Origin of the sequence: Isobaculum melis, from assembly GCF_900111355.1 — a bacterium.
In the GTDB taxonomy this organism is placed as follows: domain Bacteria; phylum Bacillota; class Bacilli; order Lactobacillales; family Carnobacteriaceae; genus Isobaculum; species Isobaculum melis.
In genome coordinates this window covers 1-115343 of record NZ_FOHA01000005.1, presented here as the reverse complement: position 1 = coordinate 115343, position 115343 = coordinate 1, and the positions used below count along the sequence as shown (strand labels likewise).

The 115343-nt window shown below is 34.4% G+C and carries 113 protein-coding genes, 1 riboswitch and 1 other annotated feature (1 of these 115 running past the window's edge); of the genes, 29 read left to right on the top strand and 84 right to left on the bottom strand.

Annotated features, from left to right (window positions below; all coding sequences use genetic code 11):
- On the top strand, window positions 1-240 hold the 3' portion of the coding sequence (locus tag BMW29_RS05690) for a helix-turn-helix domain-containing protein (protein ID WP_092651233.1). Its footprint begins 156 nt before the window's first position; 240 of the gene's 396 nt are visible here — the last part of the coding sequence; its start codon lies off the left edge, out of view; the stop codon is at window positions 238-240.
- A gap of 19 nt (window positions 241-259) precedes the next feature.
- Here the strand turns inward: BMW29_RS05690 and BMW29_RS05685 are convergent, their stop codons facing one another.
- Both BMW29_RS05685 and BMW29_RS05680 read right to left on the bottom strand, forming a co-directional pair.
- Complete coding sequence (locus BMW29_RS05685) at window positions 260-640, bottom strand: MmcQ/YjbR family DNA-binding protein (RefSeq protein WP_092651231.1); 381 nt, start codon at window positions 638-640, stop codon at window positions 260-262.
- Window positions 641-703: 63 nt separating this feature from the next.
- The gene (locus BMW29_RS05680; protein ID WP_092651229.1) at window positions 704-994 is read right to left on the bottom strand and encodes a hypothetical protein; all 291 of its coding nucleotides are present in this window, start codon (window positions 992-994) and stop codon (window positions 704-706) included.
- A gap of 194 nt (window positions 995-1188) precedes the next feature.
- On the opposite strand from BMW29_RS05680, the gene BMW29_RS05675 reads away from it, so the two are divergent.
- Window positions 1189-1467, top strand: coding sequence for a hypothetical protein (locus BMW29_RS05675; protein WP_092651227.1), 279 nt, complete (start codon window positions 1189-1191; stop codon window positions 1465-1467).
- A gap of 40 nt (window positions 1468-1507) precedes the next feature.
- On the opposite strand, the gene BMW29_RS05670 is transcribed toward BMW29_RS05675, so the two are convergent.
- Entirely contained in the window at window positions 1508-1924 is a 417-nt protein-coding gene (locus tag BMW29_RS05670) for a hypothetical protein (RefSeq protein WP_092651225.1), read from the bottom strand.
- Between the two features lie 130 nt (window positions 1925-2054).
- Here BMW29_RS05670 and BMW29_RS05665 point away from each other — a divergent pair, with 130 nt between their 5' ends.
- On the top strand, window positions 2055-2549 hold the full coding sequence (locus tag BMW29_RS05665) for a hypothetical protein (protein WP_092651223.1): 495 nt from the start codon (window positions 2055-2057) through the stop codon (window positions 2547-2549).
- 38 nt (window positions 2550-2587) lie between these two features.
- Here the strand turns inward: BMW29_RS05665 and BMW29_RS05660 are convergent, their stop codons facing one another.
- From BMW29_RS05660 to BMW29_RS13835, 7 genes are all read right to left on the bottom strand, one after another.
- Entirely contained in the window at window positions 2588-2770 is a 183-nt protein-coding gene (locus BMW29_RS05660) for a hypothetical protein (protein ID WP_092651221.1), read from the bottom strand.
- A 213-nt stretch (window positions 2771-2983) separates the two neighbouring features.
- On the bottom strand, window positions 2984-3601 hold the full coding sequence (locus BMW29_RS14115) for a hypothetical protein (RefSeq protein WP_245706239.1): 618 nt from the start codon (window positions 3599-3601) through the stop codon (window positions 2984-2986).
- A 224-nt stretch (window positions 3602-3825) separates the two neighbouring features.
- Entirely contained in the window at window positions 3826-4848 is a 1023-nt protein-coding gene (locus BMW29_RS05650) for an acyltransferase family protein (RefSeq protein ID WP_092651219.1), read from the bottom strand.
- 98 nt (window positions 4849-4946) lie between these two features.
- The gene (gene lepA, locus BMW29_RS05645) at window positions 4947-6782 is read right to left on the bottom strand and encodes a translation elongation factor 4 (protein ID WP_092651362.1); all 1836 of its coding nucleotides are present in this window, start codon (window positions 6780-6782) and stop codon (window positions 4947-4949) included.
- Window positions 6783-6949: 167 nt separating this feature from the next.
- Window positions 6950-7255 carry a hypothetical protein gene (locus BMW29_RS05640; protein ID WP_143047335.1) on the bottom strand — a complete coding sequence of 102 codons (306 nt, stop codon included), beginning with the start codon at window positions 7253-7255 and terminating at the stop codon, window positions 6950-6952.
- A gap of 99 nt (window positions 7256-7354) precedes the next feature.
- Complete coding sequence (locus BMW29_RS05635; protein WP_092651215.1) at window positions 7355-7843, bottom strand: hypothetical protein; 489 nt, start codon at window positions 7841-7843, stop codon at window positions 7355-7357.
- 85 nt (window positions 7844-7928) lie between these two features.
- On the bottom strand, window positions 7929-8087 hold the full coding sequence (locus BMW29_RS13835) for an ABC transporter ATP-binding protein (protein ID WP_143047334.1): 159 nt from the start codon (window positions 8085-8087) through the stop codon (window positions 7929-7931).
- Window positions 8088-8390: 303 nt separating this feature from the next.
- Between BMW29_RS13835 and rpsT the strand changes: the two genes are divergently transcribed.
- Complete coding sequence (gene rpsT, locus BMW29_RS05630; RefSeq protein WP_092651213.1) at window positions 8391-8645, top strand: 30S ribosomal protein S20; 255 nt, start codon at window positions 8391-8393, stop codon at window positions 8643-8645.
- Between the two features lie 93 nt (window positions 8646-8738).
- Here the strand turns inward: rpsT and holA are convergent, their stop codons facing one another.
- The 24 genes from holA to gdhA form a co-directional block, all read right to left on the bottom strand.
- A complete protein-coding gene (holA, locus tag BMW29_RS05625) occupies window positions 8739-9776 on the bottom strand; it encodes a DNA polymerase III subunit delta (RefSeq protein ID WP_092651211.1) in 1038 nt (345 codons plus the stop codon).
- 60 nt (window positions 9777-9836) lie between these two features.
- Window positions 9837-12176 carry a DNA internalization-related competence protein ComEC/Rec2 gene (locus BMW29_RS05620; RefSeq protein ID WP_092651209.1) on the bottom strand — a complete coding sequence of 780 codons (2340 nt, stop codon included), beginning with the start codon at window positions 12174-12176 and terminating at the stop codon, window positions 9837-9839.
- A gap of 17 nt (window positions 12177-12193) precedes the next feature.
- A complete protein-coding gene (locus BMW29_RS05615) occupies window positions 12194-12682 on the bottom strand; it encodes a ComE operon protein 2 (protein WP_092651361.1) in 489 nt (162 codons plus the stop codon).
- A 107-nt stretch (window positions 12683-12789) separates the two neighbouring features.
- The gene (locus tag BMW29_RS05610; RefSeq protein ID WP_092651207.1) at window positions 12790-13416 is read right to left on the bottom strand and encodes a helix-hairpin-helix domain-containing protein; all 627 of its coding nucleotides are present in this window, start codon (window positions 13414-13416) and stop codon (window positions 12790-12792) included.
- A 64-nt stretch (window positions 13417-13480) separates the two neighbouring features.
- A complete protein-coding gene (locus BMW29_RS05605; protein ID WP_092651205.1) occupies window positions 13481-14527 on the bottom strand; it encodes a SepM family pheromone-processing serine protease in 1047 nt (348 codons plus the stop codon).
- A gap of 12 nt (window positions 14528-14539) precedes the next feature.
- Window positions 14540-15028, bottom strand: a complete 489-nt coding sequence (gene coaD / locus BMW29_RS05600; protein ID WP_092651203.1) for a pantetheine-phosphate adenylyltransferase — start codon at window positions 15026-15028, stop codon at window positions 14540-14542.
- A gap of 1 nt (window position 15029) precedes the next feature.
- The gene (rsmD, locus tag BMW29_RS05595) at window positions 15030-15584 is read right to left on the bottom strand and encodes a 16S rRNA (guanine(966)-N(2))-methyltransferase RsmD (RefSeq protein WP_092651201.1); all 555 of its coding nucleotides are present in this window, start codon (window positions 15582-15584) and stop codon (window positions 15030-15032) included.
- Window positions 15585-15676: 92 nt separating this feature from the next.
- Window positions 15677-15982 carry a YlbG family protein gene (locus BMW29_RS05590; protein ID WP_245706238.1) on the bottom strand — a complete coding sequence of 102 codons (306 nt, stop codon included), beginning with the start codon at window positions 15980-15982 and terminating at the stop codon, window positions 15677-15679.
- Between the two features lie 14 nt (window positions 15983-15996).
- Window positions 15997-16437, bottom strand: coding sequence for a YlbF/YmcA family competence regulator (locus BMW29_RS05585; protein WP_092651196.1), 441 nt, complete (start codon window positions 16435-16437; stop codon window positions 15997-15999).
- Window positions 16438-16516: 79 nt separating this feature from the next.
- Window positions 16517-17557: a CAP-associated domain-containing protein gene (locus tag BMW29_RS05580; protein WP_092651194.1), complete on the bottom strand. Its 1041-nt coding sequence runs from the start codon at window positions 17555-17557 to the stop codon at window positions 16517-16519.
- 28 nt (window positions 17558-17585) lie between these two features.
- Complete coding sequence (locus tag BMW29_RS05575; protein WP_092651192.1) at window positions 17586-21014, bottom strand: pyruvate carboxylase; 3429 nt, start codon at window positions 21012-21014, stop codon at window positions 17586-17588.
- A gap of 129 nt (window positions 21015-21143) precedes the next feature.
- On the bottom strand, window positions 21144-22298 hold the full coding sequence (locus BMW29_RS05570; protein WP_092651190.1) for an FtsW/RodA/SpoVE family cell cycle protein: 1155 nt from the start codon (window positions 22296-22298) through the stop codon (window positions 21144-21146).
- Window positions 22299-22328: 30 nt separating this feature from the next.
- Window positions 22329-22625 (bottom strand): Fpa/YlaN family protein, encoded by a 297-nt coding sequence (locus tag BMW29_RS05565; RefSeq protein ID WP_092651188.1) that lies wholly within the window; start codon window positions 22623-22625, stop codon window positions 22329-22331.
- Between the two features lie 121 nt (window positions 22626-22746).
- Window positions 22747-24582 carry a translational GTPase TypA gene (typA, locus tag BMW29_RS05560; protein ID WP_092651186.1) on the bottom strand — a complete coding sequence of 612 codons (1836 nt, stop codon included), beginning with the start codon at window positions 24580-24582 and terminating at the stop codon, window positions 22747-22749.
- 325 nt (window positions 24583-24907) lie between these two features.
- Window positions 24908-25543, bottom strand: coding sequence for a signal peptidase I (gene lepB / locus BMW29_RS05555; RefSeq protein WP_092651184.1), 636 nt, complete (start codon window positions 25541-25543; stop codon window positions 24908-24910).
- Window positions 25544-25660: 117 nt separating this feature from the next.
- The gene (locus BMW29_RS05550; protein ID WP_092651182.1) at window positions 25661-25927 is read right to left on the bottom strand and encodes a UPF0223 family protein; all 267 of its coding nucleotides are present in this window, start codon (window positions 25925-25927) and stop codon (window positions 25661-25663) included.
- Between the two features lie 19 nt (window positions 25928-25946).
- Window positions 25947-26897 (bottom strand): lactate/malate family dehydrogenase, encoded by a 951-nt coding sequence (locus tag BMW29_RS05545; protein ID WP_177165686.1) that lies wholly within the window; start codon window positions 26895-26897, stop codon window positions 25947-25949.
- Window positions 26898-27112: 215 nt separating this feature from the next.
- Window positions 27113-28519: a dihydrolipoyl dehydrogenase gene (gene lpdA / locus BMW29_RS05540; RefSeq protein ID WP_092651178.1), complete on the bottom strand. Its 1407-nt coding sequence runs from the start codon at window positions 28517-28519 to the stop codon at window positions 27113-27115.
- Window positions 28520-28526: 7 nt separating this feature from the next.
- Window positions 28527-30146 carry a 2-oxo acid dehydrogenase subunit E2 gene (locus tag BMW29_RS05535; RefSeq protein ID WP_092651176.1) on the bottom strand — a complete coding sequence of 540 codons (1620 nt, stop codon included), beginning with the start codon at window positions 30144-30146 and terminating at the stop codon, window positions 28527-28529.
- 104 nt (window positions 30147-30250) lie between these two features.
- Complete coding sequence (locus BMW29_RS05530) at window positions 30251-31228, bottom strand: alpha-ketoacid dehydrogenase subunit beta (protein ID WP_092651174.1); 978 nt, start codon at window positions 31226-31228, stop codon at window positions 30251-30253.
- A gap of 3 nt (window positions 31229-31231) precedes the next feature.
- On the bottom strand, window positions 31232-32344 hold the full coding sequence (gene pdhA, locus BMW29_RS05525; protein WP_092651172.1) for a pyruvate dehydrogenase (acetyl-transferring) E1 component subunit alpha: 1113 nt from the start codon (window positions 32342-32344) through the stop codon (window positions 31232-31234).
- Window positions 32345-32828: 484 nt separating this feature from the next.
- Window positions 32829-35447, bottom strand: coding sequence for a magnesium-translocating P-type ATPase (gene mgtA, locus BMW29_RS05520; RefSeq protein WP_092651357.1), 2619 nt, complete (start codon window positions 35445-35447; stop codon window positions 32829-32831).
- Between the two features lie 289 nt (window positions 35448-35736).
- Window positions 35737-35904: riboswitch (M-box (ykoK) riboswitch) on the bottom strand.
- Between the two features lie 556 nt (window positions 35905-36460).
- Complete coding sequence (locus BMW29_RS05515) at window positions 36461-36835, bottom strand: nuclear transport factor 2 family protein (RefSeq protein ID WP_092651170.1); 375 nt, start codon at window positions 36833-36835, stop codon at window positions 36461-36463.
- A gap of 60 nt (window positions 36836-36895) precedes the next feature.
- Window positions 36896-38242, bottom strand: coding sequence for an NADP-specific glutamate dehydrogenase (gene gdhA / locus BMW29_RS05510; protein WP_092651168.1), 1347 nt, complete (start codon window positions 38240-38242; stop codon window positions 36896-36898).
- Between the two features lie 181 nt (window positions 38243-38423).
- Here gdhA and def point away from each other — a divergent pair, with 181 nt between their 5' ends.
- On the top strand, window positions 38424-38984 hold the full coding sequence (gene def / locus BMW29_RS05505) for a peptide deformylase (protein WP_092651166.1): 561 nt from the start codon (window positions 38424-38426) through the stop codon (window positions 38982-38984).
- A 57-nt stretch (window positions 38985-39041) separates the two neighbouring features.
- On the opposite strand, the gene BMW29_RS05500 is transcribed toward def, so the two are convergent.
- Entirely contained in the window at window positions 39042-39434 is a 393-nt protein-coding gene (locus BMW29_RS05500) for a helix-turn-helix domain-containing protein (RefSeq protein ID WP_092651355.1), read from the bottom strand.
- 149 nt (window positions 39435-39583) lie between these two features.
- On the bottom strand, window positions 39584-40747 hold the full coding sequence (gene hemW / locus BMW29_RS05495) for a radical SAM family heme chaperone HemW (RefSeq protein WP_092651164.1): 1164 nt from the start codon (window positions 40745-40747) through the stop codon (window positions 39584-39586).
- Window positions 40748-40975: 228 nt separating this feature from the next.
- Between hemW and BMW29_RS14215 the strand changes: the two genes are divergently transcribed.
- Window positions 40976-41062: a putative holin-like toxin gene (locus BMW29_RS14215; RefSeq protein WP_425431589.1), complete on the top strand. Its 87-nt coding sequence runs from the start codon at window positions 40976-40978 to the stop codon at window positions 41060-41062.
- A gap of 259 nt (window positions 41063-41321) precedes the next feature.
- Here the strand turns inward: BMW29_RS14215 and ribF are convergent, their stop codons facing one another.
- On the bottom strand, window positions 41322-42260 hold the full coding sequence (ribF, locus tag BMW29_RS05490) for a riboflavin biosynthesis protein RibF (RefSeq protein WP_092651162.1): 939 nt from the start codon (window positions 42258-42260) through the stop codon (window positions 41322-41324).
- 30 nt (window positions 42261-42290) lie between these two features.
- Window positions 42291-43208, bottom strand: a complete 918-nt coding sequence (gene truB / locus BMW29_RS05485) for a tRNA pseudouridine(55) synthase TruB (protein ID WP_092651160.1) — start codon at window positions 43206-43208, stop codon at window positions 42291-42293.
- A gap of 207 nt (window positions 43209-43415) precedes the next feature.
- On the opposite strand from truB, the gene BMW29_RS05480 reads away from it, so the two are divergent.
- Complete coding sequence (locus BMW29_RS05480; protein WP_092651157.1) at window positions 43416-44261, top strand: DegV family protein; 846 nt, start codon at window positions 43416-43418, stop codon at window positions 44259-44261.
- A 68-nt stretch (window positions 44262-44329) separates the two neighbouring features.
- On the opposite strand, the gene BMW29_RS05475 is transcribed toward BMW29_RS05480, so the two are convergent.
- The 4 genes from BMW29_RS05475 to BMW29_RS05460 all read right to left on the bottom strand — a co-directional run bounded on the left by BMW29_RS05475 (window position 44330) and on the right by BMW29_RS05460 (window position 48366).
- Window positions 44330-45136, bottom strand: coding sequence for an ABC transporter ATP-binding protein (locus tag BMW29_RS05475; RefSeq protein WP_092651154.1), 807 nt, complete (start codon window positions 45134-45136; stop codon window positions 44330-44332).
- A gap of 3 nt (window positions 45137-45139) precedes the next feature.
- Entirely contained in the window at window positions 45140-46033 is an 894-nt protein-coding gene (locus tag BMW29_RS05470; protein WP_092651151.1) for an ABC transporter permease, read from the bottom strand.
- Window positions 46034-46058: 25 nt separating this feature from the next.
- Entirely contained in the window at window positions 46059-47021 is a 963-nt protein-coding gene (locus BMW29_RS05465; RefSeq protein WP_092651148.1) for an ABC transporter substrate-binding protein, read from the bottom strand.
- A 373-nt stretch (window positions 47022-47394) separates the two neighbouring features.
- Window positions 47395-48366 carry an ABC transporter substrate-binding protein gene (locus BMW29_RS05460; RefSeq protein WP_092651146.1) on the bottom strand — a complete coding sequence of 324 codons (972 nt, stop codon included), beginning with the start codon at window positions 48364-48366 and terminating at the stop codon, window positions 47395-47397.
- Window positions 48367-49036: 670 nt separating this feature from the next.
- On the opposite strand from BMW29_RS05460, the gene BMW29_RS05455 reads away from it, so the two are divergent.
- Window positions 49037-51649 carry a transglycosylase domain-containing protein gene (locus BMW29_RS05455; protein ID WP_177165685.1) on the top strand — a complete coding sequence of 871 codons (2613 nt, stop codon included), beginning with the start codon at window positions 49037-49039 and terminating at the stop codon, window positions 51647-51649.
- Between the two features lie 45 nt (window positions 51650-51694).
- On the opposite strand, the gene ccpA is transcribed toward BMW29_RS05455, so the two are convergent.
- Complete coding sequence (gene ccpA / locus BMW29_RS05450) at window positions 51695-52699, bottom strand: catabolite control protein A (RefSeq protein ID WP_092651142.1); 1005 nt, start codon at window positions 52697-52699, stop codon at window positions 51695-51697.
- 240 nt (window positions 52700-52939) lie between these two features.
- Here ccpA and BMW29_RS05445 point away from each other — a divergent pair, with 240 nt between their 5' ends.
- On the top strand, window positions 52940-54016 hold the full coding sequence (locus tag BMW29_RS05445) for a M24 family metallopeptidase (RefSeq protein ID WP_218139649.1): 1077 nt from the start codon (window positions 52940-52942) through the stop codon (window positions 54014-54016).
- A 97-nt stretch (window positions 54017-54113) separates the two neighbouring features.
- On the opposite strand, the gene dtd is transcribed toward BMW29_RS05445, so the two are convergent.
- The 12 genes from dtd to rpmG all read right to left on the bottom strand — a co-directional run bounded on the left by dtd (window position 54114) and on the right by rpmG (window position 64641).
- Window positions 54114-54560: a D-aminoacyl-tRNA deacylase gene (gene dtd, locus BMW29_RS05440; RefSeq protein WP_092651138.1), complete on the bottom strand. Its 447-nt coding sequence runs from the start codon at window positions 54558-54560 to the stop codon at window positions 54114-54116.
- Between the two features lie 12 nt (window positions 54561-54572).
- On the bottom strand, window positions 54573-56780 hold the full coding sequence (locus BMW29_RS05435; RefSeq protein WP_092651136.1) for a RelA/SpoT family protein: 2208 nt from the start codon (window positions 56778-56780) through the stop codon (window positions 54573-54575).
- 248 nt (window positions 56781-57028) lie between these two features.
- Window positions 57029-57541, bottom strand: a complete 513-nt coding sequence (locus BMW29_RS05430; RefSeq protein WP_092651134.1) for an adenine phosphoribosyltransferase — start codon at window positions 57539-57541, stop codon at window positions 57029-57031.
- 34 nt (window positions 57542-57575) lie between these two features.
- Window positions 57576-59888, bottom strand: coding sequence for a single-stranded-DNA-specific exonuclease RecJ (gene recJ, locus BMW29_RS05425; protein WP_092651131.1), 2313 nt, complete (start codon window positions 59886-59888; stop codon window positions 57576-57578).
- A 211-nt stretch (window positions 59889-60099) separates the two neighbouring features.
- The gene (locus BMW29_RS05420; protein WP_245706236.1) at window positions 60100-60711 is read right to left on the bottom strand and encodes an acetate uptake transporter; all 612 of its coding nucleotides are present in this window, start codon (window positions 60709-60711) and stop codon (window positions 60100-60102) included.
- Window positions 60712-60817: 106 nt separating this feature from the next.
- Complete coding sequence (locus tag BMW29_RS05415) at window positions 60818-61204, bottom strand: LapA family protein (protein ID WP_092651125.1); 387 nt, start codon at window positions 61202-61204, stop codon at window positions 60818-60820.
- 119 nt (window positions 61205-61323) lie between these two features.
- Entirely contained in the window at window positions 61324-61662 is a 339-nt protein-coding gene (locus BMW29_RS05410; protein ID WP_425431588.1) for a rhodanese-like domain-containing protein, read from the bottom strand.
- Window positions 61663-61933: 271 nt separating this feature from the next.
- Window positions 61934-62899, bottom strand: coding sequence for an ROK family glucokinase (locus BMW29_RS05405; protein WP_092651121.1), 966 nt, complete (start codon window positions 62897-62899; stop codon window positions 61934-61936).
- Window positions 62892-63113, bottom strand: coding sequence for a YqgQ family protein (locus BMW29_RS05400; RefSeq protein WP_092651120.1), 222 nt, complete (start codon window positions 63111-63113; stop codon window positions 62892-62894). Before BMW29_RS05400 ends, BMW29_RS05405 begins: the two co-directional genes overlap by 8 nt.
- A gap of 26 nt (window positions 63114-63139) precedes the next feature.
- Window positions 63140-63823, bottom strand: a complete 684-nt coding sequence (locus BMW29_RS05395) for a rhomboid family intramembrane serine protease (RefSeq protein ID WP_342706542.1) — start codon at window positions 63821-63823, stop codon at window positions 63140-63142.
- Between the two features lie 47 nt (window positions 63824-63870).
- Window positions 63871-64428: a 5-formyltetrahydrofolate cyclo-ligase gene (locus BMW29_RS05390; RefSeq protein WP_092651119.1), complete on the bottom strand. Its 558-nt coding sequence runs from the start codon at window positions 64426-64428 to the stop codon at window positions 63871-63873.
- A gap of 63 nt (window positions 64429-64491) precedes the next feature.
- A complete protein-coding gene (gene rpmG, locus BMW29_RS05385; RefSeq protein ID WP_092651118.1) occupies window positions 64492-64641 on the bottom strand; it encodes a 50S ribosomal protein L33 in 150 nt (49 codons plus the stop codon).
- A gap of 273 nt (window positions 64642-64914) precedes the next feature.
- Here rpmG and BMW29_RS05380 point away from each other — a divergent pair, with 273 nt between their 5' ends.
- The gene (locus tag BMW29_RS05380; protein WP_092651117.1) at window positions 64915-65262 is read left to right on the top strand and encodes a hypothetical protein; all 348 of its coding nucleotides are present in this window, start codon (window positions 64915-64917) and stop codon (window positions 65260-65262) included.
- A 13-nt stretch (window positions 65263-65275) separates the two neighbouring features.
- Window positions 65276-65806, top strand: coding sequence for a hypothetical protein (locus BMW29_RS05375; protein WP_092651116.1), 531 nt, complete (start codon window positions 65276-65278; stop codon window positions 65804-65806).
- Window positions 65807-65858: 52 nt separating this feature from the next.
- Here the strand turns inward: BMW29_RS05375 and BMW29_RS05370 are convergent, their stop codons facing one another.
- Window positions 65859-67907, bottom strand: coding sequence for a peptidoglycan D,D-transpeptidase FtsI family protein (locus tag BMW29_RS05370; protein ID WP_245706235.1), 2049 nt, complete (start codon window positions 67905-67907; stop codon window positions 65859-65861).
- 188 nt (window positions 67908-68095) lie between these two features.
- On the opposite strand from BMW29_RS05370, the gene BMW29_RS05365 reads away from it, so the two are divergent.
- Both BMW29_RS05365 and BMW29_RS05360 read left to right on the top strand, forming a co-directional pair.
- The gene (locus tag BMW29_RS05365) at window positions 68096-70873 is read left to right on the top strand and encodes a YfhO family protein (RefSeq protein ID WP_092651115.1); all 2778 of its coding nucleotides are present in this window, start codon (window positions 68096-68098) and stop codon (window positions 70871-70873) included.
- A complete protein-coding gene (locus tag BMW29_RS05360; RefSeq protein WP_092651114.1) occupies window positions 70851-71489 on the top strand; it encodes a pentapeptide repeat-containing protein in 639 nt (212 codons plus the stop codon). Before BMW29_RS05365 ends, BMW29_RS05360 begins: the two co-directional genes overlap by 23 nt.
- A 53-nt stretch (window positions 71490-71542) precedes the next feature.
- Here the strand turns inward: BMW29_RS05360 and BMW29_RS05355 are convergent, their stop codons facing one another.
- The gene (locus BMW29_RS05355) at window positions 71543-72151 is read right to left on the bottom strand and encodes a superoxide dismutase (RefSeq protein WP_092651113.1); all 609 of its coding nucleotides are present in this window, start codon (window positions 72149-72151) and stop codon (window positions 71543-71545) included.
- 185 nt (window positions 72152-72336) lie between these two features.
- On the opposite strand from BMW29_RS05355, the gene BMW29_RS05350 reads away from it, so the two are divergent.
- Together BMW29_RS05350 and ispG are read left to right on the top strand one after the other, a co-directional pair.
- Window positions 72337-73125, top strand: coding sequence for a DUF1189 family protein (locus BMW29_RS05350; protein WP_092651112.1), 789 nt, complete (start codon window positions 72337-72339; stop codon window positions 73123-73125).
- A 210-nt stretch (window positions 73126-73335) separates the two neighbouring features.
- The gene (ispG, locus tag BMW29_RS05345; protein ID WP_092651111.1) at window positions 73336-74445 is read left to right on the top strand and encodes a flavodoxin-dependent (E)-4-hydroxy-3-methylbut-2-enyl-diphosphate synthase; all 1110 of its coding nucleotides are present in this window, start codon (window positions 73336-73338) and stop codon (window positions 74443-74445) included.
- A 32-nt stretch (window positions 74446-74477) separates the two neighbouring features.
- Here the strand turns inward: ispG and BMW29_RS13960 are convergent, their stop codons facing one another.
- Window positions 74478-74624 carry a hypothetical protein gene (locus BMW29_RS13960; protein ID WP_177165683.1) on the bottom strand — a complete coding sequence of 49 codons (147 nt, stop codon included), beginning with the start codon at window positions 74622-74624 and terminating at the stop codon, window positions 74478-74480.
- A gap of 232 nt (window positions 74625-74856) precedes the next feature.
- Here BMW29_RS13960 and BMW29_RS05340 point away from each other — a divergent pair, with 232 nt between their 5' ends.
- Complete coding sequence (locus BMW29_RS05340; protein WP_092651110.1) at window positions 74857-75960, top strand: AEC family transporter; 1104 nt, start codon at window positions 74857-74859, stop codon at window positions 75958-75960.
- A 29-nt stretch (window positions 75961-75989) separates the two neighbouring features.
- The gene (locus BMW29_RS05335) at window positions 75990-77009 is read left to right on the top strand and encodes a 2-hydroxyacid dehydrogenase (protein ID WP_092651109.1); all 1020 of its coding nucleotides are present in this window, start codon (window positions 75990-75992) and stop codon (window positions 77007-77009) included.
- Window positions 77010-77041: 32 nt separating this feature from the next.
- Here the strand turns inward: BMW29_RS05335 and BMW29_RS05330 are convergent, their stop codons facing one another.
- The 4 genes from BMW29_RS05330 to BMW29_RS05315 form a co-directional block, all read right to left on the bottom strand.
- A complete protein-coding gene (locus BMW29_RS05330; protein WP_092651108.1) occupies window positions 77042-77752 on the bottom strand; it encodes a response regulator in 711 nt (236 codons plus the stop codon).
- Between the two features lie 5 nt (window positions 77753-77757).
- Window positions 77758-79395: an ATP-binding protein gene (locus BMW29_RS05325; protein ID WP_092651106.1), complete on the bottom strand. Its 1638-nt coding sequence runs from the start codon at window positions 79393-79395 to the stop codon at window positions 77758-77760.
- Window positions 79396-79504: 109 nt separating this feature from the next.
- The gene (locus BMW29_RS05320) at window positions 79505-79939 is read right to left on the bottom strand and encodes a Fur family transcriptional regulator (RefSeq protein ID WP_092651104.1); all 435 of its coding nucleotides are present in this window, start codon (window positions 79937-79939) and stop codon (window positions 79505-79507) included.
- Between the two features lie 87 nt (window positions 79940-80026).
- The gene (locus BMW29_RS05315) at window positions 80027-80821 is read right to left on the bottom strand and encodes an inositol monophosphatase family protein (RefSeq protein WP_092651102.1); all 795 of its coding nucleotides are present in this window, start codon (window positions 80819-80821) and stop codon (window positions 80027-80029) included.
- A gap of 119 nt (window positions 80822-80940) precedes the next feature.
- Here BMW29_RS05315 and ccpN point away from each other — a divergent pair, with 119 nt between their 5' ends.
- The 3 genes from ccpN to BMW29_RS05300 all read left to right on the top strand — a co-directional run bounded on the left by ccpN (window position 80941) and on the right by BMW29_RS05300 (window position 83404).
- Entirely contained in the window at window positions 80941-81561 is a 621-nt protein-coding gene (gene ccpN / locus BMW29_RS05310; RefSeq protein ID WP_092651100.1) for a transcriptional regulator CcpN, read from the top strand.
- Window positions 81562-81586: 25 nt separating this feature from the next.
- Window positions 81587-82384 carry a pyruvate, water dikinase regulatory protein gene (locus BMW29_RS05305; protein ID WP_092651098.1) on the top strand — a complete coding sequence of 266 codons (798 nt, stop codon included), beginning with the start codon at window positions 81587-81589 and terminating at the stop codon, window positions 82382-82384.
- 183 nt (window positions 82385-82567) lie between these two features.
- The gene (locus BMW29_RS05300) at window positions 82568-83404 is read left to right on the top strand and encodes a pyruvate, water dikinase regulatory protein (RefSeq protein ID WP_092651096.1); all 837 of its coding nucleotides are present in this window, start codon (window positions 82568-82570) and stop codon (window positions 83402-83404) included.
- A 50-nt stretch (window positions 83405-83454) separates the two neighbouring features.
- Here BMW29_RS05300 and BMW29_RS05295 read toward each other — a convergent pair whose 3' ends face one another.
- The 3 genes from BMW29_RS05295 to BMW29_RS05285 form a co-directional block, all read right to left on the bottom strand.
- A complete protein-coding gene (locus BMW29_RS05295) occupies window positions 83455-84600 on the bottom strand; it encodes a hypothetical protein (protein WP_092651094.1) in 1146 nt (381 codons plus the stop codon).
- Window positions 84597-85754 carry a hypothetical protein gene (locus BMW29_RS05290; protein ID WP_092651092.1) on the bottom strand — a complete coding sequence of 386 codons (1158 nt, stop codon included), beginning with the start codon at window positions 85752-85754 and terminating at the stop codon, window positions 84597-84599. The genes BMW29_RS05295 and BMW29_RS05290 overlap by 4 nt, the downstream gene beginning before the upstream one ends.
- 233 nt (window positions 85755-85987) lie before the next feature.
- Window positions 85988-86890: a deoxyribonuclease IV gene (locus tag BMW29_RS05285; protein WP_092651090.1), complete on the bottom strand. Its 903-nt coding sequence runs from the start codon at window positions 86888-86890 to the stop codon at window positions 85988-85990.
- Between the two features lie 209 nt (window positions 86891-87099).
- Here BMW29_RS05285 and nfsA point away from each other — a divergent pair, with 209 nt between their 5' ends.
- The gene (gene nfsA, locus BMW29_RS05280; protein ID WP_092651088.1) at window positions 87100-87846 is read left to right on the top strand and encodes an oxygen-insensitive NADPH nitroreductase; all 747 of its coding nucleotides are present in this window, start codon (window positions 87100-87102) and stop codon (window positions 87844-87846) included.
- A gap of 43 nt (window positions 87847-87889) precedes the next feature.
- Here nfsA and BMW29_RS05275 read toward each other — a convergent pair whose 3' ends face one another.
- Window positions 87890-89245 (bottom strand): DEAD/DEAH box helicase, encoded by a 1356-nt coding sequence (locus BMW29_RS05275; protein WP_092651086.1) that lies wholly within the window; start codon window positions 89243-89245, stop codon window positions 87890-87892.
- A 196-nt stretch (window positions 89246-89441) separates the two neighbouring features.
- On the opposite strand from BMW29_RS05275, the gene zwf reads away from it, so the two are divergent.
- Window positions 89442-90917: a glucose-6-phosphate dehydrogenase gene (gene zwf / locus BMW29_RS05270; RefSeq protein WP_177165691.1), complete on the top strand. Its 1476-nt coding sequence runs from the start codon at window positions 89442-89444 to the stop codon at window positions 90915-90917.
- Window positions 90918-90960: 43 nt separating this feature from the next.
- On the opposite strand, the gene BMW29_RS05265 is transcribed toward zwf, so the two are convergent.
- From BMW29_RS05265 to rnz, 8 genes are all read right to left on the bottom strand, one after another.
- Window positions 90961-91914 carry a DHH family phosphoesterase gene (locus BMW29_RS05265; RefSeq protein ID WP_092651082.1) on the bottom strand — a complete coding sequence of 318 codons (954 nt, stop codon included), beginning with the start codon at window positions 91912-91914 and terminating at the stop codon, window positions 90961-90963.
- Between the two features lie 31 nt (window positions 91915-91945).
- Window positions 91946-93274, bottom strand: coding sequence for a DRTGG domain-containing protein (locus BMW29_RS05260; RefSeq protein WP_092651080.1), 1329 nt, complete (start codon window positions 93272-93274; stop codon window positions 91946-91948).
- Between the two features lie 2 nt (window positions 93275-93276).
- Entirely contained in the window at window positions 93277-93990 is a 714-nt protein-coding gene (locus tag BMW29_RS05255) for a metal-dependent hydrolase (RefSeq protein WP_092651078.1), read from the bottom strand.
- Window positions 93991-94101: 111 nt separating this feature from the next.
- Window positions 94102-95223 (bottom strand): DNA polymerase IV, encoded by a 1122-nt coding sequence (dinB, locus tag BMW29_RS05250; RefSeq protein ID WP_092651076.1) that lies wholly within the window; start codon window positions 95221-95223, stop codon window positions 94102-94104.
- Between the two features lie 638 nt (window positions 95224-95861).
- On the bottom strand, window positions 95862-96137 hold the full coding sequence (locus tag BMW29_RS05240) for a hypothetical protein (protein WP_092651072.1): 276 nt from the start codon (window positions 96135-96137) through the stop codon (window positions 95862-95864).
- A gap of 98 nt (window positions 96138-96235) precedes the next feature.
- A complete protein-coding gene (locus BMW29_RS05235; RefSeq protein WP_092651070.1) occupies window positions 96236-96907 on the bottom strand; it encodes a hypothetical protein in 672 nt (223 codons plus the stop codon).
- 175 nt (window positions 96908-97082) lie between these two features.
- Complete coding sequence (locus BMW29_RS05230; protein WP_092651068.1) at window positions 97083-97880, bottom strand: SDR family NAD(P)-dependent oxidoreductase; 798 nt, start codon at window positions 97878-97880, stop codon at window positions 97083-97085.
- A 21-nt stretch (window positions 97881-97901) separates the two neighbouring features.
- Window positions 97902-98834, bottom strand: coding sequence for a ribonuclease Z (gene rnz, locus BMW29_RS05225; protein WP_092651065.1), 933 nt, complete (start codon window positions 98832-98834; stop codon window positions 97902-97904).
- Between the two features lie 210 nt (window positions 98835-99044).
- Here rnz and BMW29_RS05220 point away from each other — a divergent pair, with 210 nt between their 5' ends.
- Window positions 99045-100853 (top strand): M3 family oligoendopeptidase, encoded by a 1809-nt coding sequence (locus BMW29_RS05220; protein WP_092651063.1) that lies wholly within the window; start codon window positions 99045-99047, stop codon window positions 100851-100853.
- Between the two features lie 51 nt (window positions 100854-100904).
- Here BMW29_RS05220 and BMW29_RS05215 read toward each other — a convergent pair whose 3' ends face one another.
- The 6 genes from BMW29_RS05215 to BMW29_RS05190 all read right to left on the bottom strand — a co-directional run bounded on the left by BMW29_RS05215 (window position 100905) and on the right by BMW29_RS05190 (window position 106261).
- Entirely contained in the window at window positions 100905-101621 is a 717-nt protein-coding gene (locus tag BMW29_RS05215; RefSeq protein WP_092651061.1) for a hypothetical protein, read from the bottom strand.
- A gap of 114 nt (window positions 101622-101735) precedes the next feature.
- Window positions 101736-102371 carry a YktB family protein gene (locus tag BMW29_RS05210; protein WP_092651059.1) on the bottom strand — a complete coding sequence of 212 codons (636 nt, stop codon included), beginning with the start codon at window positions 102369-102371 and terminating at the stop codon, window positions 101736-101738.
- Between the two features lie 254 nt (window positions 102372-102625).
- Window positions 102626-103582 (bottom strand): siderophore ABC transporter substrate-binding protein, encoded by a 957-nt coding sequence (locus BMW29_RS05205; protein WP_092651057.1) that lies wholly within the window; start codon window positions 103580-103582, stop codon window positions 102626-102628.
- A 15-nt stretch (window positions 103583-103597) separates the two neighbouring features.
- Window positions 103598-104353: an iron ABC transporter ATP-binding protein gene (locus tag BMW29_RS05200; RefSeq protein ID WP_092651055.1), complete on the bottom strand. Its 756-nt coding sequence runs from the start codon at window positions 104351-104353 to the stop codon at window positions 103598-103600.
- Window positions 104353-105315: an iron chelate uptake ABC transporter family permease subunit gene (locus BMW29_RS05195; RefSeq protein ID WP_092651053.1), complete on the bottom strand. Its 963-nt coding sequence runs from the start codon at window positions 105313-105315 to the stop codon at window positions 104353-104355. The genes BMW29_RS05200 and BMW29_RS05195 overlap by 1 nt, the downstream gene beginning before the upstream one ends.
- Entirely contained in the window at window positions 105308-106261 is a 954-nt protein-coding gene (locus BMW29_RS05190) for an ABC transporter permease (RefSeq protein ID WP_092651051.1), read from the bottom strand. Before BMW29_RS05190 ends, BMW29_RS05195 begins: the two co-directional genes overlap by 8 nt.
- Before the next feature lie 238 nt (window positions 106262-106499).
- Between BMW29_RS05190 and BMW29_RS05185 the strand changes: the two genes are divergently transcribed.
- Window positions 106500-106946: a YueI family protein gene (locus tag BMW29_RS05185; protein WP_177165682.1), complete on the top strand. Its 447-nt coding sequence runs from the start codon at window positions 106500-106502 to the stop codon at window positions 106944-106946.
- A 72-nt stretch (window positions 106947-107018) separates the two neighbouring features.
- Here the strand turns inward: BMW29_RS05185 and BMW29_RS05180 are convergent, their stop codons facing one another.
- Window positions 107019-108263 (bottom strand): aminoacyltransferase, encoded by a 1245-nt coding sequence (locus BMW29_RS05180; protein WP_092651047.1) that lies wholly within the window; start codon window positions 108261-108263, stop codon window positions 107019-107021.
- Window positions 108264-108437: 174 nt separating this feature from the next.
- On the bottom strand, window positions 108438-108959 hold the full coding sequence (locus BMW29_RS05175) for a GNAT family N-acetyltransferase (RefSeq protein ID WP_092651045.1): 522 nt from the start codon (window positions 108957-108959) through the stop codon (window positions 108438-108440).
- Window positions 108960-109278: 319 nt separating this feature from the next.
- Here BMW29_RS05175 and BMW29_RS05170 point away from each other — a divergent pair, with 319 nt between their 5' ends.
- Together BMW29_RS05170 and BMW29_RS05165 are read left to right on the top strand one after the other, a co-directional pair.
- The gene (locus tag BMW29_RS05170) at window positions 109279-109749 is read left to right on the top strand and encodes a GNAT family N-acetyltransferase (RefSeq protein ID WP_092651043.1); all 471 of its coding nucleotides are present in this window, start codon (window positions 109279-109281) and stop codon (window positions 109747-109749) included.
- Between the two features lie 58 nt (window positions 109750-109807).
- Window positions 109808-110161: a DUF488 domain-containing protein gene (locus tag BMW29_RS05165; RefSeq protein ID WP_092651041.1), complete on the top strand. Its 354-nt coding sequence runs from the start codon at window positions 109808-109810 to the stop codon at window positions 110159-110161.
- A 42-nt stretch (window positions 110162-110203) separates the two neighbouring features.
- Here the strand turns inward: BMW29_RS05165 and thrS are convergent, their stop codons facing one another.
- On the bottom strand, window positions 110204-112141 hold the full coding sequence (gene thrS, locus BMW29_RS05160; protein ID WP_092651039.1) for a threonine--tRNA ligase: 1938 nt from the start codon (window positions 112139-112141) through the stop codon (window positions 110204-110206).
- A gap of 57 nt (window positions 112142-112198) precedes the next feature.
- Window positions 112199-112423: a binding site (T-box leader), on the bottom strand.
- Window positions 112424-112551: 128 nt separating this feature from the next.
- On the opposite strand from thrS, the gene BMW29_RS05155 reads away from it, so the two are divergent.
- The 3 genes from BMW29_RS05155 (at window position 112552) to BMW29_RS05145 (ending at window position 115015) form a co-directional block, all read left to right on the top strand.
- On the top strand, window positions 112552-113316 hold the full coding sequence (locus BMW29_RS05155; protein ID WP_218139648.1) for a peptidylprolyl isomerase: 765 nt from the start codon (window positions 112552-112554) through the stop codon (window positions 113314-113316).
- Window positions 113317-113439: 123 nt separating this feature from the next.
- On the top strand, window positions 113440-113964 hold the full coding sequence (locus BMW29_RS05150; RefSeq protein WP_245706234.1) for a sigma-70 family RNA polymerase sigma factor: 525 nt from the start codon (window positions 113440-113442) through the stop codon (window positions 113962-113964).
- The gene (locus tag BMW29_RS05145; RefSeq protein WP_092651033.1) at window positions 113957-115015 is read left to right on the top strand and encodes a DUF4349 domain-containing protein; all 1059 of its coding nucleotides are present in this window, start codon (window positions 113957-113959) and stop codon (window positions 115013-115015) included. Before BMW29_RS05150 ends, BMW29_RS05145 begins: the two co-directional genes overlap by 8 nt.
- A 120-nt stretch (window positions 115016-115135) precedes the next feature.
- Here the strand turns inward: BMW29_RS05145 and BMW29_RS05140 are convergent.
- A partial coding sequence (locus BMW29_RS05140) for a transposase (RefSeq protein WP_177165681.1) occupies window positions 115136-115343 on the bottom strand: 208 nt, incomplete at its 5' end.

Genomic DNA, 115343 nt, shown 5'->3' with positions numbered 1-115343 from the left:
CTCTTTCAAGTCTCAACAGATTACATATTAGGAAGAGAAAAAAAGATGGCTACCCTGACTTTAGAAACGGATATTGGCTTAGCCCTACAACAATTAATCCAATTGATTCAAGCTGAGCAAGAAATCATGGTATTTGGCACAAAAATTCCAGCAGATGATCAGCAATTACTGATGGCTTCCCTTTCTCAGGCATTAGCTTTAGCAGAAGCCTTACATATGAAACATTCAAAAAATAAGTAGCCATTAAACGTTTAAAAGTTTAGTGACTACTTATTTTTAGTTGTTTTTTAATTTTAATGGGTAACTTGTCGAAAACAAGGGTGTAAGAATTTTTTAAAACATGTATAAATAATGTCTTTTCAAGATGATGATTTCTCAATTGTAAGGAAATCCAATGGGATTTATTCATATGGTAGCCCGGTTTAATTTCTGAATACATTTCTACCAATTCTTCATTTTGATGAGGTAAACCTTTGACTGTTAAAATCAATTCTTTTTGTGTATTTTCTCCATACATTCCAAATATTTTATGCGCCACTAAAAAAACATAGACATCCCATTCAGGTTTATATATCAGCTTGGCTCCTGGCCATTCTTCAGCTGCATTTTTTAACCATTCATCCTGTTTCGCAAAATTCATGTTTCAGCTTCCTTTCTACTAAAAATAAGCTGTTACAAAAACTTGTAACAGCTCATTAATGGCTTAAGATAATTGATCTAAATAAGCTTGTGCTTCAGCAATAATTTGTTGAAGGGTTTCTTTTGTTACTTCATTTTCTTCCTGTGCTTCTTTACTTAATTTTTTCCATTCTTTTTTTAAGACAGCTTTTTTTTCATCATAAAAGTCAGCAGCTTGATCAACCAGTGTATCTTTTTTTGATTTAAGCTCTTTGCCAGCTTTTTTTAACTCTGCTTGATTCTCTTCATCTAAAAGCAAAGCCGTAACAGTAGCTGCTACTGTTACCCCAAGAAAAATTGCTAATTTTTTATTCATTTAAAAACCCCCTATAATCTGATACCTTCATTTTAACATAAAACAAAAAAAGAAGCTGACTTCATGGTACTCAAACTGTAAAAAAGATCTTTATTTTTACGAGAAAAGATTCTTCCATTTTATTTCTTTTATGCTATGCTATAGAGAGTCAACACAATAATGAAGATAGAAATTTTAGAAAGAAGGTTTATTGAATGAATCAAGGGTATATCAAAGATTTATCTGCTACTGAAACAAAAGAATTACATGATTTAGCAGATTTAATTTTTGTTGAAACAATTGCAACAGGCTTTTATGAATTAAAAGAATTAAGAACAGAGTTACCTGACTACTTCCCTCATGGTCGTATTTATTCAAGAGAAAAAGTCGGTGAAATCCTTCTCAGTGATGCTCACTTTGCAGTATTAATTGAAACAAATGATGAAAAATTCCTATTCCAATCTAAAAATATAAAAATTCCTGAATATGAATAAAAAAAATGACCAATCGTTAGTTACGATTGGTTACTTTTTATTATTTTACTTTTGGTAGTTCAATATTAAATCGTTTCATTACCATTGGTGCAACTGTTACGATACTTGTAATCATAATCACCCAAAAACCAATTCCAGTTTTCAATAGACCATAAGCATCTTTACCTGCATAAGTATAAAGGCTAATTAAGCCAATCACTTCCATCACAGCTACAGCAATTACAGCTACTTTTTGATATTGCTTAATAGCTGGAACAAATTCCGTCACAATCGGTACAATTGGTGATAATAAGAAAAATACAGCAATCGCTCCATTTGTAACGAAGTCCATTCCTGTAATACTTTGTGAGAGTCCAAAAATTCCTACTTTAAATAATGGCAAAAATAAACTAAATAATAAAATTCCATTTGTAATTAATAAAAATAAGTTTAAATCCTTTGTTCCTTCTTTTTGCATTTTGTTCCTCCAAAATAAATTTATTTTATGTGATGAATTCACAATAGTCATAGTATATCATAAATCCTCTATTGCTTATACGGAATAATCAATATTTACATATTAATCAATAGAAAAAGGAAGTGTTTTGATGTGTAAAAAGAAAAAAATCTGCCTTTTGAGTCTTGCTCTATTAGGAATTGGTATTTTTCTAGGTCTTTATATGAACTCACGAATAGCAGCTGATAAAAAGTATGAAACCATTCAAAGTATTTCTATCCAAATAACACCCGTATATAAACACAGTGACGATAATGGTAGTTTTTATGAAATAAAAAATAATGGTCAAGTCACTTATCGATTTTCAAAGCAAAATGAAAATTATGAGTATGAAGTCATTGAAGAAGAAATAATGCTCTCCCCTAATAACTATGAACAGATTATCAGAGTTTTAAAACAAGATAAAATCTTAGAAAAACCTGAGAACCTAACAACAGATATGGATATCTTGGATGGTGGTCATTATCGTTTAACTATTCAGACTAAAGATAACGTGTTTTTATTGGAAGGAACCAATCCTCAAGATAAAGACTTTAACCATTGTCTTTCTGCGATTTTAAAAATAGTTCAAGATAGTTCATCATAAAAAAAGAAGCTACTATGTTGTAGCTTCTTTCAATTTTTCTATTCTATTTTATTCTTTCTGCTATTTCTAACAATGTGATAAGTTGAAGCCAATATAATGGTAACCAGCCCTGGAATATTTGAGTACGCAATCGTACTTGAACCTAGCTTAATTAAAATGTAGCTAAGCATTGTAGCTGCAATCAAGATAAAAAATAAGAAACTTGCATTTTTTTTAATCATAGATGTCCACTCCTTCGTTCAGAATGTAAGCGTATTATTTCCTGTAATTTATTTTAACATATTTTTTTCTTTGAGAAAATAAAAAATTTACATAGATTCTCTAGAAACGATGTTTGTTTTTAAATAAAGCGCTTAGTTAAAACAGCTTTTTCCTGATAAAAAAAAGATTGTCACAAGTGACAATCTAAATAGCGCTAGTCTAGTTTTAATGACTTAATTCATTGTAACAAAAGAAATAACCTCTGATACAACATCATCATTTGTAGTAGGTATCTCTAAAAGTTTCATCTGATCTAACATATTTTGTGTTTCAGTTTTTACCCATTCTGGATTATTGGTGTAGCGCTCACCTTGATAATGATTTGGTACTTTATAAAAAGAAATACTTCCATCATGGTGAGAAATATATGTAAATATTAACGTTCCCGCCATCGTTTGATCAACACTTGCTGAGATTGTTATACTTTCTTCTGGTAATACTACTGAGCCATCAAAGGGCAATACTTGAGTGCCAGCGGGATTTTTTGTCACACTGATTTCAATAGGAAGTTGAGTGATTTCATAGCTATGATACACAGCCATCACAACTCTTGCATACTCAATTTGGTCATCAGAATATCCTGGAAAAGGATTCTCTGTTTGCGCTGTGTTAGTGGATTCTTCTTTTTGAGAAGCTAATTCAGCTTGTCCATTTTTTGTTGATGCCTTACTTTCTTCTACCACTTCTGATATTTTGCTCGAATCTTCTTTTGATGTTACATCTGAATTATTTTTAGAGGTACATCCTATTAAAACAATACTTAGAGCTAATATGAATCCAACTTTTTTCATTTAAATCCTCCTCATAATTTTACTTTTTCCGTCAATATCTATTTCCATATTTTATATCATTTTAAACAACTAAACAGTTTTCTTGACTTGACTAATTTCACCCCCTTTAATTCCTGCTAACACAAAATTACTGTGTAGATGACAACAGGTTCCTACTTGGCGCTCGAATTTAAACGTTTTTTTAGCTTGATTTAGATCGATTTATTATTAATTTAATTGGTATGCTAGGGAGTCTGATAGTTATTTTTTTCTACACTGTTGACTAAAATAATTTTTTTTAGAGTCATATATATATACATCAACAATAAACTGAAAATAATTGCGCTAATTGTTATAACTAGACTAGCAAAGAGACCTTTAATTGCTAAACGATTTAATATACGCTCAACTTGGTAATGATTCATTAAATGAATGATGGGTCGATGAAGACCATAAATAAATAAAGAGTGCTTTCCAAGGTAACTAATAACTTTATTCTGATTATTTAAAGAAACCCATAGAATAAATAACAGGTTTAACACTGCAGTTACAAAATATCCTATATTTTCAATAAATAATATTTCACTAGGCCACTTCAACGAGGTACTTAAACCAATTCCTCCCACTATTAAAAGCAAAATGGTTTTAGCAAAATATTGTTTTTTTAGCCATTCTAAACAACTATATTTGTTCATCCAATAACCAATTGCTAAAAATACAATAGCTGGAAATAATACATGAATTGTAAATGGTACACGTCCAGTTGATTGATAGAGCATTTGATAAGAAATTGGAGTAAGGATTAAAGATAGACAAACACCTAAAAAAAGTTGCCATTTCCCCCTTTTTTCCAATAAATAAAAGATAATAATTGCAATAAAAGATAAGGGTAAGTACCATAAAGCAAAGTTATTAACATTCTGCCAATGATTTGACAAAAAAATCCCTTTAAGTGTTATCACAAAAAAAGAAACATTCAGTTGTATTGATGCAGTAATAGCCGTAAGTATGAGTGAGACTACATAAAAACTAAGATATGGAACTAACAAACTTCGAGCTTTATTTTTTATAAATTGCTTGAATGTATTTTTATGATAACGTTCTCTGTGCATATAATATAAATAACCAGAAAGCATGAAGAATAACGGCATATGAAAACTGTAAATGTAATGAAAAATATCGCCTGGTATTAACCAAACATGACCCCAAACAACAAAAAATATTCCTATTCCTTTTAAATAATCAATATCATTTTCTCTAGATTTCATTTTCACCCTTCTTTCTTGTACACGAATAAAAAATTTTCTAAGTCTAAATGAACACTAAACACTTCCATTCGAACGACTCAGAAAATTTTTTAATCTTACTATTTCTTTGGTTGCTCATCATCCATTTTAAGCACAGCCATAAATGCATCCTGGGGTACTTCAACTGAACCAATTTGTTTCATCCGTTTCTTACCTTCTTTTTGTTTCTCTAACAATTTGCGTTTACGAGAAATATCTCCGCCATAACATTTGGCTAAAACATTTTTACGTAAAGCTTTAATTGTAGAACGAGCTAAAATCTTCTGTCCAACTGCTGCTTGAATGGGCACTTCAAATTGCTGTCTTGGAATTAAAGCGCGTAATTTCTCAACGATTAGCTTCCCACGCTCATAAGCAAAGTCTCTATGCACAATAAAGCTTAAAGCATCCACTTTTTCACTATTTAGCATAATATCCATTTTCACCAATTTACTTGGACGGTAGCCAATAATATCATAATCTAATGAAGCATAGCCTTTTGTACTTGATTTCAATTTATCAAAGAAGTCATAAACAATTTCAGATAAAGGAATTTCATAAATCACATTAACACGAAACTCATCTAGATAATCCATTGTCACAAAGTCCCCACGTTTACGCTGTGCAATTTCCATAACCGCACCAACATAGTCATTTGGCACCATAATGCTCGCTTTTACATAAGGCTCCTCTACGGATTGAACCACCCCAGCTTCAGGCATTTCTGCTGGATTATCTACCACTACTTGTGAGCCATCAGTTAAGTTAACATGGTAAATTACAGATGGCGCAGTTGTAATCATATCTAAGTTAAATTCACGCTCTAAACGCTCCTGAATCACATCCATATGCAGTAATCCTAAGAAACCACAACGGAAACCAAAGCCCAATGCTTGAGATGTCTCCGCTTCAAATTGTAACGCTGCATCATTCAGTTGTAATTTTTCCAAAGCCTCACGTAAATCATTGTATCTTGAAGAATCAATTGGATACAGACCGCAATAAACCATTGGATTCATTTTACGATATCCTGGCAAAGCTTCTGCTGCTGGTCTTTCTGCCAATGTAATCGTATCTCCTACTTGTGTATCTTTAACCGTTTTAATGCTTGCAGTTAAATACCCAACATCTCCTACCATTAAAAATTCACGAGGAATTGGCTTAGGAGAAAAGATTCCCACTTCAACAACTTCAAAGGTTGCACCACTGCTCATCATTTTAATTGTATCACCAGGTTTAACAACCCCTTGCATCACACGGATATTTAAGATAACGCCACGATATGAATCGTAGACTGAATCAAAAATAAGGGCTTCAAGAGGTGCTTCAGTATCCCCATGTGGTGCAGGAACCTTCTCCACAATCTGCTCTAATATGTCCTCAATCCCAATTCCAGCTTTCGCACTTGCTAAAACGGCTTCACTTGCATCAATCCCGATCACATCTTCAATTTCACCACGAACACGCTCTGGATCTGCTGCTGGTAAATCAATTTTATTAATGACTGGCAAGATTTCTAAATCATTATCTAACGCTAAATAAACATTGGCTAATGTTTGCGCTTCAATTCCTTGTGCTGCATCAACAACTAAAACTGCCCCTTCACAGGCTGCTAAACTTCGTGAAACTTCATAAGTGAAATCCACATGCCCAGGTGTATCGATTAAATGGAAAATATAAGTTTCCCCATCTTTTGCTGTATATTGTAGCTCAACAGCATTTAACTTAATGGTAATCCCACGTTCTCTTTCTAAGTCCATTGAATCGAGCAATTGCTGTTGCATTTCACGCGTTGATACTGTATTCGTTTTTTCTAAAATCCGATCTGCTAATGTGGATTTACCATGGTCAATATGAGCAATAATCGAGAAATTACGAATTTTCGACTGCCTTTCCAACATTTCATCTTTATTCATCATCTATTATTATCCTACTTTCTGTATCTATCTCAAAAACATCACAACAAATTATACCAATCTATGAGGATTAATTCAATAAACATCTAGTCTTCTGATACAAAAAAAGAGCTATCTTGGGTAAAAGATAGCTCTTACAGTCTAAATAGGTCTCTTTAAAGGAATATTTATTCATTTAAAGATTTTTTATAATCAAACACATAACCTAATTGATGTAATAGCTCAAGACCATTATTTAGTTCAACTGTTTGACATAAAAAATCAAGCTTAGGTTGTTGAAGTAAATAATCAATCATTTCAGCGATATATTTAGGTTGGTTTAAATTGATAATGACATGTTCATTTCGATAGCATGCAGGTAGTCCTTTATTAAAAGGACAATAACCATAATCCCACTGATACGTTCGGAAATAAATAATCAGTTTCCCTTTCTTATCAGCAGAAACTAGAATCGTTTTGACAGTCATCCTCATCAAAACGATATTTCCACATAAAGGTACATTCATTGACAACAATTTCACGAAACGAAGCCATATCGACCATCCTTTCATAAAATAAAATGAACCTCACATTTAGTCAATTGTTGTAAAATAAACACTGCCTTTGTTTTGAATAAAGTCTGCATCATAAATATCATGAACAGATTTATTTGGATCAATTGTTAAGTATAAATAGTTATCTTCAGAAATCACTGAGCTTTGGAATTTGTTATAAATACCATCTTCATCTTTTGGTAAATAGGGGAAATAAATACGATCTGCTTCATTTGTTGTATATAAAATATCCATTTTTTCAATATCTGGATATTTATTCACACGATCAAACATTCCCATTTCTAAACCACCAGTGTTGATATCAATCGATTTTACACTATCAGCTTCTGGGTGAATTTGAACACGTAATGATTCACAAGGATGGATTTCTTGAATATCACTGTCTCCAATACGGCCGATGCTTGTTGTAATATGCTTAATCCATAAGTCTCCGATATATTTTTTTTCAATGTGCCATGTTTCATCATTTCTAAAATATAACTTTAAACCAGATACTTCTTTTGCCATAGTATCGTCTCCTTTTAATTTCCCTTTATTCGTATTACTGAGAATACTCCTCTATTTTACCATAAATCAAGCATTATCTCATTATTTAAATTTTACGCTGATACTTTGGATGTTCTTTTGCCAGTCTTTCATTTCCTCGTTTGAAATTACCTGTTATACGAGCTAAAAGGTATTGTTCCTCTTCTTGATTTGCATGTTCTAAATCTTCTATTAACTCCTGAGCTTGTGAGCCCTTTACAATCATTATCTGCTTCCCATAATAAAAATAAAAACTTTGTTCTCTTTCCCTTTTTTCCAAGAAAAAACTTGTTCTTCTGTCAAATGATTTAATCCCACAAAAGCTCCTCCTTCTTTACAATAAAAAATATCATCTATGTATTCTCAACCATTCTATTTTATTACCTCAACACAAACAGAAGAACTTTGTTCCTATCAAGTAAAAAAACTTTACACTTTTTTATTGCAAACTCTAGTATCTTTCGGTATAATGATTGATGTTGGAAATAACTGTAAAGTTATCAATCATCGAAAGTGGGAGGTGAATCAAATGCCAAATATTGAATCTGCAATTAAACGCGTACGTACTTCTGAAAAAGCAAATGCTTTAAACAATTCTAAAATGAGCGCTACTCGTACTGCAATCAAAAAATTTGAACAAGCTGTAGAAGCTGGTTCTGATAATTTAAATGAATTACACAGCGAAGCAATCAAAGCTATTGATATGGCTGCTGCATCAGGATTGATTCATAAAAATAAAGCTAACCGTGACAAATCTCGTTTAACTAGCAAACTTGCTAAATAATTGATTTTGGAACGCTCATCTATTTAGATGGGCGCTTTATTTTTGTCTAAAAAAGAGTGAAACTTGTTTTTTTACCACAAGCTTCACTCTTTTTTAGTTTGCCATTGCATGCTGATCAGCAAATTTTAAAACAAATAATTCGAATTGCATTTCTCTATTTCCTTGCCCTGTTTTTAAGGCATATTCTGCATCAACTAAACCTTGAAAAGCAGTTGATAAAGTGTTCATATCAAATTTTTTCACTTGCTGCATTGCTAATTTCACACGATAAGGATGGATTTTCAGCATGCTCGCAATATCTCCTTGTTGATAGCCCTTTTGTATACAAATTCTAACTTGTAGCATCAATCTAAAATGAGTGGATAAAATGGCATGAATTTTAATTGGTTCTTCTTTTTGTAATAATAAATCTCGATAAATCGTCAACGCTTTTTCAACTTGTTTATTTAAAACGGCTGGCACTAAATCAAAAATATTTTGTTCTAGTGTTTTGGGAACAAGATTTGTAACCATCTCTTTTGAAATTTTCTTTGTGTCTGCTACATATAGAAAAAGTTTTGGCAATTCTCCCATGGCACTTGATAGATTGGCATCTGTTAACTGAATCAATAATTCAAATGCTTCTGGTGAGATTTCATATCCTTCATTTTGAATATAGTCTCTTAGAAAATGTCTTGTATCTTTTTCTGAAAGTGCCCCTGTTTCGATAATTGTTGCTACTTTTTTTAATTGCTTGACAATTTTTTTTCGTTCATCTAATTTTTCATAGGGTGCGAAAAAAACAAGCACACTATATGGTGGTGGATCATTTAAATAAGAAGTTAATTGCTCAATATCATGTTCTAATTTACTTTTACTACGCTCCCCTGTTAAGAAATAAGGGTTTTCAATATAGACCAATCTTCTATCACCAAAAAAAGGAACAGAAGCGGCATCTTCAATAGCAGCAGCTAGTGGCGTCACATTCATATCATAACTACCAAAATTTAAATCGATTTCATCCTCTGATAATGCATTCTTTAAGAAACTAGCTTTTGCTTGATCTCTCAAATATGCTTCAGTACCTAATACGAGATACACAGATGAAAATTGCTGTTGAGAAATTTTTGACATTTCTTTGGTAAAATTCATTTCATCCCTTCTTTCTTCCTCTTTTATGTTACAAAGCTATCCAAGAAATTGCAAGCTCTTTTAGTCATTTGTTAAAATCTTTTGAAAAGGCTCATGTTCGTTAGGCATGTATTTCATATAAATTGCCCCTTGTAAGTCTGTTCGGTAAATCATCACTTGGCTAGATAGTAATTGATCAAGCGTAATTTTATGCGGATGATCAAAACGATTCTTTTTGCCACAAGAAATCAAACCATAAGTTGGCTGTAACTGTTCAATAAACGCTGCTGAACTAGAGGTTTTACTACCATGATGACCAATTTTTAAAACATCTATTTTTAATTGCGGATATTTTTTTAATAACTCAGCTTCTCCTTCTTTCTCTAAATCCCCTACAAATAACCAACTCAATGTACCAAATGTTGTCTGAAGTACCAATGAATCATTGTTTCCCCCTGTTTCTACTTTAAACGGAAAGAGAATTTCAGCAGAAAATGACTGCTTTTGATAAGTCGTTTCAGCCAAGACTGGTGTTAGTTGAAGCCCTTTTTCATCAAGCTTGTTTAAAACAGTTGAAAAGGTGCTGCTTTTGTCAGAGCCTTTAGGAAAAACGACCTCATCAATTTGAATCTCTTCACTTAATTCCTCTAAGGCACCAAAATGATCTAAATGCGCATGGGTAATAAATACTGTCTCTAACCTTGTAATCCCTTCACTTTTTAAATAAGGAATCAGCGTTTTTTTAGCTAAGCTTTGTTCATTTGAGCGAATTTGCCAAGCTGCCTTTTCATAGCTTATTTGTCCACCTGTATCAATTAAATAATCTCCCTGATGATTTGGCAAACGAATTAAAATGGCATCTCCTTGCCCAACATCAATCATCATCACTTCCCCTGCCATGAAGTAATTTTTTATTTGAATGGAACCAACTAAAATAAATAGACAGCAAACCAGGATGCTACTAATAGAACGATAAAATTTCTTAGGTTGATATAAATAAATCAATAGACCAAAAAAGCCGCAAAAATAAATACTTATTGTGAAAATGGAGAGCCTACCTGTTACAAAAGTTAAATAGGGTAATTTACCAAAAAACATTAATAAATCATCTAAAAAAAGAAAAATACCATTTGATAATTGTACGACTAACGTTAAAACTAGTGAAGTAGCTGAAAAACATAAGCCTACTAAACATAGAAAAAAACAAAGTGGAATCAGCACCCACTCAAAGAATGGTAATAATAAACAATTAAATAACATGGAATAAAGAGGAATTTCAAAGAAATGAAAGGCTAAAATAGGTGCAGAAAAAAGAGAAGCTAAGAATGAGAGGAACAGATTTTTTTTGATACTTGAGAGCGGTTGAACAAGATATCCAAATAATAAGAAGATGGCTGTGACACCATAAGAAAGTTGAAAACCAATATTTAGGATAAATTGTGGTTGATAAAGCAGCGAAACAATCAGTGCTAAAAAGAAATAATCAAGTGATGCAAACCGTTGTTTTAGTAAGGCTGCAAGGAATGTGAAGAAGTGAATCAGTACCACACGCATGACACTCACACCAAACCCAACAAATTGACCATAAATCAACAAACCGACTAATAAAAGACACTGACTTTTTTCTTTCGTCACACCTATCCTTAATAGAAAATACTCAATAAACTGACATAAAAAATGAATATGTAAGCCAGAAATAACAAAAAGCGGCACAATCCCCAACTGTTGCTGAATTTCCTTATACTCAGGCTCTATAAAATCACCATTGCCAATAACAAGCGCAACAATATAACTAAAAGATCGCTGATTAAATTTTTGTTCCAATGTTTGAATCGCCTGTATGCGAAGCTTTGTCAGCCTGACATCAAACGCCCACCAATTTGGCTGGTTCACCTGTTGCTTTTTAATCTGATCAATACTCATAACCCACTGAATTCCCTGGTGTTTTAAATATTGTTGATAATTAAATTGGTATCGATTTCGATTGCCTTCAGGACATTCTAGTGTACCAATAACCTCTAGTTGTAATGGATCAGATTGTTTCTGCCAAGCTTTTTGTTCTTCTTCATTGGCTAGTGTATAGAATAAAATGAGTGTTTCTTTGCCTTTATCCGTTTGATAGGATCCCTGTAAACGTAAGAGATTCCCATTTACTTTAATCCCATCTGGCGCTACCTGAACTTGAAGCTGTGTTTCCGTACCATTAAGCAAGGTTGAGACATGATATATTTTAAAATAACCAACAAGTAACACCACTAGACCACAAAAAATGGTAAGACTAATCACTTTTAAACATTTTGTGTGGCCTAAGCGGAATAAAAATAACAAAAGTAGTAAATAGATAAAAATAGCATTTGGATAAAATAAAGCAACTACGATTAAAAGCGATAATATACCAGGAAAAATAAGATAACCTTTCATCGCTCGTTAAAGGAATCTTAGCAATCGCAGCCTTGATGATCAGTAGTTTCATCAAAATGCAATTGTTTAAAATAATCTTGCGATAAACGCACTTGATGTAGGGCAACACCAGCTTGTTTAAGTAATTTTAAAGCATATTCATCATTTTTGTAATCAGCTTGATAATGAATCGTTTTAATTCCTGCTTGTAAAATCATTTTAGTGCATTGTAAACAAGGAAAATGTGTCACATAAATTTCAGCACCCTCTGTTGGTACGCCAAATTTTGCACATTGTAAAATGGCATTCATTTCTGCATGGATGGTTCTTAAACAATGGCCATCCACAATATAACAGCCTTCATCAATACAATGATCATCCGCAGTAACTGACCCATTATATCCACCTGCTATAATACGTTTATCCCTCACAATCGTTGCACCAACCATTAAACGTGTACAGGTACTTCTTAGTGATAATAATTGGCTCTGTGCCATAAAATATTGGTCCCAAGGTATTCTTTCTATCAATTTATTTCCTCCTTTTTCTAGCGATAGCTCTTGGTTTATTCCTTAAGCTTATTCTGCTTTTCTTTCTAGTATACGCAAGGAAAAATAATCAAGCAAGTATTCTTTTATTGAACAACAATAAATTCTTTTAATTTCTCAAATGTCTGAGAACCAATTCCTGAAATCTCAGTAATCTCTTCAATTTTTTTAAAGGCACCTTTTTCTTCTCGATACTGTAAAATTGCCTCTGCTTTCTTTTGCCCTACTCCTGGTATTTTTTGTAGCTCTTCTAATGTTGCTTTATTTAAATTAATTTTTGTTGAATCTTTTTGTTGGGATAAAGCCCCTTCATTCTCTTGTATCATCGGCTCTTCTCCAAGTATTGGCACATAAATAACCATCTCATCTTGAAGCTGCTGGGCTAAATTTATTTGTTTTGCATCTGCTTGCTCTGTTAATCCACCTGCTAATTCAATTAGACTAGCTACTCGACTTTCTGGTAAGACTTCATAGATTCCTGGATGTAAAACCGCTCCTTTAATATCAACAAATATTTGTGGTGATTTTATTTCTTCTGGTGCATCTGCTTCTTCGGAAACCTCTGATAGATTGGTCAAGTTAGACTGTACTACTGGTTGTTCTTTCTTTGATAATTGACTCAAAAAAAGAACAATCATCCCCAGCACAATCCCTGCAATCAATAAATATTTTTTATACGTTTGATAATAGCGAATGATTTGATGCACATCCATGATTTCACCTCCTTAGTTTTAATATATGTAAATAAACAAAAAAACAGCAAATAAATTTGCTGTTTTATGAATGTTCTTTTAAATAATCTAAAGCATCTTGAAAATGACGAATAGGAACTATTTTCATTTTAGTCTGACATTTTTCTGCTGCTTCCTTTGCTTCTTCATAATTTGTTTTGATATCAGGATAGATTTCTTTCATTTCAGGTGTGATTTCATCATCTGGTGCAAAGAAAATTTCTGCCCCTTCTTTATCTGCTGCCACTACCTTTTTATCAATCCCACCAATTCGACCTACTGTACCATCTGGGCTCATGGTACCTGTGCCCGCAATTTCCCGTCCGTTTCTTAAATCCTCATTTGTTAATTGGGTATAAATGGCTAATGTAAACATAAAACCAGCAGAGGGACCACCGATTCTATCAGTTGCGATTGAGACAGGTTTACTTGGTGTCACGGTATAATCATCAATTAATGTAATCCCTATACCAGCACGGCCTTCGCCTAAATCGATTAACTCAGTGGTCAGCTTCTCATTATTTCCAGCTGCATTTTCATATGCAATGCTAATTTTATCTCCAATTTCTTTAGAGCTAATATAGGCTGTAAATTCCTGCGCGCTTTCAAATGGTTGGTCATCAATTGATGTGATGGTATCTCCCGCTTTAATTTGCTGATAAAGCTGACTTTCTTTTAACACAGATAAAACATAAATCCCGTGATAATCAACTTCATAAGGCTCATCTGCTGCTGTAAAAGCGACTTGTATCGCACTGTTTATTGAACTAGACATGGCATGTTGCTGCTCAATATCATATTCATCCTCTGATTGGTCTTCATCAAATAAATCAGTACTCTTGATTCCTTCACGAAAGGGTAAATATTGAAAAAAGTAAGTTAACGGTGTAGCTTTAGCAATCCTAACAGTGGTTAGCATATAACTGCCATCATTTTGATCATATTCATGATCTACCTCAACTAAATCATTTAACCTAACGGCATTACCTGGGGACTCAATATAATAATCTAATGGAAAATAGCCAATAAATAGCAACGCGATAAAGCTGACTAAAATAAGGGGGATTTTATATTTTTTTATTTTTTCTTTCATTGATAAAGCCCCCTAATCCTGCTTCAATTTTTGTTTTAAAGCAGCAACAACATTTGCCGGAACTAAATCTGTGATACGCCCATTAAATTTAGCCACTTCTTTAATAATACTTGAGCTGACAAATTGATATTTTTTATCTGTCATTAAAAAGACCGTTTCTATTTGCTCATTTTGATAATGATTCATTGCAGCTATTTGTGCTTCATATTCATAATCAGCCATGCCTCGTAGCCCTCGAACCATCACATTTGCGCCAACTTCTTTAGCAAAATCAACGGTTAATCCATCCTGATGAATGGCAACTTGAATATTTGAGTATTCACTTAAAGCTTCTTCAATAAAAGCTTTTCTTTCTGCAACCGTAAATAAGGAAGACTTTGAACTATTAGTAGAAATGGAAACAATCACTTGATCAAATAAACCAGCGGCCCTTTTCATCATGTCAATATGCCCATTAGTGGGTGGATCAAAGCTTCCTGGAACTAATGCCACTTTTGTCATACTAAGCCCTCTTTTCATAAATTACAATTTTAGTTACACCATATTTTTCATTCTTCAAACAAATAAAATCATCAATCATCTCAGGTAAATCAACCTGTTTATCTACTTCACAAACAATCATCGCTTGGTGATTAAATAAGTCTAACTGATTCATTTGTTCAATTTGTTGAACAATTTCTTGCTTTGCATAGGGTGGATCAAGAAATAATAAGTCAATTTTTTCCTCTTTTTTAGCTAATAGTTGAATCGCTCTTTTAGCATCATTACGAAAAACATCAAATTTTTCTACTTCCTTTGTTATCTCAATATTTTCTTTAATGGTTTGAATGGCTTGTGGTGCTTTATCAATGAGGATGGCACGATCATAGCCTCGGGAAACTGCTTCAATACTCAACCCACCACTTCCAGCAAATAAATCTAACACAACGCCACCATCAAAATAAGGACCAATCATATTAAAAATAGATTCTTTGATTTTATCTGTTGTTGGTCTTGTATTGACGCCAGGCACCGCCTTTAATCTTCTTCCACCATATTCACCAGAAATTACACGCATCTGTTGTTCATCCCTTCATTTGTTCATTAATAGTCTATATTTTACCCTTTTTCAGCAAAAAAAGCGACACTATTTGTGTCGCTTACTTTGTTTTAAACAGGTTCAATTAAGATTGTCTCTGTTAATTCAGCTTCATTAACTTCTTTTATGTCACGTTGTGATGTCCCAATTCTCTCGGAAAAGTTCATATCAATCTCAGGACGATAGGAGCGTTCTACTTTTCTAACGAAATGTAGTTCTTTGATTTTTCTTTCAAGCATTTCAATATCTTCTCGATTTGTATAAAGTACAACATATTTCATTTTTTTTGATACATAGTGTACTAAACCATGTCTTTTGAGTATTTTTAAATTTCTTAAACTATAGACCCAAACAATCAAGCCTTGTCTTTCAATCATTTTTTCCACCATCCTTAACTACACCCACAGCTGCCGCCACTACTACAACCAGATTTGCCACTTTTTGATTCAAAAAATGGATTACCAGTTGGTACTTTAATTGTTTCAGAAACTTGTTTTGCAATGGTTAAACTGACTTCATCTAAAACGGTTTGCAAATCCATCTCAGCAAATCTAAAAGAGGCAACAACTTCATCCATATCCATTGCTCTTTTTAAGGCTCTGACTTCTCTTCTTAATTCTTTAAAGCCAGGCGCATAATCGCCAAAACGACTCAGTTCTTCAAATTTTTCTTTTGCTAGCTGAAAATCCTGAATTTTTTGCTGGGCACTTTCATTATTTTGTAACTCAGCCTTTGCTTCTTTATATTGTCTAGCTACTTCACTGCGCATAATTTGTTCTACCAACAGTAACGCTTGATCTTCTATTTTAAAATAAGCATCATTTACTATCATTTAGTCACTTACTTTCATTCATTTTTTTACCTACTCAAATTGTACAGAATAAACAGGAAAATTGCTAGCTATTTCTTCATTATTCACTTTGAACAAATAAGCCAAAAATATTATCTTCTAAAAAATGAATAGAAAAATGGTTAAGCTGTGGGTCAAATAGTTGTTGATGGTAAGCTGATGTACGTAATACCTTATCAACAACACTTGGTGCGTCAGGCTTAATGCTTTCAACAAAATAGGAAAATCGCTGTGCCTTTATTTGATGTTCAGTAAATAAGTCTGTTAGTTGCTGCTTCAAATCTGCTTCTTTTGGGCTTTCATGAAAAATTTGTTGCTGGTACATTTTACAAATTAAATCAATAGCTTCAGTTGTTGTAAATTCTGGCAGCTGCGCTCTTTGACGAATCACATTAAAAATTTCCATTGTTTGTTTGCGATTGCTTTCATCTATTTTTTTCCATTCCTCTGCATCAATCGTAGGTAAGGCTTCTAATTGATTTAAGCCACTTACATCATAAGGTGCAACTCTTAATAGTGTTTCTTTATCAAAATAACGCAGAGAAACAACTTGGTTGGTTTGACTATCTATCTCCAAGGCTGCATAGCTTTCATTCTCAAAGCAAACTAATGGTAAATAATTCATATCCTCTTCTGTTAACTCTAATTGGTAATTATTTTGCTCATATTTAAAGGCTACTTCTGGGACAATTGTGATAATTGAATATAAATCATCTAGATACATATCCATTTGAAAAGGAGCAACATCCAGCGCTGTTCCTAAAGCATAAATTGTCACAACTTTGTGCTCTTTGACACCAACTTGCAGATAATGTTGAGGATCTTTTGCGTAAATATAAGATTGGTAGCCATAAGCCGTTTCATCTACTCGGTCTGGTTGACCAAATTCATTCTCTAAAACCGAAAAATCTTTGCCAATATATTGTGCAAACCCATTCGTTGGAAGAACTGTCATATTTGTGCCAGTTGGATCCACTTGCCTTGTTTGCTTAGTTGCAGGCTCTTCATTTTTTTTAGAATGATCTGGTCCAAAATAAGGAGAGAAATAGGCAAACCACATAAAAATTAAAAATAGTGGTATTGCACGTACAATATTTTTCATATTGAAACCTTTCCCTCCTTTTTGTTAACTAGTTGGCAATGACTTCTAATAATAAATCATTTGTTTCAATCATATCGCCATTTTGTACATATATTTGAGAAATCACACCATCAAAATTTGCTTGAATCGTAGTTTCCATTTTCATCGCTTCTGTTGTGATGAGTGATTGACCGCATTTCACCTGGTCTCCTTGTTTAACTAATACCTCGATAATCGATCCTGGCATGGTTGCACCAACATGTTCTTGATTTGTTGGTTCGATTTTTCGTCTAGCAATACTTGTTGTTTGAATGCCAATATCTTTCACGACGATTTGGCGGCCTTGTCCATTTAATTCATAGAACATAATGCGCATGCCTTCTGTATCTGGTTCACCAATTTCAATTAACTTAATAATTAAGGTTTTTCCTTTTTCAATTTGTACTTCAATGGTTTCTCCTGGGCGCATCCCATGGAAAAAGGTTGGAGTATCAAGTAATGTAACATCGCCAAATTGTGCATACATTTTTTGATAATCTAAAAATACTTGCGGATACATTAAATAGCTTAACACATCTTGAATGCTAGGGGTATCTTCAATTTTCTCAGCTAAATCTAATGCAACTTTTTCAAAGTCAATCGGTTCTGTTAAACTACCTGGTCTAACAGTATATGGCTGCTTATCTTTTAAAATTATTTTTTGTAATTCTTTTGGAAATCCGCCTTCAGGTTGGCCTAAATCTCCCATAAAGAAGCTAATGACAGAAGCTGGAAAATCGATTTGCGTCCCTTTTTGATAAATATCTTCTTCTGTTAAATTGTTTTGAACCATAAACAGTGCCATATCTCCTATTACTTTTGACGAAGGTGTCACTTTAACAATATCACCAAATAATTGATTAACTTTAGGATAAACTGCTTTAATTTCATCCCATTTATCTTCTAAACCAACTGCTTTTGCTTGTTGCTGTAAATTAGAATATTGTCCACCTGGCATTTCATGTTGATAGACTTCTGTTTGTGGTGCGGTTACGCCATTTTCGAAATCTTGGTATAAATTGCGAACGTCCTCCCAATAATGATTGATTTCTTGGGCTGCTGAGATATCTAATTTAGGCGATCGATTGGTATGTTCTAAAGCATAATAAAGAGAAGATAAGCTAGGCTGACTTGTTCCACCGCTCATTGCACTCATTGCAACATCCACAATGTCTACACCTGCTTTAACGGCCTCTGAATAGGTTAAAATACCATTGCCGCTTGTATCATGTGTGTGTAAATGAATGGGTAAATCGGTTGTTTCTTTTAATTCACTAATTAGGCGATAGGCAGCTTGTGGTTTAAGTAAGCCTGCCATATCTTTAACAGCGATAATATGTGCGCCTTGTTGTTCCAATTCTTTGGCTAATTTTTTATAGTAATGGACATCATATTTTTGCCTAGCTGGATCGAATAAATCCCCCGTATAGCAGATAGCTGCTTCAGCAATTTTTCCTGCATCTCTGACTGCTTGAATACTTTTTTCCATTTGTGGCAGCCAATTTAAGCTATCAAAAATTCGAAAAACATCAATTCCACTTTTAGCAGCTTGCTGAATAAAGGTTTCAATTACATTATCTGGATAGTTTTGATAGCCTACTGCATTGGAACCTCTAAATAGCATTTGAAAAAGAACATTTGGCATTTGGCTTCTTAATTTTTCTAAACGTTCCCATGGATCTTCATTTAAGAAACGGTAGGCTACATCAAATGTTGCGCCGCCCCACATTTCAGTTGAAAAAAATTGTGGCATTGCTTGTGCTGTTTGTTCAGCAATCTGTAAAAAATCTTTGGTTCTGACACGGGTAGCTAACAAGCTCTGATGGGCATCTCTAAAGGTTGTATCGGTTAACAATACTTGGTTTTGCGCTTTAATCCAGTCTGTGACACCAGTGGCACCAGCACGGTCTAATAACTGCTTTGTTCCCTCAATTGGTGCTTGCTGCTTGAGTTTTTTAGGCATTCGAGGTAATTTTAAAAATGGCTTTTCTATTTTTTCAATGCCAGGAAATCCATTCACTGTCACTGAGCTAATATATTTCATTGTTTTGTTGCCTCGGTCTCTTAATTTAGAAAAGACAAACAAGGCTGGGGTTGTATCAATAAAGGTTGTTTTCGCTTCACCACTTAAAAAGACAGGATGATTAATGACATTTTCCATAAAAGGAATATTGGTTTTGACACCACGAATTCTAAATTCTTTTAGTGCTCTATCCATTTTCTCTACTGCTTTTTCAAAAGTTAAGGCATGAACACAAGCCTTTACCAGTAATGAATCATAGAATGGTTTAACAACCGTTCCTTGAAAGCCATTACCAGCATCTAATCTAATCCCAAAGCCTCCTGGCGAGCGGTAGGTATCAATTGTTCCAGTATCAGGTAGGAAATGATTCATTGGATCCTCTGTTGTAATACGGCATTGAATAGCCGCACCCATCAGCAACAAATCTTTTTGCTTAGGTAACTTCATTTCTTTGTGTAAATCCTGTCCTTGTGCAATTTGTAATTGTGATTGGACAATATCAATTCCTGTTACCATTTCAGTAATGGTATGCTCCACTTGTACACGGGGATTGACTTCAATAAAGTAAAAGTCATCGCCTTCTAAAAGAAACTCAACTGTTCCTGCGTTGACATAGCCAACATGTTTAGCTAGTTTGACTGCTGCTTGACACATTCTTTCTCTTAGCTCCGTTGAAATAGAAACACAAGGTGCAACTTCAACAACTTTTTGATGCCGTCTTTGAACAGAGCAGTCCCTTTCAAAAAGATGGAGGATATTGCCATGTTTATCGCCTAAAATCTGGACTTCTATATGTTTTGGATCTGCAATATATTTTTCCACATAAATTTCATCACTACCAAAAGCAGCTTTTGCTTCACTTTTTGCCCGTTCAAAGGCCTCAGTTGCTTCTGCTTCAGAATGAGCCACACGCATGCCTCTGCCGCCGCCACCTAGTGCAGCTTTAATCATGATAGGATAACCATATTTCTGACCAAATAAATGAACATCTTCGATTCCGGCTACTGGCCCATCTGTTCCAGGGATTATTTGAATTCCTGCTTCAAGAGCTGCTGTTTTAGCTTTAATTTTATCACCAAAAATATCTAAATGATGGCGTGTGGGTCCAATAAAAGTTAGTCCTGCCTCATCACATTTTTTTGCAAAAGTAATATTTTCAGATAAAAATCCATAACCTGGATGAATGGCATCTGCGCCAGCTTCTTTAGCAATGCGAATCATATCATCCATGTCTAAATATGCATCAATTGGTTTTTTTCCGGCTCCAACTAAGTAAGCCTCATCAGCTTTAAAGCGATGGACAGAACTTGCATCTTCATTTGAATAAACAGCAACTGTTTTCATTGATAATTCTGTACACGCTCTAAAAATACGAATGGCAATTTCACCTCGATTCGCTACCAAAACTTTTTCCATATGATTCACACTCCTCTATTCCTTCGTTTGTATGTTAAAAAAAGACTTCAATTAAGAAGTCTTTTCTAATCTAATTCTCATTATACACAACTCAGCCTTTATTTTATAGCTAAAAGCTGAATTTCTCTTTTAGCTCTTTATTTCTTTATTCATTTTCTCAGTTGCACTGATATTTAAAACTAAGCCAAGTGAAATACTCAAGACAAGCATACTTGAACCACCATAACTAATAAATGGGAAAGTAACCCCTGTAATCGGCAGAATACCTGTCACACCGCCTAGATTTAAAAAGGTTTGAATCATCATCATGGTAGCTACACCCACACAAATTAATGAGCCAAATGAATCCTTCGCACGAATACCAATTAAATAAATACGAGAAATTAACATCATAATTAACAAGACCACAAAGAGTAAGGTAACAAGTCCTAATTCTTCTCCTAAAATAGCAATGATAAAGTCGGTATAAGGTTCAGGTAGATAGCCTAACTTTTGTACACTTCTGCCTAATCCAACACCGAATAATCCGCCTCTTGATAAAGCTAAATAAGAATTATAAAGTTGAAGACCTGCCTCTTGAGAGGTTTTAAATGGGTCCCAAAATGCTTGGAAACGGCTTAATCTTGTTTCGTTCATAAAGGGTACCTTTGTTCCATACTTATACACTAGATAGATATAACCACCAGCAAATGTACTTGCACCCAGACCAGATAAGACACCTAGTCTAGCAGGCATTCCACTAGAGAACATCACTGCTAAAGCAATAATGGTTAAAATTAACGCACCACCCACATCGTTTTCAAGAAAAACAAGAATAGCAATCAGTAAGAAAATAACCATAGGTGGCCAAATAGTATTCAAAGTATCTTTTACAATGGACTGTTGTTTTCTTGAAAAGATAAACGCTAAATACCAAATTAGAACGAGTTTAGCAAATTCTGCTGGTTGAAAGTTAAAAGCACCACCGATTGAAATCCAAGCTTTTGCACCATTAATTTCTTCTGCAAGGAAAAAGACTAGGATTAAAGAAACAAAAATAAAAATTAATAAACCTAAGACAATTTTTTTATTTTTTAACATTTGATATTTAAAGAAAAAAGTAAAAAATAATAAAATTAAACCAATAATGACAAAAATAACCTGCTTCTCAAAATAGCTCGCAGCTGCTTTACCTTGTGTCACAGCAACTTCACTACTTGCGCTATATACCATCACTGCCCCTATAACCGACAAGATGATATAGGGTATAAAAATAAAATAATCTAAATATCTTAATTTTTTCATGCATCAATTAGATTACAAAGTGATTTGTAATCATTCCCCCTTATTTGTTCCTTTCACTTCATCATAAAGTGCTGTATAAACATTATTTAAGGCTTTTTCAAGATCACTTAAAATGCGATGACCAGCTTCTTCAGTAATCACACCTATTTGTGTGGCATACATCACTTGTTTTGAGAAACCAAACATTTGTGTATCCACTATTTCTTCAAAAGCTGGACATTGTGCTAAACATAATGTAGCTTGTTGTTTTGTTATTAATTGATAGATTTTTTCAGCATCTGCCATTAAGATTTCTAATGCAGTCGTTGTATTGATTGTATTTGACATTCTCTCTACCTCCTTTTGAACATTATCATTATAGCATAATTTAACCTAATAAATCGAATATCCATCAATCTTATCAAAAAAGATATGCTACTTGTGAGCATATCTTTTAAGAACGATTTAATTATTCAGCTGGTTTCTTTTTCTTAGAAGCTTTTTCTCTTTCATTTTTGTTAAGAATTTGTTTTCTCAAACGAATGCTTTCTGGTGTTACTTCACAATACTCATCTTCATTCAAGAACTCTAACGATTCTTCTAATGTAAGGATTTTTGCTTTTTTAATAACTGATGTTTGGTCTTTATTGGCAGAACGAACGTTAGTCATTTGTTTTGCTCTTGTGATGTTTACAGTTAAATCATTGTCACGGTTGTTTTCACCAATGATCATACCTTCATAAACATCTGTTGTAGGCTCTACAAAGACTGTTCCACGCTCTTCAATACTCATAATACTGTAAGTTGTAGCTTTACCAGTATCAATTGAAACTAAAGCACCTTGATGGCGTCCGCCAATGGTTCCTTTAATCATTGGTAGGTATTGATCAAAGGTATGATGCATAATACCATAGCCACGAGTCATTGATAAGAATTCAGTTGTATAACCAATCAAACCACGAGCTGGTGCTAAGAAAATCAAACGAATTTGACCGTTACCAGTGTGAATCATATCTTGCATTTCACCTTTACGTAGGCTTAATGATTCAATCACACTACCCATATATTCTTCAGGAGTGTCGATTTGAACGCGTTCAAATGGTTCACATTTTACGCCTTCAATTTCACGTTCAATCACTTCAGGACGAGAAACTTGTAATTCATAGCCTTCACGACGCATATTTTCAATCAAAATTGATAAATGCAATTCGCCACGACCAGACACTGTCCAAGAATCTGGACCTATTGGTTCTACGCGTAAAGATACATCTGTTTGTAATTCTGCCATTAAGCGCTCTTCGATTTTACGAGAAGTAACGAATTTACCTTCACGACCAGCAAATGGAGAATTGTTTACTAAAAAGGTCATTTGTAATGTTGGTTCATCAATATGCAAGATTGGTAAAGCTTCTTGATTGGCTACATCAGCAACCGTTTCACCAACAAAGATATCTTCCATACCAGAAACGGCAATTAAATCGCCTGCTTTTGCTTCATTGATTTCAACACGTTGTAACCCAAAGAAACCAAAGATTTTAGTGACACGGAAATTCTTCACACTGCCATCTAGTTTCATTAAAGCAACTTGATCGCCAACTTTCATTGTGCCACGGAAAACACGGCCAATCCCAATACGACCAACATAATCATTGTAGTCTAATAATGATACTTGGAATTGTAAAGATTCATCTGAATTATCAACTGGAGCTGGTACATGTTCAATAATTTGATCGAAAATTGGTGCCATTGTAGGTTTTTGATCTGCAGGATCATCAGAATCACTTGAAGTTCCATTTAAAGCTGATGCATAGATTACTGGGAATTCCAATTGATCATCATCTGCACCTAACTCGATAAATAATTCTAAGACTTCATCCACAACATGCTCAGGACGAGCTGATGGTTTATCAATTTTATTCACAACAACAATTGGTGTAACTTTTTGTTCTAATGCTTTTTTCAATACAAAACGTGTTTGAGGCATTGTACCTTCATAGGCATCAACAACTAAAACAACACCATCTACCATTTTCATGATACGCTCTACTTCACCACCGAAGTCAGCATGTCCTGGTGTATCTAAAATGTTAATACGTGTACCTTTGTAATCAACAGCTGTATTTTTAGCTAAAATTGTAATACCACGTTCGCTTTCAATCGCATTTGAATCCATTGCGCGTTCTTGTAATTGTGTGTGTCCATCTAAAGTATCTGATTGTTTTAACAACTCATCAACAAGGGTTGTTTTACCATGGTCAACGTGGGCAATAATTGCGACGTTACGAATATCATTTCTTGTTTTCATTTTTATTTTTTCCTCCAATTACTCCTAGAGAGCGTATTTTTTACTAACCTTTACCTCTACAGCACTTAATTAGTAAACTGAATGTATATTTATCATCATTAATAGAAGAATAAATACGTTCGTTTCCTTCATAAGTTTAGAGGCGCTGTCAGCTTTGAAAATACTCTGAAAACTTATGAAAACAACATTTCAACTTTCCTATTTTACCACTTATCTATTCATTTGGAAAGAAAAAAGCTACATTCTTATTGAATTTTAAAAAAAATAGAAGGAACTAGTCCAATCTAGCCCCTTTCTACTCTTTTTATAATCGATTTTATGACGACTAGTTAAAATACTTTAATTCATTTAATGGCCAATAACGTACTTTAGCTTCCCCCACAATATCTGCTTGTGAAATAAAGCCAATATCTCGACCATCATGAGAATTTCTACGATTATCCCCTAAAACAAAGTATGTTCCTTCTGGTACCGCATCGACACCAAATAAATCATATAATGAAAAATCATTTGTAAAAGGCTTTTTATCAGTTAAAGCTGCTTTATATTCATCTAAATAAGGCTCATCATGCGCGACACCATTAATATATAGTACATCAGCTTCTACCATCACATGATCCCCTGGAACACCAATAATTCTTTTGATATACATTTTATCCTCTTGATCAGGTGCTGGGAAAACAATAATATCGAAACGATTAACAAAACTTAGTTTACTCACAATTAATCGTTGATTATTATCTAAAGTCGGTGCCATAGAAAGCCCTTTTACTGTCGTTGTTGTGAAATAAAAATATTGCAACCAAAAGGTTAATAAAATAGCAATTACGATAACAAAGATATTGGTCAACCATTCTTGTTTACTTTTCTTTCGTTTAATTCTTCTTTTTTTATCAGTCTTTTGCGTTCTTGAAATGGCGCTCGTTTCTATTTCTGCATACTGAATCTTTTTATAGGGCATCTGTCTATCACTTCTTTCTTTCCATCTTCTTCTACTCTCTTTATCATACCATAAATGATAAGATACTTTAAAGCAATAAAAAAACCTAGATACAATCTAAGTTTTTTTGACAAGATATTACATCACAATTTTAGCTTTTTCAGTCTTTGAAGCTTGTACAACTCTATATAAAGAAAAGCCTGAAACAGCTTCAAAATCTTTTCCTAATCTTTTCTCTTCCCCAATACTTGGTACAACTTTTTTAAATGCACGATAAGCTGATAAAAAAGCTTCTTTTGAGATGCCCTTTTCATAAGCCGTTTCAACTGCATTCCACATTGAAATCACCGTCAGCATTTCTTCTTTTGACCAAGAAAAATCTAGTGGATAGCTATAATTTTCCATCTTAACTGAGCCTCATTTACTATAATTTTCCTTTTAAGATTAAGGTTAACTTTTCTTTGATTGCTGTTGCAATCGTTAGTAATTCTTGCTTTTCAATATCTGATACAGTAAATTCTGGGAATGGACGAACACCCTCAGAGGATACAACAGCTGGCACAGATAAAGTAATATCTTCTAGCTCCTCCCATGAATGTACATAGGAAATAGGAATAACTGTCTCAGCATTAGAACCAATCGCTTGTAAGAGGCTTAATAGCGCTGAGGCTGTACTATAACCTGTATTCGCCGTTTTGCTTAATTGGCTTAATTCTAATACATCCTCAAGAATATCACTCATGACTTTTTGATCAAATTCATGGACTTCATTTGTCGCATAACTCAAAACAGGTACGCCACCAACAGAGGTACGACTCCAAATAGGTACCTTTTCATCTATACCACTAGCTCCCATTAAATAACCATGAACATCATGTATTGAAATATGAAAGTATGCACTTAATAATTGTTGGAAATACAGAGATTCTGCATATGTGCCTAAGCCTATTACACGATGCTTGGGTAACCCCGAAAACTTCCAAACAAGATGTGTAAAAATTTCTGTTGGCTGTGTTGCAATAATCACAATCCCATTAAAACCATTCTCCATTGATTGATTGATAATTTTTCGCACCATTTGAATCGTCTTTTTTAAATGATCTGTCTCTGATTCATCCTCTAGTCTTTCAGGTGTCGCAGAAATCACTAAAATATCTGCATCCTTTGTTTCCTTATATGTTTTAACAGCTACCTCAACTTGATTAATTGCGGAACTCGCATAAATCATATCTGCAATACGTTTTTCATCAATTTCATCTGACTCAAGCAAAAACATTTGCTCTGCAACCGGTTGAATTGTATGCGCAAATACTAAGTCATAAGCAACATGATTGGTACCAGCAATCACCACTTTTTTTAGATGTTTCTTCATCATCATATTCCCCCCTTGTAACAAACCACCAGTTTTCTTTCCTAGTAAACCAATCTTTTCCTTATCTATTATACCCTATTTCAAAAACATTTGTTCCTTCTGACGTAATAACTTAATCTGTTTGTCATCATTATGTAAACTTATCTTTTATTCTTTGCAACGTTAAAGGAAGAATAAAACAAAAAAAGAGCAAGGAAAATTCCCTGCTCTTCAATCAATTAAATATGAATTGGCATACCTAAAGCTAATTCAGAAGCATCCATCACTGTTTCAGCTAATGAAGGATGTGCATGGATTGTTAAAGCAATATCTTCAGCTACCATACCTGCTTCAATTGCTAAACCAACTTCAGCAATCATATCACTTGCACCAACACCAGCGATTTGAGCACCTACTACTAAGCCGTCTTCTTTACGTGTTACTAAACGAACGAATCCTTCAGTAGCATTTAGAGATAAAGCACGACCGTTACCAGCTAATGGGAATTTAGATGCTTTGACATCCATTCCTTGCTCTTTTGCTTCTTTTTCAGTTAAGCCAACTGTTGCTAATTCTGGGTCTGTGAAACATACAGCTGGAATCGCTACATAATCAACTGCAACTTTTTTACCAGCAATTGCTTCAGCAGCAATCTTCGCTTCATAGCTTGCTTTATGTGCTAAAGCAAGTCCAGCAACGATATCGCCAATGGCATAGATGTTTGGTACATTTGTACGAGATTGGTTGTCTACTGGAAGTAAACCACGTTCACCAATTTCAACACCTGCTTGCTCTAAGCCCATATCATCAGTATTTGGACGACGACCAACTGTTACCATTACATAATCAGCATCAATTGATTGTTCTTTACCATCAACGTCATATTTAACCGTTACACCGTTTTCAGTTTCAACAGCTTCTTTCGCCATTGCACCTGTTACGATTTCAACACCTTTAGACTTGAAGTTATTTAAAACAAGTTTTACCATGTCTTTTTCAAAGTTAGGTAAGATTGAAGGAGAACCTTCTAAAATAGTTACTTCAGCACCAAGGTTGGCATAAGCACCTGCTAATTCGCTACCAATGTAACCTCCACCAATAACAACTAATTTTTTAGGAACTTCTTTTAAGTTCAATCCACCAGTTGAATCAATGATACGTTTGCCAAATTTAAATCCTTTGATTTCAATTGGACGGCTACCAGTTGCAATAATCGCATTGTTGAAGCTATAAGTTTGTGAAGCTGTTTCTGTCATGACACGTAAGTTATGATCATCAACAAAGAATGCTTCTCCACGAACGATTTCAACTTTGTTCTTTTTAAGCAACATTTCAACACCAGTAGTTAAAGTTTTAACAACTTTAGTGTCTTTCCATTCTTGTGTTTTAGCAAAATCCAATTTTACATTGTCAGCTGTTACACCGAAAACCTCAGAATGTTGTGCATCCTGATAATGATGTCCAGCACTAATTAATGCTTTTGAAGGAATACATCCAACGTTTAAACAAACACCACCAATAAATTCACGTTCAACGATTGTTACTTTTTGTCCTAATTGCGCGGCACGAATTGCGGCTACATATCCACCAGGCCCTGAACCAATCACAATTGTGTCTGTTTCTATAGCGAAATCTCCTACTACCATTTTATGATCATCCTTCCATTAATAATAATTCTGGATCAGCAAGTAATGTTTTCATATCATTCATTGCTTTTTGAGCTGTTGCGCCATCAATAATTCTATGGTCAAAGCTTAGAGAAAGTTGCATAACTGGTGCAACAATAATTTCATCATCAGCTGTTACAACTGGTTTCTTAGCAATTTTACCAACGCCTAAAATCGCAACTTCAGGGTAGTTAATGACTGGTGTAAACCAACCGCCACCAATTGAACCAATGTTACTAATTGTGCAAGAACCGCCACGCATATCTGCTGCTGCTAATTTACCTTCAGCTGCTGCTTTGGCGTGTGTTGTAATTTCATCAGCGATAGCAAAAATACTTTTCGCATCTGCATTTTTAATGTTTGGAACGAATAAACCATGATCTGTATCCGTTGCAATGCCAACATTAAAGTAATGTTTGTATACAATTTCTTGTGTCGCATCATCAATAGACGCATTTAATGCTGGGTATTTGCGTAAAACAGAAACTAAAGCTTTCACTACATAAGGTAAGAAAGTTAATTTCACGCCTTTTTCAGCTGCAACGTCTTTGAAACGTTTTCTGTGTGCCATTAATTTAGTAGCATCCACTTCATCGAATAAAGTAACATGTGGTGCAGTTGCTTTACTATTCACCATTGCTTTTGCAATAGCTTTACGAGTTGGTGACATTTTTTCTCTTGTTTCTGATGCACCAGGTGCTGAAACAAAAGGTTGTGCAACTGCTGGAGCTGCTGTTGTTGTTGTTGCTGCTTCCCCTGCTGGAGTTGCTGCTTCTGTTGTTGCAACAGGAGCTGAACCGCCACCAGTTAAGAATGCTTCAATATCTGATTTCAAGACACGGTTATGTGAACCTGTAGCAGTTACTAAGCTAATATCTACGCCTTTTTCACGAGCAAATTGACGAACTGAAGGCATTGCTAGTACACGTTTTGAAGGGTTGCTGTTTGCGACCACTCCTGTGTTTGTTACTGAAGCTGCTGGTGCAGCTGTTGTTTGAGCTGGTGTCGCTGCTACTGGAGCAGGAGCTGTTGGTGCGCTATGATCAACATAATCAGGTGCATCAATTTCAACTAAAACATCACCAACATTTGCTACAGTTCCTTCTGGAACCACAACATTTTTCACCACACCTGTGACTGGTGATGGAATTTCTTCTACTGATTTATCATTTTGAACTTCCAATAAAGTATCATCTTCATTGATTGTATCGCCTGCTTTAACAAACCATTTTACGATTTCGCCTTCTGCAATTCCTTCACCAATATCTGGTAATTTGAATTGGAATAAACCGCCTGTTGCTGCTGGTGCAGGAGCTGCCGCTGGTGCTTCTGTTGCTGGCGCTGCAGTTTCTTCTGCATCCTCATAGCCAGGTGCATCAATTTCAATTAAGACGTCCCCTACAATTGCAACTGTTCCTTCTTCTACTAAAATACTTTTCACAACACCTGTGACTGGTGATGGAATTTCTTCTACTGATTTATCATTTTGAACTTCTAATAAAGTATCATCTTCATTAATTGTATCTCCAACTTTAGCAAACCATTTTACGATTTCGCCTTCATGGATTCCTTCACCGATATCTGGTAACTTAAATTTAAAAGCCATCTTTTATCTTCCCTTCTCAAAATACTGTTCTCTATCCTAATACAATGTATAAAATAGGAAGAAGAAGATTGCGGTCTTCTTCCTTACCTTATTTTTACATAAAATTAAAAGTTATATGCTTCTTTAACTTTTGCTTCAATATCTGTTGCATTTGGTAACCAAATATTTTCAGCTTGACCAAATGGGAATACAGTATCTGGAGCTGCAACACGCATGATTGGTGCTTCTAATGAAAGAACTGCACGCTCTGAAATTTCTGCCATTACCGCTGCGCCAACACCTGCTTGACGTTGTGCTTCTTGAACAACTACTACACGACCTGTTTTTTCAACAGATGCAATAATCGTTTCAATATCTAAAGGAGCAACTGTACGAAGGTCAATCACTTCAACAGAGATGCCTTCTTTTTCTAAGTTTTCAGCAGCTTTAAGACTTTCACGAACCATTGCACCATAAGTGATAATAGAAACGTCAGTCCCTTCTTTAGCAACTGCAGCTTTACCTAGAGGAATTGTATAAGCTTCTTCTGGTACTTCTTCACGGAAAGAACGATATAATTTCATGTGTTCTAAGAAAATAACTGGGTCATTATCGCGAATCGCAGAAATCAATAAGCCTTTAGCATCATATGGATTACTTGGAATCACCACTTTAATACCTGGTGATTGTGCCATTAAACCTTCTAAGTTATCTGAGTGAAGTTCAGGTGTATGAACCCCACCACCAAATGGTGCACGAATTGTAATTGGTAAATTACGTGTGCTGCTCATACGGTAACGCGTACGTGCTGCTTGTCCAACGATTGAATCCATTACTTCAAAGACAAAACCGAAGAATTGAATTTCTGGTACTGGACGATAGCCTTCAAGCGCAAGTCCAATTGCTAATCCACCAATTCCTGATTCAGCAAGAGGTGTATCAAATACACGATCTTCACCAAATTCAGCTTGTAAGCCTTCAGTAGCGCGGAAAACCCCACCATTGTTACCTACGTCTTCACCAAATACCACAACGTTTTCATCATTTTTAAGTTCAGTAGCAAGCGCTTCAGTAATTGCTTGAATCATTGTTTTTTGTGCCATGATTTATTTCGACTCCTTTGCTTCAAAAGTTGCAATTTGTTCTTTTAATAGTTGATCAGGTGTTTCAAACATATTTTTCAAGAAATCTGAAACTTTTTGTTTTGGTTCTTGATCCGCTTGTTTAATTGCTTCTTTAATTTCTTCTTTTGCCGCTTCAATTAATTCGTTTTCTTTTTCTTCTGTCCATAGACCTTTAGCAGTTAAGAAATTACGCATACGAGTTAATGGATCGCGTTTCACCCAAATATCATCTGTTTCTTTTGTACGGTAACGAGTTGGATCATCACCAGAAAGTGTATGTGGACCATAACGGTAAGTCATTGTTTCAATTAAAGTAGGACCATCTCCTGCTACTGCACGAGCACGAGCTGCTTTAGTAACAGCATAAACTGCAAGAGCATCCATTCCGTCAACTTGAACACCTGGGATACCAGCTGCTACAGCTTTTTGAGCTAATGTTTTAGCTTTAGTTTGAACAGAGCGAGGTGTTGAAATAGCAAAGCCATTGTTTTGGATAATGAAGATTGCAGGAGCGTTATATGCGCCAGCAAAGTTGATTCCTTCATAGAAATCTCCTTGTGAAGAACCACCATCACCAGTGTAAGTAATCGCTACATTTTTCTTATTGCGTTTTTTAAGACCTAACGCAACACCAGCAGCTTGAACATATTGAGCACCAATAATGATTTGTGGTGGCATTGCACGTAATTCAGGTGCATATTTATTCCCACCAGCATGTCCTCTTGACCATAAGAAAGCTTCTTTTAATGGTAAGCCATGCATAATTAATTGAGGAACATCACGATAACCAGGTAATAGGAAGTCTTCTTTTTCTAATGCATAATGACTTGCTAATTGACTTGCTTCTTGACCAGCAGTTGGTGCATAGAAACCTAAACGACCTTGACGGTTTAAAGCGATTGAACGTTGGTCTAACACACGAGCCCATACCATTCTGCTCATTAATTCAACCATTTCGTCATCAGTAATATCTAATTGAACATCTTCACTTACTAATTTTCCTTCTTCATCTAAAATCTGAATCATCGGGAATTCAGCGTTTACTTCATCCATTAATGCATCAAAATCGACAACTTGTTTTGTCTCTTTAGCCATTATCAATTCATCCTCTCTCTTTTAACGTATCTTTTTTGTTTCGTAAGATTCATTTATACAGATTTTAAAAACTGTATTATTTTTTTCTTTACAAGACTAAAATAACACGCTTTCAATTCCGTTGCAAGGAAAAAGTCTCACGAATCACAAACTTTTTTATTCCAAATTCCTTGCTAACCAGTATTCTCAATAGCTGAACTCCACACTTTGTGAATTCTATAACAATCAATACGTTACTTCAATCTCACATTCATCTGTTATATAAAATTACGCGTATTCTATTTGAATAAGTCTAACCAACCTCAAACTGTTATAGTCATTTTTATAATCTGTTATATTTTCCGCTCTGTTTTTTTGAATCTGTATCTATTATAATTCTTTCACAAAGGAATCAATAAAAAGAGTGCTTGGGATAAAATTTTTAAGTTCTATCCCAAACACATCTATTGTTTCCATAAACGGCAGCAAAAAGTCAGCCTTCATTTTATAACCATTCATGATATTTTTTAATATAAAAACGTTTCACTAATTGTGTCACAATCACATAAGCAACCACAATCATTGCAGCCCATCCCCAGTAATTTCCTGGTAACGCTACTAAATCAATCCATTCTCCTAAAAGACTACTTGGAATTAACACAGCTGCTAGAATAGCAAGTCCAGTTGTAATTAAAACAGGGATGCTCGCAATACTTTGAATAAATGGAATCTTTTCAGTACGAATCACATGAACAACTAAGGTTTGTGTAATGAGACCAATGACAAACCAACCTGAATGGAACAAAGCTGCTTGAGCTGGTGTATTTGCACCAAAGACAAACCACATGAGTAAGAATGTTAAAATATCGAAGATTGAACTAATAGGTCCAATGATTACCATAAAGCGTGTCATACTACCTGCATTCCATTTTCTTGGTTGACGTAAGTTTTCTTCATCCATTTTATCCCAAGGAATCGCAAGTTGTGCCACATCATAAACGAGGTTTTGAACAAGCAATTGGATCGAAAGCATTGGTAAGAATGGCAAGAATGCACTTGCTACTAAAATACTGAAAACATTCCCAAAGTTAGAACTAATGGTCATTTTTAAATATTTTTGAATATTGCCAAAAACAGTACGGCCTTCAATCATCCCATCTTCTAGCACATCTAAGCTCTTTTCAAGTAAAATAATAGAGCTTGCTTCTTTGGTAATATCAGCAGCAGTATCAACTGAAATCCCAACATCAGCCGTCCTCAGTGCCGCTGCATCATTAATTCCGTCCCCCATAAAGCCAACAGTATGATCTTTCTTTTGCAACAAGCTGATGATACGTGCTTTTTGAGTTGGATTTAATTTAGCAAATACATTAATTTCTTCCACCACTTTTGATAATGCTTCATCGCTCATTTTTTCAATATCAGAACCTAATAAGATTTCATCGACTTCAATCCCAACATCATGACAAACTTTTCTAGAGACAATATCATTATCACCAGTTAAAACTTTTACATTTACACCATATTCATGTAATGATTTGATTGCAGAAATCGCAGATTTTTTAGCTGGATCAAGGAACCCCATAAAGCCAGATAAAATCATATCATTTTCATCATTCACGGTATAAGTTGGACTGCTATGCACATCATTTTTATAAGCAAGTCCAATCACACGCATGCCTTCTTTATTCATATCTTCACTAATTTTTGTCATTTTCACTTTTAATTCATCTGTTAAAGGAACAATCTCATCATTGATTTCGACATATTTACAAATACGGAGCATTTCTTCAACTGCACCTTTAGTAATCATTTGATGATGACCATTGTGCTCAACAATAACGGTTAAGCGTCTTCTAGAAAAATCAAAAGGAATTTCATCAATTTTTTCAACATTTAAACGCGCTTTAAAATCACTTTCATCAAAATAGTTAATCACTGCATGATCCATCAAGTTTTTCCAACCAGTTTGATAACGAGAATTAATATAAGCCATTTCTAAAACACTAGTTGATTCATTACCGAATGGATCGACATGTCTAACTAAAACAACTTTATCTTCTGTAATTGTACCGGTTTTATCAGTACAAAGAATGTCCATTGCGCCTAAGTTTTGAATAGCACTTAATTCTTTAACAATGACTTTTTTCTTTGACATTGCAATGGCACCTTTTGCTAAATTGCTAGTTACAATCATTGGAAGCATTTCTGGTGTTAAACCAACTGCAACTGCGATAGAAAAGAAGAAAGCCTCTAGCCAATCTCCTTTAGTAATCCCATTAATGAGAAAAACAACAGGCACCATGACCATCATAAAGCGAATCAATAATCTGCTAACATTTTTGACACCAACATCAAAGCTGGTATCGCCTCTTCCTTTTGAAACATTTGCTGCAATATCGCCAAAGAAGGTTTCACCACCCGTTTTTAAAACAACTGCGCGACCTTGTCCACTTAATACATCTGTGCCCATAAAGGTTAAGTTTTGCATATCTAATGCACTTTTTTCGACAAAGCCAACTTTATCTAGTTCTTCTACTTCATGGAATTTTTCAACGGGCAAAGATTCACCAGTTAATGAAGATTGATTAATAAATAGATCTTTTGTCCATAAAATACGCATATCAGCAGGAATCATATCACCAGTAGATAAAATCACAATATCGCCAGGCACAATTTCATCCATTGGAATCTCTTGTTGCTTGCCATCACGAATAACAGCTGCTGTATTTTCAATCATTTCCTTTAGTGCTAAACTCGCTTGTTGTGAACGATACTCTTGAATAAAACGGATACCTGCGCTGAATAATACCATTAAGATCATAACTGTTGCAGCTTCATAGTCTTTAGTAAATAAAGACACTGCAAATAATAAGAGCAATACATAGGTAAACGGATCTTCAAAAGATTGCAGCAATAATTTAGGCCAGCTAGTTGGTTTTTGTGAAGCGACTTCATTGGTACCATATTTTTCAAGTCTTTCTTCTGCTTCAGTGCTTGTCATCCCCTCAGCAGTGATAGTTAAAGTTTTAAATAATTTCTTTTCATCTAAGACAGCCAATTTTTTTAATTGTGTATCTTTAGATTTTCTTTCTTCTTTTTTTACATTTACTTTATTCATCATCATGTTACTCATCCTTCCTTTCCTAAGCAAGAAAAGAAATTTCTGAACAGATCATGACTATTTCCAAAGAGAATCAATAGCGCTGCTCAGTTTTAACTTTTCTTGCTTGTTCTGACTACTAGGGTCAGGGTTATCTTTTACAACGACCAAACTTTGCATATACTATCAACTCCTTATCATCATTCAATTGATTCACAACAAAAATGCCCATACTCGAATCAGAGTATGGGCATGATAAGACATCATCCACAAATAAAATTGAAGCCTGCCCAAATACAAGCAGTTCATCCAAAATTCCCCATCATCGAGCTTTAGCACTATATGGCGTAGATTTTCTCAAATCAGCTACGTTAAAAATGGCCTTAATCCGACCAAACTTGTTGACCCATTGGCATCTCTCGATATTTTTGGGCAGCAGCATTTTTCCATATAGGAGCCTCACCTAACAGAAGCAAATATTTCGTTGTTTACATACTCACTGTAACGCAGATTTTCTATTTCGTCAACCTTTAATGGTTCATTTATTGGTATTCACATCTGATTTATGAGGTGCTTCATAACGGTAAAAGAGTCGCATTATTATATAGAAAGAAAAAAATATTATTTTCTATTTTCGAGATTTTTTTATAAAAATATGTGAATATGTTACCCATTAAAAAAATAAAATAATTTATGCTATTATCAAATAAAGGGGGAAACCATATGGAAAAGTTATACTTTTTTGCAGGCATTTAATTTTTACTTAGTTTTTTGGGGATGGTTTTGGTCGTAAATCGTTTATTTAATACATACTATCGATTTGATCCACCAACTTTAATGTATTTCTTATGTTTTACGCAACTTGTCTTGGCTATTGTATTTTTCATTCAATCAAAGAATGAGGAATAAAAAATGATGTGCACTCTCTGTTTGATTGATTTGCACCGATAAACCGAAATCTTTCTAAGTCAATAACAAAAAAGTGATAGCTTAGTATCACTTTTTTGAGAAGTTTACCTAATTAAGGCAATATTTTATTCAATCCGCCGTCCAATCCTTTTATCCTGTCGCCACTGAGGCGCTTGTGTAATTTCACTCCAGTATTCATCTAACTGAGCAATTTTATTGTGTTCAAAATGAAAAAATGAAGTCGCATGGAAAGACTGTTTTCCATCGGACAAACTAACTTTAGTAACTGAGATTACTAATTTTCCAATTTGCTCTAATCGTTCTATTTGAATCTGCCAATCTCCTGGATAACAGGCATTTGCTTGAACAAACTCTGCTACATTAAATTGTTCATTTGTATCATGCCAATTGATGATTGCATCTTCTACAAAATAAGCCGTTAAATGCGTCCAATTTTGTTGGTTGATATGTTCCCATAAGTTCACGACTTCTTTTTTCAAAAAGCTCGCCTCCCTTTGCTATGTTCTCTTTACTTAATGAATCATGAAGCATCGTATTCCTTACACAACCCCCTGAGCCACCATAGCTTCCGCAATCTTTAGAAAACTTGCAATATTTGCACCACTTAAATAATTACCAGCGACACCGTAGGCTTTTGCTGTATTTCGACAGGTTAGGAAGATTGTTTTCATAATTTCTTTTAATTTTTCATCTACTTCTTCCAATGTCCAACTTAGTCGAAGATTATTTTGACTCATTTCAAGAGCTGATACCGCAACACCACCTGCATTGGCTGCTTTTGATGGTCCATATAAAATACCTGCTTCATGATAACACGCGATAGCCGCTAAATCACTTGGCATATTGGCTCCTTCAACAACAGCGAACACACCCTTTGCCAGAATATGTTTTGCAGCAACTTCATCGATTTCATTTTGAGTCGCACAAGGAAGTGCAATTGTAAAGTTTGCTTCTAATTGCCAAACATTACCTTCATGATAGGTTGCTTTAGGATTTTTTTCCAAATAAGCTGTTAGTCTTTTGCGCTCAACTTCTTTCACTTGCTTAAGTGTTGCTACATCTATTCCATTTTTATCAAAAATATAGCCATTTGAATCTGAACAAGCAATGACAGTTCCACCAAGTTCATGCACTTTTTTAATCGCATAAATTGCAACATTTCCGCTTCCGGAGACAACCACTCTTTGTCCTTTAAAGCTTTGGTTTGCTTCTTTTAGCATTTCATTTGCAAAATAAACCAAACCATAACCAGTTGCTTCTGTACGACCAAGACTTCCGCCCATCGGAATTGGCTTTCCAGTTATGACTCCTGCTTGATAACTGTTTATTTTTTTATATTGACCAAATAAGTAGCCAATTTCCCGGGAACCAACACCAATATCACCAGCAGGTACATCTTGATCTGGCCCTATATATTTTTGTAGTTCTGTCATAAAGCTCTGACAAAAACGCATCACTTCTCTGTCACTTTTTCCTTTTGGATCAAAGTCACTTCCACCTTTGCCACCACCAATTGGTAAACCAGTCAGACAGTTCTTAAAGGTTTGCTCAAAGCCTAAAAATTTCATAATGCTTTGATTCACGCTTGGATGAAAACGTAAGCCCCCTTTATAAGGACCAATTGTTGCATTATATTGAACACGAAAACCACGATTTACTTGTACTTTTCCTTGGTCATCTGTCCAAGGTACTCTAAATTGATAAATGCGTTCAGGCTCAATTAATCGTTCTAAAATATTTTCTTCTATTAATTGAGGATGTTGGGCTAAAACAGGTGTAATGGTATCAAAAAACTCTTTTAATGCTTGTAAAAATTCCTTTTGCTCGGTATCCTTTTGACAAGCCTTTTCATAGACTGCGTTCACATAAGCTGTTGCTGTTTGCATCCAATCACCTCTTCTAGTTAATTTATTCATTATTTCTCATCATTATCTCATTTTTCTTTGTTGAAATCTAGTATTTTTCGCCTGAATCAATTCAATGGTTGAATAAGAAACCTAGCATTTATTGTCGTTTACTGGTAAAATATTCAAATGAAGAAACGGATTTGGAATGGAGGAAATAGATATGATTACAATGGATGATATTATCCGCGAAGGGCACCCTTCTTTAAAAAAAGTTGCTAAAGAAGTTATGTTTCCTTTAACAGAAGAACAGAAACAAAAGGCTGAGGAAATGCTTCAGTTCTTAAAAAATAGCCAAGATGCTGAAATCTCTGAAAAATATCAATTAAGAGGCGGAGTTGGATTAGCTGCCCCACAAATTGACTGGCTTGAGCGTGTGATTGCTGTTCATGTACCAAATGTTGAAAATCCTGATGAGCCTTTATTTAGCGCAGTTATGATGAATCCTAAAATTTTAAGTCATTCTGTGGAAGAAACTTGCTTATCTGAAGGCGAAGGCTGTCTTTCTGTTGATCGTGAAGTTCCTGGTTATGTTGTGAGACATAGTAGAATTTCATTAGAGTATACGGATTTAAATGGAGAAACTCAAAAAGCGAGACTCAGAAAATACCCAGCAATTGTTGTTCAACATGAAATTGATCATTTAAATGGCATTATGTTTTATGATCATATCAATGCTAAAGAACCTTGGAAAGTTGCTGACGATGTCAATATTATGTCATAAAAAAAAGGGATAAAACTATTTTTTTAGTTTTATTCCTTTTTTAATTTGAAATTTTTATTATTGATTTTTCCTACTGATTTCTTTTGCAAGAATAGCTGCCTGATGAACAGAAGCCTTCAGTAGCTTGACATCCTCATCTGGGATAACGGTATGATGAATACAAATATTCTCCTCATTTTCTAAGGTGTACAAAATTTGATTCAAAGCTGTCCCTAAGTCAGTTTTTGCAAGCTTTTGATTTGGTTGCTTTGTTTCAGCCCTTCCCAATAAATAATCAGCAGATGATTCAAAAATATCAGCGAATTTTGCTAATTCTCTTTCAGAAATTTGACGTGTTCCTGCTTCAATACGGTTCATGACACTTTTATTAATCCCCGCTTTTTCCGCAAGCTCTTTTTGATTTAAATCATATTTTTCTCGTAGTTCGATAATGCGATCTTTTGTTTCCATCTTTTCACCAACTTTCCATATAAGCAATATCATTTTACCATAATTCCTTTTTGGAAAACAATGACATTATTTTAATAAAATTGGCTACTTTCAATCTATATAATAGACAAAAAAGCTACTTTTGTTTTATCACAAAAGTAACTTAAGATTTAATTCATTAAAAAGGCTTGAAAAACTTCATTGCCTAAAAATTTTCCTTGTGGTGTTAAGCGAATCCAGTCCCCTTCTTTTTCTAACAGCTTCTTATTAACTAAATTGTTAAAAACTTCTTGGTAGACAGCTAAGAATTCAACCTGAAATTTTTCAGCAAAATGAACGGTATTAATCCCCTCTAGCTTTCTTAGCCCTAAAAACATTTCTTCTTCCATTTTTGCTTCTAATGATAATTCTTTTTCTCTTAGAATAGGAAGTTTTTGATCTCGTAAAGGTGTCAAATACTGCTGAATGGGCCCATAATTTTGATAACGAATGCCATGAGTATAGCCATGAGCACCTGCACCAAATCCATAATACCCCTCATTTTTCCAATACAATAAGTTATGCTTAGATTCAAAACCTGGTAATGCAAAATTACTAATTTCATATTGCTGGCGACCTTTTGCAGCCATCATATCAATGGCATATTGATACATATTCGCTTCCGCATCTTCTGTAGGCAAAGGTAACTTCCCTTGACGCATCAGTTGATAAAAAATGGTTTTATTCTCTAAAATCAAAGAATAGGTAGAATAATGTGGTAATTCTAAGGCGAGTGCCTTGGTTAAGCTATCTTTAAAATCATCCTCTGTTTGATTAGGTAAACGATAAATCAAATCAATACTAATATTTTCAAAGCCAACTTTTCTAGCATGTTCAATGGAACGATAAACATCTTCCGCTCGATGAATACGCCCTATTTTCTTCAACAAATGATCATTAAATGTTTGGACCCCCATACTTAAACGATTGACACCATGTTCTTTTAAAACACTTAATTTTTCAATTGATAAATCACCTGGGTTTGCTTCAAAGGTAAACTCATTGCCTCTTTTAAATGGTAGTATTTCACGCATTCCTGTTAGCAATCGATCTAATTGTTTTGGTGTTAACGTAGTTGGTGTTCCCCCACCAACATAGATGGTTTCTATGGGAGAAATCCCCTTATTTTGAGCGGTTAACGCCATTTCTCTAAGTAGCATTTCTACATATTCATCGACTGGCTGCCCTTCTAGAAAAACCTTATTAAAATCACAATAGAAGCAGATATGTTCACAAAATGGAATGTGGATATACGCTCCGACTTGGTTATGACTGTTTTCCTTCTTATTTATCATTTATCATGTTCCTTTCAAAATACAAAAGCATCTCATTTTTTCAAATAACTATCTACACGAATAAAATATTCTTCTTAAACGGTAAAAATGCTAAAAAGAAATTTGTAATTAATTTAAGTCAAAGAGCATCTCTCAGGCTTATCAGTCATCATAAAAATAGACGATAAGCAGTTAATTTTATCTCCTTGTCACCCGATGCTCACAATATTCTAACATATTCTATCATCATTGCCTAACTTTGAAGCACTCATACTAATGATTGCTTTTGCAACCTTAGTTGTGTTGCTGATAGACAAAAACAAGCCACAAAAATAACCATCTAATCCACTTAGCGGTTAATTAGATGGCTTAACTAGACAAAATATAGTCACCGTCTTTTAAACGGCTCTATAAGCGGGATTGGGACAAAACTAAAAAGTTTATCCCAATCCCTTAATTACTTCTAAAAAAGCATAAATTGCCTCGGTAAACGGTGGCCAAAAGGCAGGTTCTTTTTCGAATCAACCATAACATATCTTCCTTCATTTCTCACATGAACAAAGATAAACAATTTTCTACTGATGAAACATAAACGTTATTTCTTAAAAAATGCTCGTGTATCAACTTCATCTTGCTTTAGTTGCGTAATTAATGGTTCAATCCCAGAAAATTTAATTTCATCTCTTAAGTAATGACACCACGCAACACTAACAGGTTCCCCGTAAATATCTTCATCAAAATCCAAAATATAAACTTCTACTGTCATTGGTCGATCCGCTTCAAAGGTCACATTATAGCCAATTGATGCCATCCCGTGATGCCAAGTGCGATTCACTAGTATTTTAACTGCATATACACCAATTCTAGGAACATGAACGCCTTGCTCTATTTGAATATTTGCGGTTGGAAAGCCTAGGGTTCTTCCTCTAGCATCTCCATGCACCACTCTTCCCCTCATTGTATACTCATAGCCTAAGAGCCGATTTGCCTCTTCAAGATGACCAGCATCTAATGCTAAACGGATTCTAGTTGAACTAATTTTTTCATCATTTAAAGTTTGCTTTTCAATCATTGAAATACCAAATCTTCCTTTGGCATAACCTGGTAATCTCTCCATATTCGCAATGTCTTTTGGCCCATAAGTATAATCAAAGCCAGCGACAATATGCTCAGCATTTAGCCCAATAATATAGTCTTCTACAAACTCTTCTGGTGTTAATTTTGCAAATGAAGAAGTAAACTGCACCTCATATAAGATTTCTACACCAAGCGCTGCCATTAAGTCTTCTTTGATAGATAAGGTAGAGAGATATTTCATTTTTTCTGGATCAATTTTTTGAAAGACTACAGATGGATGCGGATCAAACGTCATCACAGCTACTTTTAGATTTTTCTCTTTGCTTAACTCTTTTGCTTTTTCAATTAAAGCTTGATGCCCTTTATGAACCCCATCAAAAAAACCTAAAACCAAAACTACTTTATCAGCTGGGATTCGTGTTGCTTCATAGGGATGATGAATGTGTATAATTTCCATAATTTCTTGCTTCCTTTACGTTTAATAGTATTAATCTAATTGATTTCTTAAGACTTTTACTGGTTTTAATAACTCTTTTTTGCTTGGATGGACATCATAAATAGCACAAGCTTTATCATGATAGGTCACAACAAAAGGTACTGCATAATCTGCATAGTCCTTTTTCAGTAAGAGTCCACCATTTTTAACTTTTTCCCAAGTCTGATCATCTAAAGCCACAAAAGGAAAGGCGGATAAACCATATTCAAGAGGTGCTAGCTTTTCTTCGATTTGATTTTCTTCCATTAATGTTACTACTTGCGCTAAAGTGACACAATCACTCACGTTAAATTTTCCACTTGAGGTTCTGGTTAAATCAGACATATGCGCAGGATAACCTAATTTCTCGCCTAAATCAACTGCTAGTGTTCTGACATAGGTTCCTTTACCGCAAGTGACTTCAAACTTCCATGAGATGGTTTGTGCGACTTCATCCCAGATAGGAGTTGAAGTTCTTACAAATTGTTCAATCATTGCAATTCTTTTTGGTCGTTCTACTATTTCTCCTGCTCGTGCATATTCATATAGTCTTTTTCCATTTACTTTGACAGCCGAATACATTGGCGGAATTTGGGTAATCTCGCCTCTAAACATTGCCATCATTACATCTATTTCTTCCTCAGAAATTGGTGCTTCTACTGCTTTTTTGGCAACAACTTCTCCACTGCTATCCTCAGTTGTTGTACTATAGCCTAAAGTTATTTCACCCACATAAGCTTTTCCAGAATCTACCATATATTCAACAACCTTTGTTGCACGTCCGATACAAATCGGCAATACCCCATCAACATCTGGGTCTAAGGTTCCTGTATGTCCTATTTTTTTTGTTTGTAAAATTTTTCTTAATTTAAATACACAATCGTGGCTTGTCATACCACGTTCTTTCCACAACGGGAGAATGCCTTCCATGAAATTACCTACCTTCTTCTTAACTTTTCATTAAAGCCCTAAATAGTATAACATATTTTTTTTTAAGAAAGCTTCTAAAAGTGACTTTCAGCTTTTTTATAAAAAAATAATACTAGGTACTAATTTTTTTGCTATCTTATTTCGTAATTATTTGATATGCTATGGGTATTAACAATTAAAAATATCCTTTGAAGGAAGTGCTCCAACATGACTAAAATTAAAATTGTAACGGACTCTACTGTCCAACTAACTGACAAAGAAATCAATGACTTAAACATTACGATTGTCCCATTAACAGCAATGATTGACAATACAATATATATTGATGGTGTCTCTATTACAAAAGAAGAATTTTTAACCAAAATGAATGCAAGTGAAACGTTGCCTAAAACATCACAACCCGCAATTGGGAATTTTATTGATGTTTATAATGAGTTAGGTGCTGATGGCAGTGAAATCCTCTCTCTTCATTTAACAGAAGGCTTAAGTGGAACTGTTCAAGCTGCACATCAAGCTGCTGGAATGACAACTAGTAAGGTTACTGTAATTGATAGCAAATTTATTGACCGTGCACTGGCTTTCCAAGTGATTGCTGCAGCCAATCTTGCTTTGAATGGTGCTTCAATGGAGGAAATTTTATCTAAGCTCACAACAATTCGTAGTAAATCTGCCCTTTATATTTGTGTAGTGAATTTAGAAAATCTGATTAAAGGTGGTCGAATTGGAAAAACTTTAGGCCGTATCTCTACTTTCCTTAATATGAAAATCATGCTTGGGATGAAGGATGGCGAACTCTATCCTGCTACTAAAGGACGTGGCATGAAGCCTATGTTTAAATATGTGGATCATTTAATAGAAGAAATGCAGCAAGCTAAAAGTGTTGTTTCAATTGGGATTAGCCATATTGGTGGTCTAGAAGCGATTCAAGAAGCTGTAATTGATAAATTAAAAGAACATTTTCCAAATGCGCAATTTTTAGTAGAATATGCTAGTCCGAGTATTATGACACATGCTGGTCCTGGTGCATTTGCGATTATGTATGAAGTGGAATAAATCGTGCACTATCTCAATAAAAGGTTGAAGAAATGAAACATTTCTTCAACCTTTTATTTGTTTTCATATTATGCAAGAAGCAAACTATCATCGGTTAAGCTTTCACCGCTATTTTTATGGAATAATGTTAGTAAATCTGAAACAGATAAATCAGCTTTTTCCTCTCTTGCAACATCCACTACGATTTTTCCATCATGTAGCATAATCAAGCGATTGCCATATTTTAAGGCATCTTCCATATTATGAGTAATCATAAATGTTGTGAGTTGACTCTCTGCTACAACTTGATTGGTTAAAGCTAATACACTTGCACTTGTTTTAGGATCCAGAGCAGCAGTATGCTCGTCTAAAAGTAATAATTGAGGTGTTACTAATGTGGCCATCAGTAAGGTCAAAGCTTGTCTTTGACCTCCAGATAGTAACCCTACTTCTGATTTTAAGCGGTTTTCAAGATTTAATTCTAAGCGTTTTAGCTGTTCTTTAAAAAATTCTTTTTCAGTTTTGCGAATGCCCATCTTGAAAAGTCTTTTGTGTTTGCCACGCCGTAAAGCCAGCGCTAGGTTTTCTTCAATTGTTAAGCCTGTTGCGGTTCCTGTACGAGGATCTTGGAAAACACGACCGATTTCTTTTGAACGAGCTTCCATTTTCTTTTTAGTAACCTCTTGGCCCTTTAAGCTAATTGTTCCTTCATCTACTGGAAAATTTCCTGCAATAATATTTAATAAGGTCGATTTTCCTGCGCCATTTCCGCCAATAATCGTGACAAAATCACCTTGATGGATGGTTAAATCAATGCCTTTTAAGACATGATTTTCATTTGGTGTACCTACTTCAAAGGTTTTATGCACTTTCTTCAATTCTAAAACTTTTTCCATTTTCTACACCTTTCTTTCTTTGCTTGGCAGGATAAATGCCAATAATTTTGTGCGTACAAGTGGTGCCGATAAGCAGATGGTTAAGATGATTGCTGAGAACAATTTTAAATCTGTCGGTGCAACACCTAATTCTAAAACAGCTGCAATAATGAGTCGGTAAATAATCGCTCCGATAACAATCATCACAAGGCGTTTTCCTAAAGTAATTTTAGGGAATATTACTTCTCCGATGATAATGGATGCCAAGCCAATAACAATTGTTCCAATCCCCATATTAATATCTGCATAGCCGTTATTTTGCATCATTAGTGCACCAGATAAGGCAATTAATCCATTTGATAGCATATAGCCAATCACACGCATCACGCCTGTTTTAATCCCATTTGCACGACTCATTTCTTCATTGTTTCCTGTTGCACGAATGCTTAAACCAAATTCTGTATTAAAAAAGAGGTATAAAATGGTGATGACAATTGTTACAGCGATGATACCTAAAACTAATACAGCATTATTTTTGCTTAAGCCTGTGTCAGTTAACCAAGTAATGAGGGTATCATTCATTTGAATATTAACATTGGCTTTCCCCATAATTCTCAAATTAATAGAATATAAAGCTGTCATGGTTAAAATACCAGTTAGTAAAGCTGGTATTTTTAAAACGGTATGAAGTAGACCAGAAACCCATCCTGCTAAAACACCTGCTAGCATCGCTGCTAAGGTTGCCCATAATGGCGACCAACCGTTTACAAGCAGTTGTGCACAAACAGCAGCCCCTAATGGAAAACTCCCTTCTGCCGTTAAATCGGCTATATCTAATATTCTAAATGTGAGGTAAACACCTATTGCCATAATTGCCCATAACAAACCTTGTGACGTACTTGATAATATGATACTCATTTTATTCCATCCCTACTTTCAATTCTTACTCATCGATTTTGATACTTGCTGGATCTATTCCTAATGCTTTCGCCATTTCTTCATTTACAACTAATTCAAGAATTTCTGATTTTTCAATGGACATTTCACTTGGGTTTTCACCATCTTCAGTAATTCTAAGCGCCATTCTAGCTGTTTGTTGCCCTAATTTTTTATAATCAATCCCATATGTTGCAAGGCCTCCATCTTTTGCCATATCTGTTGAGCCTGGAATGACTGGCACTTGATATTCTTTTGCTAATTGACCAACAGTCGCCATACTAGCAGCCATTATATTATCAGTTGGAATATACAGTGCATCTACTTCTTTTAACACGCTAGTTAAGGCTTGTTGGACATCATTACTACTTGTTACAGTAACTGTTTTTACAGTAATTCCAGCTGCTTTTAATTCTTTTTCTGCGAGTTTTGCTTGAATCTCTGAATTGGTTTCACTTGTGTTATAAATGAGTCCAACTGTTTTAGCATCAGGTTTAATTGAAAGCAATAATTTAATTTGATCTTCAATTGGAACTAAATCAATTGTTCCTGTTACATTGCCTCCTGGCTTGTCATTGTCTTTCACTAATTTAGCATCTACTGCATCTGTTACTGCAGTTATCACCATTGGGGTTTCGCTATCTTCATTTGCTAAAGCAACTGCTGCTGGGGTGGCAATGGCTAAATTCACATCATTTTTATCACTCACTAATCGTTCACTCATTGATTTTAAATTTGCTGTATCTGCTTGCGCATTTTGATAATCAATTTTTAAATTTTTGCCTTCTACATACCCATTTTTTTCTAGTTCTTCAATAAATCCTTCTCTTGCTGCATCAAGAGAACCATGTTCTACATACTGAAGTATTCCTATTGAAAGATCCACTTCCTTATCTTTCTTTCCACCACATGCTGCTAATAATAAAACCAAAGCTGTCATACAAACGGTTAATAAATAACTTTTTTTCATTGTTTTTTCCTCCTAGTAGTATGCAAAAAAATCCCATGTAGATAATTGATCATCTACATGGGATTCAACAAGTTCCTAAGGGATCCGCTCAGGAAACCAATGAAAAAGCCACATAGATTTATTTTCTCTATGTGGCAAAAATTTGCAAGTTAAATTGCTTTAGCCATCATAGATACAAACTTTTGTTTGTACCCATGAATCAATGTCATGACTACAAACAGCGTCTAAAATAGCTAAAGTTGAAAGTATTTAGTTGTGTTTGATGTTGTTTCATATTTTCCATTATCAATCACTCCATCATTCAATCTTGTTACCAAGTATAAAACAACTCGGTCGCTATTGTCAAACTATTTTTTATATTCTTACAATTCTTTTATTGAGGTGCCTTAATAGATGTTGGGTCAATGCCTAATTTTTTTGCCATTTCTTCATTAATGATTAAGCTTAAGCTTTCTAAGGTTTCAACTGGCATCGTTTCTGGTGTTGCCTCTCCTTTTAGGATTTTAACAGCCATTTGTGCCGTCTGCTCACCTAATTTAAAGTAGTCAATCCCGTAAGTTGCTATGCCTCCTAATTCAACCATTGGGCCAGTAGCAGGAATCACAGGAATTTGCGTTTCTTTAGAAATATCTCCCACTGTTGACATTGCTGATGTAAAGGTATTATCAGATGGAATGTAGATTGCATCCACTTTCTTAGCAATACTTCTGGTCACTTGCTCAACATCATTCGTTGAAGTAACTGTCATTTCAAGGTATTCAATATTCAGTTTGTCTAATTCTTTTTTTGCTAATTCAATCTGTAATTTGGAATTAGGTTCACTAGAGTTGTAAAGTAGACCCACCTTTTTTGCATTTGGTACAATGGATTGAAGTAATTTAATCTGCTCTTTCACAGGAACCATATCACTTGTACCCGTAATATTTCCACCTGGTTTATCGACATCTTTGACAAGTCCTGCATCAATAGGATCTGTAATAGCTGTAAATAAAGTGGGTGTTTCATTATCTGCTGAAATTAATGATTGTGCTGCTTGTGTCGCAATCGCTAAATTCAGGTCATTCTGATCACTGGCTAAACGATCACTCATACTCTTTAGATTCGCTTGATCCCCTTGCGCATTTTGAAAGTCAATATCTACATCTTCTCCTTCTTTATAGCCTTGTTTTTCAAGTTCTGCAATAAAGCCTGCTCGTGTTTCATCAAGGGCTTGATGCTCAATCAATTGTAGAATCCCAATTTTGGTTACATCCTTGTCCTTCTTTTTGTTATTTCCACATCCTGCTAATAATAAAAGTGCACCTGCTGTAATCAATAAACTTGTCATGATTTTCTTTTTCTTCATTTTCCATTCCTCCAATTTCTGATTAACAAAAAAGTAGCCCTAATGATTGTATAAAATCATTAGGGCTACTTTTATTTGGCACGCGTTACCAAAAAATATGAAAGCCACATAGATTCTATACAATCATCTATGTGGCAAATTTTGTAAGACAAAATGCTACAGCCATCATAGATACAAACTTTCGCTTGCACCCATGAATTTCATGTTTACAAACGTCATCTAAAATAGCTATAGTAGTAAGCGTTATTCAATTGTAAGTTTTGCATGAACATTTTTTCCATTCGAATCACTCACATTTCTTTTATTCACTTATTTCTTCTACATCATACATGCATTCTCAAAACATGTCAACACTTTAACGCGGTAAAGTTGTGAAAACTTGTTTTTAAAAAAATCTAGGTTTTAGTACTGGTGTTTGGTATAATAGTCAGGTATATAAATTTTAGTAAAATTAATAGATTAATATTGAGGTGAACCATACTTGAATCAGCAAAATAAATTCAGTATAAGAGAATGGCTGAATCGCATAATCAAACAGCTAAAGACATTTTATCATGAAAAATTTAAACCATTTTTGACAAATTTATGGAAAAAGATTGGTTTAATGTTTAAAAAACTAGCTCCTTTTCTTCAAAAGATTAAATTACTACTAAAGAAAAGCTGGCATAGAATGGCTACATTTTCTAAAAAAATCTTTGGCAAAATCGGCGGTTTCTTCAAAAAAGTTCAAACGAATTTTTCTAGTAAACGTGCGCTAAAGAAAGAAAAAAGAAATGACAATAGTGATCAAGCAAAGGTCATGCCCTTACATAAGGCAGCCTTTACGTTTAATGTTACCTTTAGTGTCATTAAACAATTAGGAATCATTCTCATCGTATCTGTTTTACTCATTGGCGGTTTAGTTGGTGGTATTGGCGCAGGTTACTTTGCTTATCTCGTCTCCGATGAAAAAGTGCCTACTTATGAAGAATTATCAAAAAATATTCATAATTTAGAAGAAGTTTCAAATCTGTACTTTGCAAATGATGTGCCGCTAGGAACTTTAAAAACGGACTTAGTACGTATTAATGTTGGCATTCAAGAAATGTCTCCTTATTTGCAACAAGCCATTATTGCTACTGAAGATGAGCATTTTTATGAACATGATGGGGTTGTACCAAAAGCAGTTGTTCGTGCCCTTCTTCAAGAGGTAACTGGATCAGCTAGTCAAACAGGTGGTTCAACACTAACCCAACAGCTGGTAAAGCAGCAAATCTTAACCAATGAAGTTTCTTTTAAACGAAAAGCAAATGAAATTTTATTGGCTTATCATTTAGAAAATCATTTTTCTAAGCAAGAAATTTTAGAAGCCTATTTAAATGTTTCAGGATTTGGTCGTAATAATAAAGGACAAAATATTGCTGGGGTTGAAGCTGCAGCAATTGGTATATTTGGAAAACATGCAAATGAATTAACACTATCTCAAGCAGCCTATATAGCTGGCTTACCACAAAGTCCTTCTGCTTATACACCTTATACAAACACTGGTGAATTAAGGAAGAATTTAGCCAGTGGTATTGAACGTAGAAATACTGTTCTATTTAGAATGCTACGAGAGAATTTTATTACACAAGAAGAATATGATATTGCCATTGCTTATGACATTACACAGGATTTCTTACCTACTGAAAACTCTTCTACTTCTGAATATGGTTATGTCTATAATGCGATTGAAAAAGAAGCTAGATTGATTTTAATGCAAAAACTTTATGAAGAAGATGGCTTGACGAGTGAAGCTGTCAATGCTGATGAACAATTATATAATAAGTACTATGAAATCGCGGATAAAAACTTACGAATGGATGGCTTAAAAATTCATTCTACAATTGATAAATCAATTTATGATGCACAACAACAAGTGATTGCAGATTATGGCGATGCTCTTGGTACAACGTATAGCTATTCCTATACGGATGAAGAAACAGGACAAGTTGTTGAAGAAATCGAACCTGTTCAAGTAGCTAGTACTTTAATTGATAATGAAACTGGGCGTATCCTTTCTTTTGTTGGTGGTCGAGACTTCGAATTAACGCAATTGAATCATGCCTTTGACACAAGACGTCAACCTGGTTCTACCATTAAACCCATTTTAGTTTATGCACCAGCCTTAGAAAAAGGTGTTGTTAGTCCAAGTACAATTGTTGCAGATACAAAACTTGCAGGTAATTATTCTCCAAATAACTATGATGGTGGTCAAGCAGGCCTCATCCAAGTTCGAGAAGCATTAAAATTTTCTTATAATCATTCTGCAGTTAAAATTTATCAAACGATTATGAATGACACAGACTTTAATCCTATTGATAAATTGAAAGAAATGGGGATCACTAGCCTTGATGATACTGATTACGATAGTCGCCCTGCTGCACTTGGTGGCTTAACAAATGGTGTCAGTGTGTTAGAACAAACAAATGCCTTTGCTACTTTTGCAAATGATGGTACTTTTGTGGATGCATATTTAATTGATCGCATCACTGATAAGGCGGGAAATGTCATTTATGCACATGAGCCGGTAGTAAATGAGAGTGTTTATTCTCCTCAAACAGCCTACCTTCTTCTTGATATGATGAGAGGTATTTTCCAATGGGGCCCTGGTGCACGATCAAAAGCAAATTTATCTGTAAATTCTGATTGGACTGGTAAAACTGGAACAACTGATGAATTTAGAGATGGTTGGTTTATTGGCTTCAACCCCAAAGTAACACTTTCTATTTGGACCGGTTATGACAATAAATTTGTAACAAGAAGATTAAATTCTGCTAGCTATAATGAAACAAACTTTGATGTTTGGACAAGACTTGCTAATGCTGCTTATGGCGCTAACCCTGAAGTAATGGGCGCAGGTGAATCATTCTATGCTCCAAATGGTATTGTTTCTGCTTCTGTGCTAAAAGCAACTGGGATGCTACCTGGTAAATTAAGTGCACCTGATGGTACTGAGCTTGAAGCAAGTGGCGAAATGGTCACAGGACTCTTCAATAGTAAATTCCTTCCTACAACAACTAAATATGATTTTGCTTTAGGTGCTACCCAAGGTGAATTAGATAAGTTTTGGCATGGTATTGTAGAAGATGCTAAAAAGAAAAAAGAAGAAGAAGAAAAAGAGAAAAAGGAAAAAGAGGAAAAAGAAGAGAAAGAGAAAAAAGATAAAGAAGCACAAGCAGAAAAACAAGAACAAGAGCGTAAAGAGAAAGAAAAAAATAAAAAGAAACAAGATGTTGAATTAAATAACGGAAATGGTTCTTAAATCCAAAAACACCTTAGCTTCAATAAGCTAAGGTGTTTTTTCGACTTAATCTTTAGTTGTACCACGATAAGCAATAGAATGCGGTAGAATAACTGTTTTTTCTTCTACTTCTTCTTTGTTCATTAATTTGGTTAATAAACGCATAGAAACAGCACCAATATCATAAAGTGGTTGTGTAATACTACTTAATTTTGGACGTGCCATCTCTGTTAATTTTGAATTATTGCTTGAAATAATTTCAAAATCCTCAGGAATATTTACTTGATGGTCAATTGCACCATTTTTAACGCCTACTGCTAATTCATCATCCCCAACAAATGCAGCTGTTACTCCTGCTGATGCTAATTCTCCCCAAAGCTTTTCACCACTTTGATAAGAGTAATCAGTTTCAAAAACAAGGCCTGAATCAAAGGAAATCCCAGCATCTTTTAATGCTTTTTTATAACCATTTAGGCGATAAATGCCATTAATTGGTTCAGATTGTGGACCAGAGATAAAAGCAATTTTTTGATGACCTTTTTTAATAAAGTATTGAATCACTTCATTGGTCGCTTCTTCATAATTAATATTGACATTCCCTACTTGTTCATCAGTATCAACTGAACCTGCTAGAACAACTGGAGTTTTCGCACGTGAAAACTCAGCTCGCATTTCATCTGAGATTGTGTAGCCCATATAAATAATACCATCTACCTGTTTGGCCAGTAAGGTATTTAATACTTGAACTTCCTTCTGATTATTTTGATCAGAATTGGCTAAAATGATATTATATTTATACATCGTTGCAATATCATCAATTCCTCGTGCTAATGATGAGAAATAAACATTCGTTACATCAGGTACAATCACACCAACTGTTGTGGTTTTTTTACTTGCTAATCCTCTTGCTACAGCATTTGGACGATAGTCTAAGCGATCAATAACTTCTAATACTTTCTTTCTTGTAACTGGCTTTACATTTGGATTACCATTAACAACACGTGAAACAGTCGCCATGGAAACATTTGCTTCTCTTGCAACATCATAAATCGTGATGGTTTGTTTTTCCATATTCTTTTCTCTCCCTTATTTAACTTTATTTAGGATAAACGTTCCTATTCGTACTCAATCTAACAGAAACATTTCAATTTTGCAAACGTTTTTAATCCATTTTCATGAAACTTTCATTTCTTTTTTCAGAAAACCCTTTCATCCTTCTTTTTTGCTTTTTAGATATATTCTAAAAAAAGTGGTACAATATCCTTAGAAAATACGAAAGAAGTGAATGCTTTGAATGAACAATTATTAAAAATGACTGATTGGTTAAAAACAACTGATTTAGATATTACCTTTCTGTTAAACCCCAATAATATTGCCTACTATACAGGTTATCATAGTGAGCCTCATGAAAGAATTTTAGCACTTATTTTATTTAAAGATCATGCCCCTCTCCTATTTACTCCTGGTTTAGAAGCTGAGGATGCTAAAAATAGTGATTGGTCATATGATGTTGTGGGCTATCTTGATACAGAAAATCCTTGGGATAAGATTAAAGCTGAGATTGAAAAAAGAACGAAAAATTCAACCCATTGGGCTGTTGAAAAAGACTTTATCACATTGGACCGATTTGAAGCTTTAACCACTAGCTTTCCTCAGGCAAATTTTGAAACGGACATCACTCATTTTGTTCAGCAACAAAAACTCATTAAAACCGCAGATGAAATTGCAATCATGAAAGAAGCTGGGCAATGGGCTGATTTTGCTTTTGAAGTAGGCTTTAAAGCGATTAAAGAAGGTAAAATGGAGCAAGAAATCGTGGCTGAAATTGAATATGAATTAAAGAAAAAAGGCATTGCTAAAATGAGTTTTGACACAATTTGCTTAGCGGGTGACCATGCTGCTAGTCCTCATGGAGATCCAGGGGCTAGAAAAATTGTCAAAGATGAATTGATTTTATTTGATTTAGGTGTGGTACACAATTGTTATACAAGTGATGCAACAAGAACTGTCGCTTATGGTGAACCCTCTAGTGAAGCTAAAAAGATTTATCAAATTGTTTTAGAGGCTCAATTAGCTGCTATGGCTGCTATTAAACCAGGTGTGAAAGCTTCAGAATTAGATAAAATTGCACGAAACATCATTACAGAAGCAGGCTATGGTCCTTATTTTAACCATCGCTTAGGTCATGGTCTTGGGAGTACAGTTCATGAATTTCCTTCGATTACTGAAACAAATGATATGGTGATTCAAGAAGGGATGTGCTTCTCGATTGAACCAGGCATTTATGTGCCAGGAGTAGCAGGTGTACGTATTGAAGACTGTGTCTATGTAACCAAAAATGGCTGTGAATCTTTTACTCGAACACCAAAAGAATTAATTTATATTTAAATAAAAAAAGAGTCCCTCGATTGTAGTGACCCCCAAAAGTTAGACTTGAAAATCTAACTTTTGGGGGTCGGCTCAGATTAAGGAACTCTTTTTTTACTTATTTATTTTGACTATCTAATATAATGGTAACAGGACCATCATTGACTAGCTGGACTTGCATATCTGCACCAAATTTCCCCGTTGCAACAGTTAACCCTTCTGCTTTTAAAGCTTCATTAAAAGCTTCATAAAGTGGAATCGATATTTCAGGTTTAGCAGCCTTTGAAAAGCCTGGTCTGTTCCCTTTTTTCGTTTCTGCAAATAGTGTAAATTGAGAAACAGATAAAATTTCTCCATCAATATCTATAATGGAATCATTCATTTTTCCTTCTTGATCTTCAAAAATTCTCATTTTAGTAATTTTCCCAACCAGATAAGCAATATCAGTTGCTGTATCTTCTGGTGCAATTCCCACAAGTAAAACAAGCCCCTTTTTAATTGAGCCTACTAGCTCCTGTTCAATGGTTACACTTGCTTCTTTTGCTCTTTGAATGACAACTTTCATGGCTTCACTTCCTTATGATGTTGTTCGTTTCACACTATAAACTTCTGGAATCGTTTTAATTTTATCCACGATTTTTTGTAGCTGAGTTAGATTTTGGATGCCAATTGTCAATGTAATAGTTGCCATTTTATTTTTATCGACTTTCCCACTCACACTACTTAGATTTTTTGTCATACTATTTACCGTTTGTAAAACTTCATTCAGTAAGCCTGAACGATTGTAGCCATAAACCACTACATCTGCATCATATTCCGTTCCCTGTGAAGCTGTGTCTTCCCATTCTACATCAATTAAACGGTTTTGCAGATCTTCAGCCCCTTGAATATTAGGACAATCCTTGCGATGAATCGAGATACCTCGACCTTTTGTAATATAACCGACAATTTCATCTCCAGGAATTGGATTACAACAACGACTAATTCGTACTAATAAATTATCTACCCCTTGAATCACAACGCCACCTTCATGACGAATTTTCATTTTTTCATTTTCTTTCTTTTCAGGAGGCATTTCATCTACTGTTCGATTTTTCTTTTCATTGTCTCTTTCTCTACGTTCTTTTTCAGTCATTCGATTGGCAACGGTTAAGGCCGTCAATTCACCATAACCAATCGCTGCCATTAAATCATCTTCAGAATTAAAATTAAATCGCTCAATAATTTGAGGGATTTTAGTTTTATTAATAAAGTCTTTCGGCAGAAATTCTAGCTCTTTTAATTGCTTTTCGAGCATATCTCGCCCTTTTTCAATATTGACTTCTCGATCCTGTAATTTAAAGAAGCGTTTAATTTTATTTCTTGCTTTACTAGTGGAAGCAAGGCTTACCCAGTCGCGACTTGGTCCAAATGAATTAGGAGAAGTCATGACATCAACAATATCTCCTGTTTTTAATTTATAATCAAGTGGGACAATTTTTCCATTGACTTTAGCACCAATGGTTTTATTACCAATCTCAGTATGAATATGATAAGCAAAATCTAGTGGACCTGCTCCTGAAGGAAGCTCACTGACATCTCCTTTAGGTGTAAATACATACACTTTATCAGCAAAGATGTCTCCTTTTACGCTTTCCATAAAGTCAGAAACATCGCTTGAATCATCCTGTAAATCTAAAATCTCACTAAACCAACCTAATTGGTTATCAGGGGATTTTTCTTCAACTGGATCTGTCTTCCCTTCTTTATACGCCCAATGTGCAGCAACCCCGAATTCTGCTACTTCATGCATTTCAAAGGTACGAATTTGAACTTCTAAGGGGTTACCATTTTCACCAATCACCGTTGTATGCAGAGACTGATACATATTGGCTTTAGGCATAGCAATATAATCTTTAAAACGGCCAGGCATGGGTTTCCATCTGGTATGAATAGCCCCTAAAACAGCATAACAATCTTTAATAGAATCCACTAATACACGAATTGCTAATAAATCATAAATTTCATCAAATTGTTTTTTTTGATCGCGCATTTTACGATAAATAGAGTAGATATGCTTTGGTCTACCATAGATTTTTGCTTGTAGCTTCATTTCATCAACAGATTGCTGGATTTTATCAATAGAGTCTGTAATATACTCTTCTCTTTCTTCTCGTTTCGTCTTCATAAGATGAACAATTCGGTAATACTGTTGTGGGTTTAAATAACGCAGTGCAGTATCTTCTAATTCCCATTTAATTAAGCTAATCCCTAAACGATGCGCAAGCGGTGCATAAACTTCTAGGGTTTCATTTGCAATTCTTCTTTGTTTATCTGGTCTTAAATGCTTTAAGGTGCGCATATTATGCAATCTATCAGCCAATTTAATCATAATCACACGTAAGTCTTGAGCCATTGCAATCAGCATCTTACGATGATTCTCTGCTTGCTGCTCTTCATGTGATTTATATTTAATTTTTTCAAGCTTTGTGACACCATCAACAAGCATGGCAACAGCTGGTGAAAATTCTTTTGCTAAGTCCTCTAATGTGACAGATGTATCTTCAACCACATCATGTAAAAAACCTGCAGCAACTGTTTCTGGGTCCATTTTTAATTGAACCAGAATCCCAGCTACTTGGACAGGATGAATAAAATAAGGTTCTCCAGATTTTCTAAATTGATCTTTATGTGCTTCAGCAGCATACTCACAAGCTCGTTTAACAAAAGCAACATGGTTTTTATTCATATATCCTTTTGTCATTTCAATGACTTCTTCAGGAGATAAAATTTTATCCTTTGCCATTGTCACACCTCTATTCTTTTTTGCTAATTTTCTATCAAAGAAAGCACCCAATTGCGAGTGCTGTTAGCGTTCGTATTATTCAATATTATAACTTTTATACAGAGGAATTGCAAAACGAAAATCGCATTTTTTAATAGATCTTGTTGTTATTTTTTTTGTCATCAGCTTTCTTTCATCAATTAAACACATAAAGCATCTAGCTGATAAAAAAACACTACCCAAAAAAATTTTAGATAGTGCCTTTTATCTTAATAATTCATGAGAGTAAAAATATCATAGCCTTTGATTTTATCGCGACCTTTTAAATCGGTTAACTCAATTAGAAAGGCTGTACCTACAACTTCTCCACCAAGCTCTTCAATCATTTTAATGGTTGCTGCAATGGTACCACCTGTGGCTAATAAATCATCACAAACTAAAACCTTTTGTCCTGGTTTAATAGCATCCTTGTGTAAAGCTAACACATCAGAACCATATTCTAAACCATATTGAACCTCGACTGTTTCTCTAGGTAATTTCCCTTTTTTTCTAGCAGGTGCAAAGCCAATATTCATTGCATAGGCAACTGGACAGCCAACAATAAAGCCACGTGCTTCTGGTCCAATAATCATTTCTGCGCCTTTTTCTTTTGCATATTTTACAATTTCATTTGTTGCATAGGCATAAGCATCTCCATCAGCCATTAAAGGGGAAATATCTCTAAAGACAATGCCTTTCTCTGGAAAATCAGGTACACTTGCAATATATTTCTTTAAATCCATGTCGTTATCCTCCTGTAATTGTTCTTTCTTTTATTTACAATTGTTGAAACCATGCAACTAGGTCTTGATAATTGCTATAAACCAATAGTCGCTCTGCTTCCATTTTTTTGATGCGTTTTTCATAGCTAGGCATTTCTGTTAGCTCTTTCTTATCCGGTGCTTCTACAATGTTTAAGATGCCGTCATCTATTGTAACAAATCCTGCTTCAAAAAACACATGAATCATAAAAATTAATAGATTTTCTTTTAATTTAATAGCTTGTGCTAAAGCGTTGATTTTATACCTAACATCAATATTTTGGTATTGTGAAAAGAACTTAAATAGTGTCATAAAGTTTTCTCTTGAAGGCATCCCATTTAGGTAAGCTTCATCTGGATTAATAAAACAAGCATAAATATTCTCAGGCTGATTCCCTTCTAAAACAGCTGTCATTAGCTCTAATGTAGGCGGACAATCAATAAAGGTTAAGCTTTGTTCTGCTGTGACAAACTGCTGTGCATCTTCTAGTGTGGAAATGATACTAATGCGCGCATCATCAACCATATTTGGTACTTCCTTTTTATAAACTTTTCTTGAAAATACAACAAAATGTGTGTCATTATTTGCCCAGATTTCATTGGCTACATGAGACTTTCTGCAATCAAAAATTTGTGTGCCTTCAATTGCAATATCCTCTAATAATAACTGTGGCTTTTTATTTCCTTGCCATTCATTAATCCCTAATTTGCCAATGACTGATAGCTTAGCCGTAGCACTGACTTGATCTACTACTTCACCAATGCCAAAGCCAACAACATCTAAGCTGGCATCCTCCATCACAAGCTGACATTTCAAATGGTTTTTATTGGCACCTATTTTTTTCATATCAGTATAGTTGACTTCTTTAAACAAAAGAATTGGCTTTGGATTATCTGTTCCAAAGGGGGCTAATTGATTCAGTTCCTGAATAAATCCTAGGGTTGCTTCTGGTATGGTTAAGACTTCATCAATTTGCGTTTCTGACATTAAATCTGTTGCTGAAAAGTGCGCTTTTGCATAGTCATCTAGTTGTGTTTGAACAGCTGCTAAGTTTTCAATTGGAAAAGACATGCCTGCTGCCATATGATGTCCTCCAAAATGAGTAAATAGTGTTCTTTTTTCATTTAATGCTTTATACAAATTAAAGGCACCAACACTTCTAGCAGAGCCCTTTAATAGCCCCTTATCAGGATCTCTAGTTAAGACAACAGCTGGTTTCCCTGTTTCAGAGACAATTTTGCTGGCAACAATCCCTAACACACCTTCATGCCAGCCTGCTTTTTCAAGCACTAACACTGCATGCTCTGCTTGTTCAGCTACTAATGCTAAAGCTTCTTGTGTGATTGTTTCTACAATTTCTTGTCTTTTTTTATTGATGGTATCAATTTCTTTGGCGAGTAGCGCTGCTTCTTCTGGATCAAAGGTTGATAATAGCTTCACTCCTGGAGAGGCATCCCCTAAACGACCAACAGCATTTAATCTTGGAGATAGGCCAAAACCGATGGATTCTTCCGTTAAAGATTCTTGGTCGATTCCTGCTACCTGACATAAGGCATGTAAGCCTATACGTTCTGTATCTTTAAGTAAACGTAAACCTTTGGCAACTAGTGTTCGATTTTCATCTGTCAGTGAAACCAAATCTGCGACTGTACCAATCGCAACTAAATCCAACATTTCTTCAGGTACTTCATCAAGTAATGCTGTTGCAAGTTTAAAGGCAACACCAACACCTGCTAATTGTTTAAATGGATACGCACCTTCTGGATGAGCTGGATGCACAATTGCAAAAGCAGCTGGTAATTCAGCTGGTAGCTCATGATGATCAGTTACAATCACATCAACACCAAGTTCGCCTGCTCTTGCAATCGCTTCATGTCCTGCTACGCCATTATCAACCGTCACAATTAAGGAGACACCTGCTTCAATGGCTTTTTCAAAAGCGGCAACATTTGGACCATAACCATCAATAAAACGGTTTGGTAAATAAAAAGAAGCATTGGCTCCTAAAGTTTCTAAGGTTTCTAACAAGACTGTTGTGCTGGTAATCCCATCTGCATCATAGTCTCCATAAACTAAAATATTTTCTCCCTCTTCAATTCCTTGATGGATTCTTGCGACAGCTTTCTCCATATCATGCATCAGAAAAGGGTCATGCAAGGGTTGCGTTTCAGGATTTAAAAAGGGCTGTATTTTTTCAGTTGTATTGATTTGTCTATTTGACAATAATTTGATTAAAAAAGGCGATACTTGATTTTCAGTTGCAAGCGTCGCTATTTCTTTTTCATCAACGATTTGCGGCAATTGCCATTTTGTACGAGATTTTAACAATGAAATCCCTCCCAACCCAATTATTATACCAAAAATCTTTCAGAAGTAGTAGTCACTTCAAAAAAAAGGCTGAGACAAAAGGCGTTTAGGTTTGCTCCAATTGCCGAAGAACCTGCCTTTTGACCACCGTTTACGGAGGCAACATATTTTTTTAGAAGTAATTAAGGGGACGGGATAAAACTTTTCAGTTTTGTCTCGTCCCCTTCTATCATTATTTTTTTAGCAAGCCAAAAGGTTGACCTAATGGTACAAAATCATAGCCAAAGTGTTTATTTAAGACATTCCCTGCGACACCATAGAATGAAGCAATCGCAATTCCTAATTCTGCATAAGCTGCCATCTGATGGAAGAAATGTTCAGCAATACCAAAAGTGGATAAGCTTAGTCCAATAAATAAGAAATCAATTAAAACAAAGATAACAAACAAAACCTTATTTGTTTCTAATGCACCAATTGTCATAATCAAAGTGAAAGCCAGATAACCAAGAAAAGCAAAAGCTAATTGCTTAGGATCAAAGGTCGTTTGCATCACTTTTCCAAATAAACCATTTTGAATCATCCATGTCATTCCGACACCTAACCAAAAGAAACCATAGCCTGCAAATGCTGTTGCACCAAAAACATTATTATGCTTTGCATCATATGCTGCAGCCATTAATTGTGCAAATGCACCAAGAAAAATTGCCCATGGAAGTACACCTGATGTTCCTGCTGTCCAACCTAATTTTTGGGACGAGGCAACGAGAGTTACCATTGCTAATCCAAATAAACCAATCGCACTTGGATCAATTGTTACCACTTTTACTGTTTGTTGTTCTTTCAAATTTGTTACCTCCATGAATTTACTAGCTTTTAAAAGATAACAAAATTTAAAAGCTCAGTCAATCTTATTTTTTATTTTGAGTAAAAAAAAGAGACATCGAAGTGTCTCATTTCTTTATAGGTGTGACTGCGTCATTTGTTCTTGGTTCTTTATCCACTGCTTTGAGTGCTGCTAGTTCTTTTGTTAAATCTTGAATTTTTTGTTCATAGCTTTCTTTTTCTTTTTTAAATGTAGTCGCAGCTTTTTCATCAGCTTGACCAAGTGCTTCTTTCATACTTTTCAATTCTTTTTTTATTTGAAAATTAGTTCCTGTACTGATTAATACAGCTGTTAAAGCACCTAGAATCAAACTCCCTAAAATCACTAAAATAAGTGGCCATTCTGCCTCTATAAAGCCAAAATTCACTGGTACTGCTGAAACATTTAAAACAGCAAAAATAACAACCATTAGTACTAAAATAAGTCCTAGAATTAAACGCCATTGATTTTTCATCTCATGAACCCCTTCTTTCTTTCCCTTATCTGACTTTATTATACAAAATAAGCGGATAGATTACGAGGATTTGACCTTAAAAATAGAGGAAACCACAGATGGTTTCCTCTACTTCATGATTATTTACGTTTTGTTTTACCAGTCCATTTTTCATATCCGCCTTTTAGGCAATAGATATCTTCATAGCCAGCACGACGAAGTTTAACAGCTGCACGAGCACTAACTGCTCTTCCTTGATCATATAAATAAATAGGTTGGTCTTTTCTAATTTCGACCATTCTTGTTTTAAATAATGTATAAGGAATGTTGCGCGCACCTAAAATATGCCCTCCATCAAATACATTTTTCTCACGTACATCAATTAACTGCGCTTTTCGCATCCCTTTACGAAACTCTTCCTCAGTTAAAACTGTACTTGCTTTTTTTCGCGTATAGTATTGATACCCTTGATAAATAATGAATCCAACCAATACAATGATGGTTAGGATGAATGAAATATTATTTTCTGACACAATCCTTACTCCCTTCAAATATCCTTCAGTAAACAATTTTACACTGCTCGCTCTGCTTTTGCTAGCTTTTTCTTTCATCTCCTAAAAATGATGCTTTTTTCATGAGTTTAGCTACTCTAGCTGATGAATAAACTTATCTAAAAAAGAAACAATGCTATGAAAAAATCCCCATTCTTTCACAACATCGCTTCTTTTGATTAGATGAGAGAAATTTTACTTACTTTACTAAATGCTTCGCTAATGAACTAGCGCCAATAACACCAGCATCGTTTCCTAATTGTGCTAACTTAATTCTGGTTGAATCACGTACTTGCGGGAAAGTAAATTCTTCAAAATAATGTCTCACTCTTGTTAACAAGAAGTCTCCTGCTGCTGAAACACCACCACCAATCACAATATCAGAAGGATTTAACATATTGGCAATATTGCCACATGCTAAGCCAAGATAAAAAGATACTTTATCAATGACACGTAAGGCTAAATCATCTCCAAGTTTCGCTTGATCAAAAACGGTTTTTGCTGTCACTTCTTGACCATCATCAATTAATGTTTTTAAAACAGCATCTCCTGCATATTCATCCGCCATATCTCTAGCAACTCGCACAATTCCTGTTGCACTTGCTACAGTTTCTAAACAGCCTTTTTTACCACAAGTACAATCATACCCATTTGGATCAATCGTAATATGACCAATTTCGCCTGCTGCACCAACTACGCCATGTAGCAATCTGCCCTCAGCTATAATACCACCGCCTACACCAGTCCCTAAAGTAATAAAAGTAACATTATCGCCATCTTCTCCTGCGCCTTTCCAGCGTTCACCTAGAGCGGCTACATTGGCATCATTATCAATGAAAAATGGAATCCCAACACTTGCTTCAATTTGCTCTTTTACCATTTGTAAGGTTGACCAATTAAGATTATAGGCCCCAATAACCGTTCCTCTTACACTGTCTACTGTTCCAGGAGAGCCCATACCAATTCCTAAAAAATCTGCTGCTGTTAACCCATTTTTTTCAAAACGGTGGTGAATAGAAGCAATAATATCTGGTACAATTTTTGTGCCATTTTCTGAAATATCTGTTTCAATACTCCATTTTTGTTGGATTTCTCCATCTAAAGTTAAAATTGCAAACTTAACTGTTGTCCCACCTAAGTCAATCCCCATTAATTTTTTACTCAATGTGTTCCCCTCCACTTTCTTTTTGTTCTTCAATCCGATGTTCTCGTTTTAAAATAAGTAAAGATTCCTTAAATTCTTGATCAGTAATCACACCTGATTGATGTAGACTTTGAATTTCTTGTAGCATTAATTCAATATCCCATTTTCGTTTGCCTAAATAAACATAAATATTAAATCTTTTAAGCAACTGCTGCACATCATAAAGTTCTTTCATGATTGATCCTCCTATAATAAGAAGTATTAGTAATGCTGGTAGCCACCATAAATCAAAATGGCAATGGCAACAAGATAAGCTATACCTGCAACGATTCTTTTTCCAGTTAACCCAGAAATTTTTCTGGGCACAGAAACTGCTACTGCTACTAAGAAACCGCCGATTAAGCCACCGACATGACCATAATTATCCACACCAGATGATAGGATTCCAGTGACAAGATTTAGGACAATAAGCATCATAAAGTTTCTTGCCATCGCTTGAATAACAGGGCTCCCTTTAAAGGTTTGGGCTAGCATCAGATAACAGCCAAAAAGACCAAATAAGGAAGTACTTGCTCCTGCTGATAAACTTGGACTAAAAGCAAAGCTCGCTACATTTCCTGCAATACCACTTAATAAATAGATAAGGGTAAAACGGACATGTCCAAAAACACTTTCTAATTGTGTTCCCAAAAAGTATAGTGTGACTGAATTTACAATGAGATGTAAGGCGCCAATGTGTAAGAACATTGGCATAACCAAACGCCACCATTCCCCGCTTGCAATGCTAGGCCCAAATTTCGCTCCATATTTTAATAAGGTGAAGCTATTTTCACTGCCACCATCTATTGTCATTAATAGAAATAAAAAAATTTGAATGCCTAAAAAGAGATAGGTCATAAATGGTTGATTTTTAATTTTTTGAATCGTTCTATTTGTTGTATTCAACAAAACACCTCTTTAACTTCTTATTTCTGTTTATTATACCAAATTTTTCAGGAATTCGTAGCCAATTTTTCTTTTGCAATAAAAAGCTGCTGAACTGGAATATCAGTTGTTTCTGGTAACCAGTTTTCTTCAAGTTGTTCTTGAAAAATGAGTGAAGCTGTTGTTCCTTGATAATCAGCTAAAAACCGGTCATAATAGCCACCACCAAAACCAATTCTTTCTCCTGTTTTTTTAAACCCAACACCTGGCACAATGATTAATTGAATGTGTTCTTTTGGATACGCAGCTAACTCCTGACTAGGCTCTAATACCCCAAAAGGAGTCATCACCAAATTTTCAAATGTTTGAATTTGGACAAAACTCATTTGTCTCGCCTTCTCTGTTCGTGGTACAACCACCTTTTTATGTTCCTTCCAAGCTTGATGAATGATTGGTTCTGTATTTAATTCAAATTTTTGAGAAAGGGTTACCGCAATGGTTTGAGCTTCTTGCCAAAAATCAGATTGGAAAAGCAGCTGATATAATTCTTTCTCAAGTTTTTTTCGCTGAGCTTGTGGTGCTTGTTTCAGTTGCTTTAAGATACTTTTTCGGATAGTTGTTTTCATTATTTGTACCTCTTTTCACCAAAAATAGTAAAAAAAAACAAAAAAACAACAGGAGTCCTGTTGTTATTTTGTTTCACGATGTAATGTCACACGACGTTCGCGCGGACAATATTTTTTAAATTCAACACGGTCTGGATTGTTACGTTTGTTCTTTTTACTGATGTAGTTACGTTCTTTACATTCAGTACATTCCAAAGTGATGTTTACACGCATGATTTTCCCTCCAAGCATTAAACTGTATTTAGAGGAGTGAATGATTCCCTACCTCAGACTTCAATATCATACCATCTTTTTTTCCATCTGGCTAGTATTTTTTTCTCCTTTGTTAAGGAAAAAACCTTTACGCCCAAAAATTGATTGATACAATTTACAATTATTTATTAAATTTATTTTACAACGGTCACATTCTGCCTATATTATGTTACACTGGAACATGTTTAAAGTATTAAAAAAATCGATTAAGAATATTAAAGAGGTGAATCCAAAATGACCATCCTAACAATTGTGCTTCTTATCATTTCAATTTTATTGATTGGTCTTTCATATGCAAAGAAAGATAATGGGCAAAAAGTTCAAGAAGAGTTTGAAGACTTATCTTTACAATTGATGCAAGATATTTTTCAATTAAAAAATCGTGTCGCTGTTTTAGAAAATGAACTGAATATTACACCGGATGATACTTCTTCAAGTACAATTAAAGTACATGATGTTTTAAAAACACATGTGATTACATTGTATACACAAGGTGTGGATATAGAAAATATTTCAGCACAAACTCAATTACCATTGGAAACAGTTGAATTTGTTGTCAATGAGTATGTAGAAAACAATTAAGGGGGATTTAATGATGAGTAGACCTTCATTACGTTCACTTGCATTAGGCTTCTTCCTATCTGCAGTTATTGTTTTTAGTTATACAACCTTTATTTATAAGGCGCCTGTTGTAGATTCTTCAGTTAAAACTGAAAAGAAAGCAGAAACGGCAGAACAAACAGAAGAAGAAAAAACTTATAAGAAAAAATATGAAGAGTTGTTAGCAGAAACTGAAGTGAACGAGAAAAAAGATTCAAGTAAAGAAAATGCTTCAAAAGATTCTTCTCAAACAGAGGCGAATAAAGATAGCTCTGTCCCAGTGAAAAAAGAAGAACCAAAAGAAGAAAAACCTACTAAAAAAGAATATACATTGGTTATTGAGCCTGGTGAACCATCAAGTAGCGCGATTCAAACATTAGCAGAACAAGGAATTATCAAAAATGCTGATGAATTCACTCAATTTCTAAGTGATAACAATTATGAAACACTTGTAAGAGATGGCTCTTATGCTTTAAATAGTGAAATGACTTATGAAGAAATCGCTAAAAGCATCACACATCAATAAAAATAAATAAAATAAGCGTCTTATCAAATTTGATAAGACGCTTATTTTTTAGCTATTTCTTTCCTTGAAAATAAGTTTCAAAGACTGCTCTGGCTAAATCATTATTAATACCAGATAAGGTTGTTTGATTTGCCCAAGGAACAACAACAGAAAGTGCAATTTCTGGATTATCTGATGGCGCATAACCAACAAATGTTACGTTCGTTACAGGACTTCCTTTTAAACTATCAATTTCTCCATCATAGAAAGCCTCATCTGTTCCTGTTTTCGCAGCAAGATCAAAATCTGCACCAACAAAGGAAGAGTAAGCTGTACCAAGTGGTCGATGAGCAACATTATAAAAGCCTTGTTGTACCTGGTTTAATTCCTCTGGTGTCACATTTAGTTTATTTAAAATCTTAGGTTCAAAAGTTGTTTTCACTGGACCAAGACTACCATCTGGATTTGTACCACGGACTTCTTTTACCACTCGTGGTGCAATTCGATAGCCTCCATTGGCAATCGTAGAAACATATTGAGCCATTTGTAAAGGTGTATAAGAATCATACTGACCAATAGCAAAGTCAAGTGCTTTACCAGCTTCAGTACTACCACCAGGCACCCCTATTTGTTCTCCTGGTAAATCAATTCCTGTTTTTCTTCCCAAACCAAATTCACCAAAATAGTTTCTTAATTTTGAAAAAACATCTAAATCAATATTTAAATTACCATTTGGAACATAACTTCCTCCCCCCATTTTGATGACTGTTTTCATCATATATACGTTGGAAGAACGTTCAAGTGCATCAATATCATTAATTGCAATTCGACCATTACGGTTGAAAAATGAAGCTTTTGGAGCAGAACCTTTAAAGACAAGGGGTTCATCAACAATGGTATCTCCAACATTTAGCGCACCATCCATATAACCTGATAAAACAGTCGCACCTTTCACAGCTGATCCCATACCATAAGCAGTTGTAAATGTGCCAATTGCATAATCCTCAATTTCGCCTGTTTCTTGATTTATTTTTTTACCGGAAAGTGCTAAAATTTCTCCATTTTGGGGATTCATTGCTACAACAAATAGTCTATCTGTTAAGACATATTTCCCACTGGATTTAGCTTGTTTCAGATAATCAATAACTAAATTATCGACTTTTGCTTGAAAGTTTGAATCAATCGTTAATACAAGATTATCGCCACTTTCACCCTTATACTTCTCAAGTGTTTTAATGACTTCTCCATTTGCATTTGTTTCAGATTCAGATTCGGATTTGGTGCCACTTAAAACTTGCTCATATTGTTTTTCTAGGTAGCTCTTACCAACTCGATCATTACGTGCATAGCCTTTTGCTAAAAAGCCAGCTAATTGGTCATTAGGTAATCCTTCTTTTTCTGAGGTTACACTACCTAAAATACTTTTTAGCAAATCTCCTTCTGGATAATTTCGTACCCAGTCAGTTGCTGTACCAACTCCTGGTAAGTCAGCTAATCTTTCACTTACCTCAGCAATTTCAGTATCTGTTACATCTTTATTCTTAATATAAGTTGTGGTTAATGCATAGGCACCATTCATTCGCTTATAAATTGCTGCAGAAGTTTTTTCTTGATCCGTTAATGTTGCAAGATCTGCATCTGTGACTTTAGCTAATTGCGCTTCATAAGCCTCGCTACCATCTAATGTTTTTTCAGAATCAGATAATCTTTCTGTAATCTTATCGCTGTTTTTAGCAGTCCAAAAATCTTTGTAATCACGTTCTGTCACAGTTTCTAAATCCATTGTGATAAATTGTGACAAAGAATCAGAAATTTTAATCATGTCTTCCCCACTTACAGTTGCGCCTCTTGTGTAAGTAATCGCCTGCATGGCATCATTTCCAACTAATATTTTTCCTTGAGCATCATAAATCATCCCTCTTGGAACACTACCAGTAATCGTTGTTTTATCTGTTCTTTTTACCTGTAGCTCAAATTCCTCACCCATAACAATTTGTAAGACGCCTAATCGCATAACTAAAATTGCAAAAAAGACAAATACAAAAAAGAATAATAAATTGAGTCTAAATGGAATATGCGACTTTTTCGCTTTTTTTCCCTTTTTTTTCTTTGGTTCTTTCAAAGTGACACCACCTTATGATAAATAGTCCTTCTATATTGTAACAAAGAACAAATAAAATGCTACTATTTTATGATTAAAATAGTGATATATCTCATTATATGCTATTCTATTACATGAAGTACAATTATCATAGCTTTATGAGAAATTCTTAAACAAAAATTAGTGAATCGTTTGAAAGGAGTTCTACGATGTTTTTAGTTTTAAAAAATAAAATAGAGAAGATTCCACCATTAGTTTTAGCTTTTGTTCTTCCCTTTTTTATCATGCTTTTTATTTTCATTTTGTTAAAAGTCTATCCTTTTGGAGATAGCAGTTTATTAACTGTTGATTTAGGGCAGCAATATATTGATTTTTTTGCAGCCTTTAGACAAACACTCCTTCATGATCCTAGTGCCCTATTTTATTCTTTTAATAAAGCAATTGGTGGGGATATGATGGGTTTATGGGCCTATTATTTAACCAGTCCATTTAATCTATTATTGTTACCTTTTCCTGAAAAATTTCTGACTGTTGGCGTCATGCTCCTCACTTTAGTTAAAATCAGTAGCGCCAGTCTTTCTTTTGCTTATTTCTTAAAAAAAACCTTTAAACGAAATGACTTTGGGGTAACTGCTTTTGGTATTAGTTATGGTTTAATGGGCTATATTATTGTGAATCAATTAAATATTATGTGGTTAGATGGCATGGTTTTTCTACCTTTAATTGCACTTGGTGTTGAAAAACTGATTCAAGAAAAGAAATTTGTTTTTTACAGTGTCTTTTTAGGTCTTACCTTATTTGCAAATTATTATATGGGGTATATGATTTGCTTATTTATTACATTATATTATTTAATGCGTATCTTTACTTATCCTTTTGCTACTGGTACTGTTTTTAAAGAAAAAATAAGCTTTATTTTTGAGCGGAGCTGGCGTTTTGCTATCGCATCTGTTTTAGGTGCTGGGACAACTGCCATGTTATTATTCCCAAATATTGCAGCATTAGTAGGTGGTAAAGCAAGTTACACTGCCAATACATTATTATTTAAAACAGAATATCCTGTTTGGGAAATGCTGTCTAAATTTTATATTGGTGCCTTTAATTTTGATCAGATGCCTAGTGGTTATCCTAATTTATTTATTGGTAGTTTAAGCTTGATTTGTTTTATTCTCTATTTCTTTAATCGCTATTTTCCAATGAAAGAACGTTTGATTACTTTGCTTCTTACGATCATTTTTGTCCTTTCTATGAATATTCAAGTCTTTGATTATTTTTGGCATGGTCTACAGGCTCCTATTTGGTATCCTTATCGTTTCTCATTTGTTGTTTCTTTTTTTATGCTCTTTATTGGTTACCGTTCTTTTCTCCATTTAAAACAATTTAAACGCTTTGATTTATTGATTGGAATTGTGCTCTTGTCAATCACCAACTATTTTGTGCTTCATCATAACTTTGACTTTCTAACAATGACCCAAATCGCGATCACTACCTTGTTTATTTTATTTTTCTTTTTGATTATCATGCGAAAAAAACAGCTGAATCATTGGTTCCTATTAATTATTTTATTTTCCGTGACGATTGAAATGAGTGTAAATGCGGGGTTAGATTTAGATCGTTTAAGCTATGTTAAAAATAGTCGTTTTGTTCAATATCGTGAAGCCTTAGATCCAACAATTAAACAAATTCAAGCGCAAGATGATGATTTTTATCGTATTGAAAAGACTTTTTTACGTTCTAAAAACGATAGTTTTCAAAACAATTATGCTGGCATTACACACTTCAGCTCTACTTTTGAGAAGGAAATCCCAGCCTTATTTTCTGATTTAGGTTTCCCTTCAAGTAGTGGTTTTATTGCCTATTCAAATGCAACCCTATTAACTGATGCTCTTTTTGGTGTCAAATACTATTTAACAGAAGCCGAAGGAATTAATGCAGATATTTTACGCTCCCATCTCATTAAAGAAGCGCAAGCCAAACCAGAAATTGAAGTGGATGTATTGGATCAAACAGATTTATTGAAGGAAACTGTCACTCAAAATTTTGAGAGCGATACTTCCGTTTTAAATAAGATGTCCACAAAACCAGATTTAACGTTTTATCAGCCACTAAATCAACAAAGGAATATTTTAACCTATCAAAATCCTTTTGCACTCCCTCTTGCATTTGGTGTGGATCAACAACTTTTAACAGATGAGCGGAAATTTATTAACCCTATTTTATATCAAAATTATCTACTCAATAAAATGCTTGGTCAAACAGAGCTATTTCCTTATTTTTTTGAAACTAATTTTGATAGTGTGGTTTATAAAAATGTTCATACTGGAAAAGATCAAAATGATATTACCTATACAAAAAATGACACAAAAAAAGAAGCCTCTATTGATTTTCAATTAACAGCCAAATCAAATAATAGCTATTATTTAACGCTTAATTCTAATGTTAAAGCTGAAGATATCATTATTTATTTAAATGGTTCAAAATTTAGTCAATATGAAACCACGAACGACATGATTGTGTTAAATATTGGTGCAAATCAGCAAGATCAACCTATTTTATTAACGATTGCTTTGCAAAAAGATGAAATCCTTTTGAAAGATTTTAAACTTTATCAACTAGATATTCCAGCTTTTAAAAAAGCAATAAAAACACTGCATAATGAAGCCTTTCAAGTGAAAAGTCATACAAATACTCGAATTGCTGGTTCAGTCACAATTGCTGAGGATCAAAGAGTCTTATTCACAACAATCCCCTATTCAACTGGCTGGAAAGTAACCATTGATGGGAAATCAGTATCAACAGAAAAGGCTTTAAATAGTTTGTTAGCTGTACCAATTGAGCAAGGTGAGCATCAAGTTATTTTCACTTATACACCACCATTGCTCATTCCTGGAATTTTTGTTAGTGTTTTCTGTATCGGTACACTCGTTATTGTAACAATTATGAAGAAAAGAAAAGGTGAAGATGATGAAGAAAAAAATAAAAATTGATTTACCAGTATTGGATATGCCCCTTCAGCCGGCTAACTTCGACACGCTAGAAGATGAAGCTTATTATGAAAACTGTGTATTTGAAAATTGTACACTTGAAAATGATACTTTTGCCCATGTTTGCTTTAAAAAAGTGAAGTTTATCAATGTGACTTTTGAAAATATGAGTTTTTCTCAATTAGAATTATTAGATGTTCATTTTGAAAAATGTGATTTTAGTAATGTGGAGTTTATTGGTGCCATCATTCATCGTGCTTATTTTAATGGAACGAAACTAGTTGGAACAAACTTTGCTGATGCTACTTTACAGCATGTTCAATTTGATGGGATTCATGGTAAATATAGCTCCTTTAGCTATGCTTCAATGAAATATGTCTCATTTACAAATGCCCTACTTGTTCAAGCTGATTTCTTTGAGTTAAATTGGCAACAGCTACTATTTGCAGAATGCGATTTAACTGGAGCGAACTTTATGAATACTAGCTTAAAAGGCCTTAATTTAAGTACTTGTTATTTTGAACAATTGATGATTAGTTTAGATAAGGTTGCTGGGGTATCTGTTACCACTGAGCAAGCCATTGTTTTTGCTGAAGCTTTACAAATTAATATCGTCTAAAAAAAGAACCCATTCACAAATTTTATTGTGAATGGGTGCTTTTCTAATTGTTATTATTTAGCTGCTTCAAAACGTTTTGAAACTTCTGGCCAGTTAACAACTTCCCAGAAAGCAGCAATATAGCTTGGACGTACATTTTTATAGTTTAGGTAATAAGCATGTTCCCAAACATCTAAACCTAAGATAGGTGTTTTGCCTTCAAAAATAGGTGAATCTTGATTTGGAGTTGATTCAATTGCAAGTTTGCCTTGATCAAGTACTAACCAAGCCCAACCAGAACCAAATCTTGTTGTTGCAGCAGCTGCAAATTTTTCTTTAAAATCAGCAAAGCTACCAAAAGTAGCATCAATAGCTTCTTTTAAAGCACCAGTTGGTTCGCCACCAGCATTAGGTGCCATTACTTCCCAAAATAGTGAATGGTTTGCATGTCCACCACCATTGTTACGTACAGCTGTACGAATATCTTCTGGAATTTCATTGATTTTCGCTAACAATTCTTCAATTGTTTGGCCTTGTAACTCAGGATGTTTTTCCAATGCAGCATTTAAGTTTGTCACATAAGTATTGTGGTGTTTGTCATGGTGTAAATGCATTGTTTCTACATCAATATGAGGTAATAGTGCATCGTAAGCATATGGTAGTTCTGGTAATTGATAAGTCATTTTTGTTTTCCTCCAATTTGTTCCGAAAAATTTAATCAGGTAATAATTCCTAACTAACCTCTATGGTAACACTTACATCTGTGAAATACAAAATTTTTGCTCAACATTTTTCTTCATTGATTCCTCTATTGAGTTTAAGCAGATAACAAAGTACAATGGTTGGGTATACAAATAAATGAAAGAATGTGATTTCTATTAATACTTTATCATTATTTTTTAAAGCTTTATATGCACCTCAAAAGCTGACACAGGTTGCACAATTAAAAAAATCAAAAAGTATGCTCTATTTATTTATATTGATTTTATTTGCTTCACTACCTTTTGTTCAATCATCCATTCAATTATTAGATCAATTTGAGACAGATAGTCAAACCATCCTAGAGCATATTCCAGATTTCACTGTAAAAGATGACGTCTTGGTACCTAAAAAGGTTGAAAAAAGTTTTGTTTATCAAACCAATTCGATTTTATTTACATTTGATCCTAATAATACTAGAAAAACAAGTGATATTGATAGTGATGCAATCAAAACAAGTATGGCGATTGCCCTATTTTCTAAAGAAATTTATGTTGTGGTTCAAGATCGAACCTTTAGTTTTGACTATCATCAATTAGGGATTAAAACCCAGGATGATTTTAAGGCATATATTATCCAAACCCGTCAACTGAAAGTCATTCTTTTGGTTGTTGTGGTGATCCTTTCTGTTTTAATCAGTGCTTTCTTTACAGGTTTTTATAGCATTCTTTATATGATTGCAACTCACTTGATTGTGACCTTAATGAAGCGTTCTCTCTCTTATGGACAATCTTGGAAAATTGGATTAGTCGCTTCAACCTTACCAATTGTTGGTATCAATCTCATCAATTTCTTGGGCGTGCTCTTACCTTTCCAAATGGAAATTGAGCTTGTTTTAACGATGATTATTGCCTATCAAATGATTAAAGCCATTCCTTCTCAAGCAACGAAACCATAGATAAAACAGCCTTTTGGGCTGTTTTATTTATTTTATGGCCTCCTTTCTTACGAAAATCTTATGCAATTTCCCATAGAATCCACTTGTCTTCATTTTTAAATACGATATAATAGTAAAAGTTGAGTTTATTTATTAAAAGACTCATTCACTCATTGAACAAACAAACAAACTAATAAATAATAAATTATGTAACTTAAAGGAGCGATTCATATGGGAGAACTCATTCATCGAAGCAAAACACGAAAAGTTCGTGTTGGTGATCTTACCATTGGTGGAAGTAACGAGTTATTCATTCAAAGTATGTGTACAACAAAAACACATGATGTTGCAGCAACTGTGGCACAAATTTTACAATTAGAGGACGCTGGCTGTCAAATCGTCCGCGTTGCAGTTCCTGATGAACGTGCAGCAGATGCTCTTTCAGAAATTAAAAAGCAGATTCATATTCCACTTGTAGCTGATATCCACTTTGATTATCGCTTAGCTTTAAAGGCTATTGATGCTGGTGTTGATAAAATTAGAATTAATCCAGGAAATATTGGTCGTAAGGACCGTGTTGAAAAAGTTGTCACTGCTGCGAAAGAAAAGCAGATTCCGATTAGAATTGGGGTCAATGCTGGTTCATTAGAGAAACGCTTTATTCAACAATATGGCTACCCTACTGCTGAAGCGATGGTCGCAAGTGCCGTTGACCATATTAAAATATTAGAAGACTTAGATTTCTATGACATTATCGTTTCCTTAAAAGCAAGTGATGTTAACCTTGCAATTGAAGCCTATACTTTAGCTGCTGAAACATTTGATTATCCCCTTCATTTAGGGATTACTGAAGCTGGGACACAATTTTCAGGTGGGATTAAATCAGCTGCTGGTTTAGGAGCTATTTTAAGTCGTGGAATTGGCAATACTTGTCGTGTGTCTCTTTCTGCTGATCCTGTTGAAGAAATTAAAGTAGCCAAAGAAGTCTTAAAATCATTTGGCTTAGCCAGTAATGCTGCCACTTTAATCTCATGCCCTACTTGTGGTCGCATTGAAATTGATTTGATTCCAATTGCTAATGAAGTAGAAGAATATATTTCAAAAATTAAAGCTCCAATTAAAGTAGCCGTTCTTGGCTGTGCAGTAAATGGACCAGGCGAAGCTAGAGAAGCAGATATTGGGATTGCTGGAGCACGCGGCGAGGGTCTACTCTTTAAGAATGGTAAAATTGTACGTCATGTTCCAGAAGAAGAGATGGTTGAAGAATTGAAGAAAGATATCGATGCTTTAGCCGCAGAATACTTCGCAAAACAAGAAGCAGAAAAAAAAGAGCAGGCTTAAGATACAAAAACTAATAATAGAGCGGATGATGTTTATAATTCATCATCCGCTCTATTTTTTTTGTTATGATGCTTCTTTTCCTTACTTGATGTTTGATGAATACAGATAAAAAGATTAGCGGCACCTAAGACCATAATGACGCCTAATGTTATGTATAAAATTGACTCCATTATAAACATGATGACTCCTTTCTATGATGACTGATCCATTCTTCATTTGCCACTCATTCTACCTTACAGCTTTCATGAACGTCAAGATTGAACTATTTTCACTTACTTAAGTTACAAAACTGACATTTAATTACATATTGTTCACTTTTTCACAAAGGTATCATATACTCAATTTGTTCAATAAACACAGCTAGCTTTAATCATAGTTTGTGAAAAAAAACACAATTTGGAGGAATTATTTATGAATCTTGGTGAAATTATCAAAACGACGCTAACAGATATGACAATCATTAGCGCCATCACTTCTACTGTCTTTATTATTTTATTAGGTTACTTCTGTCGCAAAAAAGGAATTTTCAATAAAAATGTTGGGAAAATCCTATCTAATGTTGTTTTAACAGTCTCTTTACCTGCATTAGCATTTAATGCTTTTATGCAAGATATTAATCCAGACTCTTTAAAAGAAAGTATCAACGTTTTAATTTGGGGTCTTTTGATTTACATTATCTTAATTTTTGTATCAAAACCAATCTTTTTGAAATTTAAAGGAGATCAACAAGATACATTACGTGTCTTAACAATTTTTGGTTCTACTACTTTCTTTGGTATTCCAATTGCAACAGCGGTTTATGGTCCACAATATGGCGCAACAATTGCTCTTTTAGCCTCTGTTTTCAATATTGGTTACCGTATCTTCCTTTACTCATATGGTTACATCAAAATGAGTGGTTTAAAAATGGAAGCAAAAAACATCAAATCAATGTTCTTAAATCCAATTGTTATCGCAACATTTGCTGGTTTACTGATTTGGATCTTCCAAGCTTCACTACCACAAGTTGAAGTTGCCGTTCAAGTTCCTAAAGATATTGTAGATGGTAAAGTTGTTTCTGAAACTGTGATGAAGAGTTTTGCCTTCTTACGTATTGACCAAACAGCACCATGGTTATTTAAACCATTAACTTTCCTTGCACCTTTAGCATCACCTCTTGCATGGTTAGCAATCGGCGCAACACTTGGTGAAGTAAGTATTAAAACGGCTGCAACAGATAAAACTTCTTGGTTCTACAGTATTGTAAAAGTTATTCTTGTTCCAGCTTTAAACATTGTTTTATTAGCAATTTTAACTGCAACTGGTATTTTACCTGTTAGCTTTGCTGCCTTAGCTACAATCGTCATTATGATGGCAACACCAACTGCAACTGTTGCAGCGGCTTATGCCATTAGTTTTGATAAAGATGCCTTACTCGCTTCAAATGCTTCCCTACTTTCTACTTTATTAGCGGTAGTGATGATGCCAGTTTGGATTATTATCTTAGAAGTTATTAGTAAAATGGGACTATTTTAGTCAATAAACAATAAAGGGGATTTAAAAAAATGTCATTAAAAGTCGTATGTTACGGTGTCAGACCAAATGAAGTAGCCTTTTTCGAAAAATTGAACAAATACCAATTTGAGCTTTCACTAGTTGAAGGTTTGCTTACTCATGACAATATTGAAACTGCTAAAGGAATGGATGCAGTCATCTTAAGAGGAAATTGCGTAGCTGATCGTCAAAATGTTGAAAAAATGGCTGAATATGGTGTGAAATATTTATTTACACGTACAGTAGGCTTTAATCACATTGATTTGCAAGCTGCTGCTGATTACAATATGAGTGTTGCTCGTGTCCCTTCTTACTCGCCAAATGCGATTGCTGAGTTATCTTTAACACTAGCGATGATGTTGTTACGTCATACTGCTTATACAACAAATCGTACAGCGCATAAAAACTTTATCGTTGATGGTACAATGTTTAGTAAAGAAGTTCGTAACTGTACTGTTGGTGTCATCGGTACTGGTAAAATTGGTTTAACTGAAGCTTCATTGTTTAAAGGCTTAGGTGCCAATGTTGTTGGTTATGATGTTTTCCAAAGTGATGCGGCTAAAGAAGTTGTTACTTTTATGGAATTAGATGAATTACTTGCTGTCAGCGATATTGTAAGCTTGCATGTTCCTTACTTCCCTGGTCAAAATGATCAAATGGTCAATGCAGAATTTCTTGCTAAAATGAAAGATGATGCCATTCTAATCAATACTGCTCGTGGTGAATTACAAGATAATGAAGCCATTTTAGCAGCTCTTGAAGCCAATACTTTAGGTGGATTTGGTACAGATGTGTTTGCAAATGAAGCGGCTATCTTCTTTAAAGAGTTTAGTGAAAATGAAGCCATTCCTGACGCAACTGTTCAAAAATTAGTTGATCTTTACCCTCGTGTATTGGTAACACCTCATATTGGTTCAAATACAGATGAAGCTTTATCTAATATGATTGAAACAAGTTATGAGAATTTAAATGATGTGTTAACAACTGGTGAAACACTAAACGTTGTTGCTTTACCAGAAAAACAATCATAAAAAAAGATGTATGCTTAGGCATACATCTTTTTTTATTGATAGCGCTCAATTGAAGCTGTAAAGGACGGATTGGATTGATATAACGTAACAGGTCTACCAATCTCACGGTATTCAATTTCTTCTGTCAGATAGCCGATTTCAACTAAAAAGAGTAGATACTTTTTGGTTGAAATTCTTGAAATCAAAATTTGATTAGCTAAATCTTCTGTTGAGAATGGCTGCTTAATCTGTTCAATACTCTTTGCTACTTTACGTAACGTCAACCTAGACAAGCCTTTAGGTAAATCCAACTGCTCTTCCTGCTCTCTTTCATTTGCCGATAAAAAGAATTTGTCTAGCATACTTTGATTGGTCACTTTTTCTTTTCCAGTAATTTTTCTTAAATCAATAAATCGTTCATAGGCCAGTTTAAACCGTTCAAAGCTAAAAGGTTTGATTAAATAATCTACAACGCCATAATTAATCGCCTTTTTAACAGTGAGCACATCATCTGCTGCTGTAATTAAAATAACCGAGGTTTCAATTTTTTCTTTGCGCATTTCAGCTAGAAATTCAATTCCTGTCATCCCTGGTAAATAAACATCTAGTAGCATTAAATCAACCGGCTGTTCCTTTAAGATGGTCATTGCTTGCTCAACATTTTTAACATTCCCAACAATCTTTACTTGATCTATTTGCTCAATAAATTGCTGATTTAACATCGCAACCATTGGATCATCTTCAACAATTAATACTTGTATCATTCTCTTTATCCCTCATTTTCATATGGCCATTCAATATAGAATGTTGTGCCGTTTCCTTCAGTTGTTTTTACATCTATTAAGCCTTGATGATGGTAAATCATATTTTGAACCAGATTCAGTCCATAACCACGATGAGCTCCTTTTGTGGAGAAACCTCTTTCAAACATTTGAGCTTTGACTTCATCTGAAATACCTATTCCTGTATCTGATACTTTTAACATAAAGATGGCTGATTCTTCATCATATTGAAGTAGCAACTGGACAGTCTTCTCTGCTTGATTCATCACAGCTTCTCTTGCGTTATCTAATAAATTACCTAAAATCACTAAAAATATTTGTACATTTTCATTCATCTCTAGTTCTGGAATAGCCGATTGTTCATCTAAAATAAAGGTAATTTCTTGCTCTCTTGCTTCATTAAATTTACCCAATAAGAAGCCTGCTAATGCCGGGATTTTAATTTTTTCAGTAATAAAGCCAACCTCTTCTTTATAGCTAGCGGTCAGCATCGTAATAAAGTTGGCTACTTCGTCATATTTTTGCAGTTCAATGAGTCCAAGTACGACATGCATTTTATTCATAAAGTCATGGGTTTGCGCTCTTAATGAGTCAATATATTGGGCATTGCCACTCAGCTCTTCAATCAGCTGTTGCATTTCTGATTGGTCTTTAAAGGTTGCCACAGCGCCATAAACCTCTTGCTGAATAAAGATTGGGGCTGCACTAATGATGAGCTCCACTCCATTTAGCTGTACTGGAATATTTCTAATTTGTCTTTTATTTTCGATAGTTTCTTTAAATAATGCAGCTTTTAGTTGTTCATCAAGCAGTTCTCCTTCATCAATATTTGAAGTAAAACGCAGCTTTCGTAGTAAACGTTTTGCTTCTCGGTTGACTAGCATGATTTCTCCAGTTGTTGAAATGGCAATAATACCATCACTTACAGCATCTTCGATAATCACTTTTTCTTCAATACTTGCAGCAATTTCATTAGGTTCTAAGCCAAATAATTCTTTTTTAATTTTATTGGCTAAGAGAATGGCTCCAATTAACCCAATGGTCAATCCAATGGCTACACCTAGCATAATATTTAGCTGGGCTTTTTGGACTTCTTCATTAATCGTCGCTAAGGTCAATCCAACACAAACAATACCGACTTGTTCTCCCTTTTCATTCCAAACCGGAGTAAAGTAGCGCATCCCATCCCCTAGAATTCCTTTTTGTGTTGAAAAGTGAGGCGTTCCATTTAAGGTTTCTGCCGCATCCTCTGCATTTGAAAATTCTTGGCCAATTACCTCTTCATTTGGATGAGATAAACGAACCAAGTTCATATCAAGAACCACCACAAAATCTACTTTGGATAATTTCATCATGTCCATAGCATAGCTTTGTACTTGCTCATAAGTTGCTTTATCTGCCAGAGAATCAATCACAATCTGCTCTTTTGCCACTATTTCAGCAATACCTGAAACCTTTTCTCGTGTGTTGACATATTCTCGTTCAATCACATAATTTCTAATAAAAAATGAAGCTCCTAGCAAGGAGACCACAATTGAAATACTGACAAGTAATAATATTTTATTTCTAAGTGTTAATTTTTTTATTTTTTTGTCTTGCTGCACCACTTGCTTTTTCTTTCCCATGATTCATCCCATTCTTTTTTAGTTCATTTTATTTATTTTACCATATTTAAACACGATAAAAAAACATGATTGCCTAGAAACATTATGTTTTCTAAACAATCATGTGTAACTATGATACTTTTAAGCAGTTTTCACAAGTACCAAAAATTTCAAAACGATGCGATTGAATTTCACAGCCATCTAATTGCTCTTTAAAGAAGTCCATTGGACACATATGAATATTCTTTGTCATCCCACATTTGGTACATATAAAATGGTGGTGATGGTGCTGTCCATCTAGGCTACAGCTAAATCGAAACATTTTTTCACCACTTAGCTCTGTCTCTTCTAAAATATTCATCTCAACAAAGGAATATAAATTTCGATAGATCGTATCATAGCTTAAAGATGGATAAGTTTGCTTTAAATACTTTTGGACTTCTTTAGCTGTTAAATAACGATCTGCTTGGGCAAATAATTCAATCATACTTTGGCGCTTATCTGTATATTTATAGCCTTTTTCCTTTAATAATTGAATGGCTTTTTCTACACTTGCTCCAGTCAATTCTATCGCCTCTTTTCTGAAATAATAGCTGTTAATGATTATATCGTAATCATTACGAATTTTCAACTATTCCAGTCAGTACAAAGTTTAGACAATCGCAGTTTGTTGCATTTCAAAAAGTAACTCATCATATAAATAAGGATTTGCAGCAATGATTGAGGTCCGCCATTTTCCTTGCGAAGCAATCGGACAGCCATTAATCTGCGTTAATTTTCCGCCAACTTCTTCTAAAATAATGCGTCCAGCAGCAATATCCCACATAGATATTGGTGGACTAATAAACCCATCTAATCGTCCACTTGCTACATAAGCTAACTCAATGGCGCTGCAGCCGATATTACGGTAACCACGAGCCTGATCTACAATACTTAATAAATTAAAGCGATTTTTCATTAGATGTTTAATATGAACGGATAACAAAGACCGAGTAATCGGAACGCGGAATTTTAATGGCAACATTCTTGTGTCATTTAAATAAGCGCCCATCCCTCTTTTAGCTAGATATAAATCATCATTCATGACGTCATAAATGACACCAATTTGCCCAATATTACCTTCATAAATTCCAACAGAAATAGCAAAATGACGCTGCAAATGTACAAAATTCTTTGTGCCATCAATTGGATCAATCATCCAAACAATACCTTCTACTGAATCAATATCATCTCCATAACCTTCCTCGCCAACAATATGGTGTTCAGGATATTGTGTTCTTATTTTATTTACTAAAAACTCCTCTACAGCTCGGTCAACATTGGTTACTAAATCATTATCATCAACCTTTGTTGAAACTTCGATACTTTTTTCTGACATACTACGAATCATTTCTCCTGCTTCTATTACCCACTCTTTAGTATGACTCATTAGGGCTTCCCAATCCATATTTAACACCTCATATTCTGATTTCTATTGATTTCTATCAAGGTATTGCATTTATATATGACATACTATATAATAAGTGACGTACTAATGCAACTATAAAAAAAGGTGGTGACTCCTTTATGGAATTAACAGAAAGACAAAAAAAGATTGTAGAAATTGTTCGTGAAAATGAACCAATTAGTGGAGAAAACATCGCTAAAAAACTTAACCTTTCCAGACCTACTTTAAGAAGTGATTTTGCAATCTTAACCATGACTGGTATTTTAGATGCTAGACCAAAAGTTGGTTATTTTTATACAGGTCAAACACATGACCCACTACTTTTTGATGGCTTATTTGAAACAAAAGTTGCAGAAATTATGATTCCACCTATTTTTATTAAACAAGAATCTAGCGTATATGATGCAGTAACCATGCTATTTATGTATGATATTGGCACCTTATTTGTAGCTGAAAATCAACAGCTACTCGGCATTGTTTCAAGAAAAGATTTATTACGAACCACTGTTACAGGTGGCGATTTAAATAAAATGCCTGTTGCGATGATTATGACAAGAATGCCTAATCTGGTCACCATTTCTTCTGAAGATCGTTTGCTTGATGCTGGTTATAAATTGATAGAGCACGAAATTGACTCGATTCCAGTAATGGATGCAGTGGATGGTATCACAGTTGTTGGAAAATTATCTAAAACTTCTGTATTAAGACATTTTGTAACGGAAGCAATGAAACAAAAATAAATCAACATTACAAAGGAGTATAGCTATGTCAAAAAAACAAGCTATTTATGTTATTTCAGATTCAGTTGGTGAAACGGCGCAAAAAGTTGTTGCAGCAGTTTCAGCACAATTTCCAGAATTAAATCCAATGGACATTAGACGTTACCCTTTCATTGAAGATACTGAAATGTTAGGTGATATTTTACAAGAAGCCTTAAAAGAAAAAGGCATTGTTGTGCATACTTTAGTTAGTAGAGATTTGGTCAATTTTGTTGAGTCCTTTTGTAGGCGTACCAGCTTAAGCTATGTTGATGTCATGAGCCCATTAACAACAATTTTACAAGGAATTACAGGTATTGCACCTCAAGAGCAGCCTGGAACCTTACATCAGCTCGATCAGGACTATTTTGACCGTGTTGCAGCAATTGAATTTGCTGTCAAATATGATGATGGTAAAGATCCACGTGGTATGCTTCGTGCTGATTATGTTATTTTAGGTGTTTCTCGCACTTCTAAGACCCCATTAAGTATGTACTTAGCGAATAAAAACTTAAAAGTAGCCAATCTGCCACTTATTCCAGAAGTGCCTTTACCTAAAGAATTAATGGAAGTCGATAAAGAAAAAATGATTGGCTTAACCACAAGCTTAGAGTCTTTACGTAGTATTCGTAAATCCCGCTTAAAAGCATTGGGCTTAAAAGAAGATTCAAGCTATTCAAGTGATGAACGTATTTTAGAAGAAATGGCTTATGCAGAAGCGTTATATCAACGTTTAGGTATTCGAATAATTCATGTTGAAAAACGTGCAATTGAAGAAACTGCAGCGCTTATTTTAGAAAATTAAAAATGTTTGTTCCCTCCAATTGGAGTAACAATAAATAAACCTCAAAGATAGATTTACCCTCAATAAATCCATCTGCATGTGATAAAAAGTCTAGTATCTTGCTAGACTTTTTATTTTACTTCACTAGGCGAATCTATCAAATTCGGTTATAATGAAAGTATCCGCTACATAATTTGAATAGAGATGGAGTTGTTATCATTGGAATCATTTATTCTTTACGTCATATCAGACTCAGCTGGAGAAACAGCCAATAAATTAATTCATGCTGCTATGGCACAGTATCCTAATGTACAAATGGAGATTGAACATTTCCCATTTATTCGTACTGAAGGACTTTTATTAGATATTTTAAGAAAAGCAAAACAAGAAAATGCTATGGTTGTGCATACCCTTGTTATTGATGACCTTTCGTTAATTGTCAATCAATTTTGTGAAGAACAGCAGTTATTCTGCTTTGATATGTTAAATCCAGTTGTGCGGGAAATCCAGCGTCGAACAGGTGAAATCCCAACCAAGAAAGCCGGCGCCATGCATCAGTTGAATGACAATTACTTCCACCGAATTAGTGCCATTGAATTTGCAGTAAAATATGATGATGGTAAAAATCCCAAAGGCTTCTTAGAAGCAGATATTGTTTTATTAGGCGTTTCTCGGACTTCTAAAACACCACTCAGTATGTTTTTAGCCAATAAAAATTTAAAAGTTGCCAACCTTCCTTTAGTACCAGAAGCCCATATTCCAGATGAGCTTTGGAAAGTTGACCCGACTAAAATTGTTGGTTTAATGAATAGCCCAGAAGTATTAAATACAATCCGGCGTGAAAGAATGATTTCTTATGGTTTAAATCCGGATACCGCCTATTCAGATATGACACGTATTCATGAAGAGCTAGATTCTGCTAAAGCCCTTTATGACAAGATTGGTTGCTTGGTCATTGATGTTTCTAGAAAATCAATTGAAGAAACGGCAGCGATTATCTTAAGTTCAATGAATTTATCTGATCGAAGTTATGAAAATTAATAAAAAGACATGAACTAAAAATTAGTTCATGCCTTTTTATTTAGACTTCTTTATTCAACAACAACTAGTTTATATTCCCTTTCAAATGCTTCATTTCTCTCTGAAGTTAAGAAAAGAATCTCGTCGTCAGTAGACACATAAAGATCAGCAATATTTCCATAATCTTTATCAATCGTATGCTTAATTAATTTATTTTTTTTCAGTTCATAAAAGCCAATATCGGATTTTTGATAATCATTTTTACTTAAAACAAAATAACGACTATTTGAAGCGATATGATACATATACTTATCATCATCAAGGAAATCTTTTTCTAGCTCTATCGACTTATTAGTTTTGATATCTGTAATAAAGAAACGTGTTTCATTTTCATCATCATCTGTTAATTCTGTAATTTGGAATAGATAATCCATGCCCACTAAATAGTTATCCATATAGTCATAATCACGTTTTTTAAGAGGTGGATTGACAATATATTCTTCATCATCTGTCAAATCACTAATGACAGTTAATTGTTTATTTTTTTGATAATCAGAGGTAATTAACGCTGTTCGATTATAATTATAAGCAGCAGAAAGTAACTCACCAAGCTCCTTGTCACCTTCTTTTACTTCACCTGTGTCAATATTTTCATAAAAGATGTGATGCTCATCCTCATAATAAGATATCACAATTTGATTTTCAATGAGACCAGTAGATGTATATTTCTCAATTTGCTTGCCAGGAAAAGCCTCTTTGATATCCTCTTTTCCATTTAACATATACTTAATCTTCATTGTATTAGCCGCATCATTTGAAGTCGTCCAGATAAATACCTGATCGGTTAAAATAAAATTACGACGGCTAAAATCATTTCCTTTCTCAAGTGTTTCCAACACTTTAGTACTTTTATCTTTTACGTTATATCTCACTAAAGTGGATTTATTATAATCTTCTTGATCATAAGATAAAAAATAAAGCAGATCTCCAGATTTATTTAACCATTCAATATTTTTATACTCAGTTGGTAAAACATACTCCACTGTCTCTAATTCATCGCCATCTTTAATCGTGATTTTTGTTGCATCTTTTTCTTTTTTCTCTGAGGTGGTTGACTCATCATTCTTTGATTTTTTATCTTCTTTATTCGATAATGAACAAGCTGATAAAACCATTCCACATAATAATATTACGGTTATTTTCTTTAAATTTTTCATTCTTTTGCTCCTTTAACATTAATCATCATCCATTGTTTGTCTAGATTTTCATGATCATAAAGTATCCACTCATCACCATTATCGTTTGAAACGAATTGATACTTTCCCTTTTCCAGTTCATCCACTTGAACCTGTTTAAATTCGTCATTTTCAAACACTTGAAGACTACTTTTAGCTTCTTCATCTTCTGATTCATAAGAAACAATCACATAATTTTCTAAAGCATCCATTTTTATGACCTTTTGTAGATCAACATTTTCAAATTCAATATTTTCAGCTTTTTTCTTTTTCACATCATATCGTTGCAGTGTTCTTTTTACTGCATCATCCTTATCAGAAAAAGACAATTCTAAGAAAAGCAAATCATTGTCTAAATAAGATACATAATCATAATAAGACTCTTTTGGATAAGGCATTTTTAATTTTTTTTGCTGATGATCTTTTGCTGCTTTTATCATTAATGTTTCAGTCTCATAATTAACTGTTAAAAAATCGTCAGAATGTGCCAATTTTACCAAAGAAAATACATCCTTTTCCTTTATCTCAGTACTTTTTTTGGTTTCAATATCAAACGACATTTTAAAATAATTATTTTCTTTTTTATCTTGAAAATCTATTTGTAATTCGTCGGAAGAAATAATCGTAAAATTTTGTATCTTAATATTCTCAGTAGACGCAATCAATTGCTCTGGCTTAGTTTGCCCATAATCCAGATACATCAATTGACGGTCTAATGCTTCCCTCTCCTGATAATACGCTTCTTGTAACGCATCAAATTGTTCTTCATTCTCTTCTGTCTGAGCAAAAAATTTATCTCTTACTTCCCATAAACCTTTTGCTTCAATCCATAAACAACCTTTTTCTGTAAAATAAATTTCTTGATTATCTTTTAGCTCCATGACTAAAGTTGTTTTTTTATTTTTTAAATCAACCTTAAATAGTGCCTCTTCATATGTATCATTGCTTCCATAAATCAGTAATGTCTGCTCATCAAGACGCTGCACCTTAAAAGGGCGTAAATCTTCCTCTGAGCTTGCATAGGTTTCGATTTCATATGCTGTTTCTGTTGATTTCTCCGTTTTATTTTCTTTACCACAACCTGTTATGACTAATAATGCAATTGCACAAATTAGTAGATGTACCCATTTTTTCATTTTATAATCCTCTCTTAATTACTATTTCACCATTAATTATAGCATAATATTCGTTACTTCTTACTTAAATTTTTAAAATATCTGAACCTTAATAAAAACTGTAACGCCATTTCCTTTTTGGAAAATAAAACTGAGTACTCTATTCTTTTGGACAAATCTTAAGACCCATCCAAGTTGATAGAAAAACAAAAAAAACGTGAGACATATCATTGTGTCCCACGATTTTCATTGTCTCAAATTTCTTTTTGCGCTAATATCTCTTCCAGTAATTGAGGATTAAATTGTTGTGCTTTTAGCATATTGATTTCATAAGCATAAGGTGCAAATTTATTTTTCTTGTCTTCACCAACATAAGGTGTTTCTAGAATTTTAGGTAATTCAGTTAATTGAGGATGATGCACGACTTTATTTAATGCATCAAAACCAATATATCCAAAGCCAATATTCGCATGACGATCTTTGCTAGCCCCACGTTCATTTTTTGAGTCATTTACATGAACAACTTTAAGGCGGTCTAATCCAATTATTTTATCAAATTCCTCTAATACGCCATCAAAGTCTTCTTTAATATTGTAGCCAGCATCATGTGTATGACAAGTATCTAGTGTCACAGATAATTTTTCATTTAAGGTAACCCCATCAATGATTCGTGCTAATTCTTCAAAATTTCTACCCAGCTCTGTCCCTTTACCTGCCATTGTTTCAAGGGCAATTTGTGCGGTTTGATCTTGATGCAAGACTTCATTTAAGCCTTTAATAATCTGATTAATCCCTGCATCAACACCCGCACCAACATGAGCACCTGGATGCATCGTAATTTGTTTTGCTCCTAAAGCTTCTGAACGAACAATTTCTTCACGTAAAAAGGCCGTTGCAAACCCAAAATTCTCTGGTTTCACTGTATTTCCTAAATTAATAATATAAGGTGCATGTACCACAATATTGGATAAGCCAGCTTCTTTCATGAAAGCCTCTCCTGCTTCAATATTCATTTCTTCAATAGGCTTTCTTCTTGTATTTTGAGGTGCACCTGTATAAATCATAAAGGTTGATGAACCATAGCTTGCCGCTTCTTTTGCTGCCCCTAGCAACATTTCTTTTCCACTCATACTTACATGTGATCCTAATAATAACATCATTTATCTCCCTTATTCATAATTAGTTCGAGCATTCCTTTTAATTGTAGGCGAATTTGTCATAAAGTACAAACTTTTTCGCTTTTTTATCCTTTTTTCTTGTTAAAGCATTGCATCCTCTCATTTTTCTTTGCAACTGAATTTGTTTTTTCAGTCAATGAATAGTAGAATATAGAGTGCATTCACTTTAGGAAAGTAGGTTGAACAAAATGAATCAAACAATAGAGACTTTGTTAAATCATAGAAGTATCCGCAAATTTAAGGAAAAGGCAATTTCATCAGAAATTATCCATACATTAGTTGATGTTGCACAGCACACTGCCACTAGTAATTTTATGCAAAGTTATTCAATTATTGGCATCACTGATCAACAAGTAAAAGCACAAATTGCTAAAATAGGGAATCAACCTTATATCGCTGAAAGTGCACATCTCTTCATATTTGTTGTAGATCAGCATCGTAATGCTCAAATTGCAAAAGAAAATGGTGCAGAAGATGTTCTTGTTTCTGGTTCAATGGATCGATTTATGATTGGTTATTCAGATGCTTTATTAGCCACCCAAAATATGATTGTTGCAGCTGAAAGCTTAGGACTAGGCACTGTTTGTCTTGGAAGTATTTTAAATGATGCAAAAGAAATGATTCAATTGCTTAAATTACCTCAATATACGTTTCCTGTTTTAGGTTTGGCAATTGGTTATCCTGATCAAGAGCCACAATTAAAACCTAGATTACCAATGAATATCGTTTATCATGAAAATGCGTATCAAGAAATTGGCAATTTTTCAGAAGAACTGGCTGCATACAACGCTGAAGTTGAAACTTATTACGATTTAAGAGATGCAAATAAACGCATTGATAGCTTCTCTAAACAAATTACAGCTAGTATGGACCGCAAACCTGCTGGTCGAATGGCATTACTTGACTATTTGAAAGAACAAGGATTTTTACAATAAGCTTTGAAACAAAAAAAGGATGTCATTTACGACATCCTTTTTTCTATTGATATTTTTTCTTCGCTTCTTTTTTAATCACACGGGCTTGACTACGACGCTCTAAACGACGTTTTCTTTCAGCGTTTTCTTTAATGGTACGACCCAATTTTTTCTTATAGCCTGGTTTGATTTTTTTCTTGGCTTTTTTCACCATACCAACCATACGTGTATCCATTTCTTCTGCATTTTTCTCACGTTTTGCACGACGATTACGATCATAGCTATCGATGATTTCGCCACCTTTAATGACTTTAGGTTCAAAGGTTACCCCTAATTTTTCAATATCTGCTAAAACCGCTTCATCAGATGGTTCATATAATGTAATCGCAATTCCTGTTAAGCCATTACGTCCTGTTCTACCAACACGATGAATAAAGAAATCAAGTTCATTTGGAATTTCTGCATTAATCACATGAGAAACCCCTTCAATATCAATACCTCTAGCTGCTAAATCAGTTGCAACAACAAATTGATAATCTAAGTTTTGTACTTGTTTCATGATACGTTTACGTTCACGAGGCTGTACATCTCCATGAATCTTGGCTACTTTTAAACCACGCTCTTTTAGACCATTAGCAATTTGATCGACATGTTGCTTGGTATTGGCAAAGACAATCGCTAAATAAGGATGACCTGTTGTTAAAATTTCATAAATTGTATCAACCTTGCTCTTACTTTTAATTGGCAATAACCAATTAGAAATATCTTTAGAAATCACAGACTTAGGCTGAATATGTTCAAAGTGTGGATTTTCCATATATTTTTTTAAAAAAGGTTTTAGGTTTTGTGGAATGGTTGCTGAAAAGACTAGCATTTGTAAGTTTTTAGGAAAATGTCCAGCAATCTGGTCAACTTCTTCTAAAAAGCCCATATCTAAGGTCATATCTGCTTCATCTACCACAAACTTGGTTGCTTTGTGTACAAATAAAGCTTTTTCTTTAACTAAATCCGCAATTCTACCTGGTGTTCCAATAACTAGATGGGGTTGTGATGTGGCTAGTTTGGCAATTTGTCTTTTCTTATCCGTACCACCAACAAAGTTTTGAACGATGATTGGCGTGGGTGCCGTTTCAACAAGCTGTAAGGCAGCTCGGTAAATTTGCTCCGCTAACTCTCTACTTGGTGCTGTAATGACCACTTGGACTTCATTTTTTTCTGCATCAATCTGATTGATTAATGGGAGCAAAAAGGTATGTGTTTTACCAGAACCTGTTTGAGATTGTCCAATAACGCTTTCCCCTTTTGAAATTGCTGGAATTAATTTTTCTTGAACTTCTGTTGGTACCTTAAAATCAATTTTGTCTAGTGCTTCTATTAAAAATGGCTGTAAACCAAATTTTTCAAATGTTGAGGTATTCATTTTTCTCACTTCTTTCTTCTCTGTTTTGCATCTTTCATATTATAACACATCTTCTTCGCAATTGCTTTATCTCAATAAAATAGAAAAAAATAATGTAGAACGATTGCACATCTTGCAAGAAACTATTACAATAGATAAGATGTAATAGCTCTAACTATCGAAAATAGTTAGTACTCGGAAAGTGGGGAATTAGATGATAGATGAAAAAAAAGCGTTAATCACAATATTTGGTGGAACTGGTGACCTTGCAAAAAGAAAACTCTATCCATCCTTATACCGTTTATATAGAAAAGGCTATTTAAATAAGCATTTTGCGGTTATTGGAACAGCAAGAAGAGAATGGTCAGATGCATTTTATCGTGAGGTTGTCATAGAGTCAGTTGGTGACTTAGCAGAAAGCCCTGCTCATGTTGCTGAATTTGCCAGCCATTTTTATTATCAAGCACATAATGTAACGGATACTGAGCATTATGATAAATTAAAAGAATTATCTGAAACCTTAGATGCTCAATACCATTTGGATGGAAATCGTGTCTTCTACCTTGCAATGGCACCATCCTTCTTTGGTACCATCACAGAACATATTAAAACACAGCATTTACTAACAGATCATGGGTATCGTCATTTAGTGATTGAAAAACCTTTTGGTCATGATTATGAAAGTGCAACGGTTTTAAATGAACAAATTCGTAAGGTTTTTGAAGAAGATGAAATTTACCGAATTGATCATTATTTAGGGAAAGAAATGATTCAAAATATTTCTGCTGTTCGATTTGCAAATACATTATTTGAATCCCTTTGGAACAATCGATATATCGAAAATGTTCAAGTAACCCTTAGTGAAGCACTTGGTGTTGAAGAACGTGGCGGCTACTATGAAACAAGCGGAGCCTTACTAGATATGGTTCAAAATCATGTGTTACAAGTGATTTCCTTACTTGTTATGGAGCCACCTATTAAATTAACCGATGCAGAAATTAGAGAAGAAAAAATTCGCGCACTTCGCTCCATTCGTGTGATGGCATCAAATGAAGTCAATGATTACTTTGTGCGTGGTCAATATGGACCAAGTGAAACGGATCCTACTTTAAAAGGCTATCGTCAAGAAGAGCATGTGGCACCAGATTCAACAACTGAGACATTTGTTGCTGGTAAAATCATGGTAGATAACTTTAGATGGAAAGGTGTTCCCTTCTATATTCGGACAGGTAAACGAATGAAAGAGCGTGGCACGCAAATTAATATTCATTTTAAAAATGTTCCAATGAATTTATTCTCAAATGAGGATCAAGAAAATCTCTGTCCTAATATTTTAACCATTTTTATTCAACCAACTGAAGGCTTCTCCATGCGTTTAAATGCAAAAAAAGTGGGACAAGGTTTACACACCAACCCTATAAAATTAGAATATTTAAATCCTACTGATAAAGGTTTAAATACACCTGAAGCTTATGAAAAATTGATTTTAGACTGTTTAAATGGTGATTCTACAAACTTCACACATTGGGATGAAGTGGCACTTTCTTGGAAATTCGTTGATGTGATTCAAGATACTTGGAAACAGAATCAACCTGATTTCCCTAATTATGCGAGTGGGACAATGGGGCCTGCTTGTAGTGATGAATTGCTTGCCAAAAATGGTCACAAATGGTTTTGGAATGAAATCGGCTAAAAGCATACAAAAAACACTTTGGAAATTCCAAAGTGTTTTTGCTTTATCCTGCTAAAAAAGTTTTACCAATCTGGCGTAAATCTTGATATAAGGCTTCTGCCTCTTCTAAATCTTTCGCATGTGCACCACTTGCTAAAGGATGACCGCCGCCATGATATTTTTTCGCGAGTTCATTAATAAATGGTCCTTTAGAACGTAAACGTATACGAAAATCTCCTTTTGGTTGCTCAACAAAAATCCCCCAGGAAACAACCCCTTCTATTGTGCCAGGAAGAGACACAACTGCTGAGGTTTCTGAATCTTTGACACCAAATTTTTCCATTACTTCATGTGTTAAAATAACTTTAGCAATCCCATATTCATCAATTTCTAAGCTTTCTAAAACATAACCAGAAAGTCTGGCTACATCTCTAGAAATGACATTCATTTGATCATTTAAATCCCTTGTTGAAAAAGGATATTTGCTTAATTCAGCAGCCACACATAAGGTATGCGGTGTGGTTGCAGGGTATAAAAATCTACCTGTATCTCCTACAATACCAGCATATAATAAACGGGCAGCTTCAGTTGTCATTGTCAATTCGCCATGATGATGGTCGTAAAAATCATAAATCATTTCACTACAACTACTGGCTTCTGTCTCAATCCATAATAGATCTCCATAAGGGTCATCATTTGGATGATGATCAATTTTAATCAATTTTTTGCCTGTATTATAGCGTTGATCACTGACTCTTGGTTGATTGGCTGTATCAACGGTTATCACAAGCGCTTCTGCATAATCCTCATCATTTACAGTATCCATCTGGCTTAAAAAAGCTAGACCAGCTACTGTATCTCCTGCTTTTAAGATCCGTTTTTCTGGAAAGCTAGCTTTTAAAATTTCAACTAGTCCGCCTTGCGAACCTAATGCATCTGGGTCTGGGCGCTGATGTCGATGGACAATGATGGTATCATAAGCTTTGATTTCTTTCATAATTTGTTTTAATACTTTCATCCAAGGTCTTCCCTTCTTTTTTCAATTGATGCTATGTTCGTTCCATTAATTGGCAAACAATAATCGCTTTTGCAACAAGTGTATTTTCAATATAAACTTCCATATCTAATTTTGCTGTTTTTCTCCCTAATTCAAGAACTCTAGGACGAATTTCAAGCTCACTTTCTAACTGAATCAATTTAAAGTAAAGTAGGTTTAATTGCTCAATCACAGCATTTCTTTTTTGATAAGAAAGTAAGGTACGCTGCGCTGCATTTGTTAATAGCTCACTTAATACACCAAAGGAAATGGTTCCAACGCTATTGGTCATTTGTGGTGTGACAGTAAACTTAAAGGACAACTGATTTTTATCTGTATTACTTGGTGTATTGACAATTTCAATTTGCTCGATAATTTGATCGGCAATGGTATCTGCTACCTGTGGTTGACGCTGTGCTAATTGCATCGCCTTCATCACATCTTGTCTTGAAATAATCCCCAATAAGGAAAGGTCATCCGCAACTACAGGCATCACTTCTAAACCATCCCAAATCATCATATGAGCAACACTGGCCACACTCATATGTGTTTTCACGCTAGATGGATCTTTCGTCATGACACGATCTACACTTAAGTTATCAGGCTTTCCAATCACATCTTTCGCTGTTAAAATGCCTAGTAAACGCATGTTTTTATTCACAACTGGGAATCTTGCATGACTTGTTTCCTCATTTAAGGTGCGATAGTCTGCTACGGTATGATCAACAAATAAATAATTTGTTGACTCTAATTTTGTATAAATATCCTCTACTAGCATAATTTCTTTTTTGATTAATTGATCTGTTAAGGCTCTATTAATCATCGTTGCGACGGTAAAGGAATCATAAGTTGTTCTCAACACTGGCATTTCTAAGTGATCAGCAAGCTTCAAAACGCTTGGGTCAGCTTCGAAGCCACCAGTAATTAAAACAGCTGCACCATTTTCTAGTGCCAACTTCTGTGCGCCTGTTCGATTTCCAACAATCATTAATGATCCTGGGGTAATATAGCGTAGCATGGCTTCTTCTGTCATTGCACCAATCACAAATTTATTTAATACTTTAGCCAAGCCACTTTCTCCACCAATAATGTCCCCTTCAATGATTTTTACGACTTCACCAAAGGTTAATTTCTCAATATTCTGTTTTAATTTGCGTTCAATTCTAATCGTTCCAACGCGTTGAATGGTTGAAACCAAACCAACATTTTCAGCATCTTTAATCGCACGATAAGCTGTCCCCTCACTGACTTGTAAGTTTTTAGCAATCATCCGAACTGAGATGCGCTCACCAACGGGTAGAGACTCAATGTATTGTAATATTTGATCATGCTTTGTAGGCATCGCTATTCTCCTTCTTTTTCAAATCTAGCTGATGATGAAAGGGTCATCACTTCCCCAATAGCTGGTACATATCCTTGCCCTTCCTCTAAACGCTCAATAAAAGCAACTGGATTTTGTGAAATTAATGGGAAGGTATTGTAGTGCATCGGTATCACTTTTTTAGCCTTAATAAATTGCGCAGCTAAGCTTGCATCAGCTGGTCCCATTGTATAGTTATCTCCAATTGGTAAAAAGGCCACATCTATTTCTTGCTGTTCGCCAATTAGCTTCATATCTGTAAATAAAGCTGTATCTCCTGCATGATAGATTGTTTTTTCATTTTCAGTAAAAAGAATTCCTGCAGCAATGCCTAATGTAATCAATTCATTACCGACCTGTAGGGTAGAACCATGAATGGCGGGGGTTAACTTCACTGTACCAAAGTCAAACACATGTTGACCACCAATATGCATGCCATGAGTTTTGAGTCCTTTAAAACTAAAATAATCTGCAATTTCAGCATTGCCGATAATCAAGGCATCTGTTCGTTTGGCAATTTGTTCAGTATCTCCAACATGGTCATTATGTCCATGAGTTAATATGATAACATCCGCTTCAACGGTTTCTGCATGTAAATCACTTAATGGATTTCCTGTAATATAAGGATCAATTAAAATGGTCTTACCTGTATCTGTTTTTATTTGGACACAAGACTGTCCATGCCAAGAATACTGCATCAGAATCAACTCCTAGTTGTTTTATTTTATCTCTTCAAACTGTACTACTCTGTTCTATTGTACAACTATTTTTAAGAGAATGCACTTGCTAATTACGATCAGGAGAAAATGCTAACGATATTCTAATGGCAATTGAATATTTTCAAAGGAAAGTGGGTCTAAATTCGTCACTGTAATGCCTAATAATCGGATTTCTTTTTCTAACCCTTGAACCTCGCTCCATAATTCATCTGCATAAAACAAAATATCCGCTTCATTTTTTAAATAAACAGCTAAAGATTTTCGCTTTGTGACAGTATGGTAATCTGCATAACGTACTTTGATGACAACGGTTCGCCCATGTTGTTGATGCTTCTTCAAAGAAGCTGCAACAGCATTTGCAAGTTGACGTAACTCTTGTTGTACTTGTTCCTCTGTTGTTAAAAACTTCCCATAGGTATGCTCTCGACCAATAGATTTTCGTTCAATTTGTGGTTGCACAGGTGAATTATCAATCCCTCTCACTTTGCGATAAAAGGAATACCCCATCTTACCAAATTTTTGAATCATATCCATCTCATTATATTGATATAAATCAGCGCCGGTATAAATCGCAAATGATTGCATTTTTTCAGCTGTTTTCTTACCAATCCCGTGGAATTTTTCAATAGGTAATGCTTGTAAAAAAGCCAATGCATCTTCTGGTGGAATGACTGTAATCCCTCTTGGCTTTTGAAAATCTGAAGCTAACTTGGCAATAAATTTATTATAAGAAACTCCTGCTGAAGAGGTTAAATGAAGGGTTTCATAAATATCCTTTTGAATCATTTTTGCGACGACTGTCGCACTAGTAATCCCTTTTTTATTATCAGTCACATCTAAATAAGCTTCATCTAAAGAACGAGGCTCAATTAAATCAGTATACTCACGAAATATTTGATGAATTTCACTAGAGATATCACGATATTTTTGCATATTTCCTGGCACAAAAATTCCATTTGGGCATAGCTCATATGCTTTCTGTGCACTCATTGCAGAATGCACCCCATATTTTCTCGCCTCATAATTAGCTGTTGTGACAACGCCTCTGCCTGCTGTTTCTTTAGGATGTCTTGCAATGATTAAAGGCTTACCAATATATTCAGGATGGTCTCTTTCTTCAACAGATGCAAAAAATGCGTCCATATCAATATGAATGATTTTCCTAGAAGTATCTCTTGTTGGCTCTACGAATTGTACAACCCCTTTGGTCATTACAACGTCTCCTCACTTTCCAACATCTTCTTCCTTATTATATCAGAACGAACGTTCTTTTTCTAATAAAAAAATTTGTTCGTAGCGCTATCTAGTCTAAAAAGTAATCCCTGCACTTATTTCAAGATTAGGAAATGAATGCAGGTATGTAGCAAGCTTCTGCTAAGATATTTTATTTCTTGACCATTTATTTAGTTAATTGTTATTTTTTTGCAGAAAATCAATGTATGCATCAATATATTTTTTTAATGCTAACAAATTAAGCTGAGAAGGATAAACAGTATCTACTCTCGTAATATTCCATTGTGAAATAATCTTTGATTTGTATGGCTCCTGTAAATTAGGTTTTAGTGTTCGAAAAATATTGATTGCTGTTTGTCTAGAATGAAGCGACCATGCTTTATTCAGAAAACGTGTGAGAAGTTTTATTTGCTCATCGTTAGTCATCATTCTTTTTACCATTGTCCTTTTTTAATTTTTTGAGGAGAATTTTGATGTTACTATCAAAATCTTCATAAATCACATCTACACTTTTATTTTCTTTTTAAAAATTGAATACACTGGAACGGATCTAATAGATTTTTTATATTTAGTTATGGCTCTACTAAGAAAAATATTTCCACCGTTTTTCATATAAACTAATCATCTGTTGGATATTCCACAAATAATCGTGGGCTATCTTTAGATAATCTAGTCCCATTCACAACATCAGTTTTATCATTATCGGATAAATGATAAAATTCTATGAATCCTTGATTCTCATTTAGTGACTCATCTAGTAATGAACGTGCAAAATTATGTAAAGCTACTCGAGATGAAAATTTCATATAAATATAATGATGCGCTACATTTATTTTTAATTCCATAGTATCCTTTTCAGTATGATCTTTTTCATATTCATCTTTCTTTTCCATAGTTTCATCTCCTTTAGTTTCCTTTTTGAGAGCCTTCCTGGTTCTCTTTTTTATAAAAAGAGAAAGTATTAAAATCATATTTATTGGAATTTTCTATATTATATCGCTTCACCAATATCTTCTAAAAGCTGTTTCATTGTATCAAATGATTCCCTATTATTAGCTGCATAATTCATTTGAATACTATCTTCTAAATGAAGTTGCTCCATCAAAGCTATACGAGAATTACCGTCATTGGCATACAGAATAATTTTGTTAGAAAGCCAGCACTTCAGTTCCCCTTCTTGCTTTATAAAGCGATTACTAATAATTTCTTTCTCTTTTGGTTGTATAAAATAGAACTCTTCTGAGCTATATTCCAAACAGATGGATGCTTGATATCCATACATCGTAATGAAAAACTCAGTTACTGTATTAGCTGATAAATGCCAGACTAAGCCTTCCACGCCATAACTACTTACATATACTGGTGGATCAAATAAAGATAGCTCGTCTTTACGAATTCCTGCTTGGCAAACTCCTTGATTTTCATTAAAAAATATCATATAGTCCTTATAATTATCCGATAAAAAGGATGGATATTTTGTAGGCAAAATCAATTCATCTTGCAAGCCAAACAACTCTTCTGATTTACCATAAGATAAATAGAACTCTTCTAGCTTCTTTGGTATTTGTCCAAATCTATCTTTTACTGGCTGTAATTCTTCTTGAGTATATCCTACTGGCTCGCTAATAGAAAACAGCTTTTCAATCGTTTTGTAGTTTGTCATATCGTTCCTCTTTTCTATTTATTATACCTATACTTTACCTAAAAAGAGAAGAAACATTTAATTAATAAATTTCCGCTATCTTTTTCTCATAAACAGCTGGTTTAATATCATATAGTTTTATACTTGCACAAAGGAAAAAGTAGCGCTCTTCAAAGCACTACTTTAGTGTATCTCACTATTTTTTATTAAACAAGCTACTCGCTAAAAAATCGCCAATATGTGGAAATAATTGATACATTTTACTTGCTGCTTCCATCAATTTTGGTAAATTCAATTCACGTTTTGATGTCCCCATAATGCGCACGATTTTCTCAGCCACTTTCTCTGGGTTTAAGACAATCATATCTACCTTGCTTAAATAATCACCAGATTGATCCGCAATCTCAAAGAAATTAGTGGAAATAGGCCCTGGATTGACTGTGGTTACATGAATTCCTGCTGGTTTAAGCTCTAGGCGTAACGCGTTAGAATAGCCTAAAACAGCAAATTTTGTAGCAGAATAAATAGCTGATTTTTGTGTCGCCATTTTGCCCGCTTGAGAAGCAATATTTATAATATGTCCTGTTTTCTGATCTAACATCTCTAAAGCAACCAACTGACACATATACATTAGCCCAAGAACGTTCACTCGGAACATCTTTTCAGCTAGGTCCATATCAAAATCTACTGCATTTTCAAAGTGACCAAAGCCCGCATTGTTCACTAAAATATCAATCGTTCCCACTTCATTCTTAATGGTCTCAACTACTGCTTTGATTTGCATAGGCTCAGCAACATCAAGTTCATAAGCAAAAGCTGCTTGATTGGATAAAATTTGGCAATTGTTTTTGACACGTTCAATCTCATGAAGCCTTCTTGCACAAACAATCACTACAGCACCCGCTTTGGCTGCTTGATAAGCAATTTGTTCACCTAAGCCAGCTGAACCACCTGTAATACAGACAACCTTACCTGTTAAATCTTTTTGTTTCATGTTTTCGCTCCCCCTTATGTGTTACTGATGATCAAACGGAATGGTGATTTCATCAAAATCTTTCACTAACTGCGCATTTGGAAAATAAGCTCTGGCTTCTGTTTCTAACTGTTTAGCTTCTTTCCCAAGATAACGTGCACTAATATGTGTGAGTAATAACTTCTTCGCACCTGCTTCTTTAGCTGTTTCAGCAGCATGAACGCTTGTTGAATGATAATATTCTTTGGCTAATTTTCCTTCATGAGCCGTGAAGGTACTTTCATGCACCAATACATCTGCATCTATTGCTAATGCCACACTGTTTGGATGACGTCTTGTATCACCTAATATGGTCACAATGCGCCCTTTTTTGGCTTCTCCAATATAGTCTTTTCCATCGAGGGTTCGTCCATCTGCTAGTGTCACAACCTCACCATTTTTAATCCGACCATATAATGGCCCTGAAGGAACATTTTCCTCTTGGAGCTTCGCAACATTTAACTCACCTTGATGATCAGCTTCAGTAATCCGATAGCCAAAGCATTCAATACGGTGATCTAATTTTTTCATTTCAACTTTAAATGTTGCATCTTCAAAAACAATGCCCTCTTCACTTATTTCATGAATCTGAAGTTTATATTTTAAATGTGTACCAGAAACTTTTAAGCTCGTTAAAATAAAGTCTTTCAGCCCTTTAGGACCATAAATATCCAATTTCTCAGTTCCACCTTGAAATGAACGACTTCCGATTAAGCCCGGCAAACCAAAAATATGGTCACCATGTAAATGTGTAATAAAGATTTTTTCAATTTTTCGTGGTCGTACAGATGTATGCAAAATTTGTTGCTGTGTCCCTTCCCCACAATCAAATAACCATACTGCATTTCTTTCATCTAATAACTTTAATGCGATACTTGTCACATTTCTATGTTTAGCTGGAACGCCAGCTCCAGTTCCTAAAAATAATAATTCCATCCAATCAGTCCTTTAAATTCATGTTCTGTTTCTATTATATAGAAAATAAGCAAAAAATGATATGAATTTCCTTTAAGTCATAAAATTCAATGGGGTCGTTCTAAGCTAGCCACAAATTAAGTCTGCCTCAATAAATAAAAAGAAAAAAGATATATAATTTTCTGAAAATAAGATATAATGTTGGATAAATAAAGAAAAGAGGTTGATAGTATGACTTATTCAGAAGTATGGGATTTAGAATCAATCTTTGCTGGCGGTACAGCTTCACCAGCATTGAAAGAAAAAATGGTCAGTATTCGTGCAGATTTATCTGTTTTTGAAGAAGAGGTAAAAAACTGGCAGGCTGCAAATGATAAACCAAATTATCAAGGATTTAGCAACTTGCTTGCCCAAGAAGAAAAAATTGGCAATGCACTTGGCCAATGTGGGAGCTTTATTAACTGTCATTTATCAGCTAATGTTGCAGATAAATTAGCAACAACCTTATTTAGTAAATTATTTACTTTAGACAGTGAATTCTCTACAGCAGCAACTATTTTAACTAAAAAATTAGTGGCAATGTCACAAACTGATTGGCAAGCCCTCTTAGATCTACCAGCCTTCAAACCCGTTTCCTTTGTATTAAATGAAACACGTGAACAAGGTAAAAAATTACTTAGCGAAGAAGAAGAAACTTTAATCAATGCCTTAAGTGTAGATGGCATTCAAGCATGGGGCGATCACTATGATCGCATCGTTAGCTTAATTGAGATTCCATTTGAAAGTAAAGATGGTACGATTACCATGCTTTCAGTGGGTCAAGCCTATAATAAAATGTCTGATGACCCAGATGCTGCTGTCAGAAAACAATTATTTGAAAAATGGGAACAAGCTTGGAGCAAAATGGCACCATTATTTGCAGATACCCTCAACCATTTGTCTGGCTTCCGCTTAGCCCTGTATAAAGCGCATGGAACAGAAGATTACTTAGCTAGACCGCTAGAATACAATCGCATGTCTAGAAAAACCTTAGATACAATGTGGGATACCATTACCAAAAATAAAGAAGCTTTCATGCCATTTTTCGCACGTAAAGCACAGCTTTTAGGGATGGAAAAATTAGCATGGCAAGATGTTGATGCACCTGTTGTCATCGGTGATGCTACACCTCATCATTATCCATATAATGAGGGTGCTAAATTTATTATTGATAACTTTAGCAAATTTGGAGACAAATTAGCAGCTTTTGCGCAAAAGGCATTTAATAATTCATGGATTGAAGCTGAAGATCGCCCTGGCAAAGGAACTGGCGGCTATTGTACAACTTTACCAGAAAGCAAAGAATCACGTATCTTTATGACTTACTCTGGTTCGCCAAATGGTGTATCTACCTTAGCTCATGAACTAGGTCACGCCTTCCATACAAGTGTAATGTTTGATTTACCAGCATTAAATCAAGAATATGCCATGAATGTGGCTGAAACAGCTAGTACCTTTGCTGAAATGATTGTGGCAGATGCAACGGTTAGAGAAGCAAAAAGTGTTGAAGAGCGTATTACATTATTAGACAACAAGCTATTAAATGCCTCTGCAATGTTCTTTGATATTCATTCACGTTTTATTTTTGAAAATCGCTTTTATGAAGAAAGAAAAAATGGTGTCCTTTCCGAAGAGCATATTTCTGAATTAATGGAAGCTGCACAAAAAGAATCTTATTTGGATGCCTTAAGTGAATATCATCCTCATTTCTGGGCAAGTAAAGGTCATTTTTATGGTGTTGAAATACCATTTTATAACTTCCCTTACACCTTTGGTTACTTGTTTAGTTTAGGAATTTATGCACGTTCTCTTGAAGAAGGTAAAGCTTTTGAAGAGAAATATATTGCCTTATTAAAAGATACTGCTTCAATGACTACCGAAGATTTAGCGATGAAACATTTAGGCGTTGATTTAACTCAACCAGATTTCTGGCAAGCTGGCATTGATTTAATGATTAAAGATGTTGATACATTTGTTGAAATCAGTGAAGCTTTTATTTAATCAAAACGAAAAATCCTTTGCACTTTTAAATAGGTGCAAAGGATTTTTTTATTATTTTCTGATGTAAGTGCCTAGGACAGTTTCTCCATCTTCAGCAATAAATTCAATTTTATTTTTATTGACAATTTTAAACCCTATTTCTGTTTCATTATCTTTTGTTTGATGGAATTCATAAGTTAATTTATCTCCAGAAATAGAGAGCTTTTTATAAATATCTGGATCTTCTTCTAGGTATTCTTTTCTTTCTGTAGTTAGTTCTTTCATTTCTTGCTTACTATATTGAGACTTATCTAGCATTTCTTTATAGTCAGCTAAGTCTTCTTTATCCAATTCAGTTTGATTATAGCCTACTAATTTCTCAAGCAAACTTGGGAAAAATTTGTTATAGAGAGGACTTTCTTCAATTTTAGATAATTCAAAGGTTAAAGGAAGCATATCTGCATTTTTTTCACGTTCTTTTGGTAAAGAGTAACTGGCTTCACTTTTTCTAAGATTTAGCCCATTAGCTATAATCGTTACTTGACCATTACGAGTAATTTTTAACGTTTCTGTATTTGGTAAATCTAGTTCTTCTCCTACTTGATCAAGCATTTTATTTAATAGCATACTATAATCTTCTTCATCTTTACTTGAGTAATCTCTTTCTACTTTCCATTCTCCAGCAATATCACTATAGGTTCCAGTGTTTTTATAAATCAAGTAACCAGCAACACTTAATAATACAACAGTAACCGCAATTATTATGTACATTAACTTCTTATTTTTCATGTTTCCCATCCTTATTTCTTATTTTTCCAACTTCTAATTACGATAACATATTCTATATTCAAAAGCAAAACAATAAAAAGCCACCTTTTATTGAGACAAAAGTGGCATAAACTGTTAGTTGATTTCATTTGGATAAGCTTGAAATGCTAGTTGGTAAAATGGGACTAATGTCACAAAGGTTTCTAAAATATATGCTTGCGTTGCCTCTGGATTTTTTAATAACGCATCTGTCGCAAGAATTTGACGTCCAATTAAAAACTCAGCTTTTTTGACATCACGCCAACGTTCAAGCCCTTTTTTAAGGTCTAATTCTTTAATAGGTGTTACCTTTTTTTGATGATGATCTAGGGACACCACATAATCTGCTGGCACTTGCTCAAACATATCCCTGGCTTTAATCAAAGCATTCGCCATCTCGACTTCAAACTGTGGCTGATCAATAAAAGCTAGCCAAATAAAAATATGGTCTTCATATAGCCCCAATTGGAAATGGGGAAACCTTTTATACCCTCTAGCATTTCCACCTATCGCTGACCATGTATCTAAAGGTGGATTTTTAGTTCTTCGTAAATGCTGTGCAATATGAACAGGTAATTCTTCTCCTAATAATACAGCAAGTTCTTTTGTAAATAACGCGCCTAATGCTCTAAATTTGGGTTGTATTTGACTTCTAATCGCTTGCATTCGCTCATCTAAGCCTTCAACTTGAAACACCTGAAAATCCTCTGGTGTAAATGTCGTTTGATTCATGATTCTGCCTCCATCTATCTCTTAACTTTACCTTACTACTTGTCATGGCTCTTGTCATGGCTCTTAGGATTTTTAATCCTTAGAGACATGATACAGATCGAACACGGTTCGACTCTGAACATTATACCATTTGCTCCCTTACATTTGCAGTGATTATTGACAAATACAGACCAATCCTGCCTTTTGTCCATTGTTTACAGAGGTAATTTAAGAGGTGGGATAAAACTTTAAAGTTTTATCCCACCCTTAGATTATTATTTTAAAGCTGCTCCCACTTCATCAATCATTTGTCCTGTTGATTGTAAGCCGCCACCAGATAAATACCAAACATCAGGTGAAAGTAAGATAATTTTATCATTTTTAGCTGCTTTTGTTTGTTCAATTAATGGATTCTCAGAAAGATTATCTTTACTTGTATCTCCACCAATTGCTTTTGTTCTATCTACCACAAAAATAATGTCTGGATTTTTTTCTAATACATATTCAAAGGAGACAGATTGTCCATGAGTAGATGCTTCAATGGCATCATCAGCCATTTTAAAACCAAGAGTATCTGAAATAATTCCAAATCTTGAAGCTTGTCCATAAGCAGATAATTCACCCTCATTGACTAAAACAGTCAAAGCTTTATCTGATGATGCTGTTGCTTTTTCTTTCACTTCATCTATTTTCTTCGATAAATCCGCTAATTTTTCTGTTACAAGCTCTTCTTTATCAAAGACTTTACCAATTGTTTCAATATTTCCTTCTGTTGATGCCCAACCTTTTTGATAATCTGTTCCCAAGAACAAGGTTGGTGCAATTTTACTTAATTCTTCTTGATAATCACGTTGTCTACCAGAAATAATAATCAAATCAGGGTTTAATTCATTGATTTTCTCCATATCAGGCTCTTTTAAGCCACCAATTGATTCATAGTCATTGGTATCATATTGCTTTAAATAATCAGGAAGATTTTTTTTAGGTACCCCAACTACTTGTTGACTTAAACCAAGCTCATCCATTGTATCTAACATGCCCATGTCAAAGACCACAACTTTTTTAGGATCGACAGGTACTTCGATTTCTTTCCCATTTCCATCTGTTACAGTCACTGTTTTTGCACTTTCAGATGTTGCTGATGATGAAGCTTTATCTGACTCTTTATTTCCACATGCTGCCAAAGTAAAAATAGTCCCCATTAATAGCATTAAATAACTAAATTTTTTCATTTTATATTCTCTCCTTTAATTGAAATATAAGCAAAATTGTTTACCGTCTACTGTTACGACACGAATATCCATCTCATATAAACGATCTAAAATATCTTTTTGAATCACTTCTTCAGTTGTTCCTTTAGCAAAAAGCTGGCCATCCTTCATTGCCACAATTTCATCAGCATAGCTTGCCGCAAAATTAATATCATGAATAACAATCACAACTGTTTTTCCTAATTCTTTTGCAAGTCGTCTAAAGGTTTTCATCATTTGAACCCCATGACTCATATCCAAATTATTCAAAGGCTCATCTAAAAAAATATATTCTGTATCTTGTGCTAACACCATTGCAATATACGCTCTTTGAAGCTGCCCACCAGATAAGGTGTCTATCATTTGCGCTGACATTTCTTCTAATTCTAAATAAGCTAAAGCCTCTTGAATTTTATCCTGATCCTGTTGCGTTAATCGCCCTTTTGAATAAGGAAAACGCCCAAATGCCACTAACTCTCTAACTGTTAACTTTAAGTTTAAGCCATTAGATTGTTTCAAAATAGAAAGCTTCTTTGCTAGTTCATTTTGTTTCCAAGCCTTCACTTCATTCCCATCAATATAAATCGCCCCAGTGTCTTTAGGAAGTAAGCGACTCATCATTGATAATAGCGTACTCTTACCTGCACCGTTAGGGCCAATAAAGGCTGTAATCGCCCCTTTTTTAATAGGGATAGAAATATTGCCTACAACCATTTTTTCTCCATAAGATTTAGATACTTTTTGAATATCCATTAAGCTTCACCTTTTCTTTCCTTTAATAGCAAGATGATAAAATAAATGCCACCAACAAATTCTAAAACAACACTTAAGGTTGTTTCCAGATGGAAAACTTTTTCAACAATTAAATTCCCACCTACTAAAGCAATCATCCCAATCAGACTTGCTCCAATAAAGAGTATGCCATGACGATAGGTTTGAAAAACCTGATAGGCAATATTGGCCACTAAAAATCCTAAGAAAAGCAGTGGTCCGACTAATGCTGTTGCTATCGCAGTGAAAACTGCAATCATCAGTAATAGTTTAATCGTTACTTTTGACACATCCACACCTAAATTAATAGCTTGATCCCTGCCCAGGCTTAGCACATTCAAATACTTTAGCTCTGGGAGTATGAACAACAGCGTAACAAAACAAATCACACATGAAATCACTAATAAAGAAGTATCAATATTGTTAAAGCTTGCAAATAATTTACTCTGTAAATGATCAAACTCATTAGGATCAATCAAGACTTGCATAAAAGTTGCCATGCTTCTAAAAAAGGTACCCATGACCATCCCAACTAATAAGAGAAAATAAAGATGATGCCCTCTTTTTTTAAACATCACTGCATATAAGAAGAGACTTGCTAGCATCATCAAGACAACACTGATTAAAAAGTTCAATTCTCGATTGACAACCAATTGGTGTCCTGAGCCAAACAAGAAGAGAATACTGGTTTGAAATAAGACATAAAGTGAATCTAACCCTAAAATGCTTGGCGTTAAAATACGGTTTTGAGTCAATGTCTGAAAACTAATGGCACTAATGGCTGAAGTCATGCCTACTAGCAAAAAGGCTGCTAATTTTTTTCCTCTTAAAGGTAAAATAAAGGCCCAATTCCCATTGCTTTCAATGGTTAGATAAGCAGCAATCAAGCCAAGTAATAACACCGTTAAAACAATAAATTTTCTAGTATATTTTTGATTAGACACTTGTTTTCCCTCCTCTAAATAGTAGATAAAGGAAAACGATGCTACCAATCACACCTACTATCAAACTTACCGAAACCTCATAAGGTGCAACAATCACTCTGCTAATTATGTCACAAATAATTAAAAAAGCAGCACCTGATAGTGCAGTTGCAAATAAACTATTTTTTAGATGATCCCCTAAAAAGATGGTAACTAGGTTTGGAATAATCAACCCAATAAAAGGAATCGATCCAACAGTTAAAATAACAACAGCTGAAGAAATCGCTACAATACTTAAACCAATCCCTCGCACCCATTGATAACGAATTCCCATACCAGTTGCAAAATCATGGCCCATTCCCACAATTGTGAAATGGTGCGCATAGAAGTATGCAAGTAGCATCAAAGGAATCGAGATATATAATAACTCATAACTTCCTGACGTCACGAGTGCAAAATTTCCTTGTAGCCATGAAGTCACATTTTGAACCAAATCAAATTGGTAAGCTAGAAAGGTTGCAATTGCACCAATCACACTACCAAACATCATACCAATCAGCGGTACAAGTATCTTATTTTTTACTCTTAAGCGATCAAGCAGTGTTAAAAAGAGAAAAGTGCCAAATAATGCAAAAGCAAATGCCACCACAATCTTTTGAATAGGTGTTGCATCATGAAAGAAAATCATGGCAACAAGGATGCCTACTCTCGCACTGTCCATGGTTCCTCCAGTTGTAGGTGAAACAAATTTATTTTGCGTTAAATTTTGCATTAACAAACCACAAATACTCATGGTTGAACCTGCAATCAATAAGCTGACCATCCTAGGAATTCTAGTCGTAAATAAAACCAAACGTTGCAAATCAGTTAAATGAAACAAATCTCCTAAGTTTAGTTGACTAACACCTACAAAAAGAGAAAAGAACGAAAGTATGATGAGACAAACTATAGCTATTCCTTTCCGCATGTATTCGTCCCTCTTTCCTCATCTCATTTTAAAACAATTGGTAGCTGAAAACCGCTCTATACAGATAATAATCATTCTAACTGAGAATGATTTTCATTACCAACTAAATAGTAACGAACTTTTTATAAAAATGCAATATGAAATCTATAATTTTTATTTTAAACTCTTTTTTTAAACAAGAAGCAATAGAAATTTATGCTATAATAAAGAAAAGTTACAAATGGAGGTGACAACCAAGATGGCAGATGATAAGGTTCAAGACTACCTAAATAAAGGAATGTATGGTGTAATGGAAACGAAGCCAGATGAACGTCGTATATTTCTTGGCAGCTTGCGAGAGCGAACCTATTTACTGATGACAAAAGATGAATTACTATCTAACAATTATTTGGAAGCTTTGACCAAGGAGATTCAAAAGCATCCTGGCAATCAGCTTTTATTAAATGGCACCATCAAAATTGGGCAGCTAACGCCCTATATTCAATTAGCAAATAAAACAAACACAGCGTTTACCATTGTTAATCAAACAAATGATGCTTCTGCTGCTTTGATTTATACAGCAAAAGTAGCGATTCATGAAGAAATCATTGATGTGGCAGAAAAGTATCCGCTTATTACATCTACTGAAGCAGAAAAGCCAAAGAAAAAATCTATTTTTACCCGCTTATTTCATTCTGAGTCCTGATCCTAAATAAGAAAAGCCTATCTGCTGATAGGCTTTTCTTATTATATTAAATTCTTTTCAAAAAATATTTTCTTAACCTCTTAATTTTCCAACTACATTTTTTAAAGCTGTATACAACTTATATTTAACTGGATTCACAATTAAATCAAAAGAGCCAATGTGTTCTTCTACATAACCAGTAAAACTTTGTTTAAATTTCAAAACACCATCACTACCATCAAATAAGCCACTTACACCATAAAAATTATAAGTTGGAATCTTCTGAGCCACTGTATAACGCATCATATCATGTTGAATCATGTAAGGAGCATAGAATTTTTTGTATTGATCATATGTCCCACTAAATAAATAGACAACTTCTTGAGGATGCTGAATAAATAATGCACCTGCTACAATAACATCTCCTTCAAGAGATTTAAATTCATCTGCATCAGCAATTCTTTTCTCAAAAGTTTTTAGCTCATCTTCAAATTCTCGTTTTTGATTATTCTTTTTACGACTATTAGGATTTGCTTCTAAGTCCATATAGATAGTTGCTAATTTTTCTTTTAAGTGACGTTCTTTTTCACGAATATTGTGAATATAATCAGCAAAATTAATTTCAGCTACAATAAACTTAGCACTCTCCCCAAATTCTTGATAAACAGCTTGATAATAAGCTAAATCTTTATCATGAAACTGGCGACGTTCACTGGTATGTGCAGTCAGTTCTTTAAACTTTGGTAATTCTTCATAAGATAATTCACGAACTTTCACACCATATTCCTGTGTTTTTTTAATGCTATATTGCGCTGATTTTTGATAACTTTTCCACAAACTATCTTGATCCATTCCAACTAAAGCTTTGGCAAAAATCCATCTTGGGGAATCCCCTGAAAAGCCACTTTCAAATCCTTCATGATGAAATCCTAAAGAACTTAATAAATCATAAGCCTTTTTATTTGGTTCTCCAATTGCTTGCCCATTCCAATCTCTTTCTTGATAAACAAGATTTGGTTTAATCGACAAATAGATGCCATTATTTTTTTTGATATAGGTCTTCAAGCTTTCTACAAAATAAGAGACTAAATCTGTATTTGTATAATCTACTAACATACCACCATCAATTTCATAATAATACCCCAATTTAATTTTCATATGGGCTAACAATGCAGCACCAATCAGCACACCATCTTGTTTTACACCTACATACTCAACTTGCCAATGACGTTTCTTTCGTAAATTCCCCATTTTTACGGTTTGTAAAAAAGTTGCTTGTGGATGTTGGTCTGAAAATTGTTGAAATTCATCTTCATTTATTATGCTAAAGTTATACATCATTTCACTCCTAAATTTGTTCATAGATAATGTTTGTTTTTTTGTGATTGAGTTCTCTAAAAAAAATAAGTTGTCTTTTTAAACTCACTTTTTATACGGTTAAATCGTCTCAAAAAGTTTAACATAAACAAAAAAAACAAACAAGCTTAACTAACCTCTAAGTGAATGGTCTACTTAGTTCCCTACATATTTATAGTGCAAAATTTTATCATTTTCGCCATGTATAGAAGTTCCTGTTTCTTTAAAGCCAAGACTCAATAGGATTTTTTGAGAAGCCTTATTTTCTTCAAAAGCTTTCGCATGTATCTCCTCTATTTGCCTGTTTTGAATCTCTGATATCAAGAATTGAACAGCCTCTTTTCCATAGCCTTTTTTTCTAAAGTCTGGTGCAATACTATAGCCAATTTCAGCAATTCCAGTTTCGCTAGGATTTCCTTGGATGCTCACTTCTCCAATAATCGTACGACTTTCTTTATGAATAATTAAATAGTTCCATTTTTCTAAGCTTAGGTTTTCCTTAATTTCTTTTAACGCAAAAGGTAAATAGAACGAAAATTCCATTCCTGGCCATTCTTTTGCTACTTCAAAACCAGAAACTTCTTTTAATTTCTCATTACCAATGATTGTTGCTTTAATTAATGGAACACTATACATCAAATAAACTAAATTGTTTGATTCTTTCATTGTCTCTGTCATATGCCAATCCTTTCTTTTACCACAGCTTATTGCTATTGCTTGTGGTATTTTTACTATGTACTATTGATGCAAAATAAACTACTCTTTTCTGTTTTAAAAAAATCCCCATTTTAATTTATTACTTTTTTTCAATCTATGTAGGTAGTCCTTATCATACCATTTTTATCCACAATTAGCTAAACAAACTTCATATTTTTTCAATTAAAATAAAGGAATATCTGAAAATTTCTGTTATAGATAAATTCACTTATTCCTTTTGTTCCTTCTCATTTTTTGTTAAAATGAATCCAGTTAAATTTATTGAAATGAGATGTCGAAAATGAAAATAATTGAAACAAGAAACCCGGCTTTGATGGCACGCTTAGGAAGAATGATGCAAGAAAAACATCGTACGCTCTATCCAACTTTTTTTAAACCCTATAATCAAGCAGCTGTTCAAACTTATTTTGAAGAGATTTTTGCTAATCCAAATGAAGTGGTTTACTTATGGCAAGATCAACAAGAGGAAGTCGCAGCCTATCTTTGGTTAGGAATTGAAACGGTTCCTGAGACCGTCTATCGTTATGGCTACAAACGATTATATATTCATCATATTGCTATTATGCCTGAGTACCAAGGTAAAGGGCTTAGCAAGACTTTACTATCCTTTGCGGATGATTATGCCAAGCAACATCAGATTGATGCTGTAGAGCTTCACTATTGGCCTGACAACAGCATAGCAAAACATACCTATGAAAAATTTGGTTATGTTCCCTATCAAGAAATTGCTCAAAAAAAATTACATGATTAAAATGCTTTCACTTCTAAAGCCATTTATTTAGGGTTACAATGTAGATGAGGTGAATGAGATGATACAACTAAAGCGAGCCTATGACCCGGCACAGGAAAGTGATGGCTATCGTATTTTAGTGGACCGAATTTGGCCACGTGGTGTTTCAAAGGAACGGTTAAAACTGAATGAATGGAATCAAGACATTACACCTACTACAGAGATTAGAAAGGCTTTTCATCATGATCCTGAAAAATTCACTTGGTTTAAAGCAAAATATGAAGCAGAATTAGCACAAAATAAAGCCTTATCAGAATTTGTCAAAACGGTTAAACAGCAGCTTAAAAAAGGCAATGTAACCTTTGTCTACGCAGCAAAAGATCCGATTTACAATCATGTCGTTATTTTAAGAGATTATGTCTTAAATTTATGATAAAAAAAGCAACGATTGACTTTCCAATCGTTGCCTTTATTTTTATTTACTAAAATTCGCAATTTCTGCTTGAACAGATTCTAAGAATAAGTTTAAAGACATTTCAACTGTTTCTTTTTCGCCATATTTTCTGACAGAAACACTTGCATTTGCTTTTTCATTATCTCCTATTACAATTTGATAAGGAATTTTTTGTGTTTGTGATGCACGAATCTTATAACCCATTTTTTCATTACGGTCATCAAGTTCAATACGCATTCCTAGAGCAGTCATACGCTCTTTAATTTCAAGACCATAATCTGCATGTAAATCTAAATTAACAGGGATAATTGTTGCTTGAACAGGTGCTAACCAAACTGGGAAAGCGCCCTTATATTCTTCAGTTAAATAGGCAACGAAGCGTTCCATTGTTGAAACAATCCCACGATGAATCACGACTGGACGATGGTTATTCTCGCCATCTTCTCCAACATAAGTTAAATCAAAGCGCTCTGGCAATAAGAAATCTAATTGAATGGTAGAAAGTGTTTCTTCAATTCCCATTGCAGTTTTTACTTGGACATCTAGTTTTGGTCCATAAAAGGCAGCTTCACCTTCTGCTTCAAAATAGGTAACATCCATTTCATCTAAAGCAGATTTAAGCATTGTTTGGGCTTTTTCCCACATCTCATCATCATCAAAATATTTTTCTGTATTATTTGGGTCACGATAGCTCAGTCTGAAGCGATAATCTGTAATATTAAAATCACTATAAACCGCTAGCATCAATTCCAACGTACGTTTAAACTCATCTTGAATTTGATCTGGGCGAACAAAAGTATGACCATCATTTAAAGTCATTTCACGAACACGTTGTAACCCAGAAAGTGCACCACTCTTTTCATAACGGTGCATCATGCCTAATTCTGCAATACGAATTGGCAATTCACGATAACTATGTGTTTCATTTTTATACACCATCATATGATGAGGACAATTCATTGGTCGAAGCACAAGCATTTCTCCATCGCCCATATCCATTGGTGGAAACATATCTTCATGATAATGATCCCAGTGACCAGAAGTTTTATAAAGCTCTACATTCGCCATAATTGGTGTATAAACATGCTGATAACCTAAACTAATTTCACGATCAGTAATATAACGTTCAATCGTACGACGAATAGTTGCACCTCTTGGCAACCAGAAAGGCAGACCTGAACCCACTTCTTGAGAAACCATAAATAAATCAAGCTCTTTCCCTAATTTACGATGATCTCTTTCTTTTGCCTCTTCACGCATTTTCAAGAATTCTTTTAACTCTTTTTTATCAAAGAAGGCTGTTCCATAAATTCGTTGTAGCATCTTATTATTTGAATTTCCTCTCCAATAAGCACCTGCTACAGATAATAATTTAAAGATTTGAATGCGACCAGTTGATGGCACATGAATGCCACGACATAAATCAACAAAATCCCCTTGATCATAAACTGTAATGATTTCATCAGCTGGTAAGTCTTGAATCAATTCAACTTTATAAGGATCATCGGCAAATAAAGTTAACGCTTCCTCTTTGCTTACCTCTTTTCTAATAATTGGATTGTTTTCTTTCACAATATTCATCATTTCAGCTTGAATCTTTTCAAAATCTTCTTCTGAAATAGGGTCTTCTAAATCAATATCATAGTAAAATCCATTATCGATTGCTGGTCCCACACCAAAATGAACCGATGGATATAATCTTCTTAATGCATTTGCCAATAAATGAGCAGATGAATGACGTAAAATTTGTAAAGCATCTTCATGGTCTGGTGTAATAATTTCTAATGAACCATCTACTTCAATTGGTCTAACCAAATCAACCAATTCACCATTTAATTTTCCTGCTAAAGCCTTTTTAGCAAGACTGTTGCTGATTGTTTTTGCAATATCAGCAGTTGTTGATCCTGATGGAAATTCCTTTACTGCGCCATCTGGAAAAGTAATCTTGATTTCTGACATGATAATTCCTCCTAAGTATTTAATCATAAAAAAAAGCCCTTTTATAGCATCAGCCATAAAAGGGACGAATTTACTCGTGGTTCCACCCAAATTCAAACTTACCCAAACTGTCAGCAAGTTCACTCAAAGCTGTTAACGGTAGCGAACCGGTTACTGCTACTAGATAGTTCACAGAAACTCTCAAAAGTGGTCACATTCATTTCTTACTTAGAAAGCTTTCAGCGCTACTTCCCTCTCTGTCAAGCAGTTTCATCAATGTGGTGTCTTTCTCATAGATTTAACTATTGATATTATTAAACCATACCTCGCCTTTTTTATCAACTGTAAAATTCTATTTGCAAATTTAGGCTGCCTATTATAGAATTTTGAAGGAGTGAAATAAGGAGGAATTTTAAAATATGACAAAAAAAATGAAATACATACTGATTTTAATTATCATTGTTTGTATCGGAGTATTTAGTTATCTTTGGTTCAATCAATCAGATGAAACGACTAAGAAAACTGCGTCTAACAACGATACAACACAGCAACAAGAAAGGCAGCAGACAGCTGTTGAAGAGAAGCAAATCAAAAATCCGGATGGCAGCCTCTACTATCCACAACTTTCAAACACTATTCAAAGTAATGAAATTGAAGTAGAAATGGTCACAACCATGGGCGCTATTAAATTAAAGCTCTTTCCGGATTTAGCACCTAAAGCGGTTGAAAATTTTGTCACACTTTCAAAAGATGGCTATTATAATGGTATCGCCTTTCATCGTGTCATTGCTGACTTTATGATTCAAGGTGGCGACCCTGAAGGAACAGGCCGAGGTGGTAAAAGCACTTGGGGCAAACCCTTTGAAGATGAATTTTCAAAACAAGCAGTAAATATTCGTGGTGCACTATCGATGGCTAATGCAGGTCCTAATACGAATGGTAGTCAGTTCTTTATTGTTCAAAATCAACACGCTAGATTAGATCAAATCAATTCCAGCTATCCTAAAGAATTAACTGATTTATATAAAAATGGTGGAACGCCGCATTTAGATGGTGCTCACACTGTTTTTGGACAAGTGATTGAAGGAATGGCAATCGTAGATCAAATTGCGGCAGTTGAGGTAGATGATCAAGATAAACCGGTCACACCAGTAGTGATTGAAAAAATAAATATTTTAACAGACCAAACGAAATAAAAAATTGAACCCTTTTCAACAACAATTGAAAAGGTTTTTTAATACTTTTCTTTCAGTTTAAAAAAATCCCAACCAAATAACAACCTAAGCCGTCTAATAAGTAAGAGAGGGAGTGAAATAAGTGTGGAAACAGAAAAACTTGTAAAAAAAGCCAAGCGTGGCAACCGAAAAGCTTTAGAGACACTTTTCAATCAGATATATGTTCAACTATATAAAACAGCACTTATTTATGTAGGAAATGAACAAGATGCATTAGACATTGTACAAGAAACAGCTTTTAAAATTACGAAAAAAATTCATACGCTAAAGGATGACAAATATTTCAAAACCTGGGCAATCAGAATCTTAATTTATACTGCCTATGATCTATTAGATCAAACTAAAAAAACAGAAAATCCCTTTGAAATTGAGGAAATATCTAGTATAAATCCTACTAAGCGAACAGATGAAAACCTAGATTTACTTAAAGCTTTAGAACAGCTGCCGATTCTCCAAAAAAATAGTATTGTACTGTATTACTTTCAAGATTTATCTATTAAAGAAGTAGCTGATTTTATGGCGATTCCTGAAGGAACGGTTAAATATTATCTCCATGAAGCAAGAAATAAACTAAAGAAAATACTTGAAAGGACTGATAAAAATGGATAATTTAGAAAAGAAACTCAAAGAAGATTGGGAACATTTATCAGTACCTGATCAAAAAGTATTAGATGCAATAAAATCAGGTATGGAACAAGCGCCAAAAAAGCGTATTCCCTATAAAAAAATTGGGCTTACCCTCAGCACGATAGCAGCTGTTTTTCTATTGTATATTTATCAACAAACTGAGAGCGAAAATAACTCAAAAATGCTGACACAACAAGAACCTTTTTCTCAAGAAAAAACCGCCCAAAATGAGGCTAAATCAGAGGCATATGCTCCTTCTCAAAATACCATGCAAAAAAAAGAAGCTTTACCCTCTACTGAACAAATAAATGAGGAAACAGCTAATAAAGTAACACAAGAATTTTCTATTGAAATGGAAAGTAAACAATATGATCAGAGCTTAGCCACTATTGAAAAGCAAATTAAAGCTTCAAATGGATTGATTACCACTTCCTACAGCTACAATAATGAAAGTGAAGTTGATAAAAATGAAAGCATCATGACTCAAGATAATCGATTCATCAGAATAACGGTTAAAATCCCCAGAGAGCAAATAGATTCTTTTATTGAAGAAATTAGTGCTGCTGGCAAGATCCTTGTTAAACAAGAAGATGGATCAGATATTACAGCTGAATACAAAGATATTGAAACACATATTAAAAATTTAAAAATTCAAGAAGAACGCTTGCAAAAACTGCTAGGAGAAGCTGATAGTCTTTCCGATATGCTTCAAATTGAATCGCGTTTATCTGAGGTTGGCTACACACTTGAAACCTATCAAAACCAACTCAAAAACTTTGATCAAGAAATCAACTATACAACTGTTCATTTAGTTTTAACTGATGTTGCAGCTAATCATAACCAAACAAGTCTAGTTGGCCGTATTCAAGATGGTTGGACTGAGATGACACATGAACTAAAAAATACAGCAGGTAATCTACTTGTTTGGACAATTGTTTATAGTCCTTATCTCCTTGCTTTTGGTGTAATCAGCTGGCTAGTTTATCGAAAAGTAAAAAAGAAAAAACAAAGTAAATCAAAACCACCCGTGTGAACGGGTGGTTTGCTCTTTGGCTGAAAGCCAATGTTACTGACCTTAGCCTAAAGGCTTACGAATAAGTCCGCCAACTGTACTACATTCACGCGCAAATCCTCAAGGATTTGTTTTATTTTATCATCTCTTCGTTTCTTTCCCAGTAAAGGGATCTACATACTCCATCAAACTTAACTGTTCTGCTACTACGTCTTCTTGTATCTGGTTTCTTATATACTCTGCTATCGCTTTTTTATTTCTGCCTACTGTATCCACATAGAATCCTTTACACCAAAATTTTCTATTGCCATATTTATATTTTAAATTGGCATGTCTATCAAATATCATT

What these genes read in the sequence shown, in the direction of transcription:
- coaD (WP_092651203.1), bottom strand. Translation starts at nt 15,028, where the DNA reads ATGACAAAAGTGGCATTAGTTCCAGGAAGCTTTGATCCACCCACTAAT.
- BMW29_RS05400 (WP_092651120.1), bottom strand. Translation starts at nt 63,113, where the DNA reads ATGAAAGAACTTTATGATGTGCAGCAGTTGCTTAAAAGATTTAATATT.
- typA (WP_092651186.1), bottom strand. Translation starts at nt 24,582, where the DNA reads ATGAAAACAAGAAATGATATTCGTAACGTCGCAATTATTGCCCACGTT.
- rpmG (WP_092651118.1), bottom strand. Translation starts at nt 64,641, where the DNA reads ATGCGTGTAAACATCACTTTGGAATGTACTGAATGTAAAGAACGTAAC.
- ribF (WP_092651162.1), bottom strand. Translation starts at nt 42,260, where the DNA reads ATGGAAATTATACACATTCATCATCCCTATGAAGCAACACGAATCCCA.
- BMW29_RS05255 (WP_092651078.1), bottom strand. Translation starts at nt 93,990, where the DNA reads ATGCAGTATTCTTGGCATGGACAGTCTTGTGTCCAAATAAAAACAGAT.
- BMW29_RS05380 (WP_092651117.1), top strand. Translation starts at nt 64,915, where the DNA reads ATGACCATCCTAACAATTGTGCTTCTTATCATTTCAATTTTATTGATT.
- BMW29_RS05435 (WP_092651136.1), bottom strand. Translation starts at nt 56,780, where the DNA reads ATGGCAAAGGATAAAATTTTATCTCCTGAAGAAGTCATTGAAATGACA.
- holA (WP_092651211.1), bottom strand. Translation starts at nt 9,776, where the DNA reads ATGAATTTTACCAAAGAAATGTCAAAAATTTCTCAACAGCAATTTTCA.
- BMW29_RS05335 (WP_092651109.1), top strand. Translation starts at nt 75,990, where the DNA reads ATGTCATTAAAAGTCGTATGTTACGGTGTCAGACCAAATGAAGTAGCC.
- BMW29_RS05190 (WP_092651051.1), bottom strand. Translation starts at nt 106,261, where the DNA reads ATGCGGAAAGGAATAGCTATAGTTTGTCTCATCATACTTTCGTTCTTT.
- pdhA (WP_092651172.1), bottom strand. Translation starts at nt 32,344, where the DNA reads ATGGCTAAAGAGACAAAACAAGTTGTCGATTTTGATGCATTAATGGAT.
- BMW29_RS05470 (WP_092651151.1), bottom strand. Translation starts at nt 46,033, where the DNA reads ATGAGTATCATATTATCAAGTACGTCACAAGGTTTGTTATGGGCAATT.
- BMW29_RS05665 (WP_092651223.1), top strand. Translation starts at nt 2,055, where the DNA reads ATGTGTAAAAAGAAAAAAATCTGCCTTTTGAGTCTTGCTCTATTAGGA.
- BMW29_RS05360 (WP_092651114.1), top strand. Translation starts at nt 70,851, where the DNA reads ATGAAGAAAAAAATAAAAATTGATTTACCAGTATTGGATATGCCCCTT.
- BMW29_RS05460 (WP_092651146.1), bottom strand. Translation starts at nt 48,366, where the DNA reads ATGAAGAAAAAGAAAATCATGACAAGTTTATTGATTACAGCAGGTGCA.
- BMW29_RS05390 (WP_092651119.1), bottom strand. Translation starts at nt 64,428, where the DNA reads ATGAAAACAACTATCCGAAAAAGTATCTTAAAGCAACTGAAACAAGCA.
- BMW29_RS05640 (WP_143047335.1), bottom strand. Translation starts at nt 7,255, where the DNA reads ATGAGGATGACTGTCAAAACGATTCTAGTTTCTGCTGATAAGAAAGGG.
- BMW29_RS05210 (WP_092651059.1), bottom strand. Translation starts at nt 102,371, where the DNA reads ATGAATCAAACGACATTTACACCAGAGGATTTTCAGGTGTTTCAAGTT.
- nfsA (WP_092651088.1), top strand. Translation starts at nt 87,100, where the DNA reads ATGAATCAAACAATAGAGACTTTGTTAAATCATAGAAGTATCCGCAAA.
- BMW29_RS05175 (WP_092651045.1), bottom strand. Translation starts at nt 108,959, where the DNA reads ATGACAGAGACAATGAAAGAATCAAACAATTTAGTTTATTTGATGTAT.
- BMW29_RS14115 (WP_245706239.1), bottom strand. Translation starts at nt 3,601, where the DNA reads ATGAAAAAAGTTGGATTCATATTAGCTCTAAGTATTGTTTTAATAGGA.
- BMW29_RS05530 (WP_092651174.1), bottom strand. Translation starts at nt 31,228, where the DNA reads ATGGCACAAAAAACAATGATTCAAGCAATTACTGAAGCGCTTGCTACT.
- BMW29_RS05620 (WP_092651209.1), bottom strand. Translation starts at nt 12,176, where the DNA reads ATGAAAGGTTATCTTATTTTTCCTGGTATATTATCGCTTTTAATCGTA.
- BMW29_RS05570 (WP_092651190.1), bottom strand. Translation starts at nt 22,298, where the DNA reads ATGAAAAAATTAAGATATTTAGATTATTTTATTTTTATACCCTATATC.
- lpdA (WP_092651178.1), bottom strand. Translation starts at nt 28,519, where the DNA reads ATGGTAGTAGGAGATTTCGCTATAGAAACAGACACAATTGTGATTGGT.
- BMW29_RS05330 (WP_092651108.1), bottom strand. Translation starts at nt 77,752, where the DNA reads ATGATACAAGTATTAATTGTTGAAGATGATCCAATGGTTGCGATGTTA.
- BMW29_RS05500 (WP_092651355.1), bottom strand. Translation starts at nt 39,434, where the DNA reads ATGGAAACAAAAGATCGCATTATCGAACTACGAGAAAAATATGATTTA.
- BMW29_RS05365 (WP_092651115.1), top strand. Translation starts at nt 68,096, where the DNA reads ATGTTTTTAGTTTTAAAAAATAAAATAGAGAAGATTCCACCATTAGTT.
- BMW29_RS05545 (WP_177165686.1), bottom strand. Translation starts at nt 26,897, where the DNA reads ATGATGAAGAAACATCTAAAAAAAGTGGTGATTGCTGGTACCAATCAT.
- BMW29_RS13835 (WP_143047334.1), bottom strand. Translation starts at nt 8,087, where the DNA reads ATGATTGTAAAGGGCTCACAAGCTCAGGAGTTAATAGAAGATTTAGAA.
- rpsT (WP_092651213.1), top strand. Translation starts at nt 8,391, where the DNA reads ATGCCAAATATTGAATCTGCAATTAAACGCGTACGTACTTCTGAAAAA.
- BMW29_RS05430 (WP_092651134.1), bottom strand. Translation starts at nt 57,541, where the DNA reads ATGGATTTAAAGAAATATATTGCAAGTGTACCTGATTTTCCAGAGAAA.
- rsmD (WP_092651201.1), bottom strand. Translation starts at nt 15,584, where the DNA reads ATGCGTGTAATTTCTGGTGAATATGGTGGAAGAAGATTAAAGGCGGTG.
- BMW29_RS05265 (WP_092651082.1), bottom strand. Translation starts at nt 91,914, where the DNA reads ATGAAAGTATTAAAACAAATTATGAAAGAAATCAAAGCTTATGATACC.
- BMW29_RS05180 (WP_092651047.1), bottom strand. Translation starts at nt 108,263, where the DNA reads ATGTATAACTTTAGCATAATAAATGAAGATGAATTTCAACAATTTTCA.
- ispG (WP_092651111.1), top strand. Translation starts at nt 73,336, where the DNA reads ATGGGAGAACTCATTCATCGAAGCAAAACACGAAAAGTTCGTGTTGGT.
- BMW29_RS05290 (WP_092651092.1), bottom strand. Translation starts at nt 85,754, where the DNA reads ATGAAAAAATGGGTACATCTACTAATTTGTGCAATTGCATTATTAGTC.
- BMW29_RS05605 (WP_092651205.1), bottom strand. Translation starts at nt 14,527, where the DNA reads ATGAAAGAAAAAATAAAAAAATATAAAATCCCCCTTATTTTAGTCAGC.
- BMW29_RS05550 (WP_092651182.1), bottom strand. Translation starts at nt 25,927, where the DNA reads ATGGAAAATTATAGCTATCCACTAGATTTTTCTTGGTCAAAAGAAGAA.
- BMW29_RS05455 (WP_177165685.1), top strand. Translation starts at nt 49,037, where the DNA reads ATGGCTACATTTTCTAAAAAAATCTTTGGCAAAATCGGCGGTTTCTTC.
- BMW29_RS05295 (WP_092651094.1), bottom strand. Translation starts at nt 84,600, where the DNA reads ATGAAAAATTTAAAGAAAATAACCGTAATATTATTATGTGGAATGGTT.
- BMW29_RS05610 (WP_092651207.1), bottom strand. Translation starts at nt 13,416, where the DNA reads ATGGATGTGCATCAAATCATTCGCTATTATCAAACGTATAAAAAATAT.
- BMW29_RS05535 (WP_092651176.1), bottom strand. Translation starts at nt 30,146, where the DNA reads ATGGCTTTTAAATTTAAGTTACCAGATATCGGTGAAGGAATCCATGAA.
- BMW29_RS05145 (WP_092651033.1), top strand. Translation starts at nt 113,957, where the DNA reads ATGGATAATTTAGAAAAGAAACTCAAAGAAGATTGGGAACATTTATCA.
- BMW29_RS05220 (WP_092651063.1), top strand. Translation starts at nt 99,045, where the DNA reads ATGACTTATTCAGAAGTATGGGATTTAGAATCAATCTTTGCTGGCGGT.
- BMW29_RS05375 (WP_092651116.1), top strand. Translation starts at nt 65,276, where the DNA reads ATGAGTAGACCTTCATTACGTTCACTTGCATTAGGCTTCTTCCTATCT.
- ccpA (WP_092651142.1), bottom strand. Translation starts at nt 52,699, where the DNA reads ATGGAAAAACAAACCATCACGATTTATGATGTTGCAAGAGAAGCAAAT.
- BMW29_RS05685 (WP_092651231.1), bottom strand. Translation starts at nt 640, where the DNA reads ATGAATTTTGCGAAACAGGATGAATGGTTAAAAAATGCAGCTGAAGAA.
- BMW29_RS05305 (WP_092651098.1), top strand. Translation starts at nt 81,587, where the DNA reads ATGTCAAAAAAACAAGCTATTTATGTTATTTCAGATTCAGTTGGTGAA.
- BMW29_RS05480 (WP_092651157.1), top strand. Translation starts at nt 43,416, where the DNA reads ATGACTAAAATTAAAATTGTAACGGACTCTACTGTCCAACTAACTGAC.
- BMW29_RS05675 (WP_092651227.1), top strand. Translation starts at nt 1,189, where the DNA reads ATGAATCAAGGGTATATCAAAGATTTATCTGCTACTGAAACAAAAGAA.
- BMW29_RS05325 (WP_092651106.1), bottom strand. Translation starts at nt 79,395, where the DNA reads ATGGGAAAGAAAAAGCAAGTGGTGCAGCAAGACAAAAAAATAAAAAAA.
- gdhA (WP_092651168.1), bottom strand. Translation starts at nt 38,242, where the DNA reads ATGCAAACAGCAACAGCTTATGTGAACGCAGTCTATGAAAAGGCTTGT.
- BMW29_RS05275 (WP_092651086.1), bottom strand. Translation starts at nt 89,245, where the DNA reads ATGAATACCTCAACATTTGAAAAATTTGGTTTACAGCCATTTTTAATA.
- BMW29_RS05635 (WP_092651215.1), bottom strand. Translation starts at nt 7,843, where the DNA reads ATGGCAAAAGAAGTATCTGGTTTAAAGTTATATTTTAGAAATGATGAA.
- dinB (WP_092651076.1), bottom strand. Translation starts at nt 95,223, where the DNA reads ATGACCAAAGGGGTTGTACAATTCGTAGAGCCAACAAGAGATACTTCT.
- BMW29_RS05340 (WP_092651110.1), top strand. Translation starts at nt 74,857, where the DNA reads ATGAATCTTGGTGAAATTATCAAAACGACGCTAACAGATATGACAATC.
- BMW29_RS05680 (WP_092651229.1), bottom strand. Translation starts at nt 994, where the DNA reads ATGAATAAAAAATTAGCAATTTTTCTTGGGGTAACAGTAGCAGCTACT.
- BMW29_RS05155 (WP_218139648.1), top strand. Translation starts at nt 112,552, where the DNA reads ATGAAATACATACTGATTTTAATTATCATTGTTTGTATCGGAGTATTT.
- BMW29_RS05230 (WP_092651068.1), bottom strand. Translation starts at nt 97,880, where the DNA reads ATGAAACAAAAAGATTTAACAGGTAAGGTTGTCTGTATTACAGGTGGT.
- BMW29_RS05660 (WP_092651221.1), bottom strand. Translation starts at nt 2,770, where the DNA reads ATGATTAAAAAAAATGCAAGTTTCTTATTTTTTATCTTGATTGCAGCT.
- ccpN (WP_092651100.1), top strand. Translation starts at nt 80,941, where the DNA reads ATGGAATTAACAGAAAGACAAAAAAAGATTGTAGAAATTGTTCGTGAA.
- lepB (WP_092651184.1), bottom strand. Translation starts at nt 25,543, where the DNA reads ATGCCCTATAAAAAGATTCAGTATGCAGAAATAGAAACGAGCGCCATT.
- lepA (WP_092651362.1), bottom strand. Translation starts at nt 6,782, where the DNA reads ATGAATAAAGATGAAATGTTGGAAAGGCAGTCGAAAATTCGTAATTTC.
- BMW29_RS05590 (WP_245706238.1), bottom strand. Translation starts at nt 15,982, where the DNA reads ATGATTGAAAGACAAGGCTTGATTGTTTGGGTCTATAGTTTAAGAAAT.
- hemW (WP_092651164.1), bottom strand. Translation starts at nt 40,747, where the DNA reads ATGATAAATAAGAAGGAAAACAGTCATAACCAAGTCGGAGCGTATATC.
- BMW29_RS05235 (WP_092651070.1), bottom strand. Translation starts at nt 96,907, where the DNA reads ATGACAAACTACAAAACGATTGAAAAGCTGTTTTCTATTAGCGAGCCA.
- BMW29_RS05205 (WP_092651057.1), bottom strand. Translation starts at nt 103,582, where the DNA reads ATGAAAAAATTTAGTTATTTAATGCTATTAATGGGGACTATTTTTACT.
- BMW29_RS05285 (WP_092651090.1), bottom strand. Translation starts at nt 86,890, where the DNA reads ATGTTATTATTAGGATCACATGTAAGTATGAGTGGAAAAGAAATGTTG.
- thrS (WP_092651039.1), bottom strand. Translation starts at nt 112,141, where the DNA reads ATGTCAGAAATCAAGATTACTTTTCCAGATGGCGCAGTAAAGGAATTT.
- BMW29_RS05580 (WP_092651194.1), bottom strand. Translation starts at nt 17,557, where the DNA reads ATGAAAAATATTGTACGTGCAATACCACTATTTTTAATTTTTATGTGG.
- BMW29_RS05650 (WP_092651219.1), bottom strand. Translation starts at nt 4,848, where the DNA reads ATGAAATCTAGAGAAAATGATATTGATTATTTAAAAGGAATAGGAATA.
- BMW29_RS05475 (WP_092651154.1), bottom strand. Translation starts at nt 45,136, where the DNA reads ATGGAAAAAGTTTTAGAATTGAAGAAAGTGCATAAAACCTTTGAAGTA.
- BMW29_RS05260 (WP_092651080.1), bottom strand. Translation starts at nt 93,274, where the DNA reads ATGCCTACAAAGCATGATCAAATATTACAATACATTGAGTCTCTACCC.
- BMW29_RS05575 (WP_092651192.1), bottom strand. Translation starts at nt 21,014, where the DNA reads ATGGAAAAAGTTTTGGTAGCGAATCGAGGTGAAATTGCCATTCGTATT.
- BMW29_RS05300 (WP_092651096.1), top strand. Translation starts at nt 82,568, where the DNA reads ATGGAGTTGTTATCATTGGAATCATTTATTCTTTACGTCATATCAGAC.
- BMW29_RS05670 (WP_092651225.1), bottom strand. Translation starts at nt 1,924, where the DNA reads ATGCAAAAAGAAGGAACAAAGGATTTAAACTTATTTTTATTAATTACA.
- def (WP_092651166.1), top strand. Translation starts at nt 38,424, where the DNA reads ATGATTACAATGGATGATATTATCCGCGAAGGGCACCCTTCTTTAAAA.
- BMW29_RS05165 (WP_092651041.1), top strand. Translation starts at nt 109,808, where the DNA reads ATGATACAACTAAAGCGAGCCTATGACCCGGCACAGGAAAGTGATGGC.
- BMW29_RS05215 (WP_092651061.1), bottom strand. Translation starts at nt 101,621, where the DNA reads ATGAAAAATAAGAAGTTAATGTACATAATAATTGCGGTTACTGTTGTA.
- BMW29_RS05240 (WP_092651072.1), bottom strand. Translation starts at nt 96,137, where the DNA reads ATGGAAAAGAAAGATGAATATGAAAAAGATCATACTGAAAAGGATACT.
- truB (WP_092651160.1), bottom strand. Translation starts at nt 43,208, where the DNA reads ATGGAAGGCATTCTCCCGTTGTGGAAAGAACGTGGTATGACAAGCCAC.
- BMW29_RS05200 (WP_092651055.1), bottom strand. Translation starts at nt 104,353, where the DNA reads ATGGATATTCAAAAAGTATCTAAATCTTATGGAGAAAAAATGGTTGTA.
- BMW29_RS05415 (WP_092651125.1), bottom strand. Translation starts at nt 61,204, where the DNA reads ATGAAAAATCAATGGCGTTTAATTCTAGGACTTATTTTAGTACTAATG.
- BMW29_RS05445 (WP_218139649.1), top strand. Translation starts at nt 52,940, where the DNA reads ATGACTGATTGGTTAAAAACAACTGATTTAGATATTACCTTTCTGTTA.
- BMW29_RS05315 (WP_092651102.1), bottom strand. Translation starts at nt 80,821, where the DNA reads ATGGATTGGGAAGCCCTAATGAGTCATACTAAAGAGTGGGTAATAGAA.
- mgtA (WP_092651357.1), bottom strand. Translation starts at nt 35,447, where the DNA reads ATGATGAATAAAGTAAATGTAAAAAAAGAAGAAAGAAAATCTAAAGAT.
- BMW29_RS05565 (WP_092651188.1), bottom strand. Translation starts at nt 22,625, where the DNA reads ATGTCAAATACAATCAATACAACGACTGCATTAGAAATCTTAATGGCA.
- BMW29_RS05185 (WP_177165682.1), top strand. Translation starts at nt 106,500, where the DNA reads ATGGCAGATGATAAGGTTCAAGACTACCTAAATAAAGGAATGTATGGT.
- BMW29_RS13960 (WP_177165683.1), bottom strand. Translation starts at nt 74,624, where the DNA reads ATGTTTATAATGGAGTCAATTTTATACATAACATTAGGCGTCATTATG.
- BMW29_RS05585 (WP_092651196.1), bottom strand. Translation starts at nt 16,437, where the DNA reads ATGATAGTAAATGATGCTTATTTTAAAATAGAAGATCAAGCGTTACTG.
- rnz (WP_092651065.1), bottom strand. Translation starts at nt 98,834, where the DNA reads ATGGAATTATTATTTTTAGGAACTGGAGCTGGCGTTCCAGCTAAACAT.
- BMW29_RS05170 (WP_092651043.1), top strand. Translation starts at nt 109,279, where the DNA reads ATGAAAATAATTGAAACAAGAAACCCGGCTTTGATGGCACGCTTAGGA.
- BMW29_RS05355 (WP_092651113.1), bottom strand. Translation starts at nt 72,151, where the DNA reads ATGACTTATCAATTACCAGAACTACCATATGCTTACGATGCACTATTA.
- dtd (WP_092651138.1), bottom strand. Translation starts at nt 54,560, where the DNA reads ATGAAAGTTGTCATTCAAAGAGCAAAAGAAGCAAGTGTAACCATTGAA.
- BMW29_RS05465 (WP_092651148.1), bottom strand. Translation starts at nt 47,021, where the DNA reads ATGAAAAAAAGTTATTTATTAACCGTTTGTATGACAGCTTTGGTTTTA.